Here is a 115343-nt window from a genome sequence, read left to right as displayed (position 1 = left end):
GGGATGGGTGCGGGTCTACCAGGGTGACGACTTCCTGGCGGTCGGCCAGGTACAGGACGACGGCAGAATCGCGCCGAAACGGCTCATGACAGGTGGCTGACAGCGAGCCGAATTTGAGAGAGAATACGCGACCTTAATTTCATGTGGGACCAATGCGGTCCTGTTTTTTCAAACGCCGGGGTAGCCTGAACTCATTGTTGGGTACCTCACGAAGGCAGAATGACAGGAGAAATGTCATGTCAATGAGTGCAGAGCAAAAGCAGACCATCATCAACGAGTACGGCAAAGATGCGAAAGACACGGGGTCGACCGAAGTTCAGGTCGCCTTGCTGACGGCCCGGATCACCGACCTGACGCCGCACTTTCAAGCGCACAAGAAGGACCACCATTCCCGCCAGGGTCTGGTACGCCTGGTCAACCAGCGTCGTAAACTCCTCGACTACCTGAAGTCGAAGGACGTCGAACGCTACCGCGAACTGATCGCGCGTCTTGGCTTGCGTCGCTAAGCGATCACACACCAAGGTTTGAGGAATTCCAAGTGACCCCGATTACGAAAACGTTTCAATACGGTGAGCACACCGTCACGCTAGAAACCGGCGAAATCGCCCGACAGGCTGATGCGGCCGTTCTGGTCAATATGGCGGACACCGTCGTGTTGGTCACCGTGGTATATGACAAGAACCTCGACAGCGGGCGCGACTTCTTCCCGCTGACTGTCGACTACCAGGAAAAAACCTACGCCGCCGGCAAAATCCCCGGCGGTTTTTTTCGTCGGGAAGGTCGGCCGTCGGAAAAGGAAATTCTCACGTCGCGCCTGATCGACCGTCCGATCCGCCCGCTGTTTCCGAAAACCTTCACCGCTGAAACGCAGGTGATCTGCACGGTCAAGTCGCTCAACCCGAAGATTGACCCCGAGATCCCGTCGCTGATCGGTGTGTCGGCCGCGCTGGCGATCTCCGGTGCGCCGTTCCAGGGTCCGATTGGTGCGGCCCGCGTCGGTTACAAGAACGGCGACTACATCCTCAACGGGCCGACCGGCCTGGGTGACGCGACCGACCTCGATCTGGTTGTCGCCGGTACCGAAAACGCCGTGCTGATGGTCGAGTCCGAAGCCGACCAATTGTCTGAAGAGGTCATGCTCGGCGCTGTGCTGTTCGGCCATGAGCAGATGCAGGTCGTGATCAACGCGGTCAAAGAGCTGGCTGCCGAGGTCAACAAGCCGATCGTCGAGTTGCCGGAAGTGGCGACCAACGAAGAGTTGAAAGCAGCTGTCGAATCGGCCTGTGGCGATGCACTGCGCAACGCCTACACCATCGCCGACAAGATGGATCGCTACGCCGCCATCGATGCAGCCAAAGCGGCAGCGATGGAGCAGTTGTGCGGTGGCGATACGCCGGCGTTCGACGAAGGCGACGTGATGGGCGCGATCGAAAAGCTCAAGAAGACCACCGTGCGTGGCCGCATCCTGGCCGGCGAGCCGCGTATCGACGGTCGCGATACCAAGACGGTGCGCCCGATCTACATCCGTACCGGCGTGCTGCCGCGTACCCATGGCTCGGCACTGTTCACCCGCGGTGAAACCCAGGCAATGGTCGTCACCACGCTTGGTACCGAGCGTGATTCACAGATCATCGATGCCCTCGAAGGTGAGCGCAAAGAGTCGTTCATGCTGCACTACAACTTCCCGCCGTTCTGCGTGGGTGAGTTGGGTCGTGTAGGCAGCCCGAAGCGTCGTGAGATCGGCCACGGTCGTCTGGCCAAGCGCGGTGTGCTGGCCTGCATGCCCGACATGACCGACTTCCCGTACTCGATCCGCGTCGTCTCCGAGATCACCGAATCGAACGGTTCGTCGTCGATGGCCTCGGTGTGTGGCACCAGCCTGTCACTGATGGACGCCGGTGTGCCGCTGAAGGCGCCGGTGGCCGGTGTGGCAATGGGTCTGATCAAAGAAGGCGATCAATTCGCGGTACTGACCGATATCCTGGGTGACGAAGATCACCTTGGCGACATGGACTTCAAGGTTGCCGGTACCCAGGACGGCGTCAACGCGCTGCAGATGGATATCAAGATCGACGGCATCACCCGCGAGATCATGGAAATCGCCTTGGCCCAGGCCAAAGATGGCCGTCTGCACATCCTCGGCGAGATGAACAAGGCGATCAACGCACCGCGTGAGCAGATGTCGGAGCATGCGCCGCGCATCGTGTCGTTCAAGATCAACCCGGAGAAGATCCGCGACGTTATCGGCAAGGGTGGCGCAACCATCCGCTCGATCACCGAAGAAACCGGCGCCACCGTCGACATCAGCGACGACGGCACCGTCAAGATCTTCTCGGTCGACAAGAGCGCCGGCGACGAAGCGCGCAAGCGCGTCGAGCTGATCACCGCAGATGTCGAGGTCGGCAAGGTGTACGAAGGTCGCGTGGCACGCCTGATGGACTTCGGCGCTTTTGTGACCATCCTGCCGGGCAAAGACGGCCTGGTACACATCAGCCAGATCTCCGAAGAGCGCGTCGAGAAGGTCAGCGACAAGTTGTCCGAGGGCGACACCATCAAGGTCAAGGTTCTCGAGGTCGACAAGCAGGGCCGTATCCGGCTGAGCATGAAGGCCGTAGCCGAAGAGGCCGAAGCCTGATATCAGCGCTCGTTCAAGCGTTAAAAAGGGCCCTCGGGGCCCTTTTTTTATGCGCTCAGCATCATCGGTCGGCAGTCGATCGTGGCTCGCGCCAGCGGCCTGCCCAGGCGGCCGGCGCCGCTAAAACCAGCGTTTGCGCCGGAAGAAGACCAGCAAGCCGACCGCCACGCTGAGCATCACCAGCAGTATCAGCGGATAGCCGTAGTACCAGCCGACTTCGGGCATCGCCCAGGGGCTGTTGTGATTGCCTGAAAAGTTCATACCGTAGACTCCGGCAATGAACGTCAAAGGGATGAATATGGTGGCGATCACCGTGAGCACCCGCATGGTCTCGTTCATCCGGTTGCTGACGCTCGACAGGTAGATGTCGAGCATGCTGGTGCCGATCTCGCGATAGGTCTCTAGCAGGTCCATGATCTGGACCGCGTGATCTTGGCAGTCGCGCAGGTACATGCGCGTGTCATCGTCGATCTGCTCTATCTCGTCGCGTATCAGGTTTCCGATCACGTCACGTTGCGGCCAAAGCATACGGCGTAACAGAATCAGTTCGCGCTTGATCCGATGGATGTGCGACAGCGTGGCATGTGTCGGCCGTCGCACGATGTCTTCTTCAAGCGATTCGAGTTCTCTGCCGAATCCTTCGAGCAGCGGGAATCCCTGGTCGACGACCGCGTCGATCAGGGCATAGAGCAGATAATCGGTGCCCCGTCCGCGCATCTGGCCACGGCTTTCCGTAAGCCGCCGCAATACCGGTTCAAACGGGTCGAGTGGCCCGTCGCAGAAGCTTACGACGAAGTCCGACGCAGCGAACAAGCTGACCTGATGCATCGATACCCGGCCATCGGCAAAACGCGGTAAGGCCAGAATCACGAAAATCTGGTTGTCGTAGGTTTCCAACTTGGGTCGTTGGCCGGTGTTGTGCACGTCTTCCAGCGCCAGCAGATGAAGTTTGAAATGCTCACCGATGGCCGCCAAGGTGGCGCCGGTCGCACAACCCTGCACATGCAGCCAGGTGCGGCGCCCGGTCTCTTCTTGCAGGGTCGGCAAATCTGTGGCGCTCAAGTCGACGCTGTCGACCGTTGCATCATCGTAATGGACGAGTCGCAGCTGAGGTGACTGTCCGGAGCGCCCCGGGTGTTCTCGCAAGGATCCGGGCGATGTGCCCGGGTCGTGGTAATGCTTGTCGAAGAAGGGCATGCGGATGTCTCCTGGATGGTTACGGTTGGCGGTTGCCGTGGTCAGCGAAGCCGGCCCGAAACCGGTGCCGTGGTTGCTTCACGCTTGCCGCGCCAACTATCGATGCGTTTTCGCCGGTGTGAAGTCGTTCTGCGGCGAGTTTAGCCTGCACTCGCCAGACGAATACGGACCGGTCGCCAGCGTGTGCATCGGTGCTTTCGCGCGTGTGCTGCCGTATTCGGCTGGAGATTCGCTGCTGTCCAATGCGAGCGGCAGTCCGGACCGAATAGATTTTTTGTCGGACATCGGCCAATAATGCAGGAGTTTTCCTAGCGGCGATTGCACGATGAGCGAAACGTTGAAGCGCTTTTGGCCATTGGTCTTGTTGGTCGTTCTACAGATCATTTTCCTGATCTGGCCCGACATCGATCTTTGGTTCAGCGGCCTGTACTTCGTTGCGCCCGAGGGGTTTTACCTTGCCGATCGCTGGCCGATCCGTTTGCTCGACGCAGTGTTCGGCAATCTCCATTGGGTTATGTTGCTCGTGCTCCCGTGGCTGTGGTTGGCTAGCCTGCACTGGGCAGGAAAGGGCGAGACCTCGTTGCGCTGTCGCCTGGTCTTCCTGCTGATCGTCGTTGTGTTGGCACCGACCGTATTGGTGAGCGCCCTGCAAACCGAGTCAGGTCGGGCATTGCCGGTCGATGTCGTTGAATTCGGCGGTCAGAAGCACTTCTCAGGCGCGTTTCAGCCGGCCGCGGAGTGCCACAGCGACTGCTCGTTCGTCAGTCGGCATGCTGCAAACGGCTTTGTCTTGATGGCGTTCGCCTGGGTACTGGGTGCGCGCGCTTGGATGCCGGCTGCGGTCGGGCTGGGTTTGCTCGCAGGGCTGGCACGCGTGGCTCAAGGCGAGGCCTATCTCAGCGACGTCGTGTTCGCGTTCTGGGTGGTTTACGGCGTTTGCGCGGCAGCGGCTGCGTGGGCGTTGCCGAAGCATATGAAGGTCGCGATTCGCTGAGCACGACTCGCGCGGCACATCTTCAACTGATGTTGTGGGTTGCCATCGGATAGCCGTGTTCACGGTAGAAGCGAAAGCGCTTGCGGCTCTCGGCCTTGACCGTTTCATCATGATCGACGCACTCGATCAGCCGGTCGAAGCGGCTGAAGAAGGTCGGTACCTCCGTCGCCAGATTGATCAGCACCTCGTGCTCGTCTTCGTCTTGATGGCCGTCACCGATCAGGATCGGATTGATAGCGCGATCGGCGCTTCCCAGCAGGCCGTGTGGAACAAATCCTTGTTCCCACAAGGTCCACAACAGGCCGTCCACATGTTGTGATTCGGCGCTCGCCTGCGTATGGATCAACACGCGGTTGCCGGCGCGCCGCGCCTTCTCGGCAATGCGGCAGGCAAGTTGATAACGATCGCCTGCCGCATGCGGTTCCAGAATATAGAAGTCGACCTGCGTCATAGCGATGGTCGTTTACATGCTCACCTTGGCGCGCTTGAGCAGGAACTCGGTCAGCAACGGCACGGGACGGCCGGTCGCCCCCTTGTTGGCGCCGCTAAGCCACGCGGTTCCGGCGATATCCAGGTGTGCCCACTTGAAGGCCTTGGTGAAGCGCGACAGGAAGCACGCTGCCGTAATGGTGCCGGCGCCTTTGCCGCCGATGTTCTGCATGTCGGCGAAGTTGCTGTCGAGCTGGCGCTGGTATTCGTCCCACAGCGGCAGTTGCCATGCACGGTCGCCGCTGGCGGTGCCGCATTCGAGCAGTTCGCCGGCGAGCTTGTCGTCGTTGGCCAACAAGCCGCTGGCCTGATCGCCGAGGGCCACGATGCAGGCCCCGGTCAAGGTGGCGATGTCGATCACGGCGGCCGGCTTGAAGCGCTCGGTGTAGGTCAGGGCATCGCACAGGATCAGACGACCTTCTGCGTCGGTATTCAGGATCTCAATGGTCTGGCCCGACATCGAGGTGACGATGTCGCCCGGCTTGTTGGCATCGCCGTCGGGCAGGTTCTCTGAACTGGGCACGACGCCAACCACGTTGATCGGCAGCTCCATTTCGACGCAGGCGGCGATGGCACCGAACACGCTGGCGCCGCCACACATGTCGTACTTCATCTCGTCCATATTCGCCGCGGGTTTGATCGATATGCCGCCGGCATCAAAGGTCAGGCCTTTGCCGACCAGGGCGATCGGTTTGGCGTCGGCCTTGCCGCCCTGGTATTCGAATACGATCAGTTTGGCCGGCTGGCGGCTGCCGCGCGACACGGATAGCAACGAGCCCATGCCGAGGCGTTCCATCTGCTTCTCGGTCAGTACCGAGACCTTCAGCTTGCTGCTGCGGCGACCGAGTTTCTGCGCCTCTTCGGCCAGGTAGGTCGGGGTGCAGATATTACCCGGCAGGTTTGCCAGATCTTTGGCGAGCTTGGTACCGGTCGCGATGGCGCTGGCATGCGCCACGGCACGGGTCGCACTGGCGAGCTGTTTGCGCCCCGCGACGATGAGGGTGCCGCGTTTCAACGGCCGTTTTGCCGGTGTCTTGGTGCTCTTGCACTGTTCGAACCGGTATTGCGCGGCGTTGGCGGCGGCGACGGTTTCGCGCACCAGCCGATAGGTGTCGTCATCGCCTTCGTCGTTGGGCAGCACGACGATGCAGTCGGTGGCGCCCGAATTCTCCAGGAGCTGGAAAGCGGGCAGGATGGCCAACCCCATCTGCCGCGGTTTGAAATCCTTCTGCTCGCCCAGGCCTACCAACAGCAACCGGGCCGCGGCACAGTCGTTGGGCTCGTAGAGCAGTTGCGTCTGGCCGACATCGCCGCTGAAATCCTGCTTTTTCAGAACCTTCTTGATCTGCCCGCCGAGGGCCGTATCCAGCGCTTCGGTGCCCGCCGGAAGCTTATTCGACTTGAACACACCCACGACCAGGCAGGCGGTTTTCATTGCGTTTGCGGCACCGGTTTTACAGCTGAATTCCATAGATCCTCTCACGTGTTGGATTCGCAACGACCGGCGCTTTCGCGAAGCAGCCGTTGACGGTAAGGTTCGGTTTGTTTTGCCGAAGTGTAGCGAATCGGGAGTGTAAAGAAACCACCATGGGGGTAATTGACCGCCTTCTTCTCAAGGAGATCTTCAAGACACTCGCGGTGGTGTTGCTGGTTCTGTCGCTGATCTTGCTTTCCAACATGATCGTCCGCTATCTCGGCAAGGCCGCCAGCGGGGCGATCGGCACCGATGTGCTGATGATCGTGGTCGGGCTCGAGCTGGTCAAAGCTCTCGGCTTGATCATTCCACCGTCGTTCTTTTTCTCGGTGTTGTGGGTGCTCGGGCGGATGTATCGCGACAGCGAGATGGTGGCGTTGTCTGCGTCGGGCTTCGGCCATGCCCGGTTGTTCCGCGCCATCCTGCTCGCAGCCGTGCCGTTGGCGATATTGGTCGGCGTTCTGGTGATGGAGCTGTTGCCCTGGGCGCGCGGCAACGTCGACCAGCTCAAGGCCGAACAGAGCATGCGGGCCGATATTTCCGGCGTCAAAGCCGGGCGCTTCAACGAGTTCAGTAGTGGCGGTCTGGTCGTCTACACCGAAAAGCTCAGCAAGGATGGCATGCAATTGCAGGGCGTATTCGTGCAGGATCGCCAGCAGGGGCGTGCCGGCCTGGTGAGCGCCGACAAGGCCTATCAGACGACCGATCCGAAGACCGGCGAGCGCTTCGTCATTCTGACCGACGGTTACCGTTTCGAAGGTCAGCCGGGGCAGCTCAACTACACAATCGGCAAATTCGACGAATACGCGGTACGCATCCCGACCTTCGACCTGGTCGGCTTTGCCGAGCGCCGCAGCGCGAAGTCCTGGCAGGCATTGCTCGAGTCGGGGCGACTCGAAGACTATGCCGAGCTGCACTATCGCATCTCGGTACCCCTCGCGTTGATCGCCTTTGGGGTGCTTGCAGTGCCGTTGGCGCGCTCTCCGCCGCGCTCGGGGGTCTATGGTCGGCTGCTGTTCGCGGTGCTTTTGTACTTCACTTTCATCAACCTGCAGCGGGTGGCCGAGAGTTGGATCGAGAACGGCATCGTGCCGACCTGGATGGGCATGTGGTGGTTGCCGTTGCTGATGCTGTCGGTCGCCGGCTTGATCATGCTTGTCGATTCCAACTGGTTCTGGGTTCAACGTAGACGCTGGAAGGCACGCCGCGCATGAGACCGCTGTTGTTTGAACGTTATATCGGCAGTGCGATGCTCAAGGCGACCGGCGTCACGTTGCTGGTGCTTGTCATTCTGTTGGTGTTTTTCGGTCTGCTGGAAGAGATCGACGATGTAGGGCAGGGCGATTACACCGTCATCGATGCGTTTCTGGTGGCGGTGACCTCGGCGCCGCGCTATGTGTTCGAGGTGTTTCCGGTAGCCGCGTTGATCGGCAGCCTGATCGGTCTGGGCGCGATGGGGGCACACGGCGAGTTGATCGCGATGCGCAGCGCCGGTTTCTCACTGCGCCAGATCGTGTTGGCGGTCATGAAGGCCGGCGTGCTGATGATGGTCGCGGTGTTCCTGTTCGGTGAATACGTCGCACCGGTTGCCGAACAATGGGGTGAGCAGCATCGGACCGAGAAACAGGAAAAGAAGGTCACGCTGAAAACGCGCTACGGGTTCTGGGCGCGCGATGGGCAGGCGTTCATCAACGTGAGGGGTATTCTGCCCGGCGGTCGACTGCAGGATATCTACATCTACGAGTTCGACGACCAACGCCGGCTGACCTTGTCGACCCACGCCGGGCGCGCAGAACACAAAGGTGACCACTGGGAGCTGTACGACATCAAGCAGAGCCAGATCGCCGAATCGGGTATTTCACAGCGATCGTTGGCGCAGGCGCGCTGGGAGTCGCTGCTCGACCCGGGACTGCTGAGCGCGATCGTGATCGACCCTGCAGTCTTGCCGATCAACGAGCTGTATTACTACATCCAGTTGATGCGCAAGAACAACCAGTCCGCCACGGACTACGAGGTTGCGTTCTGGAGCAAGCTGGCCACGCCGCTGGCGACGCTCGTCATGCTGTTCATCTCGATTCCCTTCGTCATCGCCCACCAGCGTTTCGTCAGCATGGGCCAGCGGATATTTCTCGGCATTCTGCTCGGTATGGGGTTCTACCTGCTGAACCGCGGGATGTCGTACGTCGCCGTGGTTTACGATTTCAATCCGATCGTCAGCGCGCTGTTGCCCGGCGTGGCTTTCCTCGCCATCGGCGTGACCTTGCTGCGACGGGTGAAATGAGCGGCGTGCCTATTGATCGCGTTTGATGATGACCAGGCGGGTGCGGCTCAAGTGGTCGTGCCAAGCCAGGCCTTGCTTGTCGATCAGCACCCAGAGGTAGCCCAGGCCGGCCGCCAGCAGTGATAAGCAGGCACCGAGGTAGCGGATCAAGGCCTGCTTCATCGTCAGCGTCTGACCGTCGTCCGCCACCACCTTCAAGCGCCAGGCGCGCATCCCCAGCGTTTGACCGCCGTGGGTCCAGAACCAGCTGAAAAACAATGCCGGGGCGACCACAAAGTAGATCTGCAGCAGCAGAAACGAACCGTGGCCGCTTTCGATGCCCATGCCGGCCCGAATGAAGGTGTCGACGATGGTGCCGAGTAGCCACAGCGCGGCGACCAGCCAGCAGTCGTAGAAGATGGCGGCGAGTCGGCGCAGCAGGCTGGGTACGGCGGCGTTGTCGAGTTGCGTTTCGGCGAGGCTCATGTCGATGGAAATTCGGTTTGTTGGCGATGGTGTTTGTTGCACAGGGCGGCGCTTGTACGGGCGCAGCCAAGCGTACCGCGAATAAGAATATCGTTAAATAACAAGCAGATAATAAACCAGCTTAATTATTAGGGAAAATACCAGTGCGACGCAGGATTGCTCCTAATGGTGCGGGCGACTGCTTGCACCATAATGAAATGCCAGTCTTCCGCCAGGCCAAGCGGCTAAAGATCGCAAGCTGCGGGTGCAACCCAAAGGAGAAAAGGATGGAACAGAGAAGCAGCGAGCGCAAGGCCGTCTCTATGGAGGCCGTCGTTGGCTGTCCGCGCTTCGGCCTGATACGCGGCAAGATCAGGGATCTCGGTTTTGGCGGCCTGTATATCAGCGCAGAAACCAGCATCGTACCGATCGGGGCCGACGTCACGATCACCTTCCATCCCAGCGACGACTTGGACGATGGCCCGCTGAGCATCAGAGGCAAGGTCGCACATCAAAGCCTGCAAGGCTTCGGCATCGAGTTTTCCGGCCTCGACGCACAATCGCAGCGTGTGCTGGATGAGTTGCTGCCGTCGATGCAACCGGTACGCAGCAAAGCGGTGCCCGTTTTGCGGGCGCTCTGAACCCGCCTTTCGTTCCGCTCCAGCAATGTCTTGAGTACGGCGCGCCTTGCGCGTCGGCACGCGTGTGCGCAACACCCGCTCTACTCAGAGCGCATCAATGAAATCTGCGCAGGCCGTATCTTTCAACCAAGTGGCATAGTAGCAGTGCGATTTGCCGGTCAGGCTGGGCAGCAGCCGTATCTTTTTGCCGGTCAAGATCCCGAGGATCATGCCGTGCAGCCGTGAAGTCGTCACCGAGCGATGTTCGCTATATAGCGCGACGGCGCGTCGCACCAGGCGCAGTCTTGCGCGGTCCAGTCGATCATCGAGATGCGATGGCGGCCCTGAAAACCGGGTCGCCCGATACGTGGCCGCCACCAGAGCCACTTCGCAGGCGTCGCGCCATCGGACCAGGTCAGGCCAGTCGCAGACCGTGTCGTGTCCCCCGATCGGAAGATCTATCTGCGCGCTTTCCTTGTCTTGCCGCAGCAGGCACAAGCTGCGTTCTCGCTGCGCATTGTTGATTGATGGTTCAGCCCCTTCGAACTGATCGAAGGGGTGCAGGGCGTGCGCCATGTCCGGGGCGAGATACAGGTTCTTAAGCCCCATTGTTTCCGCCAAGCGCATGCTGTCGTTGTCGCGGATGAACAGATGGAAATCGGGATGCTGACCGAATACGCGGCCAGCCTGTTGCAGGCCGCCCGGGTCTTGAAAATACAGGCTTTGGGGCAGTACGACGATGCGCTGGGATGGGAAATCCTTGGTGACCTGTTCGCGCAGGCGTTGGTGGGCTGGGTAGAGGTCTCCGAGGTGACCGCCGCCATGACAGACGATGATCGTTTCTTTATCTATATGTCGGCGGAACCATCGGTAGTGATAGCTGTGAGTATGCGCCCGCGTGACGACCTTGATTGAGTGCTCCTGAAAATACTTTTCGATGCCCAGATGAATGAGGTGATCGCCGATATTGCGATGTACAGGTTCATCCACCATGGCAACTTCACTGCCGTTGGGAATTACCCGACTAATGACTGAAAGTTGTTGTTTTAGATGGGAATTACAGTCGGAGACAAAATTTAACATGTCTGTTTTAATGAGAGGTGCATAACAAGACAATAAATAGGGCCGGGACGTTGACTAATAAGAACATAGGCTCGACGCCGAGTGTAACCGTCGTTGTTTCCGCGCGTAATGAGGCGAAGACGATCGAGCGATGCATCGAATCGTTGATTGCTCAGCGCAGATCGCCGGAACGCATTGTGATGGTAAACGACGGCTCGACCGACGAGACGGCTCAGGTCCTTGAGCAGTTTGCAGACAATCCTCAAATCCGTGTAATCAATCTCGAATCGAACATCGGTGTACCCGGCGCCCGCAACATCGGCGTAACGCGCAGCACGAGCGACATCATCGCTTTTACCGATGCAGATGCCTATGCGACGCCGGGTTGGTTGGAGGAACTGCTGGTGCCGTTCTCTGATCCGGCCGTGGTGGCCAGCGGTGGTCCGGATCGTGCGCCGCGCAACGACGAGCCGTTTGCATTGGCGGTCGATCACAGTCTGCGCTCACTGGTTGGATCGGTGAAGCTGCGCGTGAAGAACGAGTTCGCCCCGTACTCGCCGGCTGGCTGCAACCTCGCTATTCGTCGTGCGCAATTCAAAGCTGCCGGTGGGTTCGATGAACGCCTGGACCGACGCGGCGAAGAGAAGGAACTGATTCAACGGCTGCGGCGTGATGGCGGTAAGGTCGCCTACCGTGACAAGGCACTGATTTGGCACCACCGCCGGGTATCGCCGCGCCAGTTCTGGCGACAAACGTACCTGTCGGGCAAGGCCCGGGTCGATATCCTGCGGCTGGCGCCCGATGCCTTTGCCTGGCCGTTCATCGGGCCCGCGCTGATGGTCGTCGCCATGTCGCTGATGATTGGCGGTTACATCGCGAGCGGTCATCCGCTGTTGCTCGTCCCGCTGGCCGGATACCTGGCGGCACTCCTTGCCGATGGACTTGCCGCGTGGCGTAACAGCGGATCGTTCCGGGTGGCGATGTGGGTGCCTGTCACCAGCGGCACGATCCATTGGGCTTACGGTATCGGCTTGTTGGTGGGGGCGTATCGCTGGTTGACCGGAAGTGCGATCGGCAGCGGCAAAGCGACAGCCAACAGGCAGACAGACGACCTGACAAACCCACGATGACCCGACTGCACGTCTGTAACCTGAGGTCTGAGAGCGACGGTGATCAACGGATCGTTGCTGCAGACTTCGTGGTGGGACGACGTGAGCGGAGTGTCTGGTTCCGAACCGACAACGGACCGCTGACCGATCTTGCCGATCCCTTTCTACCGGTGGCGCTCACGCCGGCGATGCGTCGCAAATGGTCAGTCGAAATCGACGGCCCTGTTTCGCCGACCTTGATGCGAGGCGCGCGTGAAATTCAAGGCATCATGCACGGCTGGTTTCCGGAACTGCATGAAATCGACGTGACGGCCGAAACCCCGGTCAGCGAGCCGGCCGCCAAACCAGACGGCGTTGCCAGCTTTTTTTCGGGTGGTGTCGACTCTTTCCATACCTTGCTCAAGCATCGCGCTGACATTACCCATCTGATCTTTGTGCACGGATTCGATCTGCCGTTGTCATTCCAGCGTGAACGAGAACGCGCCGCCGCTTCGGTACGCGAGGCGGCAGCGTCACTTGGGCTGCAGGTCGTCGAAGTGGAAACCAATCTGCGCCAGTTCGGGCAACCGCATGTCGGCTGGGTCAAGGCCTATTTCGGTCCGGCCTTGGCCGCGGTCGCCCTGCTGCTGTCGGCGCGTTTCCACCGCATCTATCTTCCGGCGAGCGTGTCCACAGACCAACTTATTCCTATGGCCTCGCATCCGGCTATCGATCCGAAATGGAGCAATGGCGTTATGCAGCTGATCCACGACGGGTTGGAGGCGACGCGGTTCGAGAAGATCCGCGACATCGGCAGTTGGCAGCCTGTGCGTGAGCATCTGCGCGTTTGTTTTCAACGCAATTCGGCGCACGTGAACTGCGGGCGTTGTCGCAAGTGCGTCTGGACCATGATGATGCTCAAAGCGACGGGAGACCTCGATCATGTCAAGACGTTCGGCGAACCGCTGGATGTCGACGAACTGCAGCTGTATCCGCCGGTACCCAAGTACGAGCGAGACAGATTCGAGGAAGCGATTGCGTTGTTGGAACGACGTAACGCGGACCCGGAATTTCGCGCGATCCTGCAGAAGATGCTGGATGCCAACGGAAAGTTGCCGCTGGCCGGACGCTTGAAGCGTTTGATGGCACGCAGCCGTAACTATTTGGTTCACCGACTATAGCCAAGGGATCCGATGATACTGACCCGACTTGCGGATAACACCGCCAATGGACTGCGCAGGATCAGCATGGATCTGGTGTGGGAAAACAACGATCGCCCGCGCCAGACGCTGTATTTCGAAGCGGGCGGCAAGACCGCCGAGATCCTGCACGCGAATGCCAATGCCTTTGCCATCGCGTGTCTGCCTCTGGCCGCCTGGCTGAACGAGGAAAGGCTGCTTGTCGAGGATAAGCTGTGCAAGCGCCTGCGTTACGGACTGAGTTCGATCAACCAGGTCTTCAAGCAATGGTTTCCGCGATGCTCGCTGGTCGATGTGCAGGCGAGCGAGGGGTTTCAGACGACGCGCCCCCCAGACCAGCGGCGCGTTGCAACGCTGTTGTCCGGCGGCGTGGACGGCCTGGCGACGTTGCGTATCAATCGGCTCGATTATCCGCTCGATCACCCGGAATCCATCAAGGCATGCATCACTCTGTTCGGTATCAACAAGTTCGATATCGATGAACAGGGCAATCAGGTCCCCGAGCGGCTCGACGCATTCGAGGCAGTGGTGGGACGCCTGAGCGAGCTCGCCGACGCGGAAAACTACGAGCTTCATCCGGTGCGCACGAACATACGCAGCCTGGCACCCGGCTATAGCTTCTGGGTGAAGATGGGATTCGGCGCGGGCCACAGCGCGGTATCTCAATTGTTTCAGGGCACCTATGACAAAGTCCTGCTGGCCTCGGACGGCGATGGGCCGAACCCGCCGCCGGTCGCTATCCATCCGGTGTTCAACCAACATTTCTCGACCGATGCGGTGCGTATCCAGAGCGAGCAAGATGAAATGACCCGCCTGCAAAAGATCGATCTGCTTACCGACTGGGAATACGGCCGCCGCTTCATGCAACCGTGCCACTACGTCCACATTCCGGAAGGTGGCGCGATCAATTGCGGCGAATGCGAGAAGTGCGTACGCACCATGTTGAGCCTGATCGGTCTTGGGAAGCTCGACGAGGTCAGTGCGTTCGAACAAAAAGACCTCAAGCCGATCCGCGTGTTTCTGATACCGGTCAGCCATGCCGGCAAAGCCAAACTGCTGGGGCAGGCGATCGGGCCTTTGCAGAAAGCTGGGCGGTCCGATCTGGTGTGGGCGATACGTGCGCGTCTGGCCCTGTATTACCTGCTGCGGCACTAGGGGCGATCGTTTTCTGATTGTTTGTGCAATGCGGAACGGCTTTTCGCTCGCAGAGAGCGAAGCTTGCTGCGCATGGCTGTCGGGCTGGCAGCGTGTCCGCTTGCCACGGCATACCGCATCGTTGCGGTTTTTTGGGCGGTTCTCCGGGCTGTCGACGTTTTTGCCATTGGGAAGGTAAGAAAAATGAATCTGCGGGTATCGAACATCGATCTGGCGGCTGAAGATGGCCGCCAGACGCTTTCTGCCGACTTCGGCACCGGAAAACGCACCAAGCGGGTTTGGTTTCGTACGGACGACGGCCCTGTGTCCGACCTGGCCGATCCCTTTTTGCCGGCCGCTCTACCGCCGGCCATGCGCCGGCGCTGGGACATCGAGATCGACGGTCCGATATCGCCGCGGTTGATGGAGGGCGTACAACAGATTCAGCAGATTCTGGCCGGGTGGTACCCGAACTTTCGACCGGTCGGGATCGATGCCCCCGAGCCGCTGGACAAGGGCGATGCAGAGCCGACCGGTGTCGCCATGTTTTTTTCCGGCGGCGTCGATTCGTTCTATACGCTGCGGAAACATCGCAAAGAGATTACCCACCTGATCTTCGCGCACGGCCTCGACCTGGCGTTGAGCCATACCCAGGAAAGGGAGCGCGCGGCGAGTTCGGTACGCGAACTCGCCGCGAAACTCGGCCTCGAGTTGGTAGAGGTCGAAACCAACATGCGGCAATTCGGGCAACCTCACGTCGGGTGGGAACAGGCCTACTGCGGAGCGGCGCTCGCGTCGATAGCCTTGCTCCTTGCGCCCCGTTTCAAGCGGGTATACATCGCTGGCGGTGTGTCTACCGAGCAACTTGCACCGCTGGGAACGCATCCCGACCTGGACTTCAGGTGGGGTAACGGTGCCGTCGAATTGATCCATGATGGCCTCGAGGCGACGCGATTCGACAAGATCCGTGACATCGGGCGATGGGCCCCGGCGCGCGATCACCTTCGCGTATGTTTCGAAAAGAGCGACAGTGAGCTCAACTGCGGTCGATGCAACAAGTGTCTGTGGACCATGATGGTTTTAAAGGCCACGGGAGACCTCGACCAGATCAGAACGTTCGAATCCCCGCTGGATCTTCGCCTGCTGCGCTTGTATCCCCCCGTACAGTCGCATCAGCGGGATCGCTTCGCCGCCGCCGTGGCGCTGCTTGATGAACGTGGCGTCGAGCCGGAATACCGCCGGTTTCTCCAGGATCAACTGGACGCCAACGGTCGGGTGCCGTGGAGAGGGCGCTTGCGGCGCTTCACCGATCGCGGCCGCAATTATCTGAAGCACCGCTTTTAGTCTGGGCGCCGGGTCGCGCATGCGCGCGCGGCCGACGACCGGGTATTTGTGTATTTCCCCAAGGCAGCGATAATTCCCTGAACGGTGGTGATTGGGGCCGGACCCATTAGCAAACGTTCGTTGTCACGAAGAGTCCTGCGGGGCATACCGATACCGGTGTTGGCGTTGGCGTTCGGCCTGCTGACCGGTGTCGTGTTGTGGCTGGTCGTCGACCGGGTTCAGACGCGTGCGCTGAGCAATATCTTCGACCAGGCACTCGAGAGCCAGCTCGACCAGCAGGCGCGCGAATCGCTGATCCGCTTCGACGAGTACCGCCGCTCGTTCACCTATTTTGCCCGTCTGCTGGCCACGCACCGACGCATGGCGGATTACCTCGATCCGATCATCTGGAGCCGGCGTTCGCACGAGGTGGTGATCTATCACGAGAACAGCCCGCCCCCGTGGCTGCCGGACGATGTGAGCTGGCAGCGGGGTTTGACGCCACGCCATTTCCTGCTGGTCGACCCCTCGGGCAACGTGCGCGAACGCTACAGCTCGGAGGCAGGACCGCTGCCGGCCGGTCTGCCGCTCGAGGGGAATGCGCAACTGGCTACCAGCGAACGACGCGCCTACGTCACCGTACTCGATGAGCGCCCCTGGTTGATCGTGTCCGAGGCGACCGAAGACAACGCGCGCACGCCGATGGGCAGTGTGGCTGTCTTGGTGCCATTGAACAGCGCCTTCCTTTCCGCATCGCAGCAGTTCGTCAAGTCGACCAACAACGTGGTGGCGATGCTCGACCCGGACGCGCAAAGCATCCTGTCGAGCAGCAATCCAGAGAAGGTGCCGCCGGGCGAAGTGCTGGGCGAATTACGCGATGACTATGTCGTGACCGCCCAGTCGTTCTTCGAATACGAAGACGCCGACGTGAACCTGCTGTTCGCGACGCTGTTGCCCAAAGGCTCGTTCGAGCGCACCGGCCAGCAGGTACTCGACCTGGAGCGCCGCCAGCGGCTGATCGGTGCGGCCGTCATTATCTCGGCCTTCGTGCTGCTGTTTTTGCTGTTGTCGAGCCGCATCAGCCGGCTGATGAAAAGACTTTCAACACTGTCGCGCCGCGCCTTGGATATTCCCGATGCCGATGTGGTGCCGCACGGCAACCAGTTGTTGATCCTCGAAGATTGGATTCGCGATTTCGTGCAGATGGTGATGCGTGCCCGCGAAGAGATGCGGCGCAAGCACGAAACTGAACTGCTCGAAACGGAAAAGCTGCGCGTCGCCATCATGGAGGCGTCGCTCGACTCGGTCATTACCGTAAATCAGCGCGGTGAGATCATCGACTTCAACCCGACCGCTCAGGAGACATTCGACTACACGCACGATCAGGCCGTCGGCCGTTCGTTCAACGAGCTGGTTGTCGCCCCGAAATGGCGCGACACCTTCGAACGCCTGCTGTACCTGTCACTGGTCGGCGCCGAGCAAGGCGTGCAGCGTACCGAGATGCAGGCGGTGGCACGCGACGGGCGGGTGTTTCCGGTCGAACTGGCGATCAAACCGGTGTTCCTCGAAGAACAGCTGGTGTTCACCCTTTACCTGCGCGACATCGCCGAACGCAAGGTGCGCGAAGCAGAGATCCGCAGTCTTGCCGCGTTCCCCAGCGAGAGCCCGATACCTGTCCTGCGCATCAATCGCCAGGGCGTCATCACCTACGCCAACCAGCCCAGCGCGCCGTTGCTGAGGCACTGGGGATGTCGACCACTGCAGACGCTACCGTTCTTCTGGCGCGATCGAGTCGAAGAGGTGTTGAACAGCGGTTCGACCAAGGAACTCGAGGTGAGCAGCGACGAGCGGGTGTTTTCGTTGCTGCTGGCGCCGGTGTCCGAGCTCGGTTACGTCAACGTCTACGCACGCGACATAACCAGCGAGCGGGTCGCCGAAGAAGAGTTGAAACGCCGGCAGAACGAACTGGTACACGTGACGCGTCTGAGCAACATGGGCGAGATGGCGACCGGCATTGCGCACGAGCTGAATCAACCCCTGTCGGCCATCGTAAACTTCGCCAATGGCTGTGCACGCCGGCTGCGCATGGATATCGGCGGCAAAGAAGAGCTGTTGCACGCCCTGGGCCAGATCTCGGCACAGGCGGGCAGGGCCGGCGAGATCATCAAGCGGCTGCGCGGCATGGTCACCCGGCGTCAGCCGGTACGCGAGGTTGTCGATCTCAATTTGCTGGCACAGGAAGCCAGCTCGATGATCAGCCACGACCTTAAACGCCAGGAAGTGACCATCGATCAGAAGCTATTGGACAAGCCCTTGTGGGTGCGGGTCGACTCGGTGCAGATCGAACAGGTATTGATCAACCTGCTGCGTAACGCCCTCGATGCGCTGTCGGACCTGGCGCCGGAAGACCGCAAACTGGTGATTACGTCCGGCATGCAGGCCGACGGTATGGTCTACGTCAGCGTGCAGGACAACGGCTCGGGGATCACCAGCAAGGCGATGGAGCACCTGTTCGACCCGTTTTTCAGCACCAAGGACAGTGGCATGGGCATGGGGCTGGCGATCAGCCAAACCATCATGAGCAACCATCATGGTAAGATTCGAGCAGACTCCTGGCCCGGCAAGGGCAGTATCTTTACCATCGAGCTTCCGCCCAGCGTGGAGGCCGTCGTGAGCGCGGCATCGTAACCCATGGTAGAAACGCCTCTCTCGAAATCAACGGTTTTCGTGGTCGACGACGACCAGGCCATGCGCAACTCGCTCAAGTGGTTGATCGAGTCTGTCGGCGTGCAGGTCGAGAGTTTTTCGTCGGCCGATGACTTTTTGGCGCAGTACCAGCCGGGGCGCTCCGGGTGCCTGGTGCTCGACGTGCGCATGCCGGGCATGAGCGGGCTCGAGCTGCAGGAGCACCTTGCCGAGCGCAGTATCCATATCCCGGTCGTGATCATCACCGGCCACGGCGACGTGCCGATGGCGGTGCGTGCGATGAAGGCCGGTGCGATCGACTTCATCGAAAAGCCGTTCAACGACGAGGTGCTGCTGGATGCGATCCGGCGCGCCATTGCGTACGAAGAACAGCAGCGCAGCTTTCACAACGAACACCTGCAGATCAAGCAACGCCTTGCCAATCTGACGCCGCGTGAGCACGAGGTGATGGAGATGGTGACGGACGGCAAGTCGAACAAGGAAATCGCAAATATCCTCGGCGTGTCGGCCAAGACCATCGAGGCACACCGGGCGCGTGTCATGGAGAAGATGCAGGCTGGCTCGCTGGCCGAGCTGGTACGGATGGCGCTCGCCGTCGGCGACGCCGAATAGCAAACTCGTCGGCCCAAAGCGCTCGTTGTCGTAACTCTGCGATGTCTCGCGTCTTCAGCTTTCCGCCGCTCGCCAGGCCCGATGCGACGCGCCTGATCCTGGGTTCGATGCCGGGCACGGCCTCGTTGCAGGCAGATCAGTACTACGCCCATCCACGCAACGCGTTCTGGCGCATCATGGACGGCCTGTTCGGTATTCCGTTCGACTGGGGTTATGAGCGGCGTTGTACGGCGTTGGTCGAACAAGGCATCGCCGTGTGGGATGTGCTCAAGGCATGCGACCGTCCCGGTAGCCTGGACTCCAATATCGACAGATCGACGCTCGCAGCCAATGATTTCGTTGGTTTCTTTGCCGCGCACCCGGCCATTGAGAGCCTGTACTTCAACGGCGCGACGGCGGAACAGCTGTTCAAGCGGCATGTGGTCTCCACGCTCGATACATCGTCGGCTTCGATTCGCACGGCGCGTTTGCCGTCGACCAGCCCGGCGCACGCGGCGCTCAGCTATGAGCAGAAGCTGGAGCGCTGGAAGGTGATTGCATCTTGACCGGCGGGCCTGGACGGTAACCCTGGGGGGCGCTGCATTATCCGCATGGCCCGCTAAGCTTATGGTCATAAGAAGCGCAGCGGGCAGGGCGAGACATGTTTAGACGATTGTTGAGGCGGCGGGCCGCTGTGCTGTCGGCTGGCACCCTGGTACCTCTTTGCCTGGCCTGCGGTGGCTGCCAGCTTCTGGGTTGGTATCCAAGCATGTCGACAACCATGATTCACTACCAGTGTGAAGATGGCACCGTGTTCAAGACTGCCGTGACACCCGACACGGCAATCCTGCGGATGGGGGATCGGGAGTACACATTGAGCCGTGTCCGGTCCGGCTCCGGCGCCCGCTACGAGGGTAATGGCACGCTGTTCTGGGAAAAGGGCGGGCAGGCGATGTTGGAGCTTGGTGGTCGTCGACACCTCAATTGTGCAGCGGTCAACAATCAGGCGTCCTGATCGGCCTGAATGTTACAGCGTGCCGTCTATGGGCGGTCGAACTGCTTGCGCGCTCGCTCGACCTTCTTTCTGATAACGCAGCCGTTTGAATGGTCATTGACCAGCCCCATTGCCTGCATGAAGGCATAGACGGTGGTCGGACCGACGAACTTCCAGCCCATCTTTTTCAAGGCCTTCGACAGCGCGACCGACTCTGCGCAGGTAGACGCGGTTTGTGGCTCCGCCAGCGTTTTCGGGTCGGGCTCGAATTGCCAGAAGTAGCTGGCCAGGGATCCTTCCTGTTTCACCAGCTGCTTGGCACAGCGGGCGTTGTTGATTACCGCTTCGATCTTGCCTCGGTGACGGACGATGCCTTGATCCTGAAGCAGCCGCTCGACATCGGTTTCCTTGAAGCGCGCCACCTTGTCGAACTCGAAGTTTTTGAATGCCGCCCGAAAATTCTCGCGCTTGGCGAGGATCGTGCGCCAGCTCAGGCCCGACTGAAAACTTTCGAGGCAGAGCTTTTCGAATAGCCGCCGATCATCGTCAATGGGAAAGCCCCATTCCTTGTCGTGGTAGTCGAGAAACTCCGGTGCAATACCACACCACTTGCAGCGTGGCTTGCCATCAGCGGCGGCGAAAACATCAGTCGTCTCTGTGTCGGAAGCAGCCATAATCCCTCATGTGTCTAGCTCAAAACTTGTGCCGCAATGTAGCCCGGAATGGGTACTGCTTGACCACTGTTCGACCTGATTCGGGAACTCCGTCATCGAAACCCTGGTCGATCGATCACGCCGGCAGCACCTGTCGGGTTGTTGATCGTGTCGGCCGAAGCTTAACCGGCACCGGGCGATTTTGGTAGGGCGCCGTAAACCCGGGTTGTCGGGCAAGATGCGAGCGCCTTGTCTCGGCGAATCGGCGCCTGCAATGTCCATCTGTGTCACCGTTGATGTTTGTGCCCAATAGATGCGTCGGATATCACGCCGGTGTTATCCACCAGGTATCGGATTAACGGATTCGGTATCGATGTTTACAGATTCTTATCGTTTGTCTCACATGTATTAATGCGGTGTTGCGCGTCACATTTTCTACTTTTTGCTTCGTACGATTTGCTAATGCTTACCATGCGCGTATCTAGGGTTGCTGCGCGCTTTGCTTGCGATATCTTTCGGCGCTCCACACAACGGAGAGATCGAAAGAATGAAGAAGAAAATCATTGCTTGCGCAACCATGTTGGTGATGAATGCTGCATGGGCGGTACAGATGGGTACGCCCGATGAGGCCAAGGCGTTATCCGAGAAGGCGCAGGCGACCGTCAACGAGATGGGTCAGGAGAAAGCCTTCGCGTTGTTCGCGGCAGAAGATAGTGGTTTCCGCAACAAAGACTTGTACGTTTTCTGCATGGATATGCAGGGCACGATGCTGTCTCATCCGGTCAAGCCTGAGCTGGTAGGGCAGAACCTGTTGGGATTCAACAAGTACGGCGATGAGCTGTTCAAGAATATGATCGGTGTCGCCGGTGACAACGGTTCGGGATGGGTCGATTACAGTTGGCCTTATCCCGGCACCGAAGACATCAAGCAGAAGACCAGTTACGTCATGAAAAATGATGCCGGCTTCTTCTGCGGTGTGGGTGCTTACAAATAAGCGTCATTCCCTCCGGCCGGCCCTGAAATTCCGGGGTCGGCCACTGTCGGCTTGGGTTTTTGGAGCAACTCGCCGTCACTCGTAGTGCAATGTGCCACGATTAAAGAAGTCACGCTCGTCGCCTTCCTCCAGTTCGAGCAAGATGTCTTCCGCCTGTTCCCGTACGTGCTCGTCTTCATCGTGCAGGGCTTGGTGCAGGGCCGGCATGGGGTCGACTGACGTGAAGCTGGTGTAGGCCATCAAAGCGCGTCGGCGTATTCTGGGATCGTCGTAATCGAGGTAGTAGCCCACCGCCTCAGCCCCGCCGTCTACGTCGTTGGCGGCCAGAACATTCATCGATTTGTAGAGTACTTCGTAGTGGTCGAAGCTGTCGTTGCGCAGGCGTTTGATCAACTCTGCCGTTACCTCCGGTGTGGCGGAGTATTGCATGGCTTGGGCCGCAGCGGCTGCACTGAATGCGCATTCGTCGTCAAGCAGTGTTAGTAGCTTGTCGGCAACCGAGGCGCCACCCACATAGCCGAGCTTTTCGATTAATCGTTCGCGCTTGTCCGAGCGTGTATCAGGATCGTCGATACGCGCCACCAGGGTCGGCAGGGAGGCGGGATGCTGCGCCTTGCTCAGCGCGTCGGCTGCGGCGTATTTCACCCGGGTGATGGGCGATTCGAGCGCGTCGAGCAGGGCCGGTGTGGCAGTGACGGGGTCTATGTTGCCGAGTGCTTTGACAATCGCAGCTTGGACGGAGGCCGACGCGGAGGGTATCGCGTTGATGAGAGGTTCGATGCACCGTTTTGAACCCACAGTTCCTATCCCATCGATAATCTTCAAGCGGACGGATGGGGTTGTGTCTCGGGCAAACGCCGAGAGCAGCATTTCGTCCGCAGTTTTCTGACCGGATTCGCAGCTGGTGTCGTACCAGTAGTCTACCTCGCTCAACTGTTCCGCCGCGGCTTTGCGTAGATCTTTCGCGTTCGATTCCAGAGCGCGTTGAAACAGCGGGATAACGTGTGGGAGCGGAGACCCTGAATACCCTTTTATGATGGCGTGCCGCATCTTATCGTCTTTGGCTTCTTTGAATGCTCGGAGCAGAAATGGCCCGGCAAGTTCGTGCCACCGTGTTTTCATAATGTCGCAAATAGCGGGCGCATGGTGGGGTTTGCGCCCATAGCACTCTATCAATGCCGGTATGGTTTGCGCTGCGCCATCGTCAGATTCGAGATTGCGCAGTACCATTTTAATGACCTTGTCGTCTTCGTCGCTCAGAGCTTTGATAAGCACATCGGTCGTTCCGGGACAGAACCACAGTGCACCGGTAGCCTCGGCTCGGCACTCGGCATCCGAGTCGTCGAGAACAATTTGGCAAAGCCTGTTGAATATACGCTTACCAATCGCTTGGCGACGCCCCCGGTCCAAGTACAGCGGTACTTGCCTGAGCAGTTCGAGGTAGCCGTTTGGCATGGGAATCCGGTCGTGTTCGTCGGGGTCGAGCAAACTTGGTACGTCGTAGTCATAGTGCAGTAGCGATATCGCCAGTTTTCGCAGCTCAGGATCGTCGAGCGCGTCCAACAGCTTATACAGATCTTTCGTTAGTCCCCATCCTGATATCAGTCGGAGCAACGCCCGTTTGGCGTCGACATCAGTCTCCCGCCCATAGGCTTTGCGGGTGGCCTTGGTGAATGGCGTGGGGTCGTGTCCGATTAAGCCGGTCGCCGCCTCGGCGCGCACGCGGCCGTCTTTGTCCCTCAGGGCCTTCGTCAGTTCAGGTACGCAGGCGTGTTCGGCACGGGCAAGTACATCCGCTGCGGCTTCGCGCGCGATCGGTGACGGGTCGCGGCGCAGCACCTGACGCAGGGCGCGGAAGATTTCGCTGTTCGCATCCTTCAAGGCCTCTTGAAAGTACAGAGGTATCATCAGCGCTTTGCGGGCCTCGTCGGATGCCGATGAATTGGCGACTTGTCGGAGCAACGCGGTTAGCACTGGCACCGGATAGCTACCATCGTGAGCAAACGGACGTAGCTCCTCGGCAGCTTCGAGTAGGTCGCGATCGTGCTCAGAGGCGAGCAGTTGTGCAATGCGTACGAACGCATCAGGTATCGTTTCTTCCATGAAATGATCTTCGGATTCTGACTAGGATGCGTGCATTTTAGCAGAGCACGATTGTCACCTGCCTAGATCGGGCACCGAAGATGCTCTTGCTCTGCATCGGATACCGCCCGAGATCAGCGCTGTGCCGATAGGCGGCGTGCGGCGCTTCTTAGCAGGGCCTTTGAATACAGACGGTGGAAGCCAAGCAGTTGTGCAAACGGAAAGCCGAGATGGCGTTGGCCCGAGCGTTTGTCGGCCACCGGGACAATGGCCGACCCGAAGTACAGGCGCGTTTGATTGTTCGCCGACGTGACACTCATCAACCATGATCGCGTACGACCACTGATATCGCGCATTAGCAGTTGGTCGGTCTGTTTTGCTTCGACCTTCCAGGCCGAGAACTCGTCGCGCTCGCCGGCAGCCAGGGCTCTTGCCTGTTCGTCGGTTGAAGGTCGTTTGACGAGCGCGGCAAGCAATCCACGCTCGATCTTGAACAGACAGGTTGTATAGAAGGCTTGAATATAAGAAGCCTGATCGATCGTGCGATCGATGGTGATGCAGAAGCAGTCCGTAAAGCCGCCGTGCACAACATATCGGTGAAGCAGCGCTTCGTGCGGCAACGTGCAGCTTTCTATATTGAGTGCCACGGTGTCGGTAACCCCTCTCTGGTTGAGTCCAGCATGATACAGGTGAGGCCATTGGCGGACAGCCGTAGAACCCACGCCCGCGGGAGCTAGCGTAGTTGAGTTTGAGCGAGCGGCAACGACCAACTTCTCTTTGTCAGTGGCACTTAGGGGTTCGCGTTGATAAAGGTCGCGATCTTGTCCACCACCTCATCTTCCACGCCGAGGAATCCATGCGCCGAAAGCGCCTTGCACGGATCGGAGCGTGGCGAATCGCCTCCAGTCACAACCAGGGTCTCGACCTTCGGTGAGGATGTGAACTGGCCGGCTAGTTGTTCGATGTCGCTCGCGGGGGTCAGTTTGCACTGGTCGTCCTGGTGAGAAATCACCAACACCGGTTTGGAAACGGTAGATAAATCCATATTGATGATGCCGCTGGGAAGGGTGTCGTAGATCTTCCACTTTGGGTTGCTGCGCGTGATCGACGAGGTCAGTACGATGCCGTCGACGGTATCGCCGAGGCGCACGCCGGCATTGGCGGCTGAAAATGTGCCCATGCTCGTGCCGATCACCCATACCGGCACGTTCGCCTGGGCCTTCAGGTAGCGAGCGACGGCCTCGATATCCGCCGCATGTTCTGCGCTCACACGCCAGATGGCGTTCATCTTGTCGCGATCCGACGGTGCATCCATCGTCGCGACGAGAAATCCTTTTTCAGCATATTGGTCTCGCGTTCGAACCAGGTTGTTGTCTTTGCCCCAACCAAACTTCACCGAGCCCAGAAAGCTGCCGAGGTTCAGCTTGCCGTGCCCGCCAGCCAGCAGCACGACGCTGGCAACCGGCGTGCCGGCCGGTCTGGTAAGCGCGAAGCGTTGTTCAATATCCCGGCTTTGCACGCTTTCGAGAGATTCTTCTACGGCATAGGCGGCAGCGGCGTTAAACAGCACGGTGCTAGAGAAGATGTAGGTCAGCAGTTTCATTCGCTTACTCCTTGCGATTCTTGGCGCTCGATGTGGCGATTCCCGATACGGAAGTATGCGAGAACTGATAGTAGACGATGTTTTCGAGCTTCGCCGAACAGCATCCCCGAGACACATGTCAGCCTGACGACGTCCTAAGCGAGCTACGAAATGATTTTGCCCGCTCCCGCCAGTTTTCGTGCCATTTCCTGATCGACTCTGCTTTATCGTTGAAACCGGCCAGCGGCGGGCTCAAACGGCCGACTGTCTTTGCAATTGTCAAACTGGATGCTGCAAACGTCTCGCGTGTGAAATTGATGGCCGTTGATGGTTGGCGATAGACAAACGTCAAGCCGATCCAATTGGGTCGTCGTATTGTGCAGACGACTTGGTAGGGCGGGCGGCCCCGGGGTTTCGAAGACCCAGGGCCGTTGCTTGGAGAACTCGAGGTTAGGATTCTGACCAGCTTCGATGAACCTCGGGCGTTTCGCGCGCCGGGCAGTCAAAGTGAGCCGCCGCGCGAATAACGTTTGCGCAAACGGCAAACTGTGCAGATACCCGTCAGCCGGTCTTAGAAATCTCGCCGCTGTCCGAAAGATAGGCCTCCAGCGAATCGTCCAGCGCCTCCATCCACGGCGTGTGATGCGGCGGCGACATCGTGCCCGTCATCAGCGATCGATAGGAGTGATCGCGGAAGGTCATGATGTTTTCTTTCTTGTGCTTCTTCCAATCGAGGAAAGTTTTGTTGGTGCCGGGGATATCGAAGGTCGGATAGTCGGTGGCTTCGATCAGCTCAAGGATGTAGTCGCCCTGGTAGGTGTACATCTCTTCGGCGGTTTCCAGCGTCAGCTCGCGTTCGCGCCACTTCATGCTGTGGGCAGTCATTTCTTCTTTGGTCGCGGGTAGTGCGATTCGACCCATGATGATGTCGCGCACATACCAAGCCTGGGCATCGAACATATTGAAGGTGTACCACTGGTCCTGCATGCCGAGGTAGAAGAACTTCGGGTTGTCTTCCCACACCACGCCTTTGTACAGGCTCAGCGGCCACAGGCGGTTGTTGGTTTTCAGGCGCAGTTCTTCCGGCAGGAACGGGAAGTGATGCAGATAGCCGGTGCACAGGATGATCGCGTCTACCTTGGCTTCGCTGCCGTCGGCGAAGTAGGCGGTATCGGTGCTGACGCGTACCAGGTTGGGTTTCTCGTCCCAGTTCTCGGGCCATTTGTAGCCCATCGGTGCCGTGCGGTAACAGCTGATCAGGCGCTTGGCGCCATACTTGTAGCACTGCGAGCCGATATCCTCCGCCGAGTAGCTGCTGCCGACGACAAGCACGGTCTTGTCTTTGAATTCCAGCGCATCTCGGAAGTCGTGCGCATGCAGGATGCGGCCGCCGAACTTCTCGAAGCCTTCGAAGTGGGGCACGTTCGGTGTCGAGAAGTGGCCCGACGCGCAGATCACATAGTCGAACTCCTCCGCATACACGTTGTCGGTCGCGTGATCATGCACGGTCACCGTGAACTTGGCTGTGGCATCGTCGAACTCGACGTTGCGTACCGGCGTGTTGAAGCGGATGTGCTTGCGCACGTCGGCCTTCTCGACGCGGCCTTTGATGTAATCCCACAAGACTTCGCGTGGCGGATAGGAGGCGATCGGCTTACCGAAGTGTTCTTCGAATGAGTAGTCGGCGAACTCCAGGCATTCCTTCGGTCCGTTGGACCAGAGGTAGCGATACATGCTGCAGTGTACCGGCTCGCCGTTTTCGTCCAGGCCAGTGCGCCAGGTGTAGTTCCACAGCCCACCCCAGTCACTTTGCTTTTCGAAGCACACCAGTTCCGGGATGTCGGCGCCTTTTTCTTGGGCTGATTGAAAGGCTCTTAATTGGGCCAAACCGCTGGGGCCGGCGCCGATGATTGCAACACGAGGCGTCATAGGTCTTTCCACAGTTGTTCAAATGCAATGTGAGCTGCAGAAAACGACGGCTGCAGCGTTAAGACCAAAAGTAAACAGCTTTGTGTTGCGAAAAAATTCCCTCGAATGGGTAAGTAGAATGGGGTAAGCCGCTACTCCTCAGCAGCTTGCAGAATGATGCCCTCGACGCCCATCACCAAGCCGCTTTCGGAGTAAAGACCCTGTCCGCGGTCGCGCACGCGCATCTCCGTGCCATCGGCGCGCGTGATGCGGTAGTGCAGGTCAAACGGTTGCAGCAGGCCCAGCGCGGTCTGCACATCGTCCCAGACCTGCGGGGCGTCATCCGCGTGGATTATCGACCCAAGCGATATCTGTGATTGATTCAGCAGGCTCTCCGCACTGTAGCCGGTGACCAGTTCGCAACCGCTACTGACGTATTCCATCGTCCAGCTAACATTATTCCTGGCGCGATACAGCATCGCCGGGATGCGATCCACCAGGCTCTGCAGGCTGCGGTGATTGGCATCGCGCACCTGGTCACTGCGCACCTGCGGCGTGATATCGCACAGTGTTGCCGAGACAGGGTACTTGCGGTCGTTGTTGATCGGTTGCACCCGCATTTCACACCAGTGGATCTCGCCCTGCTGATTGAGCATACGCAACCAGATGAGTTCCGTCTTGCCGACGCTGACCTTGTCGAGCAGTCGTTTCCAATTACCGATGTCTTCCGGGTGCAGAAACTCGGAGAAGGGATGCGCGATCGCATCGCCTGCCTCAACCCCGGTGATTCCTTTCCAGGCGTTGTTGACGGTAACGATGTGCTGGTGCTCGTCGATCGCGAGGACGACATCGCTGAGACTATTGAACAGTTGCAGCAGTTGCTGTTCGGAAGGCGCCGGTGCCTGCACTCTGCGCGTCCAATTCATCAGGGCCATTCGATTCTTCTCAGTTCAATTGATCCGAAGGGAGATTCTTATGGGCCCACGCAGCGAGCTCCAGGCGAGAGTGGGCATTGACCTTGCGCAGCAGGTTCTTGACGTAGACTTTGACGGTACCGTCGCTGATCCCGAGTTCGCGCGCAATGAGTTTGTTGTTGAGTCCACGGGCGATGCACGACAGCGTTTCGCGCTCGCGCTCGGTCATCTCTTCAAAGATGGCGTTGAGCTGGCGTTCTTCTTCGGTGTGGTGCTGACGGATATGTCCGGCGAGCGTGGTCACGGCGTCTTCGTTGAGCGCGACTTTCCCTGCCGCTACAGCCAGAAGCTGATCGAGAATGGCATCGGGCGGCGTATCTTTTTGCAGATAGCCGTTCGCACCGTACTGCAAAGCGGCCAACAGCTTCTCGTGATCTTCACAGGCGGTGAGGATGACGATCTTGAGTTCATCATTGTCGGCGCGGATGCCTTTGAGTACATCCAGGCCCGAGGTATCCGGCATCTGCAGATCGAGAATCAATAGATCGAGATCGCTGGTTGCCAGTTGATCGAGCAGCGCCTGGGCGTTGTCGTATTCGGCAACGACGGTCATCTGATCGCTGTCGTTGAGCAGTTCGACCACGCCACGGCGAAACAGCGGGTGGTCGTCGACGACGGCCACGCGCAGTGGACTGGTTTGTGTTACAGGTTGAGACATCATGATGCGTTTCCGGGCTTGAGGCTGAGTTCGACGCGGGTGCCGCCCTGGGGGCGGTTGCTTATCGTGAGGCGACCACCGATACGCTTGGCGCGTTCCTGCATGATCTGTTGACCGAAGCTGTCGGGTCTGGCGGCGTCGACGTCGATGCCGGACCCATTGTCTTCGATCAGAATCTGCAGCGATTCCTGCCGCTGCCGCAGGATGACCCGCGCATGGCTGGCGTGCGAGTGGCGGACAATGTTGCACAGGCTCTCACGCACAATATAAAGGACCTGTGTGGATTCCTTGGCGTCGAGCAGCTTGGCCGGAATCCGATTGTCCAGCTCGAACACGATGGCCGACTGCTGCTCGAATTCAGATATCGAGTTGACGATGGCCTGGGCGAGATTGTCGCTCTGCATGGCGAGACGCGATGACGTAATCAGCTCGCGTGTCTGGCGGTAGGCATTCTGGGTCTGAATCGCCAGGTCTTCCGTCATCGACTGCAAGGCTTCGTACTCGGGGTTCTGGCACACCTTGTTCAGACGCGTGCTCTTGATGCGCAGGTAACCCAGTACCTGGGCCAGGGAGTCGTGCAACTCGGCAGCGTAGATCGCGCGCTCGCTCTGCAGCGCCGCACGGGTCTTGGCCTCGTGCTGATACCAGGCGCTGATACCCCGGCGCAGCGTGTTTTCCAAAGCGGTGGTATGCCAGCGCAGTTTTTCGCGCGGCGGCAGCTCGTGCTGAAAACCGTAGATGACCCAGGCCGAGATATTCTTCTCTTCCATCAGCAACTGCGGCACCAGCCGCCATTGCCCGTCGTCGACCTGACACGGAATCACTTCGCTCTGCGGCGCCTTGCCGAGCGTGAACATACGGTGAAGGCGTCGATTGAAGGACGGGGAAGGTTGGAAGCGAGGTGGGTGCAGCAGCAGGGATTCGTTGGTATCGCCGTGACTCAACAACACCATCAGCTGGCCGCGCAGCGAAAGGGCAAACACACCGTCGAGCTCTTGCTGCAGTACCTCCAGCACGCCCGGCAAGGTGGCGCTGATGTCCTCCGCCGTCGCCAGCTGCAGGGCGAGTTCTGGGTTCTCGCGAGCGGCCGCCCGTTGTCTGCGCTCGATGGGTTTTCGGTAGAGGTTGGCGAAACCGCCTTCCATCCAGCTTCGTAGATTCAACATCATCATTATTGTCGACTCCGCATCTCGCAGGGTTGGCACACCCCTGAACCTCGGGGCGCCTTTGTGCCTGTCCGGCCGGCGCCGCCGTCGCGACAAAACAGCAGCATCCATGCCATTTGCGGCGGTTCTTCGAGATTTATCCTCGTTGGGGTAACCCCGATGGAGGATTGCCCGAAAAACACTACTGGTAAATATTCTTGAGCATGAAGAAACAGGGAATAACCGTTTCGACGGGCTTTCGAGATCGCACCGATATCTCGCAAAAGCACCAGCGGCGCACCAAATGAGTTCATCGCTCGACCGATTGGGAGCGCAATCTTTACCAAAGGCGGACAGGTTTGACGGCGGAATCCACGACAACAACGGCTGATGTATTTGCCGACTGTTTCTTGAACCTCAAAACGGCAGGTTCTTCACAGCGGTTCCAACTGGCTGGCCAGGATGCCCTGGCACTCACGCTCGCGACCGGCGACGAGGTTGCACTGAGCAGCGTCGATGGGCAGCAGGCGGCTGAGGTGCTGGTGCTGAACGCCGAAGGGCACAGCGCCCCCGAGCTCGTGGCCTGTGAACCGCCGGGCGAGTTGGGTGCGGCGGTCAACACGCTGCGCCAACTTGCGGGTTCCGGCAGCAGCGCCCGCCACTTGAGCGACCGCCTTCAAGGTTTCGGCGTGAACGCTGAGCGGCTCGGTAACGTGATCGTGCTGCCGACGGGGCAACCTGTCACGCTGCGCGCGCAGGCGGCATCGACCCTGGTGATCATTGCCGCGGGCGACGACATGTCGGTGGATGAACAATCGCCCGCCACCGAGCTAAGCATTCAGCTCGAGCGAGCAGTGCCGCCGGCCGAGGTGCTGCCCGCGCCGTTGGCGCTGGTGAAAGCCGAACTGCGCGTTGCACGTGCGACGGCGCAGCGCTACGAGGTCAAGGCCGGCGAGTGGATTCAGATCATCGATGTCGCCGGCAAGCAGTGCTCTGATTTTCTCGCGTTCGACAAGGCGCAGCTGCAGGCCGGCAAAGAGGTCGGCCTGGATGCCGTGGCGACGCGTACCGTGTTGGGTGTCAGCAATCCGCAACCGGGTCTGCATGCCCGGTATCTGGGTAGCGACATGCTCGGCATGGTCGAGGTCGTGCAGGATACGGTCGGTCGGCACGACAGCTTTCTGCTGGCATGTACACCGCGCTACTACGAAGACAGCGGCTATTTCGGCCATGTCAGCTGTACCGACAACTTCAATCGCACGCTGGCCGACGACGGCGTCGCACCGCGTGCCGGTTGGCCGGCGATCAACTTCTTCTTCAACACCGGCATTGGCGAATGCGGCACCGTGTTCATGGACGAGCCGTGGTCGCGACCGGGCGACTATGTATTGCTGCGCGCCTCGCGCGATCTGGTATGCGCCTCGTCTGCCTGCCCTGATGACATCGATCCGGCCAATGGTTGGTCACCGACCGACATCCACGTTCGCATCTATGGCGCCGAGCATGAATTTCCACGCGCCATCGCCCATCGTATCTCGCCTACGGAGCCCCCTCGCATGACCAAGCAAACCGCCTTTCATTCATCCGTTTCTGCGTTGACGAAACGGCTGGTGGAATATCGCGGTTATTGGGTAGCCACAGAATATGAAGGGTGGGGCGCACGCGCCGAGTATCTTGCCTGCCGCGAACGCGTCGCGATGATCGATCTCTCGCCGCTGCGCAAGTTTGAAGTCACCGGCCCCGATGCCGAGGACTTCATGCAATACGTTTTGACGCGTAACGTGCGCAGGCTGGCGATCGGTGAGATCGCCTATTCAGCGATGTGTCTGGAGACCGGCGGCATGGTCGATGATGGCACCGTCTTCCGCATGGGCGAGCAGGCGTTCCGTTGGATATGCGGCGATCCGGCATCGGGCGATTGGCTGCGAGAAAAGGCGGCAGCCAAGGGCTATCGCGTCAGCATCCGCAACTCGACCGAGCAATTGCACAACTTCGCCGTGCAGGGGCCGCAGAGTCGCAAGCTGTTGCGAGAGCTGATCTGGACACCGGACTCACAACCCGACATGGACAGTCTCGCCTGGTTTCACTTTCTCATCGGCCGGCTCGGTGGGCCTGAGGGATTTCCTGTCATGGTGTCGCGCACCGGTTATACCGGTGAGCTCGGCTTTGAGGTTTGGGCACACCCAGACAACGGCGAGCAACTCTGGCAGGCCGTATGGGAAGCGGGACAGGCCTACGAGATCGCCCCGTTGGGTTTCAACGCATTGGACATGCTGCGCATCGAGGCCGGGCTGATCTTTGCCGAGCATGAGTTCTGCGCCGAAACCAATCCCTTCGAAGCCGGTATCGGTTTCACCGTTCCGCTCAAATCCAAAGACGACGATTTCATCGGCCGCGACGCGATGCAGCGTCAATCACCCGAGAGCCGCAAGAAACTGGTCGGTTTGATTCTCGATGACGGTGAGCCGACCGCACACGGCGAGTCGCTGTATCAAGGTCGCTATCCCGTCGGCGTTGTGACCAGTGCCACGGCATCGCCGCTGTTGGGCAAGCAGATTGCGCTGGCGCGAGTAGCCCCCGAGTTTGCCGAGCCGGGCACCCGGCTCGAGATCGGCAAGCTCGACGGGCATCAGAAACGTCTGCATGCCGAAGTCGTGAAACTCCCTTTCTACGATCCCGAGCGAACCCGCGTTCGTTCTTAATTTCAACGTTTGCACGTTAGCAACACTACGAGGATGTATCCCATGGCCACGCCAATGACTTATTACAAACAAGCGATCAAGACCGAACTACCGAGCATGAATCGCCCCGGCAGCAATGCGTTTCTCGATGACATCGCTGCATCTGCCGATCCGGAGAAGACCATCGTGTCCGGCTTTTTCCGCATGGAGAAGTCCGACGAGCCGTTGGTCTACGAATACACCTATCACGAGATGAAGGTGATCATTGAAGGCGAAATGATCATCAAAGACGCGGCGGGCAATGAAGCACATGCCACCGTCGGCGACGTGTTCTATTTCCCCAAAGGCAGCGTTATCACTTTCCAATCGCCGAGCTACGGCATTGGCTTTTTCTGTGGTCAACGCAAGGTGGGGGAAGCCTGATTGCGGGAGGCGGGAGCACCGGTGTGAATCATGGCGCGCACCGTCGGCGACATTGAAGAACCATTTTGGTGCCGAACCCGCCGCCGCCAATCAGCGGAAATTCGTTAACTAGCTGATTTTCAATGTGATTCTGTAACGGGCACGCCGCTTGCATTTCTCCACAGGAAAGTAAGTTTACTCACAGTACTTCTTTTTCAAGGGGCTAAAAAGCCTTCCCGTTATCGAATTCGCACTAGGGGGTTCAATGGACCAAACACAAGTTGTCGAGAAACTCGCAGAGCTACAAACTCTGATCGAGATGTCGGGCACCATCAATATGGAAGTGTTCTATTGGTGGTGTACCGGTTTAATGGTGATCATCCACGCCGGCTTTCTGGCGTATGAGATGGGGGCCTCGCGTTTGAAGAACGCACTGGCTTCCGGCGTCAAAAACATCCTGGCGCTCGCCTTTATCATTCCAACCTTTTACTTCTTCGGCTGGTGGATCTACCTGGCCATGTACAACGGCTTCACGCCGGACTTCGAAGCCGGTGCAGCCGGTCTGCCGTGGGCGTCGGCCATGGGCCCGAACCTCGCGGATAACGCATCGGGCATCTTCTGGGGTGCCTTTGTGCTGTTCTCGGCGACCACTGCATCGATCTTCTCCGGCGCCGTGATCGAGCGTATTCGCATGAGCTCGTTCATCATCCTGGCGATCATCCTCGGCTCCGTAGTCTGGGTGCTGGGTGCGGCCTGGGGATGGCATCCGACCGGATGGCTGACCGTTGAATGGGGTTTCCACGATTTCGGTGCGGCAGGCGCTGTACACATGATCGCCGGATTCTTCGCGCTCGGTGTCACCATCAATCTGGGGGCGCGTATCGGAAGGTTCGCACCGGACGGTACGCCGATAGCGATCACCGGGCACAGCGTGCCGATGAGCACGATCGGACTGATGTTGATCATCGTCGGTTTCTTCGGCTTCCTCGGTGGCTGCATCATCTACACCACCGGCGGGCAGTGGACGACGATCTTCGGCACCCCGGCCACCTTGTCGGCAATCAGCTTCAACACCCTGATGGCATTCGCCGGCGGCATCATCGGCTCGTACGTGATCACTCGCCAGCCGTTCTGGATGATGTCCGGCGCTCTGGCCGGCATCTTCTCCGCAGCACCGGGCCTCGACCTCTACTATCCGCCGTTGGCCTTCTTGATGGGTATCGCGGGCGGTGTCATCGCGCCGTTGGCCGACAAGTTCCTCACCAACAAATTCAAGTTGGATGACGCTGTTGGTGCATTCGCAGTACATGGTCTCGGTGGCACGGTCGGCATTATCGGATTGGGCATCTTCAGCGGCTTCCCGAACGTGGTCGAGGGTGCACCGGCGATCACCTTCCTGGGGCAGCTCAAGAGTGCCGCGGTGATGGCTGCGCTCGGCTTCGTGCCCGGCTTCGTACTCTCGTACGTGATGGCCAAAGCAGGCTTCCTGCGCGTGCCGCCGAAAGCCGAAGAGGCCGGATTGGACCTGGTGGAAGTGCCGTTGTCGGCCTATCCGGAATCGGTGCCAGCCAAGTCTGAGCAACCCACCGCCGTTTCATCCCCGATGACCGTTTAAAAGGAGACGACCAATGAACGCAAGTCCAATCACAAGTTGGGAAGGTGTCGAAGCCTACTTCACGTTCGCCGACAGCCCCACCGCCATGATGATCATTCTTGGCGTGGCGGCACTGGTAACCGTAGGCGCGATCATCAAATCGATCGCACACGAGAACAGCACCTACATCGACTACAAGTAACCTTTAGCAACCCTGTTGGTACTTCTTTGGCGCCGGCTTTGCCGGCGCTTTTTTTTGCCTAATGAATCAATCGCCAAATGCGGCAAGCGCCAGATTTCCAATTGCACGGCTGCAAAATACTTGATCAATTGCTCGTTCTGGGCAAATACTTCCTACACCAGCTATCGACGCTGTGAAATCCCAAATGGAAGTGAGAACCAAAATGACGGAACCGAAACGCCCCGCCCATTTACGCCAAGAACCTCAGCCAGTGATCGATGCATTAGACGGCACTGTCTAACTCGGCAGACATGGAATATCGCTATTCCTGTTCAGTAAGAATCTGTTGAATTCACTGTTAGGCGTAAAAACTAATGGAGCCAGAGAAGCGAAAGGAACTAAATCGGATTCTTCGTGGGCGCAAGAGAACAACGGCACTACAAATTTTGTTGGTGGTCATCCCCGTCATTTTGGGCATGCTGTGGTTTTACCCATACACCACCGTTGGGCTTAGAGAAGGAACGGCGGTCAGTCTCACATCGCAACACTCGGATGAAGGCTCGTACCTATTGATGGTGGTGGTTCTGAAGAATGGCAAACGGGTAACAGCAACCATGGGTAGGCGAATGGGGTACAAGCCAGGAGCTACGGTCGTCCTGAGAGAAAAGCGGAATATTTATGGCGCGCTGCGCTATTCATTCATTCGGTACGAAAAAGGCTAGTGGCACATGCGCCTAACAAGTCGTTCAAGCCGCTCGCTACGCTCACTCGGACATTCAGCACTCCGCACCTGCTCGGGCATGGCTTCGCCATTATTGCCCGAACTGGCGCTCCGTGCTGAATGCCGCTTAACCTGGCGTTATGACCGGAAAGGCGTTTTTCAAGGAAACAGAAAATGAAATCAACAATCGTTTTTTTTATCTTCGCGTTTATTGCAATGCCGCAGTCTGCGATGTCAAAAGAGAGCAAACCATGCGAGCTGTTGGTTGGTGCTTGGGAGGGCGAACATGATGTGGAGGCATCCGCGATTCATACAAAGCATCGTGCAACGCTCAAAAGAGATGGTGGCTTTTCCGCTTCAATCGAAATCATCGAGCCCGAGAAACCGAAAAGGGTAGAAACCCAGAGGGGTAAATGGGTCTGTCAGGGGGAAGTATTCGCCACCTCAACCATCAACAACAACGGCGAAGAGTCCGTATATCGGTATCGAATACTAGAAATGAATCCGGGCTACATGAAGTACCAGAATTTCTTTCAAGAGCAGCTAGGCCCAGTCTTTGAAGCACAAAAGGTGGATGAATAGTCATAACAAGTTGTTCAAGCCGTTCGCTGCGCTCACTCGGACGTTTGGTACTCTGTGCCTTGTTGCGCATGGCTGCGCCATTGTTGCGCAAACGGCGCTACGCACTGGCCGCCGCTTAACTGGGCGTTAGCCTTAGCAAAAGAAACGGGAAGTCATGATTAAGATTGCAAACATTCTGGTCACCCTCACAATGTTGCTGTTCGTTGTTGGCTGCATGTCTTCGGGTGGCACGCGGATTGACAACATTCCGATGTATGGTCAACCGGAAGTGCATCGGCCTGAGGTCCTTCAACAAGCCGATGCCGATTTCATTGCCAAAGCATCAGCCGGGTTCGGGTCGAGGGAGGAAGCGAGCAAAGTCTGGTGGTCTCAAGGCGAACGCTTCATGAACTCCGGAAATTTCGATTACGCCATGCGCCGTTACAACCAGTCTTGGCTGCTAAACCCAGAGAACTATCAACCATATTGGGGGTTCGCCCGGGTTCTTATGGAGCAAAACAAGATTGATGAAGCGATTTCGCACCTGGAAACGGCCGAGGCGCTTGTAGATGACGAGTACCAAAAAGTGGCATTGCTCGCCGATCTTGGTACCGCATACACGTACAAAGCGAAAACGGAACCCAGCTACTTCGAGAAAGCGAATCAGAAGTTCGAAGAAAGTATTCAACTCGATGGTAGCTACGCAGAATCGCGGAGGCGGTGGGCCTACTCACTATTCGAGCAGAAAGATTATTCGAGGGCGTGGGAGAACGTGGAGAAAGCAAATGCCCTGGGTAGCAAGCCGTTCTCTCCGGCTTTTCTGTCGGCTCTTGAGGCGGCGGCGCCAAAACGTCCATAAGTACAACGGGCTAACAATGCGTTCAAGCCGCTCGCTACGCTCACTCGGACATTCAGCACTCCGCACCGGCTCGGGCATGGCTTCGCCATTTTCGCTCGAGCAAGTGCTCCGTGCTGAATGCCGCTTAACCTGGCGTTATGTCCATGAATAAAAGAAAAATACTTACAAGAACAATGTTGGCGTTGGCGATGATTGGTGTGTTTTTAATTGCTATTCCATTTGCGAACAGTTTATGGCCAAACCCAAAACAAGAAAATGAGTCTTGGGGAGCTTGTGATATATCTGATGTTGCACCAGGAGAGATTAGGCGATGTGGTTCATCATTCGTATATCACCGTACTATGTCAGACAAAAACTCCATAAGTAATTTCACACATTTACTTGATGACCCAACCTCAACGCAAAGTGAGCAACCAGATTCACTTCGTACCGAATTTCGCTCTGAAAATGAAGACTACTTTATTTTTAAACCATGGGCACCAAACCGTCACTGTGTTGTAGAACTTATGGAGCCACTAAAAAACGCGCCTTGGAATCCACCAGAGCAAAAAGCTCTAGAAACATTGCCTTATTTTACAGAAGGTTGTGAAGGTCGAACCTGGGATACAAGTGGGCGCCTTTATCGACGCATTGGCTATCCAGTAGAAAGAAATCTTATTGTTCCAAAAGTACGTTGGGTATCAAAGTATAAAGTGTTAATTTATGGTAGTTAGGCATAACAAGCACATTATGCCGTTCGCTACGCTCTCTGGGACGCTGCGCCTCGATGCGGCTACGCGCCCCATATGTAAACGTTAGATGTCAATAAGGAACAAGTGATCAAGGGGGCAGCGTTCTCAAACCACCGGAGCAGACACCATTCAGCTTCAGCCATGCTTCCTCCTGCTCACTTTCGATGCACACTTCACAATCGTCGCAGCGGCAAATCCTGCTTGAACTACGTAATCGCGATCACGATGTATCAGCATCGCCGCAAACGCGCCTTCCAACAGCAACATGACCCTGCGCGCCGTTTCCGCCGGACTCCGAACGCCGCCGTGCTCGAACTCCGCTGCAAGCCAAGACTCCACGTTTCTCTTGTGCGCTGAAGCGATTTGGAAAGCGGGATGCCCCGGTTGGTTTGCTAACTCGCCCACGGTTCGCTGAAAACCGCAACCTCGCCATCTTGGGTGATTAACGGCGACTGCAACACCCTCGAATATGGCCTGCGCCTTCTGCGGCAGCCCACCTTTGCCCTTGCTGAACCATTCTTGAAATGCCTTGAGATTCGGCTGGTCCCTCGCCGCGAGGTATTCAGCGACCAAGTCGTCTTTGCTTCGAAAATGGTAGTACACCGTTCGCTTTGTCACTCCGGCTTTTTCTGCAACAGCGTCCAGGCTCGTCGCTTTTATTCCACGCAGATAGAAGAGAGCGTTAGCCGCGGCGACAATTTTTTCGCGTGTGTCGGCACCTGATCTGGGCATCAATGTATACCGTATAGTGAGTGTACAAGTGGGAGTATCGCACTTAGGGTCATCCAGCATAGTCAATCAGGAGAAGACGACATGACTGAGCTGGTGAAGATGAAGAATCATGGCGGCATTGCCTTGTTGACGTTGAATCGCCCTGAAAAGCTCAACGCGCTCAACTATGCAATGATCGATCGTTTATTGGAACGTTTGGATGCAGTAGAGCGAGACGATGCCATACGTGCGATCGTTTTAACCGGAGAAGGCGAGCGCGCTTTCTCGGCAGGGGGCGATATTTACGAGTTCTCAGAAAGTATCAAACGCGGTGCGGACGTCGCGATACGAGAGTTTGTGACCCGCGGTCAAACGATGACTGCACGCCTCGAGACGTTCCCGAAGCCTACGATCGTCGCGGTGAACGGGCTGGCTTTTGGAGGTGGTTGCGAGATCACGGAGGCAGCACACCTGGCCGTCTCGAGCGATACGGCGTCTTTCGCCAAACCGGAAATCAATATCGGAATACCGCCAACCTTTGGCGGCACCCAGCGACTACCGAGGCTCGTGGGGAGAAAACGCGCTCTGCAATTCTTGCTGACCGGCGACGTGTTCACACCCGAGACCGCACTCGATCTCGGCGTGGTGAATGCGGTAGTGCCGGCGGCCGAATTGCTACCCCGTGCCTTTGATCTGGCTGAGCGCATTCTGCGACATTCGCCGCTTGCCGCATCAAGGATACTTTCGGCTGTAACTCGTGGACTCAACGCGACGATCGACGAGGGGCTGTCGATCGAGAAGGAGCAGTTTGCGCGGATGCTGGCCTCGCAAGACGTACGCGAAGGGTTGGATGCCTGGATTGCCCGCAGGCAACCGGTGTATGTCGGGAAATGAGGTCGCGCGGGCCGAGTCGAAGGGGCGACGAGAACGGGTGCGACGAGGTCTGACGCCTCACTTATGAATCTTGTCGTGTTTCTCGCCGATCGGGCAGCCGGCGCATCGCGTGTCGGGTCTTATGCCCAGCCCGAACCCCAGCGGCCTGGCTGGCTGTGCCAGTTGACGTCCTGCTGCTCTGAAACGATTGGCGCAGGTCATCGGTGTGAGCTTCAGGTTGAGGCGCTCGCAATGGAACGCGCTGGCGACGATGAGTCGCTCCCGAACTTTGTTGATTGCGTCCATTGAGTCAGTTTACCAGCAGCCTGCCTTACGATTGACCGCACATTATCCGGTTTGGTTGCAGCATCTGTCACCTTTAGATCTGCGGAACGTGGTTGGCTCAATCCCCAGGTCGCCAAGACCTACGCCATACTGCCAGCGGACGGGAACGGACGAAGGCCGTGTTTCGTGTCCTGCCTTTGCCCTGTCAGGCCGGCACCGGTTCGGGGCTGGCAAGCGCCTTTCGCAGGAACATTTCGACAGGGATGAAAGCGAAAGGGACGAGAGAGGCGAAGAACAGCGGCAGCCAGATCTTCAATGACCAATTCTGCTTGCTGCAGACCACAAGCGAAAGAATCAAGTACGCCAGGAACAGCACGCCGTGAAGCATCCCCAGCTGGAAGACGAAACTGCGGTCGAGCAACCCGAACGTAACACTCAAAATGGCGAGAAAGGAGAGCCCTTCCAAAAGACTGATAGTTCGGAATGTGTTGATCAAGAGAAGCTCCCAATTCGCTGTGTGTTTGCCGGATTTCAGTTCGTCACGTTGACGGTCTGAATGGCTCAGAAATGCACGTGACGCGCACGCCACCAAGCACTTCTATCGAAACAAAAGAGGTTTCCTGGTGACCGAAGATAGATCGGCAGGCACCGCCATAGCTTAAGCGGCGACTAATGGAAGAAGATGGAGGCGAGCTTTTTTTGCCTACGACTGTCTTGGTCGGGTTGCTGCGGCTCAGGTAAACGGATAACAGATGGGCCACCGGGTTCAGGCGAAGTACTTCAACCCACCCACGCCGATGATGATTAATGCGATGCAGGCCAGTCGCATGAAGCTGGCCGATTCACCCAGAAAGCTGATGCCGTAGATCGCGAGCATGGCGGCTCCTATGCCACTCTACACAGCGTAGGCGGAGTAATCAGGGGGTTGAAGTTCTCGATCAAGAAAAGCGCTACTTTTTGTGGCAGTTCAGGACCTCCTGACCAACTGATCGCTGTCTCAACGCGTGCAGCATCCGCGAGAACGTGCGGAATATGGGCTGAAGTTTCCGATGCGCCCGATACTGCGAATCTCGCTGTGAACCCAAAAAGGTCGAGATGCTGCTCGTACAACTCAAACGCATACTGAGGTTTGATCGTCTCCTGATGACGCATAGGCTCTTTGTTGTCAGAGATGCGTTCCTGCGTGCGGCGACAGCGATGAACCGTCGAAGATTCGACAAACAATATGGATGATACGCGCTGGGCGATTGCAGGATAGGTGTGCCTGCTTGATGAGAAGTCGCGCCGATTGCCCTCACCAAGCGATTCCGGTGGTGACAGAACACAATGTGCAACGGCGTCGCGAGGCGTAGTCGCCAAATCGATTTCAACAAGCAATGCGCTAGAACCGCCAGCGCAACTCACCGACCAGAGCATGATCCTGGAAGCCGTCGCGGGTCTCACCGCGATAGCGCAACGTTGCGGCAACGCCGTCTTCGCGGAAATAGCTCACACCGATGCCATACGCGACGCCATCCTTTTTTCGTTCCTGCCCGGGCAGACTGAAATTGGCGCCCGGTGCACCGACGAAGGTTCCGCTGACCACACGATCGTCAATATCCATATCCCGTAACCAAGCGGCATTCAGCTCGGTAACCAGCTCGCCCTTTTTCCACGCCTGCTCATGCCGGGCGCGCAGGCCGAGTTCGGTGTTGAGAGAATCGGTGGTGTTGTCGTCCATCCGTAGGCTCACGCCGCCTGCGCCGTGTTCGGTGAAGCCGTCCTCTTCGATGTGTGCATAATGAATCGCGGCGTAGGGTCCGCTCTGCCACGGGCCGCGCTTGGTCATGAAACCGGCGACCAGCGATGCGCTGAGCGCAGTACCGTCGTGCTTACTTTCAGCCAACCGCCGGTCAGTCGCGCCAACTGTGACGATGCGCTGCTGCTCGTATTGGTTGTTGCCGTAAGTCAGCATGCCATCGACGTAGGTACCATCTCGCGACCAGCTGCCATAGATGCTGACACTGGTACTGTCGATCTTGCCGTTGGCGCGATTTAAATCGAAGTCCACATCGGATCGCGTATAGCCCAGCGACACGCCGGCGATCCATTCGTCGTCGAGCACACGGTCGTAGCCGAACGTGATCCCTGTCATGTCGTAGTCGAAACCGCTGAAACCGTCGTTGTCGGCCTCCTGATCGCCGATACGACCGAAGGCCTCAATCCAGACCCCCTGTTGGCGGGTCGGTTGGCGTGCCGCATTGAGCAGGTCGGCGAACGACGACGCGCTGCCGTTGAACGCCAGTTGCAAGGGTTGGACAGCGAGGCGATCGGGTGTGTCCGTCGTTTTGCCCGCGCGCAACGTGCCCAATCGCTGAAACACCTGTTGCGACTGCGTGCCGGCCGCGACCACGGTCTGCCGTGTCATACCGTCGTGCATCTCTGGACTGAGGCTGACCAATGCCGAGTGAAGGGCAGTGCGGTCGCTGAGCCCCTGCAGCTCACCCAGCACGAGCGCGAGGTCACCGCTTGCGGCCGGCGCGATGCGATCAAGATAGTCGCCCATGGTCGTGGCCGTGCGATTGCGCGCGATCGTTGTATAGCTTTCGACATTGGCAATGACGCGGACTTGGTGCTGCGTTTGCGCAACATCGAAGCTGAGCAGTGGGGTCGCCTGCGGAAGTTCTACGCTGTTGAATCCGCCGTCAAGGCCGGCCGCGCCGGTGACGATGTCGAAGCCGGCCCCGTCGAGGTACCGGCCTTCGCCCTTGTTCACTGTCAGCGCACCGGCGAGCCGCGCGCTGGGTATTGCGAAGCGGCTATGGTCGCCGGACCCATACACGCTGGCCTCGTACCGACCGCCTGTACTGAAGGTATAAGGCGAATCCATCACCAATTGGCCGCGTTCGATAACCAACGTCGACATCGGCGCCACCGGCTGGCTCAGAACAAAGCTGCCTTCACCCTTCTTGGTCAGATGTTCGAAGCCGCTGAACGGTCGATCCATGCGCCCGGCACCGTTGACCTCTACCTCATCGTCGCCACTGCCACCCGCCAGCGGTCCGGTGACGATGGCAGTGCCGGCGAAGCGTAGCGTGTCGTTCCCGCTACCAAGATCGACGCCGCCCTGGGTGATGGATCCGTCCAGTAGTGCGACCCTGTCATCGCCGTCGGCGCTGCTGATCGCCGTACCGAACGCCAGGGTGCCGCTGGTATTGCGCGACGCGATCAATGTACCGAGGTTGCTGATGTCGTCGTTGCCGCTGCCGGTCACCACGGCACTGGCTGCGGTGATCTTGCCCACAGCGGTTGCGACCACTGTCCCTGTATTAACGATCACCTGATCGCCACTGCCGGTCTGTATGCCGATTGCGGTTGCCCTCGTGGTGGACACGCTGCTGCCGGCTTGTGACCCGAGCCAGCCTTCAGAGATCGAGCGCGAACTCGTTGCGGTAGGGGCGGCGGTTACGATCACTGAACCGTTGTTGACGATCGCCGAGGAACCATCCCCGACACTGATACCAAGCACATGGGCGGTGGCGGTCGAATCCGTATTGCCGGTCGCATTACCGGTGTTGTCACCATCGACCGTGACTTTCGCAAAGGCACTCGGCTGCGCCGACACCGTGATCTGTGCGGCATTCAATATCTCGTGATCGCCGTTTCCGGCGCGGATACCGGCGAGGATCGCCTCGGCCGACGCCGTGGCCGTCGCAGAGCCGTCACCGTCGATTCCATCACCATCGGCGTCGGCATACGCATAGGCCATGGCTTCGTTGCCGGCCTGGCGTACCGCGACCGTCAAATCCGCCATGTTGCCGATCTTCACGGCACCGTTGCCGGCACTGATGCCTTCAGCTTGTGCAGTTGTCGTCGATGCCGTGACGGCGCGGGCATCGCCGTTGACTATGTCGGCGCCGTCCGAACGCCCATAGGTTCTGGCCTGCCCGGTCACGGTCACTGTCAGCGTCTGTCCCCCCCGGTTGGCAATCACAGTGTCGCCGTCACCGACGTGCAGGCCGTATCCGCTCAGCCGGGTCGTCGCGGTCGATTCGGTAAAGCTCTTGCCGAACACGATACCGGTATCTGAATTGTTCGATGCACGGTTCTCGGCATGCACATTGACGGTCAGCGTTCCGCTGTTGGCAACCACGCCACCGCCGTCACCACCATCTATGCCGTATGCGGAAGCGACAGCAATCGTGTCCGCCGAGGCGTCGCTGGAACCGAAGATGGTTTCGGCGCCATTCTCAGCGAGCATCTTTGAGAATGAGTACACCGTCAGGGTGCCGCTGTTAGATATCTCGTCGCGGCCGTCACCACCGCGCAGACCGCTTGCCGTGCTGGTTGACGTCGAAGTCAGCGACGTCAGCGAGCCGCCGGCGAAGGCCCAACTCGCACCGGACACATCGACATCGGCCATAGCCTGTCCGCTGATACCGGGCCCAACGGTGAGAATGCCACTGTTGCTGATCTGGTCGGCACCGTCGCCGCCGTCGATCCCGACGGCTTCGATATCGGCCCCGAGCACTGCGTTGTTCAGTGCCGCGCCGAGCAGGGTCCAGCTCACATTGCGGGCACTGGCATGGGTCATCGGCCGGTCGTTGCGCTGCAACCCAATGCTGATCGTGCCTTCGTTGATCAGGAGGTCATCGCCGTCGCCGCCGGACATACCGACGGCGTTGGCCTCGGCACGCGACTCGAAGATCTCGCTTATGGCGATCCCGATGGGGTTATATATCCGCGACGATGCAATCAGATCGGAATGCACCTTGACCGCCAGCGTGCCCAGATTGACGAGCGCATCGGCATCGTCACCACCGGCCAGACCGGTTGGGTTTGCGCCGGCCTGCGCACCGGCGAAACCCAGCGTGATACCACCGAGGTTGCCGCCTAAGCTGGCGCCGCGTGCTTTGCTCACAGCGATGGTCACCACGGCGCCGTTATTGACGATGAGGTCTTTTCCCGAGCCACCGTCGATACCGACAACACCCGCAGTTGCAAGCGTGCCCGCATAGGCGGCAGACACGCCGGCCAAATTGAATGTGTAACTCGTACTCTGGCTGTCGGCGCCTGCGGTTGCGAAGATGCTGCCGCTGTTGCTGATCCTGTCGGCTCCCGCACCGCCCGCGATACCTGCCGAGGTGGTATTGGCTTCACTTCCGGAGTAGCCGGCACCAACGCCGACCAAGGCTACCGAGTAGCCGTCGGAGCGCGCATTGCCGTACGCGCGAGCGATCAATTCGCTGGTGTTATCCAGGGTGTCATCACCGTCACCACCCGACATGCCACCGGCGTGGGCCTCGGCCGTCGACGAAATGAGGGCGGTGGCGACGCCCTTAAGCGTACCGGCAGCGCCGGTCGAATTCGCCCATCCTTCAGCCAATATGTCGATAGAGCCGTCGTTGCGCAGCTGATCACCGCCATCCCCGCCGAACAATCCTAGTCCACGCGCGGTGGCATTCGTACCACGGTCCCAGACCGCGTCGGCTGCCGCTGCGACGCCGGTGAGGGTAACCGCGATGCTGGTCGACGCAGCGTCCGCCTTGGTGACGATGTCGATGTCACCCACACTGTCGTTGTGGATCGTGTCGCCGCCGTCTCCGCCGTCCATACCGACAAAGTAGGTCTCCGCCGTCGAGGTCACGACCGCACCGGCGAGATTGATTACATTGACGAATGTCGGCACCGCCGCGACGCCGACCGAACGGGACTTGGCATCCGTATTGATCCGGGTGCCGAGCTTGATGCTGCCTGCATTGCGCAGCACATCGTTGCCGCCATCGCCGGCCATCCCATAGGCATGGCTGTGTGCCGTGGTACCACCATCCCAGACTGCATCCAACGCGATCGCGACGCCCGAGCCCGAAAACGAGACGCCCACCGACTGGGCGTCCGCCAGCGCGTCGACGAGGATCCTGTCCCAGTTCTCGAGGACATCATCACCGGCATCGCCGCGCATGCCGAACGCGTTTGCCTCGCCGGTACTGGTCACCGAGGCAACCGTGAGGCCAATGCCGGTGATTGCCACGCCGTTGGAATTGGTGTCAGCGCCGGATTTCACATCAATCAGGCCGTGATTGATCACGCGATCATCGTCGGCGCCACCGGCCAGCCCCTCGCCGAGCGCCGTCGCGCGGGTGCCGCCGTCCCAGACTGCATCCAGTGCGAGCGAGACGCCCAGGCTGGAGAACGCGACACTCGTGGATGCGGCATCGGCACTGACGTCGACCAGGATCTCAGCGCCGTCGAGGTTGACCAGCTCGTCGTCGCCTTTGCCGCCATCGATACCGGTGAATTGCGCGCTCCCGGTCGATGTGACGGCGACCGCGGCGATCCCCGGCATCTTGATATCGATGGTGGCGGCGACGCCGATGCTGATCGCCTGGGCATCGATTTCAATACCCTTGCCGACCTGGACCATGGTGCGGTTATCGATGCGATCGGCGCCGTCGCCGCCGGCGAGACCGACAGCCGTGCTGGTCGCGCCGGTGCCGCCGTCCCAGACCGCATCGAAGCTGAGCGAAACGCCGGTTCCGGATAAGGACATACCGATCGATTCGGCTCGCGAGCGTGCATCGACCGAGATCGGTGAATCAGCCTGAAGAACGTCGGCGCCATCACCACCGTCCAAGCCAAATGCCATCGCGACAGCGGTCGATGTCGTCGATGACACCGCTATCCCGCGCGTCGAGCCCGACAGCCGCTCGGAAAACGCGTGGGCATCGGCATCGACATCGACGATGCCACCCGCGTGCGACAGGGTATCCCCGCCGTCACCCCCGCTGAACCCTCTTGCCGTCGCATTGGCGTGGGTGCCGCCGTCGAACACTGAATCCAGCGCCAGTGACGCGCCGACATTGACGGTTGCCGACAATCCAACCGATAGCGCTTCGCTGTCGGCCCGCGCGGTAACCAGACCCCAGTTGCTCAGTGCGTCGCCATTTGCGCCCCCACTGATGGCGCTTGTGGATGCCGTTGCGTTGGCCGAAACGGTGGACTGGCCCATGCCTTTGTTGGTGACGGCGACGCTGTTGCCATTGGCAAGCGAGAAGGCACCGACATCGATGCTGCCGTGATTGCTGATTCTGTCGGCACCGCTGCCGCCATCGAGGCCAAGTGCCTGCGCAGTGGCGCCGGTGCCGGCATCGAATACCGACGTAACGAAGTCGACGTCGATACCCTCGTCGGTCAGGGTGAGCGAAGTGCTGCTGGCCCGGGCGTCGCTGTCCAACCGGATGCTGCCGCGATTGTCGATGATGTCGCTCCCGGCGCCTCCGGCAATGGCCGTAGCGAACGCGGTAGGCCGGTCGCCGGCGTCATTGTCGAGCAGCAGCGCGGCGCCGTTGGCGGCCAATGCCAGCGCGGCTTCGCCCACGGCCTGCTTGAACGTGCTGCTGAGCTTGCCACCGTCAACGGATATGCTGAGCTGGATCGCCAGCGCTTCGGCGTCAATCTCCAGCGCGGCATTGTTGATGACAGTGTCATTCGAGTCGCCGCCTAGAATGCCGGCGGCCTCGGCCTTCGCCAGGGTGCCGGCCTCGTAGCCGAGCACAAAGTCCAGCCCGGCCTCGGCAAAGGGGCTGACCAATGTGTCGATCCAGCCAGCCACATCGCTACCTTCCGACTCCGGTGTCCAGCTGGTCTCGACCCCGTGGGCCTCGGCGTGTGCCACAACGGTCAACGCACCACTGGTGGCGATCGTCTTGCTGCCCTGTCCGCGTCCGTCGATGGCAGTGGATTGGGCGTCGGCGGTGTTGCTCATGAAAGCCCGCACGACCCCATCGGCTTCCTTCCTGGCCGTGATGTCAGCTACGGACAGAGCGCCAGCCCACGCATCGGCCGTGGTGGTCAGCATCCCGGTACTTGAGATAGCGTCGACGCCGTCGCCCGTGGTCATGCCGCTGGCCACCGCGGTCGATGTCTGGGTATTGATCGACACAGCGAGGCCGTCGTGGTGACCGGTTACGGTCAGAGAACCGGCATCGGCATCGGCGATGACTGACTGCGTACCGGCATGCACCAGCGTGTCATCGCCGCCCGTGCCTGCGACGCCCGTCGCCAATGCGCTTGCCTCCATGCCGTCATCCCAGAACATGTCCGTGGTCACCGACAGGCCGTTACTCGTCAGCGATGCCACGCCCTTGGTCACAACCGCGTTGGCTTTGACGGTCAACTGCCCGGTCGCCGCGTTGTCGAACATCAACACGTCGCCGTCGCCGCGTATCCCGATCGCATTTACCAATGCCTCCGCGGTCGTCAACAGCACGGATTTGCCGCTGCCTTTCCAGGGGCCCAGCGCCTTTGCGGTTGACTTGCCGTCGACGTTAACGGTGCGGGCGTTGGTCACCCGGTCGGCTCCGCCGCCGGTGGCGATACCGACGGCGTCGAGGCGCGCACGCGCCGGCGTCAACAAGACACCTAGGGCAGAGGTGTCGGCATCAAGATCGATCACGCCACGGTTGATCACGGTGTCATCGCCATCGCCGCCGCTCAGTGCGATGGCCGATGTTTCGAAAAACAATCCGTCAATGTTGTGGACGACGTATATACCGCCGTCCATCCTTACTTCCACGCGATCGTTGCCACCGAGTGCATCGAGCGCAATGCCGGTCGATGTGGAACAGGTGATGTCGTCGGCGGTGTTCGTCGGAGATGGTGTGCAGTCAGCCAGCAGACGGGAAGGGGATGCGCAGATGAGGCCGAGGAGGAAGGCGGCGTGCAGCCCAACACGATGCCGTCGCAGTGGCCTTCTAGGTGGATGAACCAATCGGCTTAGACTGTTATTTTGGCGGCACATGCGACTCTCTGATCTTGACTGACGAGTGGTCACGACCAAGCAGAGACAGCTGTTGCTCGACAACGTCGATCTTGTAGGCGAGTACATCACCCGGCCGCCTTTGGCGATCCTGGTACTACCCGCTAGGCGCTTCGATTGCGGCGCCTTTCTGACCAGCGAGGGTAGCGCATTCCACACGGCCAGGACAACAAATCGTCCGAACGGGGGCATCGAGAAATGCCTGGCGAGTAGCTACCTGTTGTCTAGCGTGCTAGGTACCGGTGGTATCAGTGAGGACCGTGAATGCGGTCGTCTGGACACGAGGGACATGGCCCTCACGTAGAGGACGCACTTGCCAGTTCGGCTATTCACCCATGCGTGCGAAGCATTAGGTAGCACGCGTATCAAGGGTCAGAGTTCTTGATCGTTGATTATGAATGGAGACATTCTTGCGGCAGTTCATGAGCTTTGACCTGTTGATCAGCTTGCGTCGTTATTCTCCTGCTGCAACCTAGGGTCTAGGGACTATCAGCCGACAGCCGAGGGGTTCATGTTGGCATGTGCCTGATCTTGTTTTGCCGATCAGTTTGCTTTGGTCCGTCGGGAGAGGGCATTGGATTCGAAGTGTCGACCTCAGGCGAAATACTTCAACCCACCGACACCGATGATGATTAATCCGATGCAGGCCAGTCGCATGAAGCTGGCCGATTCACCCAAAAAGCTGATGCCGTAGATCGCGAGCATCGCTGCGCCGATGCCACTCCACACCGCATAGGCGGTGCCGATGGGTATCGTGCGCATGGCGAGCGACAACAAGGTCAAACTGGCGATGATAAGGGCGATGCTGATCACCGAGGGCTTGAGCTTGGTGAAACCGTCGCTGTACATCAGGCCGATCGCCCAGGCGCATTCGAGGATACCGGCGATGCCGAGATAGACCCAACCCATTAGCGCGCCTCCATCGGTTGATCGGATGGCAAGAAGGTGCGTTTAATTGGCCTTGTCGAACGCTGCCAGATAATCGACCACCGTGGTGTGGTAGCGGCTCAGACCCTTGTAATCGATCAGCGCTTGCGGCAGCGTCTTCATCACCCGGTGCAGGCGCTTGGCCCATACCGGGTTCGTGACAATGTCTTCCAGGCTCATCAGGTAGGTGCGGATGCTGAACAGCAGGGCATTGCTGCGCGGCATGCGATCGAGCACCTGCAATTCGACCCGCAGATAGACTTTCTCGCCGACGTTCTCCGGGGTGACTGTGGTGCGCTCATGGCCCCAGCGATGATAAGTCTCCGGTGAGGTATCCATGCGCGCATTGATCGTCATGGTCCAGTTCAGGCGACGCACCGGTTTGCCGACCTGGATCGCGGTCAGGTACTTCAGGGCGCGCTCGAAGATGGTCGAATCCTTGGCCATCGGTACCGGGCCGTGCCATTCGGAGAAGCTCATGCCCGCATCGAATGCCAGCGACCAGTCGGCCGGGCAGGTGATGATGCCGGCATCCATGTAGAGATCACCTTCGCGCTGGTCGAGCAGCGTGAAATCGCCCTGCATCTGGCGGCCGATGTACTCCATCGGTTCCAAAGGTAGCGTACCGGTGTTGCCGAAGGTAAAGCTGTCGTCGATATTGAGCAGCTTGTTTTCCCAACGCCAGTTGTCGCCGTTTCGCGTGAGTGTGAAATGTTGCGGATAGTCTTCGGTCAGGGAGACCATCACGCGCTCGACCATGTCCCAACCGGCGAGGTCCATGTGCGGCATCGACAGGCAACGCTCGGGCATCTCTTTGAGTACCAGCGCGCGCTCGTGCATTTCCGACAGGTAGTGCTCATCGATATCGAACAGGTGCTCGTAGGCCGAACCAGGGCCTTCCTTCGGCGTATGCGGTTCGATGTTCACCGAATAGCGATATTCATCTTCCGGGAACGGAAAAGGAAAGCGTTGAATTGCCTCGGGGCTGTTGCTGTAGGTGAAATCGTCGCGAAAGGTTTGGATCGCTTTGGGTGCTAGACGCATCGTGCTTCTTCCTAAATATCTAAGACTAGGCGCGGGCTCTTGCTGCGGGATACGCACGGCATGATCGATTGGCCTGCCGCTTTGTCCTGCGCCGAGAGAAAATTGTCGCGATGTTCGATGTCGCCGCTGACGACCTTGCATTGGCACTGGCCGCAGACGCCGCCGCGGCACAGATTGGGCACCTCGACGCCGGCGGCCTCGAGTGCTTCCAGCAGGCTTTCTTCAGCGCCGACCGGGATCACTTGCCCGGTTTCGCTGATCTCTGCCTCGAACGGCTCGCCGGGTTTCGGTGCGGCGAAGGTTTCGTAATGGATCGCGCTGTCGGGTATGCCGAGATCGGCAGCGACCTGCTGTACGGTCGACAGCAGCGACTCCGGGCCACAGACATAGAAATGCGTGCCGAGGTTGCGGTTGCTCAGTACCTCGACGGCGTCGCAACGGCTGCCGCCGAGCGAGTCGTAGTCGAAATAGCGACCGCCCAGTCGTTTCGACAGCAGCTCGCGATAGGCACCGGTCTGGCTGCTTCGATACAGGTAGTGCAGCTCGAAGTCGGCGCCGCGACGTTCGAGTTCCGGCAAGTAGGCCATGAACGGTGTGATACCGACGCCGCCAGCAATCAGCACATGTTTCTTGGCCGGCCAGTGCGGTGCGAACAGGTTGGCCGGAGTTGAGATCTTGAGCTCGTCGCCGACGGTGACCTGCTCGTGCATGAACTTCGAGCCGCCGCGCGAGGCGTCCTGCAGGCGTACCGCGATGCGATAGGCGCTGACATCGCGTGGATCGCTGAGCAACGAGTAAGCATTCTTGTAGGTCTTCTCACCACCATCCATCTCGACCACGACATGCGAGCCGGGCGAGAAGGGCAGCAGCTCGCCGTCGACCGGTACCAGACAGAATTCGCGAATGGTCGGCGCGACCTCGTTGATTGCGGTGATCTTGACTTTCAACTGATCGACCTGCATCAGTTCAACTCCTCAGACTCGGGGATATCGTTGGGGTCTTCGGCGTTCACCTGGTAACCGCGGTAGGCACCGAAGCGACGCGAGAAGTGATCGGTGACCGCCAACTGGCGTCCGCAGCCACTGCAGGTGACAGGCGAGTGCGAAACCCCGGATGTGAACGATGAACAATGACAGCAGTACACCTTGCGCGTTCTCGCGGTCGGCGGCAGCAGGTGGATCTGTTCTGCGAGCATGCCGCCATCGGTCAATGCGGTAGAGATGCGCCACAGAAAATTTTCGTCGCCGCTGGCGTAGACCGCGGTCGACAGCGGCAGCGTACTGATCATCGACGGGGTCAAAGCCTCTTCGGGCGTCTGCGATGCCTGCACAGTGATCGACACGCGCTCACCGTTCTCACATTGGTTGTACAGCCGCGATAGGGCATCGCTCATCTCGCCTTGGGCGATGAACAGATGGTGTTTGGCTTGACTACTGAGGTGGTCGACATCTCGATATTCCGGTCGGCTTCTCACCTGGTGTTGCATAGTTGCGGTTCCAACAATTGAATCTGCGTGATGCCTCCTGATGACAGGGGCCCAAAGCGCGGAGTCGACACAGCCGTGAGATGGCGGCTCCGTGCGTTTCATCCTATTTTTTGCGGCGCTTTTCTCAATCCTCTCGAAGTCGTACCCCTTATTGGGGACGCGGCTTTGGGGCCGCCGATGTGCGCCGCGCTGGGGCAACCCAGGTGGTGCACCTGATCGCCAAGGGACAGGGCATGCACCAAAGTTGGGCCTATCTCGGCAGGCAGTCGATGCCTGCTGCTACACCACCGTACTCGTGCATCGCATCGAGCAGTGCGCCCCACAGGTACTCGGCGCTGCCGCTGTCGGCCAGCACATGGAATACGGGCAGATCGCCGAGCGGCTGGTGGATGATGATGCCGTTGATACGCGCAATCGACGACTGCACGATCGCCCCGGGCCCGAACGCCGCGGGTCGCAGATCGACGCCGCACACCTTCGCCATCATCTCGGGAAGATGGCTGCCGGTGATGACAAACCAGGCGTGCGTGTCCTGGCAGTACAAGGGAAAACAGTCGGTGTTGTTGCCGCTGCCCAGTTGCTGCAGCGGTGCAGCCGGTGCCAGCAGGTTGTCGAGCAGCCAGCATTCGGTTTTGCCGAGGCGGGCGACGATCGCACCGGATACGTGCACCTCCGCTTGGTTGGGCTGTGCTGGAAACGGCAGGCCGAGGCCGCCGAGCAGGGCTTGGGCGCCAACACCGCGCATGCCGGTACGATTTAGTGGCGAGAGATCGATCAGCACACCGGCGCCGGTCGGGTCAGGCGCGTCGTTGCCCGCATAGTGGTCGACGATCGCGGCGTTCTCGCCTGCTTGCCAGACGCTGCCGGCGTGCAGGCGGTAGATCGGGCTGCGACGCACAAAGGTATCCGGAGTAGCAGCAGTCACGGTCAGAGCTCCTGGCGTTTGTTGTCGGGATCGAAGAACGGCGTTTTGACGACCTCGGCCATTACCGAGGCGCCACCGTCGACACGAATCGCGATGCGACTGCCCGGTGTGGCGGCATCGGGTGCGGCATAGGCGAGGCCGATGATGGCATCGAGGGTGCGCGAGTACTCGCACGAGGTGACGCTACCGGCCACATCGTTACCGTTGAGCACGAGGTGTCCCTCGAGCGGCTTGGGTGTACCGGCGGGCAACCTGAAGCCGACCAGCTTTCGCGTCAGCGGTTGCGCCATCATGATGTCGACCGAGCGACAGCCGACGAAGAACGGCTTTTTGCGATTGATCGCCCAACCCAGGTCGAGCTCGCCCGGGTGGCTCATGCCGTCGGTGTCCTGGCTGATGATGATGTGTCCTTTTTCAAGACGCAGCAGACGTTGGGTTTCGACGCCGAACGGCCGGATGTCGAACGCGGCACCGGCCGCCATCAAGGCATCCCACAGCGCTTCGCCTTTGCTTGAGGGTACATGGATCTCATAGCCGAGTTCACCGACGAAGCCGACGCGCATCAGGCGAGCGGGTATGCCGGCCACCTCGGCCTCGCGATAGGCGAGATACGGGAAACCATCGGGGCTGATATCGAGATCGGTTACGACCTTGGCGAGCACCTTGCGCGCATCGGGCCCGGCCAGGTTGACCGCGGCGAAAGCTGTCGTGACGTTGTACACGTCGACCCTCAAGCGCCACTGGGCGTTCCACTTGGTCATGTCGCGATAGATGCGGTCGACGCCACTGGTGGTCGCAGTGACATAGAAGTGCTGATCGCTCAGTCGGCACACGACGCCGTCATCGATCACCACACCGTGCTCGTTGGTCACGATGCCGTAGCGCGTCTTACCCAGCGGCTGTTGCAGGAAACCCGCGGTATAGATGCGGTTCATGAACTCGGCCGCATCGACGCCACGGATCTCGATGCCGCCCAAGGTGCTGACATCGATCAGCCCGACCTTGGTACGGACATGGGTCGCTTCCTGCTGAATCAGATTGTCGCGATCCTGTTCGAGCCCGTAAAAAGCCGGGCGCTGCCAGCTGCCGGCCGGGACCATCTTGGCGCCCAGTTCGACATGACGGTGATGCATGGCGGTACGTCGGTAGGGATCGAAGCCGCGCCCGGCGATGTGGGCGAGTTTCTCCGGCGCGAACGGCGGGCGTGCTGTGGTCACGCCGGTCTCGGTCACACTACGCCCGGTGGCATCGGCGACCAGGCGTGCCGTCGGCAGCGCCGAGTGACGCCCTTGAGACGGCCCCATGCCAACGGTCGAGAAGCGTTTGACCAGTTGCACGTCGCGGTAACCGAGGCGGGTCGCGTTGACGATATCGCGCATCTGCAGGTCTTCGTCGAAGTCGACGAACTCTTTGCCCTTCGGGTGGACGAACAGCGGCCAGTGATAGTTCACCTGCACATCGCAATGCACGGGCTCCGGCTTGGAACCGACCTTGCCGAGGTTGAACAGTGCCTGCTGCGCCGCACGCCGACCATCGGCGAGCACGGCATCCAGCGCATGAATGCCGTTGACCGAACCGGCGATATGCAGATGCTCGGGCAGACCGGAAAGGCTGAACGCTGCATTGTCGTCGGCGTAGCTGAGGCTCGCACCAGCCTGGCACAGCAACTGGTAGGCGGGCATGTAGCCGGCGGACATGCACAGTGCATCGCAATCGATCAGCGTGCTGTTGCTACCGACCTGACCCTGACCGGTGATCGCTCGGATATCGACACCGCGGATATGTTTGTTGCCCTTGATCGCCAGTGCCTCGTACGCCGTATGGCCCTGGTAAACCGCTGCAACACCTTTGCGTACCGCGTCGAGCAGTGCCGGATCATCTGGTTGCTTGCGCAGGTCGACCAGCGCCGCGACCTTGATGCCGCGATCGAGCATCTCGAGTGCGGCACGATAGCCGTCGTCATTGCCGGTCAGGATCACGACACGCTGGCCGGGTGCGACCGCATACCATTTCATCAGGCGCATCGCTGCGCTGGTCAGCATCACGCCGGGCAGGTCGTTGTTGTGAAACACGACGTGCTGTTCAAATGCACCCGAGGCAACGATGCATTCCTTCGCGCGCACCTTGAACATGCGCTTGCCCTGGATGATCGGCAGGTAGTTGTCGGCGAACCAGCCGTTGCACACCGCATCGGTCAGTACTTCGATGTTGGCATGCGCTTCTACCTGATCGATCAGTTCCTTGCGCAGCGCATCGGCCTGCTGCCCGTCGACATCGAAGCGGTGATACGAAAGCGCGCCGCCCAACAGCGGCTGTTCCTCGACCAGCAACACGCTGACACCGCCTTTGGCGGCATCGAGCGCGGCCGACAACCCGGCCGGGCCGCTGCCGACCACGACCACATCGTAGAAGCGGTACTGCTTGTCGTAGTACTCGGGTTTGAAGTCGAGATCGAGCTTGCCCAGACCGGCCTTGGCACGGATCAGCTTTTCCCAGCGATCCCAGGCGCCGAACGGCTTGAAGAATGCGCGGTAGTAAAAGCCGACCGGCATGAACCGACCGAACTTGCCGAGAAAGGCATCGCGGTCGTTCTCCAATGTGCCGGCATAGTTCTGACCGGCAGCGGCCATCGCGTTCGCCAGCGGCGTGCGATCGGCCAGCACATTGGGCTCGCCGCCGAGCTGGATCAGGGTGTTTGCATCCTGACCGGCCATCGTTAGCGGGCCGCGCGGTCGGTGGTACTTGAACGATCGCGACATCAGCCATTGGTGGTTCGCAAGAAGGGCACTTGCGATCGAGTCGCCGGCAAAACCGGAGTAGTGCTTACCTTCAAACGTGAAGCTGACCGGCTTGTCGCGATCGATCAGCAGACCAGAAGGCGCAGGCAGGCGAGATGAGGTCATGCCGTTTTCTCCTCGGCATCTTTGCTGAAATCAACACGCTCTTTGTAGATTTCCGACGGATCGTAGGTGCGGATGATTTCGTCGGTCGCGGTATGGCGTTCGGCGATAAACCAGTACCCCGAGGCGACATGCAGCCACCATTCACGAATCACCGTGATCGCGTTGTCGTAGTAGAAGACATATTCGGCCCATTCGCGGTCGCTGCAGCGATTCGGATCAGGCATGTCGCGCACTTCGCCACCATGCACAAACTCGCTGATGTTGCGGGGCCCGTTCATCGGGCAATGCAGAATTTTCATATCGAGTCCTGTAACAACCTCAATGGCTGGCGGCGGTGGCGCCCATTTCGTTGACCTGGCGGAAGGTGTTGAAGCGATCGAGCGCGAAAGGCTTGATCAGCGCCGGTACCTTGCCGCCGCTCGCGACCAGTTCGGCCATCGTCTTGCCGCAGATCGGTGTCGACTTGAAACCCCAGGTGCCCCAGCCGGCATCGAGGTAGTAGTTCTCGACCGGGCTCAATCCCATGATCGGGCTGTAGTCCGAGGTCATGTCGGTAAGACCGGTCCACTGCCGCATCAGGCGGATGTTGGCCATGAACGGGAACAGCTCGACCGCGTTGGCCAGCAGGCTTTCTTTGAGGTCCATCGTCGAGCGGGTGTTGTACAAGGGGTAGGGGTCGGAGCCACCACCGAACACCAGTTCGCCACGGCTGGTCTGTTGTACATAGCAATGCAATGACGGTGAGCTGACCAAGGGATCGAGGAACGGCTTGACCGGCTGGGTGACCATCGCCTGCAGCGGATAGCTGAGGATCGGCAGACGGAATCCCGCCTTGGCCGCCAGCAGCGAGCTATGCCCGGCGACGGCCTGGATCGCACAGCCGCAGCCGACCGTGCCGCGATTGGTCTTGATCGCGGTAACGCGGCCGTTGTCGACGATCACGTCGGTGACCTCGGTGAGCTGGTGCAGCTCGACGCCGCGCTGTGTTGCGCCCTTGGCATAGCCCCAGGCGACCGCATCGTGGCGCGCGGTCGCGCCGTCCATATGCCACAGGCCGGCGAGCACTGGCAGGTGACTGGGGTTCATGTTCAGCGTCGGCACCAGCTCGCGGATCTGCTGCGGATCGATCAGCTCGGTGTTGCCGCCGAAGTGTTTGTTGATCTCGGCACGCTGGCGAAAACCACGCACGGCCGCATCGGTGTGCGCCAGCGTGAGCTGGCCGCGCTTCGAATACATGATGTTGAAATCGAATTCGTTCGACAGGCCTTCGAACAACTTCACCGACGCGGCGTAGAACTTGACGCCTTCGGGCGTCAGGTAGTTCGAGCGGATCACCGCGGTGTTACGCGCGGTGTTGCCGCCACCGAGATAGCCTTTCTCCAGGATCGCCACATTGGTGATGCCATGGTACTTGGCCAGGTAGTACGCGGTCGCCACGCCGTGACCACCGCCACCGATGATGACAACATCGTAGTGCGACTTCAGTTCGGTCGGCGGCGGCAGGTCCGCATCCTTCTCGAACGGGTAGTCTTTCTTCAGGCCGTATTTCAACAAGGCGAAAGGCATGATCCTTTCTTCTCCCTCTGCGTAGTCTCTGACGGATTCGTTGTGAGCATGTGCAGTTGGTCAGACCTGCAGCGACTTGCGCGCAGCGGTGAGCGTGTTCTGCATCAGGCACGCAATGGTCATCGGGCCGACCCCGCCGGGCACCGGGCTGATCGCCGATGCGATCGGTTCGACCGCGGCGAAGTCCACATCACCGACCAGGCGGCGCTTGCCGTCTGCTTCGATGGCGTTGATGCCGACATCGATCACGACCGCGCCCGGTTTGATCCATTCAGCACCGATGAACTCGGGGCGACCGATGGCTGCAACCACAATGTCGGCCTGCTTGCACAGCTGTTGGATATCGCGGGTGCGCGAGTGCACGACCGTGACCGTGCAGTTGGCCTGCAGCAGCAGCGCGGCCATCGGTTTGCCGACGATGTTTGATCGGCCGATCACCACGGCATGTTTTCCGCTCAGGTCAGGTACGGCCTCTTTCAGCATGATCATGCAGCCGAGCGGGGTGCACGGCACTAAGGCGTTCTCGCCGCTGGCCAAGGCGCCGACATTCAAAGGATGAAAACCGTCGACATCCTTGGCCGGATCGATTGCATTGATCACATGGCCTTCGTCGAGGTGCTTGGGCAGCGGCAGTTGCACCAGGATGCCATGCACCTTCGGATCGGCGTTGAGCTTATCGATCAGGGCATTCAGCACCGTCTGGCTGGTGTCGGCCGGCAAGCGATGCTCGAACGAGGCCATGCCGACCTCGGCTGCGCGCTTGATCTTGTTGCGTACATACACCTGGCTGGCCGGATCATCGCCAACCAGCACCACGGCCAGGCCCGGCCTTACATCGTGTTGGTGATGCAGTTCGGCGACACCCGCTTTCACCTCGTCGATGACCTTCTGCGAGATGTCTTTGCCGCTGATCAGGGTTGCCATGCTACCGCTCCTACTTGAAGACGATGGTCTTGTTGCCGGTCAGGAACACGCGATGCTCGACATGCGACTTGACCGCCTTGGCGAGTGCGACGGTTTCGGTATCGCGGCCGACCGCGACCAGGTCATCCGGGCCATAGGTGTGATCGACGCGCTGCACGGCCTGCTCGATGATCGGGCCTTCGTCCAGATCGGAGGTGACATAGTGCGCGGTCGCACCGATCAGTTTCACGCCGCGTTCGTGGGCCTGGTGATAGGGGCGGGCGCCTTTGAAGCCGGGCAGGAAGGAGTGGTGGATGTTGATCGCACGACCGCTGAGCGACTTGCACAGATCGTCGGACAGGATCTGCATGTAGCGGGCGAGTACCACCAGCTCGGTTTCTGTCTCTTCGACGATGTCGAGTAGCGCCTTTTCCTGCTGCGGTTTGTTGTCCTTGTTCACCGGCAGGTGCACGAAGCGGATGCCCTCGCGCTCGGCCATGGGGCGCAGATCCTTGTGGTTCGACACGATCGCGGTGATCTCGATATTGAGTTCACCTTTGTGCAGGCGATACAGCAGGTTCGACAGGCAATGATCGAACTTGCTGACCATGATCAGCGTGCGCGTCGGTGCGTCGGCCGGTAGCAACTGCCACTGCATCGCGAACTGTTCTGCGATGGTGCCGAACTCGGTCTGCAGGTCGCTCAACATGTATGAGCCTTCTTCGACGTGAAAGCGACAGCGGGTGAAGAACGTCTGGCTCTCGTCGTCATCGTACTGGCTCATCTCGCTGATGAAGCAGCCGCGCTCAGCCAGAAATACCGTGATGGCTGCAACGATGCCGCGACGCGCGGGGCAGCTCACTTTTAGGATGTATTCTTGGTTCGCTTTCTGTGTACTCATTTCACCAATCTCAAAAAACAGTCATGCAGCATGAACAGGGTGTTTGGGGTGCACGAGGCTACGCGAGGCATACATACCTCGCGTCGATAAGGGCCTCGTTGCGCCCATCGTCAGTCGGTTTCGCTTAGAAGTTGTGCCCCGGAATCCAGTCAGTTCCCGCCAGCGGCACGCGTGCCATCGCGGCTGATTCGATCGTCAACGCCACCAGGTCTTCCGGTTCGAGGTTGCGCAGATCGTTCTTGCCGCAGGCGCGTGCCAGGGTTTGTGCTTCGAGGGTCAACACGTTCAGGTAGTTGGCCAGCTTGCGTCCGGCGACCACCGGATCGAGGCGCTTCATCAGATCCGGGTCCTGGGTCGAGATACCGGCCGGATCTTTGCCTTCGTGATAGTCGTCGTAAAAGCCGGCGGCTGAGCCGATCTTCTTGAACTCCTCGTCGTACATCGGGTGGTTACAGCCGAGCGCGATCAACGCCGCGGTACCGATGGCCACGGCATCGGCACCCAGCGCCATGCACTTGGCGACATCCGCACCGTTACGGATACCGCCGGACACGATCAGTTGCACCTCGCGATGCATGTCCATCTCCTGCAGCGCCTGCACGGCCTGAGGAATGGCGGCCAGGGTAGGGATGCCGACGTGCTCGATGAACACATCCTGCGTCGCCGCCGTGCCGCCCTGCATGCCATCGACCACGATCACGTCCGCACCGGCCTTGACCGCGAGCTTGACGTCGTAATAGGTGCGGGTCGCACCGACCTTGATATAGATCGGCACCTGCCAGTCGGTGATCTCGCGCAGTTCCTGAATCTTGATCGTCAGGTCGTCTGGGCCGGTCCAGTCGGGATGACGGCAGGCCGAGCGCTGGTCGACGCCCATCGGCAGGGTGCGCATCTTGGCGACGCGATCGGTGATCTTCTGCCCCAGCAACATGCCGCCGCCACCCGGCTTTGCTCCCTGGCCGAGCACGACCTCGATCGCGTCGGCCTTGCGCAGGTCGTCCGGGTTCATGCCGTAACGCGACGGCAGATACTGGTACACCAGTTTCTTCGACTGGCCGCGTTCTTCCGGCGTCATACCGCCGTCACCGGTGGTGGTCGAGGTGCCCATGATTGATGCACCACGGCCAAGGGCTTCTTTGGCATTCGCCGACAGGGCGCCGAAGCTCATACCGGCGATCGTGACCGGGATGTCCAGCTCGAGCGGCTTTTTGGCGTAGCGCGTACCCAGCGTCACCGAGGTGTTGCAGCGCTCGCGATAGCCCTCGAGCGGATAGCGCGACATGCTCGCGCCGAGGAACAGCAGGTCGTCGAAATGTGGCAGCTTGCGCTTGGCGCCGAAGCCGCGGATGTCGTAGATGCCGGTCTCTGCCGCGCGCCGGATCTCGTGCATGGTCAGGCGGTCGAAGGTCGCCGATTCGCGCAGGCCGTCTTTTACCTTGATATCGTCACTCATTGTTTCGTCCTCTGCTGTGGCGATCAGTACGCGGAAGCGTTGTCGACCTTAAAGTTGTAGAGCTGGCGCGCCGAGCCGTAGCGCTTGAACTTGGACGGGTCTTCGTCGACACCGGCGCGGTTCAACAAGGCGGTCAGTTCTTCGATGTGTTCATCGCGCATTTCCTTTTCGATGCAGTCAGCGCCGAGCGATTTGACGTCGCCCTTCACGTAGATGTGCACCTCGTACAAGGAGTCGCCGAGCGCATCGCCGGCATCACCGCACACGACCAGCGAGCCGGCCTGGCCCATGAAACAGCTCATGTGGCCGACATTGCCTTTTACGACGATGTCGATACCTTTCATCGAGATACCGCAACGCGCACCGGCATTGCCTTCGATCACCAGCAGGCCGCCATGCGCGGTCGCGCCGGCAGCCTGGGAGGCATCGCCTTTGACGCGCACGGTACCCGACATCATGTTCTCGGCCACACCCTGGCCGGCATTGCCGAACACGGTGATGTGCGCGTGCTTGTTCATGCCCGCGCAGAAGTAGCCGGCGTGCCCCTTGATGTCGACGGAGAGGCTCTGGTCGATACCGCAGGCGATGTTGTGCGCGCCTTTCGGTTCGAGCACTTCCCACTCGCGCTCGGTGCATTCGGCGGCCTGGTCGTGCAGCAACTGGTTGAGCTCACGTACGCTCTGTTCTTGTAGGTTGATCGTTTTCATCGTTGTATTCCTGTCTCCGCCGCTTACTGTTCCCGTTCCCACACGTAGAGGGTGGCCGGTTCCGGTTCCCAGACCTTGGCGTTCTCGATGCCGGGCAGGGTGGTCAGCGCCTGGTATTCCGAGGCCATGGCGACATAGTCGTCGGTCTCGGCGAGCACGGCCGGCTTGCAGGCGATCGGGTCGCGCAGTACGGCGAAGCCGTTACGGGTGCCGATGGCGAAGGTGTAAAAGCCGTCGAGTTCCTTGAGTGCATGCTCGAGGGCTTCGGCCAGGGTATCGCCCTGCTGCAGACGCCAGGTCAGATAGCCGGCGGCGACCTCCGAGTCGTTCTCGGTTTCGAACACCACACCTTGGCGCTTCAAACGGTCGCGCAGGCGGTTGTGGTTCGACAGCGAGCCGTTGTGCACCAGGCACAAGTCTTGTCCGGTCGAGAACGGGTGGCTGCCCGCCATCGTCACGGCCGATTCGGTCGCCATACGCGTGTGGCCGATGATGTGGCTGCCTTTCATCGCCGGCAGGTTGAAGGTCTCGGCTATCTGTTCCGGCAGACCGACCTCTTTGAGGATCTCGATTGATTGACCGGCGCTGAGGATCTGCACATCGGGCGCATGGGTCGCGATGTAGTCACCGGCCGCAGCGGCATCGCTGCCGATCTTAAACACAGCGACCTTGCTGTTGCTGAACCAGTTGACGCTGGTCGACAAAGCCTTTTCCAGGCCGCCGGCGAGGGCGCTCCAATCGTAGTTTGTGTCGGGGTGACGCAGCGTCAGCTTGATCTGATCGTCGCCAACCTCATCACCGTAGATGGCGAAGCCTGCGCTGTCGGGGCCGCGATCGGTCATTGCGATCAGCATCGGGGTGAAGAGCTTGCCCAATTCGCTCTCCAATGCCTTGTTCTTCAAATAGAGGCCAACTATTCCGCACATAAAATCCTCGTCATTGCTTCCGTTAGTGCCAACTGCCGATCAGAAAAACTCGCCGTAGCGTTGCAGTTCCCAATCCGAGACATGGCGGCTGTAATCGATCCACTCGGCACGCTTTACCTTGAGGAACTCGTCAACGATCTCGGCGCCCATCTGCTCGCGCAGCACGCTGTCGGCGGCCAGCGCATCGAGTGCTTCGTTGAGGTTCTGCGGCAGGATGTCGATGCCTTTCGCGTTGCGATCTGCCGCGCTGAGCGAGTACAGGTTGATATTCTGCGGTTCACCCGGATCGAGTTCGCGTTCGATGCCATCGAGGCCGGCAGCGATCAATGCGGCGTGCACCAGGTAGGGGTTGCAACCGGAATCGGGCAGGCGGAATTCGAGGCGGCCGTAAGGCACGCGCACCATTGCCGAGCGGTTGTTGTCGCCGTAGGCGATATAGGCCGGTGCCCAGGTCGAGCCGGAGGCCGAACCACCGACGACCAGGCGCTTGTACGAGTTCACCGTTGAAGCAGCGAAGGCGCACAGGGCTTTGGCGTGATGCAACAGGCCGGCGGCGAAGTGATAGGCGATCTTTGACAGCCCCATGCCGTACTTGTCGCTGTCGTCGTTGAACAGATTCTTGCCGCTCTCGTCGGCAATCGACAAGTGGAAATGCATGCCGTTGCCGGTACGGTTGGATGCCGGCTTGGGCATGAACGAACACACCATGCCGAGTTCGTTGGCGATCTCGCCAGCCGCCATGCGCACGAAGGTGAAGCGGTCGGCCGATTCGAGCGCATCGCCATAGGTGTAGTTGATCTCGAACTGGCCGTTGGCGTCTTCGTGGTCGATCTGATAGACGTCGAAGCCGACGGTCTGCAAGCTGTCGACCAGCTTCTCGAGAAAGGCGCGTGCACGCGACAAACCTTTATAGTCGTAGCACGGCTTGTCGAGCTGGTCGGAATCGTCGACCGGTGCAAGCGAGCCGTCGGCCGCGCGTTTGAACAGTGAGAATTCGGGTTCGAGGCCGGTGTTGAGTGTCCAGCCCTTGTCACTCAACCGTTGGATCTGACGCTTGAGAACCACGCGGCTGTCGTAGGGATAGGGCTCGCCGTTGACGTAGCCGTCACAGGCGATGCGCGCATAACCGGGTTGCCAGGGTACGACCGACAGGGTGTCGAGATCGCCGCGCGCCATGAAGTCGGGACCGTGCGGTTCCATGCCCAGACCCCACACAGCAAAACCGGCGAAACCGGCACCACTTTCGACGACGTCCATCAGACAATGCGCCGGCACCGATTTGGTCTTTGCCACACCGTGGATGTCGACGAACTGGGCGAGAATGAACTTGATGTCGTTCTCGCGAATGAATTGATCGATATCTAAGGACATCTGCGTACTCCGTTTAATAATCAGCCACGACGCGGTGAGGTCGGGGAGCTGCGGTTTCTCACTGGTAAACAAAATCTCTTGCAGTGAAAAAGCAGATGTTGTGCCAAGAAATTCCTCGTAAGAAAAAAATATTCCTAATTCGATAAGTCTTTGATTTATTTGTGCTAGTAAACTTATTTTCTTTGTGAGAATATTAGGCCGCAGTGATTCTTTGCTACCCGAACGACCGAAAGTGGCACAGCAACAGTGCGTTACGCACCGAAACGGAGCGATTTGAATGGCAGATCCGCAGGACAAACGGTTCGATCTCGATCAGTACATCGGCATGAAAGTGAAGCGTGCCCGCCTCGATGAAGGCCTGAAACTGGTCGATGTAGCGCGTATCTCGGGTATCAGTCAGGGCATGGTGAGCAAGATCGAGAATGCCCAGGTTTCGACCAGCCTGGAAACTTTGAGCCGCCTGTGCGACGCGATCGGGCTACCGATCTCGAAGCTGTTTGCCGACTTCGATCGCCCCGATGGCGGTGCGCAGTTCACCAAGGCCGGGCAGGGATTGGAGGTGGTTCGCCGCGGCACCGAGAAGGGTCATACCTACCATCTGTTGAACTACAAGCGCGGCGGTACCACCACGTTCGAGCCGTTCATGGTGACGATGGACGACCTCTCCGAGGTGTTTCCGACCTTCTCTCACCCGGGCGAAGAGTTCATCTACGTGGTGTCGGGCTCTATCGTTTATCGCCACGGCAACCACCTTTATGAGATGGAGGCGGGCGACAGCCTGACCTTCGACGCGGAGATTCCGCATGGGCCCGAGCGCTTGCTCGAGGTGCCGATCCAGCTGTTGTCGGTCATCAACTACGCCAAGCAGCAGTAGTGTGATCGACATGCGGCGATGGACTCTGAAATCGCCGTGAGCATTCGGTGTCGACGGCAGCCAAGGCCAATAGCGCGCTGATCGACCGCGGTTTTGTCTTGTTGGGGTCCAGCAATGCCTGAACGATCGGTTTGTTCGATATGAACGCGATCCCGTAGACGTTATCGAGGCGTTCTAAGATGAAGACGCATGTTGCGCGTTGCGCAAGGTGCGCTGTGCTGTAAGGATGGAGTGAACTGCCTGTTCGGTATCCGGAAACGGTCAATGAAAGCACTGCAATCCTGTTGGTCGCGTTCGCTGCCCCTTTCTGCAGTCGTGGCGCAGCACATCAAACAGGGCCACGATCATCGACTCCCGTCATTTAGCTCGTAGACGTAGGGTGAGGCATGCGACAGAGCCTATCCCAGGCGACAAGATGGGAAAGCACAAAGAACGCCGAGATGGTGCTTCCAGTCACCAGGGCAAGCCTTCCGTGGAATTGAGGCCGAATCTGTCGTTTCGTCAGTACTCGAAAAAAGGTCCCCAATCGGAGACTTCTTTTTTAGTCTTCATAGGGTTTGAGGTAGTCGACTTCCTCGTAGCCGAGCGCTGCGGAAAAGGAACTTCCTTCTTCCAAAAATTACTACACGTCTGCAGGAAGGCGAATTAACGGCCTAAAGACATGTCGGCAAATTTTACAGTTCCTTGCATCCTCATTCGAGAACGCGTGAGAGCCGGCGAAACCAAATGGATTTCGTGACGTTGCCACCGTGTAAATATCAGAATTATAAAGTTATTTTAAGTCTTCTGCCGAAAGACTGGCAAACGGTATAGTAATTGCTTATAAGCGATTGGCGCACGTGATTACCCTCTTATGGGGTGCAGATTCGCCGAGAAATTTATTTGGTTGTAAAGCACTGGAAGGGCTCAACCAGTCAGAACTCTATGATAAGAAGAGGACAAATGTGATGAAAGGATATTCCAAGCTCGTTACGGCGGCAGCCTTTTTTGCGCTTGCAACGTCGGCTAACGCGACCATCTTGACTGTATTCGATGGGATTGCTGGGGGTACGGCTTCGTTCGATTCGGCGGTTACTTCTGCTGGCGGCACCGTCGTAACTGACGTTTGGTCGTCCAGCTTCTCCGGTTCTACCTCTGTTGACTTTGGTGACTACGTTGTTACCCGAAACAACGGTGGCGCCGTCAATTCGACGACCTATGGCGACATGTCCGGTAGCGTTATTAATATCAGCCCGGATGGCGCGTTCGGCGCACCAAATGGTACTGCTGCATCGGGCATCACCTTCACGTTTGACTCGCCGATCAACTCGTTCGGTTTTGAGGTTGGTGACTGGGCAACCTGCTGCTTCAACCCGGTAACCGAACTGTTTATCTCGTTTGATGGCGGCGCACCAATTATGGTGGCATCTGCAACCATGGAAGCCGATGGTCTGTTCCCGTCGCAAGACGACCCAAGCAGCGATGTCTTCGAGATCTTCGTAGCCGCATTCGACGATACCGGTGACTTCACCGAGATTCAGTTCTGGGGCAACGGCTCGGGTGAGTTTCTGTATGCAGGGGGCCAGGTGAAATACGCCCTGCTCGACCAAGGAAGTCTCCCGGGTGGCAACGATGTTCCGGTACCTGCACCCCTGGCACTGATGGCTCTTGGCTTGCTCGGTGTTGCTGTACGTGCTCGCCGCGCGTAAGGGATCTCAACAATCCTGCAAAAAAAACGGCCTTAGGGCCGTTTTTTTGTGTCGATCGAAGAGAGGCTGATTGAGCAACAGCAACAAGGGGTGAGTTATCGCTTGCTGGCGGTGAAGAAGCGCTCGGCAGGTAGACACCATACGTGCAAACACTTTGCGTGCGCAATATCGGCGCGATTAACGTGGCGGTGCGAATCTGTGCGACGTTGTTCTAGAACGTTGCCTTTTCCATCATCTTGGCCAGGCAACAGGGGGGTAGCGCTGGCCCTTGGTCAGCATGAGGCTGACGATATCGGAGAAGATGGTGCTAGCCACGTAGCCGACACCGGCGCAGAAGTAAGCCGTCATGAACATGCGCAAGAACAGCTTGCTGGGTGCTCGGCCTTCCAGCGTCTTCCCGTCGATGGTCATGTGGTTGCCCTTTTCGGTCGCGATAACCAGAACCTGGCTGAAACCCAGCGCGCGTGGAGCCTCGCAAACAAATGCGATATCAGCCGTCTGCAGCGCGCTGCCGCCGCTAGGGTTCGGCGGGGAACCAATCTGCCTTTTGGACGAAGGTCAAGAGACGATGATTTCTCCGGCTTTCATCGGGCCAACCACTTGTCATCGTGCGACGGTATGATGCGCCAGCTGCCGAACTAGCGCAGCCGCTGCGCCACCGAAGTCATTGGCCGTTCAGTTGGATTGGCAGAATAGGATCTGGATTCTAGATCAACGGTAGCGAGCTGGAGGCGGCGGCCCATTCGCAACTGTGATTACAACCGAAAATGCGGCGCGTGCATCTCTATATAACGATCGGCGATTGTCAGCACGGCCAAAGCGCCGCAGGCCATCGCCCTGCATGGCCGGCGTTTCGTTGCCGGTTTCGTCGATCTGGACTTGTGGGGCTGCATGAACCGGGAATAAGCAATACAGTGCAGCGTCAGTGCACCCCAATGAGCCAGTGCCCGCGGTCGTGAACACCACGCGGCGCATTGCACATCTCGATATGGATGCATTCTTCGCATCGGTCGAGTTGTTGCGTTATCCGGAACTGCGCGGACAGCCGGTCGTGGTCGGTGGTCGCAGCGCCCCGGCACCCGAGGTTGATCAGCAGGGCAATCGCATTTACGCGCGGCTGCGCGATTACCGCGGCCGCGGTGTTGTGACCACCTCGACCTATGAGGCGCGGGCTTTTGGTGTGTTCTCTGCCATGCCGATGATGAAGGCCGCCAGGCTGGCACCGGAGGCGTTCTTGCTACCGGCCAATTTCGATGCGTATCGCGACTATTCACGCCGCTTCAAGGCAGCGGTAGCCGGCATCACTGACCATATCGAAGACCGCGGGATCGATGAGATCTATATAGACCTGACTGACCTGCCGCAGTCCAGCGAAGAACTCGGTCAACAGCTCAAACAGGTGGTCAGAGAGGCTACCGGACTGACCTGCTCGATAGCGATTTCGCCGAACAAGCTGCTATCCAAGATCGGTTCGGAACTGGACAAGCCAGATGGATTGACCCTGCTCGATTGGGATGACGTACCGCGTCGAATCTGGCCGCTGCCGGTAGGCAAGGTGAACGGTATCGGCCCGAAGGCAAATGCCCGTTTGACCGACATGGCGATACACACGATAGGCGATCTGGCAGCCGCCGATCCGTCGCGCTTGCGTCAGGAATTCTCAGCCAGTTACAGCGACTGGCTGACCAGGGTTGCACAGGGAATCGACGACAACCCGGTCGTGCGCCATGCAGATCCAAAATCAATCAGCCGAGAAACAACCTTCTCGAGAGACTTGCACGCACGTCACGATCGCGATGAACTCTCGGCGCTTTTTACTCGCCTGTGCGAACAAGTAGCCGAGCAGTTACAACGCAAGGGGTTTGTGAGCCGGACCATCGGTATCAAGTTACGTTACCAGGACTTTCGCACCGTCACCCGCGACATCACTCTGGAAGAGCCGACGGGCGATGCCGCTGAAATCCGCCGCGCCGCAGGCGAGTGCCTGAAGCGTGTGTCGCTGGATCAGAAACTTCGACTGCTCGGTGTGCGTTGTAGCGCCCTTGTATCAACACAGGAGCTGAGCAGCGATCAGGTTCACCAATGGAGCCTGCCTCTGGAGTCGGACCAGCATAGAGACCGCTGATGCTGCTGCGACTGGTTGGTCGACGCTAAAGATGTCCATCACAACGGTATCGAATCTTTCGAATCCTGTGAGAATTCACGGGAAAGAACTTCTGCTCTCGGGATGCGTTAAAGCCGTTTGCAAACGACAGCAGCGGATGATGCCCTGAATCAGTGCGCCGCCTGCCGCAGTCGCCCGTTGGAGGGGCGTATGCGTTGCCCTTGCGACCGACGACACGCGGCCACAACGCCGTCGCCTGAATGACGGTTTCCCGCTGGAGCGGGAGCGAAACCGTTAAGTCGACTGATTCAGAGAGGCTAGTCTCAGCAGGCGGAAGCCAATGGCGCGGCTTGCAATGTTCGGCATACCTCGGAACGATTTGTGCAGCGATTCGGCGGGGCTTTTTATCTCGGTTGATAGGCCGTGAAGCGGATCCGGCTCACCCAAAACGCAAGACTTGGCGGTTCATCATTCATGCAAGCGACAGACAAAAGGTATCAGTTCAGCAACGTCGTCGGTGATCGCACTTTCCAGTTTCGCGATCTTGCCGACCTCATGGCGAAAGCCACGCCGGCGCGGTCCGGTGATCGTCTGGCCGAGGTCGCTGCGGAGAATGCGGAGGAGCGCGTCGTCGCTCAGATGACGTTGGCAGATCTGCCACTTTCGCAGTTTTTGAACGATGTCGTCGTGCCTTATGAAGACGATGAAGTCACCCGGCTGATTATCGACGAACACGACCGAAATGCTTTCGCTCCGATCGCGCATCTGACGGTCGGCGGTTTCCGCGAATGGCTGCTGAGCGATTTAGCGACGTCAGAATTGCTTGCTGCCCTGCGTCCCGGCATCACCCCCGAGATGGCGGCCGCTGTTTCAAAGATCATGCGCAACCAGGACCTGATTCTGGTAGCGCGCAAGTGCCAGGTCACGACCGCGTTCCGCGACACCATCGGTCTGCTCGGTCATTTGTCGACCCGGCTGCAGCCCAATCATCCGACCGACGACCTGACCGGTATTGCGGCCAGTATTCTCGACGGCTTGCTTTACGCCAACGGCGATGCGGTGATCGGTATCAACCCGGCGACCGACAACGTCGCGCAGGCCTGCCGCTTGATTGGCATGATGGCCGATGTAATCGAGCATTATCAGATACCGACACAGAGTTGCGTGCTGACACATGTGACCAACTCGATCGAAGCGATCGAAAAAGGCGCGCCGGTCGATTTGGTGTTTCAATCCATCGGCGGCACCCAGGCGACCAACGAGAGTTTCGGGTTCAACCTAACGACGCTGGCCGAGGCACGGGATGCAGCGCTGTCACTCGGTAGGGGTACCGTCGGCAACAACGTGATGTATTTCGAGACTGGGCAGGGCAGTGCGCTATCCGCCGACGCACATCACGGCGTCGACCAGCAGACCTGCGAGGCACGCGCCTATGCCGTCGCGCGAAAGTTCGATCCCTTGCTAGTCAATACCGTGGTCGGATTCATCGGGCCTGAGTATCTGTACGACGGTAAGGAGATTACCCGCGCCGGCCTCGAGGACCATTTCTGCGGCAAGCTGCTCGGTCTGCCGATGGGCTGCGACGTGTGCTACACGAATCACGCCGAGGCCGATCAGAACGACATGGACAACCTGCTGACGCTGCTGTGTGTCGCCGGTTGTACCTACATCATGGGCATTCCCGGCTCGGACGACATCATGTTGAACTATCAGACCACCTCGTTTCACGATGCGCTGTATGCGCGTCAGGTGTTGGGATTGAAGCCGGCACCGGAGTTCGATGCCTGGCTGAAGAAGATGGAAATCTTCCGCGAAAGTGAGCGTTTCCGCCTCAACGCGCAGTTGCCCAGAGCGTTCAGTGGCTCGGTACAACGCTTGTTGGGGAACGGAAATTGAGCGGTAAGGACGACACCAAACTCAACGACGAGCCGATCGTCGTCGAGAATCCCTGGGAGCGGCTGCGTCAGTTCACCGATGCCCGCATCGGCCTGGGTCGCGCGGGTATCAGCGTGCCGACCAGTCACTCTCTGGCTTTTCAACTTGCCCATGCACAGGCGCAGGATGCTGTGCATACACCACTGGATTTCAATGCGCTGCTTGCGGCACTGAATGAACGGGAATGGAATCGCTTTGGCGCGCCGTTGCACTTGAAGAGCCGCGCCGTTGATCGCGCAACTTATCTGCAGCGCCCTGACTATGGGCGGCGCCTGGACGATGAATCAGTCTCACGCTTGGCAGGCAAACAGCCACCATCGCAGCTTCGCCACGACCTGGCCATTGTTATCGCCGACGGGCTTTCTGCTTTCGCGATCGCCGAGCACGCGGTCGCTTTCCTGGATGCGTTGGTCCCGCTGTTAGCGAATGACAGCGATGCCCCGTGGCGCCTCGCACCGATCACGTGCGTGGAACAGGGGAGGGTCGCGGTCGGCGATCATGTCGGGGAACTACTCGACGCTCGTTGTGTGCTGGTGATGATCGGAGAACGCCCTGGCCTCAGCTCTCCGGACAGTATGGGGCTGTACCTGACCTGGAACCCGAAGGTGGGCTGCAAAGACGCCAACCGCAACTGCATCTCGAATATTCGACCTGCCGGATTGAAGCTGTCCGAAGCCGCCAGCCGCGCAGCATACTTGTTGCGCGAAGCGCGCACCCGGCAGCTGTCTGGAGTGCAACTGAAAGATCGCTCTGATGACAGCGCCTTGGCGCAGACGAATAACAGCAACTTTCTCATCGAATGAGCACAGATACGGCCGTTCATTCCAATAGCTGAGTGCTGTGATTGCGACAGGCGGCCTGAGTTGCCAAATGGACTCGGCCGCCTGTTCCTGGATCTATGCCGGGAGTTCGCAACCTGCGTCTGCCGGCGTTCGAGGTCAGATTTTCCCTTCCAATCCCATCTGAAAATACTTGTGCGTGATCTTGTCCTGGTTCTCCAGTAGCCAGTCGATACTCGGCTCGTGATGCATCGCTTTGCGGATGGCCTCGGCGGTCGCCTTGCGGTGGATGTCGAACAAGATCTGATGATCGAGATCGTCCTGTTCGGCAACCATGGGATTGAGCCAGACTGACACGATGATGCCGAGGTCGTTGGCTTTGTCTTTCGGGATATCGCCGCAACGCACGGCGTCGAGTACGCCGTTGGCGATGGCGCCCTGAACGGTGCCCATCAGGATGTTGGTATAGCGGCTGTTGTTCACGGTCACCTTGCTGACCATCAGCGTCGCCGGGCGCACCATGATGTCGGTGTTCATGATCGCGAGCACACGCGAATGGCCTTTGACCTGATCGCCCAGCAGGTTGGCGAAGGCCGTACCGAAAGGGCCGTCCAGTTCACCGATGATCACCTCCGGCTCAGCGGCGGTGCCGGGCGGTCCGCCGGCGACCAAGGCTTCTCCGGTGCGCATAATAATTTTTTCGCTCATTCGTTAAACCTCAACGTTGTTCAAAGAGTTGTTGGAAATGGATGTGCATGGATCTGCACATTGCGTTCGTTAGTAGGGATTCGCTCATTGTCGCCACCGTTCAGAAGTGGGCGGTGTGTGTTGTTGGTTCGCAACCAAGACGGCTTGCTGAATTCTATCCATGATCTGTCGGTGATTTGGACACCGTAGCAGCAAGTGGTATGCCACTCGGCTAGGGCTCGGTCGTCTCCAGCGATGAAGCGACAGTGTCGCCTGCGGGTAGGGCACACGGACGGTTCGTACGCTTTTAGCTTTGTCCGTGTGTGTCACACATGGTGCAGAGCGTGCGCCTGTGCGTCATGCGCCGGTCGCATCGCCGATAGCCGGCGCCAACCCGCCTGTCAGCTCAATCGATCAAATAAGTGTTGACTTTACACTAAGTGTTGCCTAGGATTGCTGTTAACGGCGGGGTTCGCCGTACCGATCCAAGGGATAGACCCAAGGACACCACATCAACTTGAGGGATTCTCAGGTGGCCAAGCAATACGATTTCGCGGTCTACATCGGCCGTTTTCAACCCATCCACAACGGGCATCTCGCCTGCATTCGGCAAGCGCTCAGTAGCGCCCGACGGGTCATCGTCGTGGTCGGTTCGATCGGACGCGCGCGTGACATCCGCCATGCCTGGACGTTCAGCGAACGCGAGTCGATGATCCGCGCCAGTCTTTCCGAGGCTGATCTCGAGCGCATCCAGATCGTCGGTGTGCGCGACTTCATCTACAGCGAAGAGCGCTGGCTGGAGCACGTTCAAGAGACCGTCGATAAGGTGATCTACACCGATCAGTGGGAGAAGGACTTTTCGCTCGAATCGCCGTCTGTCTGCATGGTCGGTCACAAGCGCGATCACACGTCGGATTACATCGATGCCTTCCCGCAGTGGGACAAGATCGCGGTCGACGAACTGTTTGACCAGGGTGGCAGCCAGATCAGTGCAACCGGGGTGCGCGAGGCGTACTACAAAGCGATCGCTCAGTTGGCTGTAAACGGCGACCAGGCCAACGGTGACGAAGTCATCGAGCAGCTCAGCGAGCTGCCGGTGCCGGCCTCGGTCACCCAGTGGATGGCTTCGTTCGCCACGAGTGTCAATCCACTCGATGCGAGGCGGCTGAGCGAGGAATGGTTGTTCGTGCAGAAGTACAAGTCGCAATACGACGGCTTGAAGTATCCGGTGATCCAGCAGACGGTCGATGCGGTGGTGGTCGTTTCAGGTCACATCCTGTTGGTGCGCCGCGGTGCGATGCCGGGCAAGGGCATGTGGGCGCTCCCGGGCGGCTTCATCGAAGAGAACGAGCGCTCGATCGATGCCATGGTGCGCGAGTTGCGCGAAGAGACGCGGTTGAAACTGCCGGAAAAGGTGATTCGCGGTTCGGTGAAAGCGCAGGAGCGTTACGACGAGCCGATGCGCTCGACACGTGGTCGCACCATCACCGAGGCGTTTTTGGTGCGATTGCCTGCGCAGAGCCTGCCCGAAGTGCGCGGCGGCTCGGATGCCAACAAGGCAAAGTGGTTCACGCTCGCCGAGTTCGAGCGCATGGAAGACCGGCTGTTCGAAGACCACTTTCACATCGTTCAAGACTTGTTGGGCCGCGCCAAGCGGTCCTGAGTTCGCGGCAGGTTCGCCTGCCTTCAACAGCCGGGGATTCCGGCTTGACTGAGAGGGATAGACCCATGATCAGCAATAGCAGTGTTTACGATCTGATTCGCTTCAATTTCGCCCTGAATACCGATTCGTACAAAGAATCGCACTGGCTGCAGTACCCGCCGGGCACCGAACAGGTCGAGGGCTACATCGAGTCGCGCGGTGGGCTGTACGACCGCACGGTGTTCTTCGGCCTGCAGATGTTTGTACAGCAGTACCTGGCGGCACCGATGAGCAACGAGGCGATCGACTACGCCAAGGCGTTCTACGCCAAGCACATGCCGAACTCGCCGTTCGACAGCGACGGTTGGGACATCATCAAGCGCGAGTACGGTGGTCGTCTGCCGATCGAAATCAAGGCGGTGCCGGAGGGTGAGGTGGTGCCAACCGGCAATGTGCTGGCGACCGTGGCATCGACGGATTCGCGCCTGCACTGGTTGGGGCAGTTTGCCGAGACGGCAATACTGCGCGCCATCTGGTACCCGACCACGGTCGCCACGCAGAGCTGGTTCATCAAGGCGTCGATCCGTTCGTTCATGGAAAAGACGGCCGACAGCCTGGATAGTCTGGATTTCCGTCTGCACGATTTCGGCGCGCGCGGCGCAAGCTCGCTCGAGTCGGCTATGATCGGCGGCGCGGCTCACCTGGTGGCGTTCCAGGGTTCGGACACGGTGCCGGGTATCGTGATGGCGAACGAGGTTTACGATTGCGACATGGCGGCGTTCTCTGTGCCTGCTGCCGAGCACTCGACCATCACGGCGTGGGGTAGAGAAGGCGAGGTGGATGCCTACCGCAACATGATCCGGCAGTTTGGCAAACCCGGTATGCCGGTTGCGGTGGTGTCCGATTCCTACGACCTGGAGCAGGCGATCAGGTTCTGGAATACCGAGCTGCGCGATGAAGTGCAACGCTCGGGTGCAGCGGTCGTGATTCGTCCCGACAGCGGCCACCCGCCCAGCGTCGTGCTGCAGACCGTCGAAGGGTTGGCGCAAGGCTACGGCTATACCTTGAATCGAAAGAACTACAAGGTGCTCAACCAGGTCCGCGTTATTCAGGGCGACGGTATCAACCGTGACAGCATCGTCGAGATCCTGGAGGTGCTGACCGCTGCCGGCTGGTCGGCGGAGAATGTGCTGTTCGGCATGGGCGGTGCGCTGCTGCAGAAGGTCAATCGCGATACCCAGAAGTTCGCGATGAAGGCCTCGGCGGCACGCGTCAACGGTGAGGACCGTGACGTGTTCAAGCAGCCGGTTACCGATATGGGCAAGGCATCCAAGCCGGGGCGCCTGGCGCTGATGCACAACCCGGAGTTCGGTACATGGCGAACGGTGCGCGCCGGAGAGAGCGTCGACCCGGTCGAGATCGCGATGCTCGAGCCGGTCTATCGCAACGGCGAGATACTGCGTCGGCAGAACATGGCCGATGTCCGCTCCCGCGCCAACGCGGCGCTCGATGCGATGATGCGGGAGTATCGGGTTAAGGCAGTCGCGTGATGGATCGAGGCCCGGGTGCAGCGATGTGCCCGGGTCTCGAACCTGGCGCAGTCTTGAAAAGGGTTAGTGGGTGGTCGGCATGCCAAGGGCGTTCTGCCTAGGCGTTGTTTCTAGCATCGAACTCGGCCTTGTTCCATAGCTCGAAGTACAGCGTTTCGTACCACCCCACCATACCCAAGGGGTACTCTGTCATGTCGTCGCGGACGTTGTCGAAATCGTCGTCCATGCGCATACCAAAGAACGCATCCAGGGCCGATTCGGCGCCGTTGCTCGCGGCTTCTGCCAATAGGGCGGCAGCTTCGTCGAGATCCTGGGGCAATAGATCGATCGCTTCTCCAACCTGTCGGCAGCGCTCGATCTCTTCTTCGACATAACGGCGAAGCTCGGCTTCGTCTGCGGTCATCATCGTATCCAGTTCGATCGTTTCCAGCAGCACGAAGCGATCACGATGGGCGTCCAGAAACTGCAGTGTTTCATCCAGGGCCGAATCGAGCATTGTGTGCTTGGCATCGGAATGTTGCCGTACGATTTCGATCAGACGCGTCAGACGCTGATAACCGGCGTCGAACTCCGAAGAGATCGCATACAGCCTGGTCTTCTGATCTGCCGGTTCGCCATCGAAGCCGTCGGACACCAGGGATGCACACAGCGTGGGATTGCCCGACATGAGTACGCGGTACGACAACGGGATGTCGTAGGGCCATTCAGACAGGCCGGAAATGCTCTCCGGTCGGTCAGTGTACGATGTTGGTTGATTGCTCAGGCTGTAAAGATAAGCGCGATTGGCCATGTTGCTGTGTATTCCTTGTTGAGTCCATGTGGCTGCCGCACCCAGTTTAACCGGCGTCGATGTTGGCTGCAGGGCAGCAAAAACTTCGTGCCGATACTTGGCGAGTGATAGAAGCGCGTTTGACCATCGCGGGAAATGGCTCGCTTGAGTGCGAGCCAAGCGCACCCGTCACCATTCGGTCGCACAGACAATCATCGCCGGCATGCCTTGGGAATTTACGCGAATGAAACAGGTCTTGGTTCCGAGCAAGTCGTTGTATTCCGGCGGCAGTTCCGCGAGGTCGAACGGCGATTTGGAATCTATCAAACGCGTGTCGTCGCCGCACCACATGCCAAATCCGCCTTCTCCGTTGACTGACTGCAGACGGCAGGCGAACTGCGGTTGTTGTTCGAGGGGAATCGTTTTTGGTGCGTTCACTGAAGAATCCGCAGGTGAGCCGGAGTTGGCCGCAGCCGTCTCGGCCGGCGTCGATTTCCAGAAGGTGTCTTCCGCTGAGCCTTGGCGAATCCTCGGTGGAGGTGTCGGAGGGGTACGCTTGAGAGGTTCGACGGGCCGGAGATTCTCGGCGATAACGACGGGCGCATTGGTCACGTTGGTTCGGCCGACGGTGGACGCAGGCGTGCTTGCTTGAACGGAGGTGGGCGTTGTCAGCTCAGTCGATCCAATGGGTGGCTCAATGGGGCGACGATCCAGATAACCCTGAGAGTCTAAAAAGAGCGTGTAAGCGCTGAGGGTGACAAGGGCCGTTAGGCCGACAGCAATAAAACAACTGAAATGGCGTTCCTTCACATCGATCGTCCTGTATTGAGGTGCTACCTATTGTGTCGATCACCTGCTCGAGGCGTTGAAGCCAGATTCGCGAAGCAAAGAGACCGTTTCTAGCCTGGTCGTGTAGTCGACTGGTGCAGTCTCCGAGCGGGCAGAAATCCGCGACGCTCACTGCCAGGTTGTTGGGGTGCAATTTTACCTGCTTGAGCTATGGCTCGCTTGCTGCGTTGCCGCGCGCTCTGTTTTCTGCTGCGACCGAGGTGAGGCGAGACAATGTAGCAGCGCCAAAGTCGTTTCCTGTGCTTGCGTTGCGCGTGGACCGCTTGTCCGAGGGATTTATTGTCGCTTAGTTGAAGCAGTGCAGCTTCCGGTCGCGGGAAAGGCAGGTCTTGAACATAGACCTTACCCTCGACAATACCGACAGTGGCCTTCCGCCCGTACTAGGGTAGTGCAGATCGTGCAGGCCTACAGATCGCTCCCGGCTGCCGTGCTTCGTGCGTGCGCCACGGCTACAACAATCCCAGGGTGACGAGCGACTTCGTTGTGATCGGTATCGGTTATCACCGTATTGTTCTCAGCATCGCGCCACAGCAAGTACCGACCGCTGTGGGTCACCCCGATGAACGTTTCATCTTTCCGCCTGGGAGCGGCTTGGATATCACCAGATTCGATCGATACGGTGAGGATTGATTGGACATCTTCCTGGTCGTCCAGATCGGCGAAGCCAGACAGCATCAGTTGTGTTCCCGATCCCGCAGTCCACAGCTCGTAATCCGTCGAACCGGCCAATGTGAACCAAGGATGGTCAAATCGCGAGATGCGCCGGCCGGTTTCGTACCAGGCGGGCGAGAAGGGGATATAGAGACGCTCGTACTGTGCTGACGCCACGTCGATGGCGACCAGCCCGGTGAAGCCGTTCATATGGTCATCGCCGATATTCGCCACCGAGTACAGGGTCTCCCCATCGTCACCAAGACGCGCACAGCAGCGAAAGCCCGAGAAATGCGTATTCGCGATGCTGCCCTGTTCGACCTTGCCCGAAACCTGTCGGACCTGCACGGTCGTCGGTAAACGGTCTGCCGGAATCAGTGCATAGCCCCGGGGGCCGGTAAGCAGGAACATGGCGTGGTCGTCGTCGTACGCGAGGCTTTTCCACTCCAGCGTTGCCGCACCCTCTGGCAGTGTCAGGTGAACGGTTGTTGTGCTCCCCGATGGGTCGACTACGAGCAATTCGGTGTCTGATGCCAGGGCAGCACAGGCGCCGTTGTGGCTGGCGGCGACGTGGCGTGTATATCCATAAGGCGATTCACCGGACAGCTCAGTGCGCGTGAGCCGGCGGCCGACAACATCCATCCGCCACATGCTGTCGGTGTCCCGACCGCAGAGCGTGGCAGCGTCGACGTTCAGATCCAAGCCCACGGCATGGGGGATGCGGAACTGAACCGGTGACGATGGCGGGGGCTGGTGAATGGTCACCGTCTGACCGATCAGGTCTCGGGTCAGCCAGGCATCCGCAGAGAGGGCGGCTGATGGCTCGGCGGCGGCACTACCGGCGGTCGCTCCCAAGGCGAGGGCGATGCGCAGCAGTAACGAAAGGACTACAGATCTGAAATACATTCTTGAGCTATCGAACAGCAGGGATTGGTGGTTGCAAGGCGCAGGATTCTACAGGGAGCGGGTCGCGATCGATCATTGGATATGCCACCAAGCGTAGCGGTGCGCAGCATTGTTGCTGGCCTGGGTGGCATCGGCCGGTCGAGTGAGCGCGAGGGTGTGCTGGGGGTGTGGCCGTGCACGTTCCATTTTATACTGCCGTTTCCAGCGAAAGCGGACTCAAGTCCGTGGCGCCATAGCCGGTATAGGGTATCGATAACAGAAGGCCGCCCCGGCGCCGCCACACATGCATAGCGAGCAAGGAACACGCTCAACCTCACCAGCCGGTCTACTAGGAAGAACAGATGCAGGACAGAAACGATCTCCACCTGATCCTCAGCGGGCACTTTCCGCTGATCACGGTCCAATCGCACGAAGAACAACGCGTGCTCGAACTGTTGCGCGGCATTGCACTTGACCAGCATCGGCCGCTGTACCGGTGGAGCATTACTGAAGGGCTGCGCGCAGACGACTCGAACGGTGCTTCGGCGATCAACTGGGATCGCGTCAGCTACCAGGGGCAAACCCGGGCCATGGAAGAGCCCGACGACCCGCATCCGGAAGAGGTTCTGGAAAAATTGCGCCGTGGCCACAAGCAAGCGATCGCCGTGTTGCTCGACTACCACCCCTACCTGCAAGACCCCCGGGTGGTGCGTCGCCTCAAGGAACTGGCGATGGATTTTCCGGCGCAAGGCGTGTCGGTCGTGTTGCTCAGTCACGAGTTGGAATTGCCGCAAGAACTCAAACGCCTGAGCGCAAGCTTTCGCTTGAGCCTGCCCGATCAGGCGCAGCTCAAAGAACTGTTGCGCGAGGAGGCCGAGGTTTGGCAGATGCGCAATCCCGGGCAGAAGCTGCGCGGTGATAAAGAGGCCCTGCAACGTCTTACCCAGGCGCTCGGCGGCCTGACCTTGAGCGACGCGCGGCGCCTGATGCGCAATGCGCTGTATGACGACGGCGCGATTACACACAGCGACCTGCCGGACGTGATGCGCGCCAAGTACGACCTGATTGGCCAGCACGGCGTGCTGTCGTTCGAGTACGACACGGCGAAGTTTGCCGAGGTCGGCGGCTTTCGCCGACTGCGGCGATGGATCGAGATCCGTCAGCAAACATTCCTGAAACCCGACGCCGGACTCGACCCACCCAAAGGTGTGTTGCTGCTTGGCGTGCAGGGCGGGGGCAAGAGCCTGGCGGCCAAGGCGGTTGCCGGCGCATGGGGCGTGCCCCTGCTGCGTCTGGATATTGCCAGCCTGTACAACCGCTACCTGGGTGAGACGGAGAAGAACATCCGCGACTCGTTGCGCGCTGCCGAGGCCATGGCGCCGTGTGTGCTGTGGGTCGACGAGATCGAGAAGGCGATCTCTTCATCGGAGAGCGACGACGGCACCTCGCGCCGTGTGCTCGGCACCTTGCTTACCTGGATGGCCGAGAAGAAGCAGGCGGTATTCATTGTCGCGACCGCCAACGACATCCAGGCCCTACCGCCGGAACTGGTGCGCAAAGGGCGTATGGACGAGATCTTCTTCGTCGACCTGCCGGACGCTGAGGTGCGGGCCGACATCTTCCGCATCCATATGCATAAACGTGGCCTGCACGCCGGGCAATACGATATCGACAGATTGGCCGCGCTGAGCGAGGGCTTTTCCGGCGCCGAGATCGAGCAAGTGGTGGTCGCCGCGCTGTATGCCTCACATGCCGGTGAACCGCTCAACGATGCCTTGCTGGCCAAAGAGATCGAGCAGACCCGACCTTTGTCTGTCGTGATGGCCGAGCAGATCGATGGGCTGCGGACCTGGGCAGCAGGGCGGACGGTGGCGAGCGACTGACCAAGCCGACTAATGAATCGACCAGAGTCGGCATGTTGATAAAACGGCTGTGGTGCGGTTTGACTACAGTGATTTTGGCAGATCGGCGGGAATGATGGTTAGAGTCGAGGTTGCCGGCGATCTCTCGTGCAACTCTAACCGGCACCAAGACAGGTAAAGCTGCTGCGATCGACCGCCTGTTCGCTATCCATTACGAAGGAAACGCCCCATCCCCAGTTTTCTTCGCCTTGTGCGCGATAGATCACCACACTCACCAACTGCCGCCCGCCCGATGCTTCTGCCGCACTGACCGCTATCCAGTTGTTGCCTTGTCTGGCGGTATGAAAAGACCAGAACCCGCTCAGATAATCTCCGATGGTTTGATCGTGTTCGTTGGTTCCAACACCTTTGCAGTGAGTGGCATCGGTGAGCTTCACGTCGAGATTGCTCATCAAGGCTTTGAGTATGTCTTTCTCTGAAAGCGTGGAGACAGCGTCGGTCGCGGCACCGACGGGCTGGGTCAACAACAGTAGTGCCACGAGAAGCAACGATGTACAGTGCGCGATCGACGTTTGCATGGTTCAAGTCAGGATTGTTTCGAAAAGGCGATAGGGTTAGAAACTCCGCGTGTGAACCGCTTTAGTTAACCAGCCAAATCGGATACGGGCTTCACCTCGGCGTACTGTCGTTGGTCTCGATGCTAGGGTTCGATATCACCGACGCGCTTGAGTCGCATGGGTACGATTCTTCCCTCGGCATTCGCCACCATGACATACGACCGCTCCGGTTTGTCGTCATACACAGTGGCACAAAACCCGAAGTACATATTGTGCAAACACTGGCCTCTCATGCCATACGACAAACCCGCTCCCATGAGGTACTCAATTTCCTCGGCCGTGGAAACCTGCAGAATACAGGCGCCGTCACAGGTAACTTCTTTCCATTCTCCGCTTTCCAGCTTGTCTTCAATCGACCATCCACTGTCTTTTCTAACGACACGAAACACTTTTTCGGTGGTGTGGCCATCTTTGTGGACGACGGCATAGATGCCTGCGTTAACGTCGTCGAACGCATACGCTGCAGGCGCCATCGAGAGCGATATCCATAGCAGCACTCTCAATATTCGCTGCAATGCAGGCGTCGTGTTCAGCGGCTTTTCACATCTGCCGCGTTTGGCCGTTGGTGTTGCAGACGAGGAGATATGGAGGGGGAGAAGTTCCTTCATCTTTTGCATTTCCTTTTTGCGTATTGCGGACTGAGCCGCCGGCACAGCGCGGATGTTCGCGCCGGATTCAGCACCGGTCAACTCTACGTGCCGGTTCGTGAGAACCTCGCCGGCAGATTTCGGTTTTCGTGCTCATGTTCGCTTGAACGGATCCATGACTGCCGGCTGCGCTGGCGTTTCGACAGCCGACGCTATCGGCAAGTAGCGGAGACGGAGTCGGTATCCAACAATCCGTTCAAGAATTCCGCATCCGGGTGAATACTGATCGAACGCCGTCGGCATGCGATTGTCGGTTGGCCGGCTCAACTCGCTGCAGCGTTTTAGGCCAGTAAGCCAAGCCACTCGAGCAGACCGGGCAGCACCAGCGCGCTGAACAGCGCCGATATCGCCATCGCAAGGCCGGAGAACGCGCCCATCTCGGCGCTGACCTGAAAGGCGCGCGCCGTGCCGATGCCGTGTGCGGTTACGCCCATGGCGATGCCTTTCACGCTGTCGTCGCGGATTCTCAATAGCTGAAACAGCTTGGTACCGAGCACGGCGCCCAGGATGCCGGTCAGTACCACCAGGACGGCGGTGAGCGAGGGCAGTCCGCCGATCTTCTCCGATATGCCCATCGCGACGGGTGCGGTGACCGATTTCGGTGCCAGCGAGATCTGGGTTTGCACGCTGGCGCCCAGCAACCGGGCGATCAGCATGGCGCTGAGCGCGGCCACCACGATGCCCGCGAGCGTAGCCAGCAGAATCGGCAGCCACATGCGGCGCAGTTTGGACAGCTGCTGATACAGCGGCACAGCCAATGCCACCGTGGCCGGTCCCAGCAAGAAATGCACAAACTGGGCGCCATTGAAATAGTCCTGGTACGTTGTGTCGGTAAACAGCAGGACAGCGATCAATACTGCGACGGCAAGCACGACCGGATGCAGAAGGGGGTTGTCGTTGGCGAACCGATACACGCGGTAAGCCAGTCCGTAGGCGACCAACGTCAGTGTCAGCCAAAGAAGCGGCGAGGCTGAGAGATAGACCCAGAGCTCGTTAAGGCCGCCATCACGCATCGTGGCGCCCCCTCGAATGCATCAACCGACTGATCCCAAGCATCACGCCTGCGGTCACCGCCATCGTTATTCCCGTGCTCAGCACCAACGCCAAGGCGATCGACAGCCATTCGTCTGAGATGCGATCCAGATGGGCGACCATGCCGACCCCTGCGGGCACGAACAACAACGACAGGTGACTGAGCAGACCGCGCGACGCTGAGTCGACCGATGCGTCGGCAGACTTGCGCACCAGCAAGGTGGCAAACAGCAACAGCATGCCAAGGACAGGGCCGGGCACAGGGACGGCGAAGAAACGCACAGCAATCTCGCCGACCAATTGATAGACGAGCAGTATGGTCAACCCATTGATGAAGTTCATGCGTGGCGCTTCCGCTGGAATCACCGAACCCCGGCTAGGCGGTTCGGTGCTTGCTGATACCGATGATTGCAAGGTTAGCGTGACTGCCGCGCGTTCGCACCGGCATTGGCATCATTGCCTGACGCCCGTCAGAGGGGCGGGAAATCGGACGCGACCCGAAGATGCAGGGCGAAATTCTGGGATGCGACATTCGGGCTCATCCCGGTTGCCTGCTTGAGAACCGGCGAGCCCGAAAGCGCAATGGAAGTCGGTCGCAACACCTCAGGCGTGTCGCGCCGCTCAGCGGTTGAGCGATCTCAACGGCTGAGCGGTCGACGCGTCGGCGTCACTGGCACGCTACGTCGAGCGAATCCATGATCTGGCGCACCGCGGCTTTGTCTTCGTCGCCGAAATAGCTTTCGGTAAAGGTTAGCGCGTACTGCTTGCTGACACATGAATTGATGCGCTGATTAACGTCGACGCCATTGAAATTCATCCGTGTGAAGAAATGGCCAATCGTGGCTTTGCCCGACGTCGTCGTTTCGCAGTCGCTCAGAATGTCGACCTTGACAGCCGAGTGCTCGAGCAGTTGTCGAACATGGAACAGATAGTCACAGCCGGTTTTGATGCCGGGCATTGTATCGATGCGTTCCGCAACGGCGATCACGTTGGCGTTGAGTTTCCCCGGTGTGCCCGGTTCGTATCGGTAGAACGCGAACAGCGGAATGCTGGACTTCAGAGATTCATCGACAACCGCCTTCAGGTTCTGATCGTCTCCGGCCATCATGTTCGCACCCTTTTGGGTCTGTGCGATCGTGCTCTCCGGATCTTGCGAGTACCAGTCGTTGGGGGCGCTGACCTTGAGATCGAAATACTCGTTCTCAAACTGCGAGCTGCCGACCGACTTCGTTACCTGTGCATCTCTATCGTCTGTTTGATCGCATGAAACAATGAGCATTGCAGACAGGACCATCAAAAAATAACGCATAAATTCCCTTCATCGTTGAGTTGCAATACCGCGACGCCACGGCAATCGGCCATGATAAGAAAAATCGGGTATCCACGACAATCCCGTAGTCGATGATCTTTGCCATCGGCGAGACGCTTTTGGCCGCCTTTGCCCGTCTGCCGGTTGGTACATGCGAAACGGGCAGAATAACGGCTGAGGCGCACATCCTCGAACACCGCAAGAACGGCACCCCGACCGAGGCGTACCGGTTCGGGCACCCGAACAAGGCGGGTAGGCTAAGCGCGTGCCCGACGTTTGATGGAACTGCGTGCGCGCTGTCGGTGAACTAGGTCGCCATGAACGACTCGGGGAATGGCTCTGGATGGGGTGAGGTTCTCCGCTAGAGCAACCGACGGCTCAGTATCCGTAGCGCGCCCACCACCACGCAGATACGGCGAGAAGAATGGCCAACTGCACCAAAGCCGCAACCCAGAAACGGCGTTGCCGGCTCTGCACGTCGCGCTGGACCTGTAACAACTCAGCGAGCAGCTCATTACTCTTCTTCAGTTCGTGCAAGACGTCATCTTGGTTTTCGCTCATCGTGTGCCTATTGTCCGTGTATCGAGCAGTGTTCTGATGTGGATTGTTCGACGTTGTCAGCCGTTCTAGTGGCCGGCGGACTGTCGGCGCCGACCGGGCGGCATGCCTAGGTCTCGCGATCGTTGTATGCCAGATCGCCGTAACCCCAATCCGGGTAATTGTATGTCTCGGGATGCAAGAATAAATGTTTCGATCGATTGACCCACTGCTTCAGGTCGGTCGGTGCATCTTCGGGAACCAGATCGAATAGCGCCCGGATCGGGTTGAGCCACGCATCGTCGCTGCCGCCTCTGGCTGCGTCGCCCGAGAGCGTGTACAGGCACCCCAGGAAGAACTGCCGGTTTGGGCTGCCTTCGCAACAAAGCCTGATCAGGGCAGGCGCCAGATCGCGGCTTGCCAGGATCAGATCCCAATCCTGGCTCATCTCGTCCGGGTACTCCGCATCGGGATCCTGTGCCCATTGGCGCAGTTCATCTTCAGTCGGGTTCAGCGCATCCTTGAATTTCATTTGATTTCTTCAGCCCCGGGGTGACGGATTGAATGGCGCGTCCACCGCGTCGGTGGAGATGTCGGGCGACACATCGTCAGTCCGTGTGGATGGCCACCAGTGTAGCGTTGACTGGGTTGGCTCACACGTTCGCAGGATCGGTAGCCATCCCTCGGGCGTCAATGAAGTGTAGTCAACCAGGGGAACCCGGCTCTCGTGATGGAGGGCTTCGACGACGTTAGACCTGAGTAGGGAGAACCGGTCGGATAAGACGTCGGTGGTGTGCGTGATGCGGGCAAGATGCGTGGCCTGTCAGGTCGACAGCGATCAGAATCAGCTCAGTAGCTTGTATCGACCATTAACGTCATGGAAAGGCGTCGAACGCTCTTGATGTGCTCCCAGAAGTATGAAATTGTTACACGCCAGTCATAGATAATCGCGTTCTTAGCGGTTATGCGCTGCTTTTCGCCATACACAAAAAGGAATTTGTAAAATGCCGTTAATGGAACTAGACCTGGATCCTGCCGCCAAAAGGGATGTTGAAGGGTTTATAGAAGAACTGAAGAAGAAAAGTGAGCAAGAGGTAACCGAGTTCGCTATCAAGGCGACTCATGCCGACGATCCCTCATGGTGGCGATTTGCTGTCGGGGTTAAGAATCATCCGATCACCTGGTGGATGGGCATCTTTCAATTGCAGATGCAGGCCGGGTTGTGGGGACACAAACATCAAATTGCAGCGAACCAGCGTGCGGATATCTTGTTGTTTCCGCTGAAACAACTCTACACACAATCACAGAATATCGATCTTGGGCACGAACAAGCCGACAAGGTGATCGACAAGAGCCAAGAAGTCATTGGCAAAGTCATCAATTTCAATCTGAAGCATCGCAAAGCGGACATGGTGGGGCGAACGATAGGGGGCGTTTTCACCAGCTATGCAAGTGGAGGTGGTCGTGCTGGCGCTAGGAAGCCGAAATCGTTTACCAAAAAAGCTGGTATAGCATCCACAAATTTCGCTTTGGCCAGTTACGGGGCGGCGATCAAAGCGGTGGGATTGGGATACACGAAAGCTGAAGATATTTTGCAAAGCATATTAACGGGAAGGCCGGAACAGATGCCTATCGGTTTCAGGACGGAAAGTCCATCGTTGGATGGAGAGGGCGCCGAGTATGCTCAGGGAGTGCAGGCAGTGGCGCCCGTAATGATTGGTTTCGCATCGGCAACAAGCGGACCCGTACCAATACAGGTGTTCTGCAACCGTCCAGAAAATATCAATCTCAAGGGAGTTTGCCGTTGAGTCGATTTGGTAGATGGCTACTGGATGGCGTTCGAGACTTGCTATCCGAGTTTTTGGGCGTGACGGTGGGTTTGCTAGCGCTTGTTGTCGGGGGGTATGTCTGGGTCACCTGGTCGTCGGGATATCTCGCACTGGCGGCGGTCGTCGGCGTCATCGTCGTGGTCTGGGGTGCTGCAACGGTTATTGGGCGTCGCCTCGAAACACCGAAAGACAAGGGCGAGAAAGAGGTCTGAGCGTTTGCATGGTGGTGACCAAGGCGTTTACCACTCACTCGCTTGATTGACTACGATTCGTGTGCTCAATGAGCGCGAAGGGGTTTGATCCAGGGGCAACTCGCTGCTGGTTGTTCGAGAAAAACAGTCTAGTTTCATCTTTGATATCGGTGGGGCATATAGCGCTATGCTGAGGGGGCGGAACTTTGTGTAATCTGGCCACTAGGGCGCTTGCTTGTTTCCTTCTCACAGCGGCCGTCTTGCCCGCATGCACGCTCGAATCCAAACGCCAAGACAGTTTGGCAGGTTGCGTAGAGCAAACACTTTCAGTCCAAGTGGTACGGACTGACGAAAGAAACAAACGGTTGTTTCTTGTTGATGGCGAGTTGGATGCCGAGATCCTCCAAGGTCAAATGCAGCCTCTTGGATCCTGTTTCGAAAGGGCAGGGTGGGGAAAGGATTGGGCGTTGAGTGTGTATGCGGATTCCAAATACGCAGGATATAAGGATGAAGCCCACATCATTGCCTATCATGAGAACGATGCATGGGCCAAAGCATATCTAATGGAATATGGCAACGGAACGCATTCTCTAACACGAATGCCTGCACTTGGTGGTGCGCCAAGCCAGCTTTCCGTCAAGTAACTTTCCTGAAGCTCGCCATGGCTATAGGAATCAGCCCCGATGCTTGCTCAGCGACCGTCGCGCACTTGATTCTTGGCGGTCGAAATTGTTTCGGAGGAAAGTGGCTGAGTTCTATCATCCAACTCAGTGATGCAACATTGATTCACACGCTTCGCTGACGGGGTTACCGCAAAGAAATCGGTCGATGACGTCGTCTGTGTCGATGTAGCCCTGGTGCGCGGTGAGGGGATTTTCGATGGCGCCTAATATGACGCTGTCATTGGACACCAGCACGTTGACAACATCTGCATTGGCATCCGCTGGAAAATAGTTGATAGGCAATCGGTAGCTGAATACATCGTTTGGGTCGCTAAAGGCCACAACCTTTACCCTTTTTAGCGGCGCATCCTCCGTTTTGATTCGTATTTGCTGCCTGCCAAGCATCCGCATAAACGCCTGCAAACTGGTCTCGCTGCTACCGGCGGTGCGCGCCTTGGTGGTACTACTCGGATCTGGGCCGGCGAGGTCCAGCATCGGTATCTGGTTGGCGAACATCACCAATTGACGCGTTCTGCTCAATGTTTTCTGGGCGCCTGCTTCGCGCAAAATTTTCGCGCTGCTTTGCATGATGTCTTGAACGACATCAAACATAACTTTTGAACCGAGACTCTCGCTCACGAGAACGACGGCCACATTCTTGTCGTTGGCAGAGGTAGCCAAGGCGGCTTCGACCTTTGGGCGGAGCACATTTCGTATTGATCGCCCTTGGTCTCCGGCGTAGATGATCGCATCAGCCAGACAAGCGTTCAAAAGGCCGGATTTCAACGCGTTGTTTGCATAGGCTCGGTCGTAGGGGTAGTCGGCTTTGTCTCCGCAGGCGTCGCGAACAGGACCTTCATCCGCTTTGCGGCTGTCAAAGCAGATGGTTGACCGGCGTGCCTCAATTAACTTCGACCATACCAACATATCCAAGATGATCGGCTTGGACTGATACGAGAGTTCATACCGGTAGACGAACTCTCCGGTCGATTCAGAATCTGTGGCCTCGACTGTATCGCTTTCGATCAGCTGCGCCAGCTTTTCAACCCGTGGGTCCGCCCAGTCTGACTTGCTGTGCGGACACATGCCGTGTATCCACACTACGTGGAGTTTCTCGTGACGGTCGAGCAAAGTCAGCAGGCCGTCGAATGTCTGATCACCTTTCTTCGGCTCAAATTTAGGTGGTATGTAGGGCTTGGAGCAGCCTAGAGCGGTAAGCATACTGATCCCGACGATCATAACCAATAAGCGCACACTGAACTTCTTTAAAGTCATTTCAGTACCTTCCTTTGTGGTAGCCGCTGGTCCTTGCTTAAATCGAGCGCCGCGCTAGCTTGACGGTAGCACATACTTCGTATGTTCTTGGCCGCCCTAGGCGAACAACTCGAGGCGATAGCGGCACTAGGCTTGGACCTCATTTTCTTTCATAGCCATCTGAGTGCACCTGGTTCGGAGCGACAGCCTTATTCCTTGGTCGGCCGGGCCGACCCGGAGTGACTCGTCGATCCAGCGCCGCGGCGACTTGCGCATGAAACATTGGGCTTCCCAACGCGTAGTTGCCGTTCGTTGCGGCACGTATCTCGTCGACGATGCCTGGATCAAGCGGGTGGCGGAAGAGCGCTCGATACGCGCTTTGGCGTTCTGTGTCGTCTGTACCAAGCGCAAAGTAGACTGGGTGGGACGAGATCAGTTCGTATTGTGCGTTTTCAGCGTTGGCTCGATAGCTCGACCATCGATATCCTTTTGGGTGCTCAACGATGCCGGCTCGTACTGGGTTGAGCTCAACATACCGGTAGCAACTCAGTACATAGTCTTCTTCCTGCGTCAGGCACGAGCGATAGCGCCCTTCCCACAAGGTTCCGCTTCGGCTGTAGGTGCGATTGACATATTGCACATAGCGTTGGCCGAGTCGCTTCATCAGATCCCCAGCACTCTCAGAAGCGTGAGGCGTCAGCAATAGATGCACGTGATTGGTCATCAGCGCATAGGCATGAATCGAACATCCCGCCGCAGCTGCGTATTCCCCCAACCAGTGGAGATAGGTTAGGTAGTCCTCATCAGCAAAGAAGCACGCTTGGCGATTATTGCCACGCTGTATGAGGTGCAGAGGAACGCCGGCTAGCGTAATTCGGGGGCGTCTCGGCATGGAAGGTTCCTCAATGAACCGGTCTATTCCGGGGTTGGCCACAAAACCTCAACAGACCCTAATTGTTTGTCAAAGGATGCTTCACCGATGTGGCAAATAACACACCGGTTTGATTCTGTGGCTATGGATGGAGTCGCTTGCATCGAATCATTGCAATGTGGAACAGTAGGATCGACGCGTGAGTACGAGCACGCAGCAGATTAGATCGTTTGTGTCAGGCGCAATACGAGAAAAGGGGTCTGTCCCTATTTTTTCATTTATAAAAAAAAGAAATATCAAGATAATAAAATTGCCTACAATTATACACGTAAATTATTTCGCTTTTCAGGAAACTTAAGCTATACATACGGGTAGTTGATCGATATTGAATGTCGGCCAGCGTTCAGTTACGAAAAGCAATCACGGAAGATTTGCGCATCCGTTGTTGCGATCCTAAGAACCAATAAAAACACGGGGGCGATGTGAAATCTATCCCATTGATTTGTACACCCATTCTTCTGATGACGCTGGCCGTTTCGGCACGGGCGAATCTCATCACCAATGGAAGTTTCGACCAGGACGGTGCTTTTGTCCCTGATATCAACCAAACGCACAGCATGGCAGTCGGATCGACGTTGATGCCGGGTTGGACTGTTGTGCAAGACTCCATAGCCTGGATTGTCTCCACAAACCCATGGAATTTGACCGCCAGCGATGGCGACTATTTCCTGGATTTGACTGACTACCAAAATGGCGCACCGTTCGGTGGGGTCATGCAAAGTGTATCCACTATCACCGGTGCCGCTTATCGCTTGGACTTCGATCTTGGGAGTTCGTCGCAATGGGGTTTGCCCGCTGCATTGACAGCTTCAGTCGACGGAAATTCACAGGTATATCAATCGACATCAGCGGGAGTCGATCAGTGGCAGAGCTATTCCCTTTCGTTCGTCGCCCAAGATGCGCTTACCGACATAGCGTTTATTGGGAGCGCCGGCTTCAACTACATAGGGTTGGATAACGTTCAATTGACTGAGGTTTCGCCGTCGGGCGTGCCGGTGCCTGGTGGATTATTGCTAATGGCGGCGGGGATGGTGGTTTTCAGGGCAAAACGAATGTTTGAAGCGGCATGACTTCTGACCCTTTTTCAAGGACCGCGTAGGGAGTGCCTGATATTTACGGCAGGGGGGGGCGTGTTGTTGGACAGCTAGCTGTTGGTATCGATGGACCGACGACGACGTCCGGTTATCTAGTAGCGAAAATCATGGATTGCCCCCGATTCTTGGAAATCTACGAGATTAGAAGAGACTTGAGGCGGCGTGCTTTTCGATTGCGACCAGTAGTACGAATGTACGCTGACGCAATTTCAACAAATAGTTCTCATTCAGAGCACTTTATTCGAAAATGGTCTCGCAAAAAAATTGGAGTCTTGGGAAGACAAGAATACTGGGGAGAATAGTAATGCTGTTTGTCACAAATCGTTTCCCGACGCAAAGTATTCGCACTAAGATCGGTAGAAATTTCGACTTCGATCTCAATGACAATGCCGCAAGTAATTCGGTGTTTTTCTGTGAGCGAAAGAGTAAGGGTGAGTACATCGAAATCGGTAGCGTAGGATTTTTAGGCAGGTTGAAGAAGAGCGGATACCGGCAGATCTTAATATATGTCCATGGCTTCTCCAATTTGCCAGAGGCAGTGTTTGAAGATGCGGCGGAGTTCCAAGCGCTGTGCAACAAAGCACGCAGCAATGAAGTGCTGGTCATACCTGTTGTTTGGCCTTGCGACAACGATTTTGGAATCGTAAAGGATTACTGGGACGACCAGAAGTCTGCCGATCAGAGCGCGTATTCCTTTGCTCGAGTGCTTGAGAAGTTCTTGGCATGGCGTAGCTCCGAAGAATTTAATCCGGTCGACGACCCTTGTCTGAAGCGGATTAATGTCTTAGCGCATTCTATGGGCAATCGTGTCTTGCGAGGTACCCTGGCGGCCTGGAACAAGTACGATCTGGCAAACGGTGTTCCCTTGATTTTTCGCAACACTTTTATGGTCGCGGCAGACGTTGTCAACGAGACTCTAGAGGAAGGCCAGCTCGGTGAGTTGATCAGTCATGCTTCGCGCAACGTGGTCGTGTATCACGCATCCGATGACTTAGCTTTGAGGGCCAGCAAGGTTTCCAACTTGAAGAACAAGATTGCTTCTAGGCGATTGGGCCACACTGGTCCTGAAAATATGGATAATACATCGCGAAACGTATACAAGGTCGATTGCGACGACGTAAACACCCTTTACGATCCTCTTAAGGGGCATTCGTACTTTAGATCGAGTCGGCGTAAAGGTTCGGCTGGTAAGGTGTTCGATCACATTTTCGAGTGCCTAGTGTCTGGTCGGGTATTTCCCGAGAATGAGCATCAGCGATCTACCGTGATCAAACACAACAAGCGTGCTCGGCGGTCTTGATGAACGTGTTTTTTGATCTAGATCGAAGTCTAACTGGCAACTCAACTATTTCACGGCAATCAAAGAAGATGTATCGTTTTTTGCGTACCTTTTAGGAAGAAGGTGGGGTCGAGGCAACAAGCGCATTGGCAACAAATACCTGGCCTGGGCGGTTATGGAGGCGGCGCACTATGCTGCGATCTGGAGCCTGGAGATCAAACGGTTCTACCCGAAACGCCAAGCCAAGCGACACATCCTGGTAGCCAAGAAGACTGTCGCGAATAAACTGGCCAAGGCGTGCTATCACATGCTCACAAGTCAGGTGCCGTTCGACGTCAAGCGAGCGTTTGGCTGAGTTGCCGTGGCGACAGGCCGTCAAGGGGATGGTGCAAAGCCCGGGTGCTCTGATTGCCGTCGCCACGGCACACCTTGTTGTGTAGGTTGACTGAAGCGCCTTATGCATAAGCCCTATTGAGGTTGGCGTCGCAAGACAGCCCTGGTTCTGTACCAATGAACTGGCCATGCATGGGTACTGCGTGTTTTTCTAGCGCGGCGGTGCCGCGTGGGGCCGGCAGCCGTATCGCCAAGCCTAGATCCCGATGGGTGACTGGTGCGTTTCACCAAGAAACAGCACAACCGAATGAAAACACAGGCGCGTTGCCAGTGATCTACTGATGAATCGAGGGCGAGGAGTCGTCAGAGATACTCTCGTCCTCTTGACCGGAGGCGGCCAATGGGTGACCGTCGGATTTCTCCTTGTTCCAAAGACGCAGAGTGAATTTAACTGCTATACCGTTACTAAACACGAAATACGTCACTTGGTCTCTCAAACGGAAGAGGCTTAGTTATGATAGGGATTTTTACGGATACTAACTGAGCGGTATTTAGAGTGATCAGCAATAGAACTGGTATTGTGTATGTGGATAAGGCTGCTCTAAGCACATAGAATATTTTGAACCATCGAACTATAGAATCGCCACGGCTATCTATTCCAAAGTTCATGTTTCGCTCAGCTTGATCGATAAATATGTAGTACCAAGCTAGAGCAAATATTGCATTTAAAGTACTAGTTAACTGCCAAAGATAGATTTCATTTGGTGTTAGGTAGGTGTTAACAATTATGCCTAGAGCGGGGTTGCTAAACTCAGATAAAGTAGGAACAAAAATAACTTTATAAGCCATAGCGAGAATTGTTAGGAATGATGCTGCCCGAATCAATCCCCAGGTATTTGATGACTTTTCTAACGCTATAAGTCTATCCGCAGATACTGAATATCTCGATTCGTTCAAGGCAAACAGAAGTGGCATCCATATCAGTGCGGTAGCTTTTAGTGAAAACCTGTATGAAAATGCCATCATAAGTCCGATCCAAGCAACAATACCAGAGCTCAAAAAAGACATTCCAATGATTAGAAAAACAACTAAAATCCCAAATACTACTTTTTCAATAAAAGGAGAAAGAACAAATTCGTCCATGAAACCGATATACAAAAAGAATAAAAAAATAAATCCAAAGGAAACCACTGCTCCAGCTGCATGAGGTAGATTTAGTTTCTCAATGTTTTGCAGCACAGTCCCCGTTCCAGGAACGAACTCGAGTTTCCCGAAAACACTTCTGGACCAAACTGTATTCTTCCAGTTTTTTGGAAATGACCATAAGCCATTTTTTACATGTCTTAAGGATGCAACCACTCTAATACCGATAGAAATCATGGGCAAAAAAAGAACAAATGTTAATCGAAATATCAGGGGTAACCTAACCACATAATTGAAGCAAGACTCAAACCATGTAGCTCCTAGAGAAAGAGATTGTTCTGAACGCAATAGTACTAACGGAGCAATACAACAACTAATTGCGAACCATCTAAATGTATCAAAAGAAATAGTGATAAACAAAGAAACCACGATAATAATCATTGTTTCTATCGATGCATAGTAAGAGCATGTTTCTGAGTCTTTAGCCTCGATTTTACTAACGTGCCTCCTCAATTGTTTAAGTAGGTACTTAAATAATTTTGTTAATGCGACAATTATTATTATGCCAACAAAAAAACTGAATATCATATCCATCGTAGGCACCAGAGAGTATTGCGTTCGAGTGAGCCACAGGCAGAATGTTGCCCCACCAAAGTAGAAACCGGTTTCACGCTGCACACCTCAGTTCGAAGGCGGCCGGTGCACAATATCCCAGCGCCCAACCGAGCACCCGCCGACTGTACTGATCCATAACGACCGCCAGGTACAACCAGCGACTGCCCAATTTGAGGAAGGTGATGTCGCCCACCCAGAGTTGGTCCGGCCCGGTCACGTCGCGATTTCCCGCGCCCGATTCGGGATCTCGCTATAGCGCGCATCAAGCCCCGGGCTGGCATAGTAAAGGTCCGCAGAGCGGCCGCGGATCCCTTCGATCTGCATCAGCCGTGCGACGCGCTTCCTGCCGACGCGGTAGCCACGCGCTGCCAGACCCGCCTTGACCCGCGGGCTGCCATAGATCCGCCGGCTCCGCCGGTGGATGTCGTTGATGTGCTCCAGCAGCAATGCATCCTCCCTGTCGCGTGCGCTCGGCTCACGCCGGCGCCATTTGTAGTAACCCGCACGACTCACGCCATAGAAACGGCACGTCATCGCAACCGGATACCCGTGCAGGTTCTGCTCTATGAATTCGAAGACTTCGAATCGCGACTTGAACAGAACCGGATGGCCTTTTTTAGCAGCTCATGCTCCGTCTTAAGGAGCTTATGTTCCTTCTCGATCTGCTTGAGCCGCTTCAGCTCCGCCTCGACTTCCTGATCCACATCGGGCAACCGCTTCTTGGTCACTATGCGTCCCTCCCGGGCTTCCTTCCGCCATCGTGACAGCATGAAAGCGTGGATGTCCAACGCTTCGGCAACATCCTTGATCCGTACGTCCGGCAGCGCACTGAGCTGCACCGCCGCTGCCTTGAATTCCTCGCTGTACTGCTGCGTCCGCTTCGGTCCGGTTTTCGGCATCTCTCACCCCCACATCGTTAGATCGAGGTGTCTACATTTTCGGGGCAAGATTCTGATCCGTGTGGATGCAATTGTTATGTTCTGTTTAAACACTACATTAAATATTAATTTGAACTAAGTATTTACCTGATCCATACAATTATTAAAGTAGGTTTCTCTTCTTCTTTCACATTTGCCCCAGCTCCTAACTCAGGAACAACTGTTTTGTTAGTCTGTCTTGAAACTTCCCTAGCAACGATGTCGGCCTTTTCTTTTGCTATATCTGCATAATAAAAAACAGTCGTTCTTGTTGTATTTGACCAGCTGTTTATATCTCCTTGCCGGAAACCTAAATCACTAAATAGTGATTTTTTTAAGCCATCTATTGTGTCTGCACACGAAATGTTCCAATAACAATATACTGACACCCTAAATGCACTGTTGGAGAGGCGTTTTATATCTTCTCTGCTTTCCTCTAATTCCCCATCTATTTTTTTTGCCTTTGGTAGTGCCGGGTTCCTTGAAAGAGCTTTTCTAAGCTCTTGGCTTAGGTCGTCTACACGAGTTTGAAGTCTATAGATTTCCTGCCTATAGGATGCAAGCTGTTCTGCACTAGCATTTTGATATTTGTCATTCTCTGTTATTTTTAAGTTGAGTGTTTCGCGTTCCTTTAGTATGTCCTCCATTTTTAACCTGAGATCCTCAATGGTTTGATCTGACTCAGCAACTCTATTATTGATGTTAGTCAGAACAATGTATGTTGCACTTCCAAATATAAGAACTATCATAATAAAAACCAAAGTCCATTTCGACCACCAATTTGGACTACTAGACGCATTGTTCTTCTGTGGCCGAGAAACACTCGAATAACTAGATTCGCTGTAGCTAAAATCTTCGTCTCGCCTTCTTCTTGGGTCTCGATTCATTTTTACTGATACCTTTTTCCATCTTCAATACAAATATCATGGATAATTTCGAGCAAGCTCCGATCTTCGTTATTACCTTCTGAGTATCCTACTACTCCCAATCCATTTTGGGCTGAACCTGCAATGACATGCACTCGTTTGCCTCTAATATCTTTTAGTTTTTCGATTAAAAGAGAATAGGCTTCTTCTGCATTTTTCTTACTTTTTTCTGTAACTGATTGTAATTTGTCTATTTTATTTATAAATAGAACAATATCCTTGGTACCAATCGATCTGCTCATTGCTAGTTGAATTACCACGTCATTGTAGATACTTAATTGATAATCTATACGATCTTGGTCGAAAGTTTTAAAACGATTTCCATTCTGTTCTGTAGTCTTAGGGAACAGATCTACGACAATAACGGGAAAAGCTGAAGGTATGCTTTTTAGTCTACTGTTGATCGACTCATCCTTTAACGCACGTATGAAATTCTGCCCAACATAATCATCAATATACAATCGGAATAGTCTTCGTTTTTTTGAATTGTCGTTTTCAACAGTAACTTCTTGAACCAATGAATATGTAGATATGTCATCTGTTGCAATATCTGGTGCGGCTTCCGGAGCGCCCGATAGTGCGCGGATAAGTGTGGTTTTACCGCTACCACCTTCGCCAATGAGGACAATATTTAGAGCACGTGAATCGTAGGATTCGTACTCTTCGAATAATGGGTAGGCTAACCGTGAAATGGCAATTTTGGCCGATTCAGCTAATCGATGCATACGAACTTTCAGCGATGCAAGTGCTGCTAAGAGGACGGCTATAATTGCTGCGATCAGTTCATCTTTATACGGCTTTAAACTGTCAACAATAATACTATTTATGCTTTTGGGCTCTTCGATTTCATCGCAATGAGTTTTTATTTGGTTAATGATGTCAAGATTATCTGATTGAACACCAGCGCATATTTCAGGAAAGGCTCCTTTAGGACATGTGGTTTTTTCAAGCACTTTTCCACACAATTCTTTAGATTTCAGTTCGTCTATTTCGTTCTGAATGACTGCATTTGAACCCGAACAATAAACCAAGAAGAGAACAAGTCCCACAATATTTAAGTGTTTCATTCCATTTCCCCGGTTAATCGAATTAATTCGTTTAAATAATACAAAGTAGATTTAAGCAAGATTCTGCGATGGTGGGACCAATTGAGATCTTGCCTGCTGAACATAACGCCAAGGTAAGCGGCGTTCAGCATGGAGCGGCTGATCGGGCAACAATGGCGAAGCCATGCGCGAGCAGGCGCGGAGTGCTGAACGTCCGAGTGAGCCGCAGGCGAACGGCTTGACCGCCTTGTTAGGCTTTACTCTTGAGCACATTGGGGTATTGCCGGATTGCGCCTTCCATTACGCTTAGCACGTATTCACCTATAGCGACAATATGCTGTTTATGCATATCCTCATCAATGAGCTTCACCGATTTCGCAAAGAGCAATGTTTCGTTATATTTTGGATCCGAATGCGCTGATTTTTTATCCGCAACTGACCGAATCAGTTTCTCTATAGTGACATCTTTACTAAATAGTGGCTGATCAAGCCAATCTCTTATTGCAAGCGGTTCCGCACGTTGATCAAATAAACTGGTAATTTTGCAGCCCCCTTTTCCATCGAAATGCATAGCTGATGGGATATGCAAAATAATATTCTCTCGTAAGTGTGCAGGCATCTTATTCAACGACCCCCTTACTGGATGCAGCCTCAGATCATGAAACATTCGCGTAAGAAGAGTGCTTTTTCCATCACACGTGAGCTTTCTTAATTCGCTGGCGATAACCCTGTAGAGTTCGCGAGTGCCCCCGTGAAACATCTCGATATTCGCCTTAAGAACATCACGTGCCGCCATAAAATCATGAATATCTTTTTTCGACACCATCATCGGGTTCTCTTAGCCTAACAGCGAGATAGACAGACTCTACGCCCAATGAAACAGACAGACTCTTTGTTCGGTCTAATAGACAGAGTCTGTATATCACATCGAGTAAATTTGGAGCTTTCGGCCGTAAGTGGGGGCGGGCGCAGATGTTCCATATCTGTTGTATTTCTTCCTGAGCTGCAGAATGCAGATGTTCTACGCCTAATAATCGTCGGCAAATGCAGAATGTTCAAGCAACATAGCGTGGGGGCGTCTACTTGCTTCGGGGGTAATTGGGAGGTAGTTGCGATTAGCGAGTGTGAGCGATGGGCGGGGAAGGTCTGAATGCCGAGCATCAAGGGGATCTATCCCGGGTAGGGACGTGAAAGTTGGCAGGGCCAGAACAGCCCTGCCGAAATGCTAAATCAAAGTGCAACCAGTTCGGTAATCGCCCCCTCATTCTTCGCATCCACCTTGCTATACAAATCGTACAGCGCAGCCTGCAGGGCTTCTTCGATTACCGGGTGATAGAACGGCATTTGTAGTAACTGTCCAACGGTCAGTCCCTGCTGGATGCTCCAGGCAAGCAGGTGGCCGAGGTTTTCCGCCTTGATGCAGACCATCTCGGCGCCGAGCATCTTGCCGGTGGCCTTCTCGGCGTACACGCGGATGATGCCTTTGTTCTTTGCCATGATCAGTGCGCGGCCAACCGGGGCCATTTGGACCTGGCCGACGGCGGTGGTTTCTTGGTCGAGGTCGGCGTAGCGCATACCAACCTGCACGATGTTCGGATCACAGAAGGTGATGTTGAGCGGGGTCTTGCGCTGGTAGGCGGTGACGTTGTCGCTGACGGCGTTTTGACCGGCGATGCGGCCTTCGTCGCCGGCTTCGTGTAGCAGCGGGCGTTCACCGGTCACGTCGCCTGCGACGAATACGGGCAGGTCGCCGACTTGCATGGTGTTGGGGTTATATACAGGTATGCCGCGTTCGTTGACCGGTGCGCCGATGATGTCGAGGCCGAGTTTGTCGACGTTGGGTGTGCGGCCGATGCTGGCGAACACGCGGTCGACTTCGATGCTGTTGTCGCCGGCGGATACTTTTAGTTTGCCGTCGGCGCCTTCGCTGATCTGCGCGCCTTCGCCGAGCCACATCGGAAACTCTTTGCCGATGATGTCGATGGCCGCTTCGGATACGGCCGGGTCAGAGAGGCCGCCGATCTCAGTCTTGGCGTCGATGCCGACCACGCGGCAGCCGAGTCGGTTTAGCGATTGGCCGATCTCCAGGCCGATCACGCCGAGGCCGATGACGGCGATCGATTCGGGCAGGTCTTCGAGCTCGAAGAACTCGTCGGTGGTGATGATGCGGTCGCGGAACGGTTCCCACGCTGAGGGAACAATCGGGCGTGAGCCGGTCGCGATGATGACCTTGTCGGCGACGATGCGCTGACCGTTGTCGATCTCAAGCACACCGGGTTCGACGAAGCGCGCAAAGCCGTCGATGAACATGCCTTCGGGCATCTTGTCGGTACTGTTCGACACGACGCGCTCGACGAACATGTCGCGCAGATCCTGCACGTATTCCATCGCTTCGGTCACATCGAGACGCAGGCTCTCGTCGCCTTCGAGACCGAAGCGCTTGAATACGCCGCGACGGTGGAAGTCTTCAGCCACCTGGATGACGGCCTTCGACGGCATGCAGCCGACGCGCGCACAGGTCGTGCCCACTTCGCCGCCGTTGATCAGCACCACCGACTTGCCCGACGGCCGCACCTTGCCCATTGCATACAGGCCGGCACTGCCGGAACCGATGATGGCGACATCTACCTGACGTTCGTCCACGGGAATACCTCTTGAATCAGAATTTAGAGAGATATTCTAACTGCTCGTGCCGCGATCTTTTACTGCGGGCGAGCGGGGTAGGGTGCTAAAGAGGGACTAGTAGCGATACTGCATCTGGCGTGAGGCCTTGATCGGCCGCCACATCGGCTGTGGCGCCGTTCGTTGCGTGGTGACCTTGCGGCGCTGCGGCACCTGGGCCTGGTACGGCATGATCGACGGCAGACGATAGGCCGGATGAGGATATTGGCCGTAATAGGCCATATTCACCGGTCGATGGTTGTTGCCCGAAAACATCTTTAGGCACAGGAAGGCATTGGCGCTCGATGACAGACCGAGCAACAGGGCTGCGGTCAGCCACAGTCCTGGTCGACGAACACTGAATCGACGGAAACCAGATCGACCTAAATTAGATAGACGGGTACTGGCGCCCCGGGTTGAGGATGCCGTGCGGATCGAATGTCTGCTTGAGCCCGCTGTGCAGCCGTTGCTTGACCGGATCGAGCGGGTGGAACACCGGAGTTTTGTCGTCGCCATGTCGAAACAGTATGGCATGTCCTCCGACTTTTGCGACCTCGGCGCGGATCTCGTCGGCCGGCGTATCGGTGATTACCCAGCGTTGCGCACCGGCCCAGTCGGTCAGCACTCGCTTTTCGCATTTCAGGCGTGGCGAGGCAGGTGCCAGCGACAGGCGCCACAAGGGCTCGTCGCTATTGAAGAAACCGAGCTTGTGGTCGCGCAGTTCGTACCAGAAGCCGCTGCCGCCACCGGCATCGCCGCCGATCTGTTTTTCCCAGGCTGCGACGCTGGCGGCGTTGCCCGACAGGCGCAGGTACAGACGGTCTTCGAAATGGCAGGCGCCAGACAGCGGCGCAGGTTGGCGCGACAGTTCGCGCATCATGTGCAGTGCACGGTCGCGCGGCATGCTCAGAACCAGGCTGCGTTCGACCTTGGGTGCCGGCAGCACCTTGATCGACACGTCGAGCAATACACCGAGCGTGCCGAGTGCGCCGGCCATCAGGCGCGACACATCGTAACCGGCGACGTTCTTCATGACCTCGCCACCGAAGCGCATGATGCGCCCCTGACCGTCGAGCAGGTTCACGCCGAGCAACAGGTCGCGTGGTGCGCCACCCCACGGACGACGTGGGCCACCCAGGCCACTGGCGACTGCACCGCCGATGGTCGCCTTGCCGCCAAACTTGGGCGGCTCGAACGCGAGCATCTGGCCCTGTTCGGAGAGTGTCTGCTCGATCTCGTCGACCGGCGTGCCGGCGCGCGCAGTGAGCACCAGTTCGGTCGGTTCGTAGCGCACGATGCCGGTGTGCTCGCTGAGGTCGAGCGTTTCACCGTCGACCGCGTGACCATAGAACGCTTTGCTGCCTGAGCCGACGATGTTCAGCGGCTGCTTTTTCTCTGCGGCGACGCGAACCTGTTCGGCGAGCGCCTCGGCGATATCGTTGGCGCTCATCAGAATCGCTCCAGGTGCGGAAAGCGCAGGTCGCCCTTGTGCACGTGCATTGCGCCGAACTCGGCGCAGCGGTTTAGCGTCGGGATCGCCTTGCCCGGGTTGAGCAGGGTATGCGGATCGAATACCGCCTTCACGTCATGAAACAGCTGCAGTTCTTCCGGCGGAAACTGCGCGCACATCTGGTTGATCTTCTCCATGCCGACACCGTGCTCGCCGGTGATCGTGCCGCCAACCTCGACGCACAGCTCCAGGATCTTGCCGCCGACCTCTTCGGCCAGCTCGAGCTCGCCTGGGTTGTTCGCGTCGTACAGGATCAACGGGTGCAGGTTGCCGTCACCGGCATGGAACACGTTGGCCACGCGTAGGCCGGACTCGGCCGAGTAATCGGCGATCTCGCGCAGCACGCGCGGCAGGTGTTTGCGCGGGATGGTGCCGTCCATGCAGTAGTAGTCGGGTGAGATACGGCCGACCGCGGGGAAGGCGGCTTTGCGTCCGGCCCAAAAGCGTGCGCGCTCGTTGTCGTCGTTGGCCGTGCGCACCTCGGTCGCGCCCGAATCGAGCAGACGCTGGCGCACGCGCGCGATGTCTTCAGAAACCTCTTCGTTGCCGCCGTCGACCTCGCACAGCAGTACGGCCGCTGCATCGATTGGGTAACCGGCATGCACGAAGTCCTCGGCGGCGCGCAGCGAGGGGTTATCCATCATCTCGAGGCCGGCCGGCAGGATGCCCGCGGCGATGATGTCGGCGACCGCCTGGCCGGCAGTTTCGACATTGTCGAACGCGGCCAATGCGACCTGCGCACGCTGCGGTATCGGCAGCAGCTTCACGGTGACTTCGACGACCACGCCAAGCATGCCTTCCGAGCCTGTCGCCAACGCCAGCAGATCGTAACCTGGACCATCCAGGCCGCTGCCGCCGAGCGTGACGCGTTCGCCTTCGATCGTGATCAGCTCGACGGACAAAAGATTGTTGACCGTCAGGCCGTACTTCAAACAATGCACGCCGCCGGCGTTCTCGGCGACGTTGCCGCCGATCGAGCAGGCGATCTGTGACGACGGGTCGGGTGCGTAGTACAGGCCATGTGGTTTGGCCGCTTCGCTGATCGCCAGGTTGCGCACGCCGGGCTGTACGCGGGCGCAGGCATTGTTCGGGTCGATCTCGATGATGCGGTTCAGGCGCGCGAGGCTGAGCAGCACGCCGTCTTCATGTGGCAGGGCGCCGCCCGACAGGCCGGTACCGGCACCGCGTGCAACGACGATGGTCTGTTCTTCGTTGCACACACGCAGCACCGATTGCACCTCTTCGATGCTGCCCGGCAGTACCACCAGCAGGGGCACGACGCGGTAGGCGGCGAGGCCGTCGCATTCATAAGGTTTGAGTTCTTCATCGGAACTCAGCACAAAGTTCGGGTCGACCAGTTGACGCAAGCGTCTGGCCAGCGACTCACGGCGCTGCTGTCGGTTGGTTTCGCTCATAGCCACATTGTTGCAAAAAAGCGCCGACTTGGGGCAATGATAATTTCAGGGTAAAGGGGTGCAATGCGCCGCGATTCAATGCTTTCGCGCGGGGCATCGGCGACAGCCTTTGCTAAGATTCGGCTTTGCCCGCCGTTGTCGGGCGGTGAATAACAAGAGTCCGGTATGGCTAATCCGTCGCGCACGCTGTTCATAATCTCTGACCGCACCGGTATCACGCTCGAAAACCTGGTCCGTACCCTGTTGTCGCAATTCGATGACCAGTGCTGCGACCGCATGGTGTTGCCGTTTCTCGACACCCCGGCAAAGATCGACGCCGCGGTGCGCGAAATCGATGCGGCGGCACGCGACGACGAAGCGCCGCCCGTGGTGTTCTCCAGCATCGTCGACGAGGGGATGCGCGCGCAGTTGCGCAAGGCCAATGCGCAGGTGTTCGATATCTTCGATACCTACCTGCCGCAACTGTCGGCGGCGATCGGCATCCCCTCCAGCGGGCATGTCGGACGCAGCCACGGCATGGGCGATATCGGCGCCTACGATCGCCGGGTCGAGGCGGTCAACTTCGCGCTTAACTTCGACGACGGCTCACGTTTCAAAGGTCTCGACAAGGCCGACTTGATCCTGATTGGTGTGTCGCGTTGCGGTAAGACGCCCACCTGCCTTTACCTCGCCATGCAATATGCGGTACTGGCGGCCAACTTTCCGCTGACCGAAGACGACTTCATGCTCGGCGGCTTTCCCGAGCCGCTGCGCGCGCACCGCGATCGCCTGTTCGGCCTGACGATCTCACCCGACCGTTTGCATCGCATCCGCGAAGAACGCCGCCCGGGGTCGGACTATGCCAGCCTGCCGCGCTGCCGCCAGGAGGTGTCGGCGGCCGAGAACCTGTTCCGCAGCCATGCGATCCCGTTCATCGACAGTACGACCGTATCGATCGAGGAACTGGCGATCGAGATCATGCAACGCGTCGGGGTCGAGCGGCATTACTGAGGGTTGTCGCTACAGCCAGCGTACCTTGCGGAACCACGCCAGCAGCAGCACCGCGATGGTCACCATCGTGCCCAGCAGAACGAAATAGCCGTGCTGTGATTTCAGCTCGGGGATGTTTTCGAAGTTCATGCCGTAGATGCCGACCAGCAGGGTCAGCGGTACGAAGATCACGGTGACGATCGTCAGCACCTTCATGATCTGGTTCAGGCGGTGGCCATTGAGGCTGATGTAGGCCTCGATCAGGTCGCTGATCACGCTTTGATACAGATCGGCGAGGCTGTGAAAACGCTCCATCAACGCATGGATATCGTCGAACTCGACGTGCCAGTCTTCGGTTGGTTCGCCGTCGAGATGATCGCGCAACGAGAGAAAGGCGTCGGTGTGGTAGGTGAGTATGCGGCGCATTTTGCGCAGTGCCGTATTGTAGCCGACCAGTTCCTGCATCAGCCTGTCGGTGCGTGCCTGAAACAGGGTGTCTTCGATCGTATCCAGTCGTTGTTCGAGGTCGAGCAGGATCTTGCCGTAACGATTGGTCACGCGTCGCGCGATTGCCGCCATCAGCTTCATCGGCGAGGTATTGGCGCAACCGTCGGTGCGCAGCTTGTTGTGCAGGCGGCTCAGGTAGCGCGAAGGTTTGCTGTGGCGCGTAACCAGCAGGCGCGGAGCGGCGAACACTGCAAGCTGCAGGGTGTCGAACTCCAGGTTCTCCGATTCGGCCGTCAGCGGTTTGAGCAACAGGTACAGGTAGTCGGAATACGGCGCGAAGCCCGGCGGATGACGCGGTCGCTGTGCTTCTTTGACCGCCAACTCGTCGAAATGCAGCTCGTCGACCAGCAGGCCGTGTTCGACCTCTTTGGGTTCGTCGTGCAAATCAATCCATAGCCAGGCTGTGTCGTCGGTGCGCCATGCGTCGATGAGTTCGCGACCACCTTCGACGGCTTCACCTTTGCGGCACAGCGTTGTCTGCATCATGCCGTTTTCCCCTCGGGGTTCGGCGCTCGCAGTGCGTCTGCCAGCGCCTGCAGCTCGTTTTCACCGAGCACCGAACGCACATGCAGGTCACGCTGCGGGAACGGAATCTCGATGCCGTGCTCGTGAAAGCGATCCCATACCTCGAGCATCACATCGCTGATCACGTTGGCGCGACCCTGGGGCGGGTCGTTGATCCAGATGCGTAGCTCCAAGTCGACCGAGCTGTCACCGAAGCCCTTGAGTTGGCAACGCGGCTCGGGTTGCAGCTGCACCCTCGGCACCATCGATGCGGCCTCGACGCACAGCTTGATCGCCAGGCGCGGGTCGGAGTTATACGAAATGCCGATCGGGATGCGCAGGCGCACCAGGTCGTCACTGTACGACCAGTTCTCCACACGCTGGGTGATCAGGTCTTCGTTCGGAATCAGGTGCTCGGTGCCGTCGCGCGTGATCACCGAGGTGTAACGCAGGCCGAGGTGATTGATCCAGCCGAAGGTGTTGTCGATGGCGATGACGTCGCCCGGCTTGATCGACTTGTCCATCAGCAGGATCACGCCGCTGACCAGGTTCGAGAAGATCTTCTGCAGACCGAAACCGAGACCGACACCGAGTGCACCGCTGAACACCGCAAGCGCGGTGAAGTCGATGCCGACCGCCGACAAGCCGATCAGGATGGCGGCTGTGACCAGTGCGATACGCGTCAGCTTCGAGCCGAGCACCCGCATCGACGGCGCAATCTCCTGCGAGCGTTCCAGCCGGCGCTCGACCAGCGTCGCCAGGCCATTGGCCAACCACAGCGCAAGCCACAAGGACAGCGCTGCCTTGATGACGGTGAGCGGCGATACGCGCAGTTCGCCGAGCGAAAACGCCCACGAGTCGAGCAGTTTGGCGACCGGATCGAGCATGCCGAAGATATTCAGCGCGGCGATGGTCCAGGCGGTTATCGCGATGAAACGGGCGAGGGCCGCATTGGAGACCAGCATGGTCACCAGGCGGATCAACAGCCAGGCGGTCAGTAGGCTGGCGATGATGATCATTGCGCGGTTCGGCCAACCCAGGCGGGTCACGATCTCGATGGCGATCCATTGCAGGGCCAACCAGGCAATCGGGTTGGCGACTTCGCGAATCGCCATCAAGGGCCGGCGGAAGCTCGGCACACGCGTGCAGCGTTCGGCCCAGGTGTTCAGATAGCGCTTGAGCAGCGGCGTGAGCAGCCAGCGCGCGATGACGAACACGCCGGCGATAACGGCAAACTGCAGCCAGAAGAGTGGGTCCTGCACGAGGACCAGGAAACGTTCCGAAAAGGTCTTGGCGACGGTCTCTATCTTTCCGACATCGACGACGTCTTTGACCACCTCGTTGACTACATCGCTCATGCAAGCCGTCCGTTATTGCAACTTGACGGATAGGATCACCGCGACACGAGGAATACAACTGTTTTGTCGTCGAAGCCTACCCGTGTAGGTATATGGCATTTGCTGCCTTGTCCGGATTCAACCAATCATCAATTGGTTGCTCAACCGCCCGATATCGTCGATCTCGATGACGATGGTCTGGCCGTCTGCCATATCGGCTGCGCCGACCGAGGTACCGCAGGCAATCACGTCGCCTGGGTAGAGCGTGATCTCGCGCGCGATGTGCCAGACGATATCCTGCGGCGAATAGATCATGTCGCTGACCGGGTAGTCCTGCTTCGGCTCGCCGTCGAGCACGCCGCGCACCCGCAGGCCGGCCGGGTCGATACCTTCGGCGATCATTGGGCCGATCGGTCCGAAGCCGGGCAGGCTTTTCGAGCGGCACCATTGTGGGAACTCGGAGTTGGCGAACAGGATGTCGGGCGCAGTCACGTCATTGACGCAGGTATAGCCGAAGATCACGTCATCGATCTTGTCGCGCGGTGGCTGAAAACAGGTCTTGCCGATCACGATGCCCAGTTCCGCCTCGAACTTGACCCTGCCCGAAAAGCCCGGCGGTCGCCTGATCTCTTGCTCGTGCGCCGACAAAGAGTCGACCAGCTTGACGAAGTACAGCGGAAAATCCGGTATCTGCGTCTTCTCGAGTTGCTGGCGTTCGTGAAAGTTGTTCCACAGGCCGAGAAACTGCTGCGGCACGACGGGCGCCAGCCATTTGGCATCGGCGATGTCGACGCGACGATCAACCGGTTTCGGTGCGTCGAACAGCGAGCCTTCGTGCAGCAGTATCGTGTCGCCGTCGAGCCGGCCGAGCCAGGGGGCACCGTCGACTTCGACACGGCACCAATGTCTAACGCTCATATTCTTGAATGACCTCAGGTAATGACGTCCGGCTTCTTGCGACCGGTGATGGACGAAATCCCGGCAAGGTTGTTCGCGGTTGTGATCAGGCCGGCGAGCGCGACCTGCGGGTCGAGCGACTGCTGACTTGGATCGGGCTCGTAGGCCTCGAGGTACACGCGCAGGGTGGCGCCGACCGTGCCGGTGCCTGACAAGCGGAACACGATGCGTGAGCCGCTGGAGAAGCCGATGCGGACACCCTGTTTCTGGCTGATCGAGCCGTCGATAGGGTCAGTGTAGGCGAAGTCGTCGGCGTAGCTCACTTCGAGACCGTCGAGCAGCGTTCCCGGAAGCTCCGGCAGGCGTGCGCGCAGACCGGCCATCAGTTCGTCGGCGGCCTTGCTCTTCACACCTTCGTAGTCGTGGCGCGAATAGTAGTTGCGACCGTACTGCTGCCAGTGCGCGGTCACGATCTCGGCGACCGATTGCTTGCGGATCGCCAGCACGTTGAGCCATGCGAGTACTGCCCACAGGCCGTCTTTCTCGCGAACGTGATCCGACCCGGTACCGAAGCTTTCTTCGCCGCAAAAGGTGATGCGGCCGGCATCGAGCAGGTTGCCGAAAAACTTCCAGCCGGTCGGTGTTTCGAAGCACTCGATGTTGAAGGCGGTGGCTACGCGATCGACTGCCTGGCTGGTCGGCATCGAGCGCGCCACGCCGGCAATGCCGTTGCGGTGCGCCGGGATGCAGGTGGCATTGGCCGCAAGCACCGCGAGGCTGTCGCTCGGGGTAACGAAGAAGTCGCGACCGAGGATCATGTTGCGGTCGCCGTCGCCATCAGACGCAGCGGCGAAATCCACGCCCTCGGGCCCACGGGTCATCTCGACCAGCTCGGCGGCGTGCACCAGGTTCGGATCGGGATGGTGACCGCCGAAGTCTTCGAGCGGTTCGCCGTTGATCACCGTGCCCTTGGGCGCGCCGAGCATCTGTTCGAGGATGCGCTTGGCGTACGGTCCGGTAATCGCGTGCATGGCATCGAAGCGCATCCGGAAGCTGCCCTTGAGCAGGGCGCTGATCGCGCCGAAATCAAAGATCGAAACCATCAGCTCGGCGTAATCGGTGACCGGATCGATGACCTGCACCGGCATCTTGTTCAAGGTGTACTCGCCGATCTTGTCGAGGTTGACGTCGGCCGCGTCGCACAAACGGTAGCTGCCGACCTCGAGGGTGCGCGCGTAGATCTCTTCGGTGACTTTTTCGGGCGCAGGGCCGCCATTGGCGGTGTTGAACTTGATGCCGAAGTCACCGTCCGGGCCACCGGGGTTGTGACTGGCCGACAGAATCAGTCCGCCTGCCGCCTTGTACTTGCGGATCACGCACGATGCCGCCGGGGTCGACAACAGGCCGCCCTGGCCGACGATCACCCGGCCGATGCCATTGGCCGACGCCATTTTCAGAATCACCTGGATGGCGTCGCGGTTGAAAAACCGGCCGTCGCCGCCGAGTACCAGCGTGTTGCCGGCCAGTTCGGTTTGCGTGTCGAAAACCGATTGTACGAAGTTTTTCAGATAGTTACCGTGCCGAAACACCTCGACGCGCTTGCGCAGCCCGGAGGTTCCCGGGCGCTGGTCGGTGTACGGTGCGGTGGAGTATGTGGTACTTGGCATGGGATTCTGCGTTGCGAAAGATTGGGGGGGATTTTAACCACAGCGCACCCTTGAAATCCCGCTTTGCTGACCCCATTTGTCGCGCCATCGCGAAAAACCTCTGGAGGACCGCCCCACAATGACCGCGACTGCGCAGAAGGAAACCCTGGATTTTCAGGCCGAAGTCAGCCAGGTGCTGAACCTGGTGATCCGCTCACTCTATTCCAACAAAGAGATCTTTCTGCGGGAGCTGATCTCGAATGCCTCCGACGCGGCTGAGAAGCTGCGTTTCGAATCGCTCAGCAATGACGCCCTCTATGAAGGCGACGCGACGCTGCGCATCCGTGTGGCGGTCGATCAGGAAGCCGGCACGATCACGATCGAGGACAACGGCATCGGCATGAGCCGCCAGGAGGTCAACGAGACCATCGGCACGATCGCCAGCTCGGGCACCAAGAAATTCCTCGAGAACCTGTCGGGTGACAAGGCCAAGGACAGCCAACTCATCGGCCAGTTCGGTGTCGGCTTTTATTCCGCCTTCATCGTCGCCGACAAGGTCACCCTGACCACCCGTCGCGCCGGCATGCAGGCCGACGAGGGTGTGCGTTGGGAGTCGAGCGGCGAGGGCAGCTACACGGTCGAGAACGTCGAGCGCGCAGCGCGCGGTACCGAGATCGTGCTGCACATCCGCGAAGAAGACAAAGAATTCCTCGATGGCTGGCGCCTGCGCAGCATCATCAACAAATTTTCCGACCACATCGCAATCCCGGTCGAGATGCTCGGCGAGGTGCCGGAGCCTAAAGAGGGCGAAGAGCCCGCCAAGCCCGAGTGGGAGCAGGTCAACCGCGGCACGGCGCTGTGGATGCGCAACAAGTCGGACGTCACCGACGAGGAGTACCACGAGTTCTACAAGAACACCTGCCACGATTTCGAAGACCCACTGACCTGGGCGCACAACCGCGTCGAGGGCACCAATGAGTATTCGTCGCTGCTGTTCGTGCCGTCGCGTGCGCCGTTCGACATGTGGGACCGCGAACAGAAGCACGGCGTGAAGCTGTATGTGCGTCGCGTGTTCATCATGGACGAGGCCGACAAGCTGATGCCGCACTACCTGCGCTTCGTCAAAGGTGTCGTCGACTCCGATGATCTGCCGCTGAACGTGTCGCGCGAGATCCTGCAGCACGACAAGAAGATCGACAGCATCCGCTCGGCCAACGTCAAGCGTGTGCTCGGTCTGCTGGAGAAGCTGGCCAAAGGCGACGCCGAGAAGTACCAGACGTTCTGGCGCGAGTTCGGCAAGGTGCTGAAGGAAGGTCCGGCCGAAGACTTCGGCAACCGCGAAAAGATCGCCGGCCTGCTGCGCTTCACCACGACCAAGTCGGAGGGTGACGCGCAGGACGTCTCGCTCGATCAGTACATCGAGCGCATGGCAGAGAAGCAGGAGAAGATCTTCTACATCACTGCCGACACCCTGTCGGCCGCGCGCAACAGCCCGCATCTCGAGGTCTTCAAGAAGAAGGGCATCGAGGTATTGCTGCTGACCGACCGCGTCGATGAATGGCTGGTCTCGCACCTGACCGATTTCAAGGACAAGCACCTGCAGTCGGTCGCCAAGGGTGAACTCGATCTGGGTGAGCTCGAAGACAAGGAAGACAAGGAAAAGGTCGAGAAGGCGACCGAAGAGCACAAGCACCTGATCGAGCGCGTCAAAACGGCCCTGGGCGACACCGTCAAAGAGGTGCGCGTGTCGAGCCGCCTGACCGAATCACCGGCCTGCCTGGTAGTCGATCACTACGACATGAGCCAGAACCTGGCGCGCGTACTCAAGCAGCTCGGCCAGGATGCACCGATGCCGACGCCGATCATCGAGATCAACCTCGAACACCCGTTGCTCGACCGTATGGACAAGGAGACCGACGAAGACAAATTCGCCGAGCTGGCCAAGGTCGTGTTCGACCAGGCACTGCTGGCTGAAGGTGGTCAGTTGGAAGACCCGGCCGGTTTCGTCCACCGCCTGAACCGGCTGATGCTCGATATGTCGGCCTGATCCTCATCGATCGGCTGATGCAGAAACCGGCGCTGTGGCGCCGGTTTTTTTGTGTCTGCGCTCAGGCGTTCTTTACCGGATTGCTCAGCGTACCGATGCCGTCGATCGAGACCTCGATGCGGTCGCCGTCGGCCAGGTAGACCGGCGGTTTACGCGCGAAGCCGACGCCTTCCGGTGTGCCGGTCAAAATCGCCGTGCCCGGGATCAGCGTGGTGTCGCGGCTCAGAAAGGCGATCAACTCCGCTACCGAGAAGATCATGTCGCCGGTGTTGCTCGATTGCATCGTCTCGCCGTTGAGGACCGAGCGGATCGGCAGCGTCTGTGGGTCGGGTATCTCGTCGGCGGTGACCAGCACCGGGCCGAGCGGGCAGAAGGTATCGAAGCTCTTACCGCGCACCCACTGACCGCCGCCGGCGTGTTTCTGCCAGCGGCGCGCAGATACATCGTTGGCGCAGGTATAGCCGAGCACATAGTCGAGCGCGCGATCGACCGGCACGTTGCGCGCGGTCTTGCCGATGATCACGGCAAGCTCCGCTTCGTAGTCCACTTCCGGGCCGTGTTCGCAGGCTGCCGGCAGCAGGATCGGTTGATCGGGATCGGCTACGGCCGTGCTCGGTTTCATAAAGACCACGGGATGCTCCGGCAGCTTGGCACCGGTCTCTGCGGCGTGCGCACGATAGTTCAGGCCGATGCAGTAGATGTCGGTCGGGCGCACCGGCGCCAGCCAGCGCGTCACCTCGACCTCGTCGTCGCCGGGGCGCAGGCCGTCAAAAAGATTGTCGCCATGGCAGGCGAGGGCGCGGCCATTGTCGAGGGGCTGTACCCAGCGGGTGTTGCCTGCACTGTCGATACAACGGGCCAGTTTCACGCGATTCTCCTTCTGCTTGTTGTGTCGGCGACATGTCTGAATGGCTGATGTCTATCAAATGCGATCGAGCATGCGCCGCTGTGGCCCGGCAGTGTAAGTGATATCTTTGTTACACATGCATCTGGAGCTTCTTCGGGCAAGTCGTAGCAGCTTACTCCCGGCGGGGCGCTGTGTACCGGTGCTTAACGTGCAGTCACAGCGAGGTCGACATGTCCGATATCCACAGCATCCTCAGCGATGCCCGACTGGTCGAAAGCGGTATTGCCGAGCGCCGGCACTACGATGGTGGTCAGACAATCATCGAAAAGGGTTCCGAGGAACGCGGCGTCTATCTGATCGAGCGGGGCTGTGTCAGGGTGCTCGAACGCATCGAGCTCGAAGATCGGCGTCACATCCAGCCGGGTATCTGCGATCTGGGCGAGCAGGAGGTGTTCGGTGAACTCAGCCTGTTCGACGACGGCCCGCGCCTGGCGACGGTGGTGTCGGTCGAGCCGTGCGACCTGTTGGTTTACCAGGCCGAAGCCCTCGCAGACTATCTCGACCATCACCCCGAATTCGGCTACGTGGTGCTGAAAGAGTTGTTCAACATCCTTACCTGTCGCCTGCGCCAGACCGACCGTCGCCTGGGTTCGCTGTTTGCCTGGGGCCTGAAGGCGCATGGAATCGATCGGCATCTATAAATAGTAGGCTCGCCGTTTCGCGATTTTTGCGCGATGAGCATTGCGTCACTTTATCAGTAACTATTGATAAACACCCTGAATCGACCTATTCAGACGCTCGAATGGTGACTTCTGCTTCCCGTGTGGCAGACTCCGCACCCTAGAAAACGTCAGATGACATCAGAGGGGAGAACCACATGCGCGTAATTCTTCTTGGCGGCCCAGGTGCCGGCAAAGGAACCCAGGCCAACTTCATCAAAGAACGCTACGGCATCCCGCAGATCTCGACCGGAGACATGCTGCGGGCGCACGTCAAGGCCGGTAGCGAGCTGGGCGTCGCCGCGAAGAAGATCATGGACGAAGGCGGTCTGGTGTCGGACGACATCATCATGGGCATGGTCAAAGAGCGCATCAAAGACGACGACTGCAAGAAGGGTTACCTGTTCGACGGTTTCCCGCGCACGATTCCACAGGCCGAAGCACTGAAAGAGGCTGGCGTGCCGATCGATGCCGTGGTCGAGATCGACGTGCCCGATGCAGAGATCATCAAACGTATGTCGGGTCGCCGCGTGCACCTGGCATCGGGTCGTACCTATCACGTCGTATTCAATCCACCGAAGGTGGAAGGCAAGGACGATGAAACCGGCGAGCCGCTGATTCAACGCGACGACGACCAGGAAGAGACCGTCAAGGCGCGCCTCAAGGTCTATCACGACCAGACCGAGCCGCTGATCAGCTTCTACAGCAAAGAGGCCGATGCCGGTAACTGCAAGTATGTGAAGATCAATGGCGTCGGCAGTGTCGACGATATCCGCGAGGGCATCTTCGCCGGATTGGACGGCTGATCACCTGAATCACGCCTGTCACGAAGCAAAGGCCCGGGTAACTCCGGGCTTTTGTGCTTTCGGCGTAAATTAGCGCTCTGTGATATACTTTGGCGCTTATTGACTCAAGTTTCCGGGAGACCGCCATGGCTGTCGTCGAGCTGACCAAAGACAACTTCGAAGAAGTTGTGACCAACAACGAATTCGTGATCGTGGATTTCTGGGCGCCGTGGTGTGGTCCTTGCCGGTCGTTCGCGCCGACCTACGAAAAGGTCTCTGAAGATCACCCGGATATCGTGTTCGCCAAGGTCAACACCGAAGACGAACAGGAGATCGCGGGGCATTTCCAGATTCGCTCAATCCCGACGCTGATGATCTTCCGTGACAAGATCATCATCTTCAGCGAAGCCGGCGCATTGCCCGAGTCGGCCTTCCGTGAACTGGTTACCAAGGCCGGCGAACTCGACATGGACGAAGTGCGCCGCCAGGTCGCAGATCAGCAATCCGGCAGCCAGGCCTGACCCTTCCCAAGCCGGGGTGATTCGCACCCCGGTCACGTGCGGCGGCTATACTGAGACCTGATGTTCGCCAGGTAGAGCCATGCAGTTCAGTCGCCGTACAGATTTACACCGCTGGTTGCACACGCCACCGTCTGTTGGTGACCTGCAGGCGTTGTGTGAAGAAAACTACCAGTATCTGCTCAGCCTGATTCCACAGCTCAAGCGTCTGCAGGGCGAGCATTGTTCGGTGCGCGACGAACACCAGGATCTGCATCTCACCATCATCGAGCAGACCCGCTACACCACGCTGATCCGCCTGACCTACCGCTTTACCCATTCCGACGGCAACCTGTCCGACCCGGATGCGTTGCTGCGCGTTTACCATGATGCCCGTCAGGTCGAGGTGGAAGACCTGCGCCAGCAGACCTTGCCGACCGATCGCCTGTACGAGGCGCCGGGCCTGCTGAACAAGTGGCGCCTCAACCTGTTCGTGCTGAAATGGCTGGCGTTCTGTGTTCGTCAGGGCCATCTGTTCGTCGACGACGTGAGCGCCCTGCGCGAGCCCGCCCTGGGTCTCACCTGAGCGTCCTGCAAAAACGCTGATTACATTACCCGCCGCGGTATTTTGTCGCGGTGTCGTTCTGGAATTTGGTTCTCTCTGCAACAGCTTTTCCCGCCCAAAGTCCGCTGTGTCCAGGTCATCTTGGACAGGATATGGACAAATTTAATGTTGACTAATTTCCTCGGTTACTGCTAATTTCTTATCCGAGCAAATTACTAGGTAATTGCACGGCATCCGTGCAACACACGAGGAATCGACTATGCGACTTTCAACCAAAGGCCGTTATGCAGTGACCGCGATGCTGGACCTGGCGATCAACGGCAAGCAGGGACCGGTCACCCTGGCAGACATCTCGGAGAACCAGGGCATCTCGCTCTCGTATCTTGAGCAGTTGTTCGCTGCGCTGCGCGGCAAAGGCCTGGTGCGCGGTGTACGTGGCCCGGGTGGCGGCTATTACCTCGGCCGCGAATCCGACGAGATTTCGATCGCCGACATCATCTGCGCGGTCGACGAATGGGTCGAGTTCACGCGCTGTAAGGGACGTCAGAACTGCCAGGACGGGCAGCGCTGTCTGACCCACAGCCTGTGGGACGACCTGAGCCAGCAGATCTTCATCTTCCTCAGCGACATCACGCTGCACGATCTGGTCGAGCGCGGCGAAGTACGCGAAGCGGCGCGTCGTGAGAAGAAGGCCGAATCCAAGGTTGTCGGCCTGAAGACCGAAGCGGCGTAAAATGATGCGATCCGAGTGGGGCGGTGGCTGGCTTGCCGGCCACCGCTTTCGCCTGCGCATATCTCTGATTTGGGGTGAGTAACCATGGCTTACAGTGACAAGGTCATCGACCACTACGAAAACCCGCGCAATGTCGGGGTGCTCGACAAAGCGGCGGTCAACGTCGGTACCGGTATGGTCGGCGCACCTGCCTGCGGCGATGTGATGCGTCTGCAGATCCAGGTGAACGGTCAGGGTGTGATCGAAGACGCCAAGTTCAAGACCTACGGCTGCGGTTCGGCGATTGCATCCAGCTCACTGCTTACCGAGTGGGTCAAGGGCAAGACGCTCGACGAGGCGCGGCAGATCAAAAACTCCGAGATCGCCGAAGAGCTGGCGTTGCCGCCGGTCAAAGTACATTGCTCGGTACTCGCCGAAGACGCCATCAAGGCAGCGATCGCCGACTATCAATCCAAGCAGGGTCAGGCCGACTCAGCGTCCAGCGCTGCCTGATCGAATAGCGTCGATTCCTCCGCGCCTGCCTCGGTCGGCAGGCGCACCACTGCCCGCGTTCCACCTTCATCCGATTTCAATTCGATCTCGCCGCCGTGTGCAGCCACAATGCGCTGCGATATCGGCAGTCCCAGGCCCGTACCGTGTGTGCGCGATGTAAAGAACGGTTCGAACACGCGCTCGAGCGTTTTCGGCGGGATCGGTTCGCCCGCGTTGGCGATGGTGATCTCGACCCAGCTGTCACCGATGGTGGCGCAACTGATTCTTATCGGCTCGCCCGGCGGGCTGGCCTGTCTGGCATTGTTTACCAGGTTGATGAGCACCTGCCGCAAGCGGTCGGCGTCGACGGGGATCGGCGGGCAGGGATTCACTTCGAACAAGGTGCGTTCGTGGTGCTCGTCATCGGCACTGATGGTTTCGCTGACGATGCTGCATACGTCCTGTATCTCGCGCTGCAGTGTCATCGGCTTGGCGTACAGCAGTATGTCGGCCAGTAACCGTTCCAGGCGGGCGACCTCATTCGATGCGAGCGTCAGCCGTTTCTGCGCGCCTTGCGGCAGGCCGTCGAGCCCCTCGAAATGCTCCAGCGCCAAACCGATAGTCGCCAGCGGATTGCGAATCTCGTGCACGATGCCGGATGCGAATTGACCGATGGTCGCCAGGCGTGCGTTTTCGACAAGCTGGATGGTGCGGCCCAGGCTGATGCCGACGAGCACGCCGAGGTTACGCAACAAGGCAAGGTGTTCGGTACGGTAGTTGTTTGGGTAGCGGCTGGCAAACACCGCAACCCCGTGCACACCGGCGCTGTTACTGATCGGCAGAAAGATCGCATCGCGCCTG

General features: G+C 58.3%; 107 protein-coding genes (2 of these 107 running past the window's edge). 45 read left to right on the top strand and 62 right to left on the bottom strand.

The annotated features are described in order from the left end of the window. From truB to pnp, 3 genes are all read left to right on the top strand, one after another. On the top strand, positions 1 to 100 hold the final stretch of the coding sequence (gene truB / locus B1781_RS14605; RefSeq protein ID WP_078120359.1) for a tRNA pseudouridine(55) synthase TruB. It extends 818 nt beyond the left edge of the window; the window shows 100 of its 918 coding nt (coding positions 819-918); its start codon lies off the left edge, out of view; its stop codon occupies positions 98 to 100. 136 nt (positions 101 to 236) lie between these two features. Then, positions 237 to 506, top strand: a complete 270-nt coding sequence (gene rpsO, locus B1781_RS14600) for a 30S ribosomal protein S15 (RefSeq protein WP_078120358.1) — start codon at positions 237 to 239, stop codon at positions 504 to 506. 32 nt (positions 507 to 538) lie between these two features. After that, on the top strand, positions 539 to 2635 hold the full coding sequence (gene pnp / locus B1781_RS14595; protein WP_078120357.1) for a polyribonucleotide nucleotidyltransferase: 2097 nt from the start codon (positions 539 to 541) through the stop codon (positions 2633 to 2635). A gap of 120 nt (positions 2636 to 2755) precedes the next feature. Here pnp and corA read toward each other — a convergent pair whose 3' ends face one another. Then, positions 2756 to 3832: a magnesium/cobalt transporter CorA gene (gene corA, locus B1781_RS14590; RefSeq protein WP_078120356.1), complete on the bottom strand. Its 1077-nt coding sequence runs from the start codon at positions 3830 to 3832 to the stop codon at positions 2756 to 2758. A 325-nt stretch (positions 3833 to 4157) separates the two neighbouring features. On the opposite strand from corA, the gene B1781_RS14580 reads away from it, so the two are divergent. Then, the gene (locus tag B1781_RS14580; protein ID WP_078120354.1) at positions 4158 to 4826 is read left to right on the top strand and encodes a phosphatase PAP2 family protein; all 669 of its coding nucleotides are present in this window, start codon (positions 4158 to 4160) and stop codon (positions 4824 to 4826) included. A gap of 22 nt (positions 4827 to 4848) precedes the next feature. Here B1781_RS14580 and B1781_RS14575 read toward each other — a convergent pair whose 3' ends face one another. Then, a complete protein-coding gene (locus tag B1781_RS14575) occupies positions 4849 to 5277 on the bottom strand; it encodes a DNA polymerase III subunit chi (protein WP_078120353.1) in 429 nt (142 codons plus the stop codon). Between the two features lie 12 nt (positions 5278 to 5289). Continuing rightward, positions 5290 to 6786 (bottom strand): leucyl aminopeptidase, encoded by a 1497-nt coding sequence (locus B1781_RS14570; protein ID WP_078120352.1) that lies wholly within the window; start codon positions 6784 to 6786, stop codon positions 5290 to 5292. 116 nt (positions 6787 to 6902) lie between these two features. Here B1781_RS14570 and lptF point away from each other — a divergent pair, with 116 nt between their 5' ends. Further along, positions 6903 to 8003: an LPS export ABC transporter permease LptF gene (lptF, locus tag B1781_RS14565; protein ID WP_078120351.1), complete on the top strand. Its 1101-nt coding sequence runs from the start codon at positions 6903 to 6905 to the stop codon at positions 8001 to 8003. Beyond that, positions 8000 to 9070: an LPS export ABC transporter permease LptG gene (gene lptG / locus B1781_RS14560; RefSeq protein ID WP_078120350.1), complete on the top strand. Its 1071-nt coding sequence runs from the start codon at positions 8000 to 8002 to the stop codon at positions 9068 to 9070. Before lptF ends, lptG begins: the two co-directional genes overlap by 4 nt. Positions 9071 to 9079: 9 nt before the next feature. On the opposite strand, the gene B1781_RS14555 is transcribed toward lptG, so the two are convergent. Further along, complete coding sequence (locus B1781_RS14555; RefSeq protein WP_078120349.1) at positions 9080 to 9535, bottom strand: RDD family protein; 456 nt, start codon at positions 9533 to 9535, stop codon at positions 9080 to 9082. Positions 9536 to 9801: 266 nt separating this feature from the next. Between B1781_RS14555 and B1781_RS14550 the strand changes: the two genes are divergently transcribed. Further along, positions 9802 to 10155, top strand: coding sequence for a PilZ domain-containing protein (locus B1781_RS14550; protein ID WP_164513407.1), 354 nt, complete (start codon positions 9802 to 9804; stop codon positions 10153 to 10155). Positions 10156 to 10239: 84 nt separating this feature from the next. Here the strand turns inward: B1781_RS14550 and B1781_RS14545 are convergent, their stop codons facing one another. Further along, a complete protein-coding gene (locus B1781_RS14545; RefSeq protein ID WP_078120347.1) occupies positions 10240 to 11217 on the bottom strand; it encodes a polysaccharide pyruvyl transferase family protein in 978 nt (325 codons plus the stop codon). Between the two features lie 17 nt (positions 11218 to 11234). On the opposite strand from B1781_RS14545, the gene B1781_RS14540 reads away from it, so the two are divergent. The 8 genes from B1781_RS14540 (at position 11235) to B1781_RS14505 (ending at position 20252) form a co-directional block, all read left to right on the top strand. After that, complete coding sequence (locus B1781_RS14540; RefSeq protein ID WP_078120346.1) at positions 11235 to 12326, top strand: glycosyltransferase; 1092 nt, start codon at positions 11235 to 11237, stop codon at positions 12324 to 12326. Beyond that, the gene (locus B1781_RS14535) at positions 12323 to 13465 is read left to right on the top strand and encodes a hypothetical protein (RefSeq protein ID WP_125932107.1); all 1143 of its coding nucleotides are present in this window, start codon (positions 12323 to 12325) and stop codon (positions 13463 to 13465) included. Before B1781_RS14540 ends, B1781_RS14535 begins: the two co-directional genes overlap by 4 nt. Before the next feature lie 12 nt (positions 13466 to 13477). Further along, complete coding sequence (locus tag B1781_RS14530) at positions 13478 to 14638, top strand: hypothetical protein (protein ID WP_078120344.1); 1161 nt, start codon at positions 13478 to 13480, stop codon at positions 14636 to 14638. 183 nt (positions 14639 to 14821) lie between these two features. Continuing rightward, complete coding sequence (locus B1781_RS14525) at positions 14822 to 15961, top strand: tRNA lysidine(34) synthetase (protein ID WP_078120343.1); 1140 nt, start codon at positions 14822 to 14824, stop codon at positions 15959 to 15961. 120 nt (positions 15962 to 16081) lie between these two features. Beyond that, entirely contained in the window at positions 16082 to 18628 is a 2547-nt protein-coding gene (locus B1781_RS14520) for a PAS domain-containing sensor histidine kinase (RefSeq protein WP_125932106.1), read from the top strand. A gap of 3 nt (positions 18629 to 18631) precedes the next feature. After that, positions 18632 to 19258 carry a response regulator FixJ gene (fixJ, locus tag B1781_RS14515; protein WP_078120341.1) on the top strand — a complete coding sequence of 209 codons (627 nt, stop codon included), beginning with the start codon at positions 18632 to 18634 and terminating at the stop codon, positions 19256 to 19258. Positions 19259 to 19299: 41 nt separating this feature from the next. Continuing rightward, entirely contained in the window at positions 19300 to 19803 is a 504-nt protein-coding gene (locus B1781_RS14510; protein ID WP_078120340.1) for a DNA-deoxyinosine glycosylase, read from the top strand. Between the two features lie 203 nt (positions 19804 to 20006). Next, positions 20007 to 20252 (top strand): MliC family protein, encoded by a 246-nt coding sequence (locus tag B1781_RS14505; protein ID WP_164513405.1) that lies wholly within the window; start codon positions 20007 to 20009, stop codon positions 20250 to 20252. A 26-nt stretch (positions 20253 to 20278) separates the two neighbouring features. Here B1781_RS14505 and B1781_RS14500 read toward each other — a convergent pair whose 3' ends face one another. Further along, positions 20279 to 20905, bottom strand: coding sequence for a DNA-3-methyladenine glycosylase I (locus B1781_RS14500; RefSeq protein WP_078120338.1), 627 nt, complete (start codon positions 20903 to 20905; stop codon positions 20279 to 20281). Positions 20906 to 21431: 526 nt separating this feature from the next. Here B1781_RS14500 and B1781_RS14495 point away from each other — a divergent pair. Further along, a complete protein-coding gene (locus B1781_RS14495) occupies positions 21432 to 21878 on the top strand; it encodes a cache domain-containing protein (RefSeq protein ID WP_078120337.1) in 447 nt (148 codons plus the stop codon). A 75-nt stretch (positions 21879 to 21953) separates the two neighbouring features. On the opposite strand, the gene B1781_RS14490 is transcribed toward B1781_RS14495, so the two are convergent. From B1781_RS14490 to B1781_RS14460, 7 genes are all read right to left on the bottom strand, one after another. Next, on the bottom strand, positions 21954 to 23981 hold the full coding sequence (locus B1781_RS14490) for a HEAT repeat domain-containing protein (RefSeq protein WP_078120336.1): 2028 nt from the start codon (positions 23979 to 23981) through the stop codon (positions 21954 to 21956). Positions 23982 to 24094: 113 nt separating this feature from the next. Beyond that, a complete protein-coding gene (locus B1781_RS14485) occupies positions 24095 to 24607 on the bottom strand; it encodes a hypothetical protein (protein WP_125932105.1) in 513 nt (170 codons plus the stop codon). Positions 24608 to 24750: 143 nt separating this feature from the next. Next, positions 24751 to 25563: an alpha/beta hydrolase gene (locus B1781_RS14480; protein ID WP_078120335.1), complete on the bottom strand. Its 813-nt coding sequence runs from the start codon at positions 25561 to 25563 to the stop codon at positions 24751 to 24753. Positions 25564 to 26103: 540 nt separating this feature from the next. Then, positions 26104 to 27471: a flavin-containing monooxygenase gene (locus B1781_RS14475; protein WP_078120334.1), complete on the bottom strand. Its 1368-nt coding sequence runs from the start codon at positions 27469 to 27471 to the stop codon at positions 26104 to 26106. A gap of 131 nt (positions 27472 to 27602) precedes the next feature. Next, positions 27603 to 28385 (bottom strand): PAS domain-containing protein, encoded by a 783-nt coding sequence (locus B1781_RS14470; protein WP_078120333.1) that lies wholly within the window; start codon positions 28383 to 28385, stop codon positions 27603 to 27605. Between the two features lie 10 nt (positions 28386 to 28395). Then, positions 28396 to 29085, bottom strand: a complete 690-nt coding sequence (locus B1781_RS14465) for a response regulator transcription factor (protein WP_334223737.1) — start codon at positions 29083 to 29085, stop codon at positions 28396 to 28398. Further along, entirely contained in the window at positions 29082 to 30254 is a 1173-nt protein-coding gene (locus tag B1781_RS14460; protein ID WP_164513404.1) for an ATP-binding protein, read from the bottom strand. Before B1781_RS14460 ends, B1781_RS14465 begins: the two co-directional genes overlap by 4 nt. 383 nt (positions 30255 to 30637) lie before the next feature. Here B1781_RS14460 and B1781_RS14455 point away from each other — a divergent pair, with 383 nt between their 5' ends. The 7 genes from B1781_RS14455 (at position 30638) to B1781_RS22995 (ending at position 37939) form a co-directional block, all read left to right on the top strand. After that, positions 30638 to 32929: a DUF1989 domain-containing protein gene (locus tag B1781_RS14455; protein ID WP_078120331.1), complete on the top strand. Its 2292-nt coding sequence runs from the start codon at positions 30638 to 30640 to the stop codon at positions 32927 to 32929. A 42-nt stretch (positions 32930 to 32971) separates the two neighbouring features. Then, on the top strand, positions 32972 to 33331 hold the full coding sequence (locus tag B1781_RS14450) for a cupin domain-containing protein (RefSeq protein ID WP_078122078.1): 360 nt from the start codon (positions 32972 to 32974) through the stop codon (positions 33329 to 33331). A 244-nt stretch (positions 33332 to 33575) separates the two neighbouring features. Then, complete coding sequence (locus tag B1781_RS14445; protein WP_078120330.1) at positions 33576 to 34925, top strand: ammonium transporter; 1350 nt, start codon at positions 33576 to 33578, stop codon at positions 34923 to 34925. Between the two features lie 13 nt (positions 34926 to 34938). Then, positions 34939 to 35106 (top strand): hypothetical protein, encoded by a 168-nt coding sequence (locus B1781_RS23220; RefSeq protein ID WP_164513403.1) that lies wholly within the window; start codon positions 34939 to 34941, stop codon positions 35104 to 35106. Positions 35107 to 35980: 874 nt separating this feature from the next. Continuing rightward, positions 35981 to 36388 carry a hypothetical protein gene (locus B1781_RS14435; RefSeq protein ID WP_078120328.1) on the top strand — a complete coding sequence of 136 codons (408 nt, stop codon included), beginning with the start codon at positions 35981 to 35983 and terminating at the stop codon, positions 36386 to 36388. Positions 36389 to 36542: 154 nt separating this feature from the next. Then, complete coding sequence (locus tag B1781_RS14430) at positions 36543 to 37226, top strand: tetratricopeptide repeat protein (protein ID WP_078120327.1); 684 nt, start codon at positions 36543 to 36545, stop codon at positions 37224 to 37226. A gap of 143 nt (positions 37227 to 37369) precedes the next feature. Continuing rightward, the gene (locus B1781_RS22995) at positions 37370 to 37939 is read left to right on the top strand and encodes a hypothetical protein (RefSeq protein WP_125932104.1); all 570 of its coding nucleotides are present in this window, start codon (positions 37370 to 37372) and stop codon (positions 37937 to 37939) included. Positions 37940 to 38092: 153 nt separating this feature from the next. On the opposite strand, the gene B1781_RS14425 is transcribed toward B1781_RS22995, so the two are convergent. Next, positions 38093 to 38689, bottom strand: a complete 597-nt coding sequence (locus tag B1781_RS14425; protein ID WP_078122077.1) for a TetR/AcrR family transcriptional regulator — start codon at positions 38687 to 38689, stop codon at positions 38093 to 38095. A gap of 81 nt (positions 38690 to 38770) precedes the next feature. Between B1781_RS14425 and B1781_RS14420 the strand changes: the two genes are divergently transcribed. Continuing rightward, on the top strand, positions 38771 to 39562 hold the full coding sequence (locus B1781_RS14420; RefSeq protein ID WP_078120326.1) for a crotonase/enoyl-CoA hydratase family protein: 792 nt from the start codon (positions 38771 to 38773) through the stop codon (positions 39560 to 39562). Positions 39563 to 39619: 57 nt separating this feature from the next. Here the strand turns inward: B1781_RS14420 and B1781_RS14415 are convergent, their stop codons facing one another. From B1781_RS14415 to glnT, 17 genes are all read right to left on the bottom strand, one after another. Then, positions 39620 to 39847: a hypothetical protein gene (locus tag B1781_RS14415; protein WP_078120325.1), complete on the bottom strand. Its 228-nt coding sequence runs from the start codon at positions 39845 to 39847 to the stop codon at positions 39620 to 39622. 184 nt (positions 39848 to 40031) lie between these two features. Beyond that, positions 40032 to 40322, bottom strand: a complete 291-nt coding sequence (locus B1781_RS14410) for a DUF3817 domain-containing protein (RefSeq protein ID WP_078122076.1) — start codon at positions 40320 to 40322, stop codon at positions 40032 to 40034. 885 nt (positions 40323 to 41207) lie between these two features. Then, a complete protein-coding gene (locus B1781_RS14405) occupies positions 41208 to 48368 on the bottom strand; it encodes an autotransporter domain-containing protein (RefSeq protein ID WP_078120324.1) in 7161 nt (2386 codons plus the stop codon). A gap of 849 nt (positions 48369 to 49217) precedes the next feature. After that, positions 49218 to 49532 (bottom strand): DMT family transporter, encoded by a 315-nt coding sequence (locus B1781_RS14395; protein ID WP_078120322.1) that lies wholly within the window; start codon positions 49530 to 49532, stop codon positions 49218 to 49220. 42 nt (positions 49533 to 49574) lie between these two features. Next, complete coding sequence (locus B1781_RS14390) at positions 49575 to 50594, bottom strand: heme-dependent oxidative N-demethylase family protein (protein ID WP_078120321.1); 1020 nt, start codon at positions 50592 to 50594, stop codon at positions 49575 to 49577. 11 nt (positions 50595 to 50605) lie between these two features. Then, positions 50606 to 51556 (bottom strand): PDR/VanB family oxidoreductase, encoded by a 951-nt coding sequence (locus tag B1781_RS14385; RefSeq protein ID WP_078120320.1) that lies wholly within the window; start codon positions 51554 to 51556, stop codon positions 50606 to 50608. After that, positions 51556 to 52080, bottom strand: coding sequence for a dimethylamine monooxygenase subunit DmmA family protein (locus B1781_RS14380; protein ID WP_078120319.1), 525 nt, complete (start codon positions 52078 to 52080; stop codon positions 51556 to 51558). The genes B1781_RS14385 and B1781_RS14380 overlap by 1 nt, the downstream gene beginning before the upstream one ends. Positions 52081 to 52330: 250 nt before the next feature. Then, positions 52331 to 53005: a hypothetical protein gene (locus B1781_RS14375; RefSeq protein WP_334223736.1), complete on the bottom strand. Its 675-nt coding sequence runs from the start codon at positions 53003 to 53005 to the stop codon at positions 52331 to 52333. Positions 53006 to 53007: 2 nt separating this feature from the next. Next, positions 53008 to 55908 carry a 2Fe-2S iron-sulfur cluster-binding protein gene (locus B1781_RS14370; protein ID WP_078120318.1) on the bottom strand — a complete coding sequence of 967 codons (2901 nt, stop codon included), beginning with the start codon at positions 55906 to 55908 and terminating at the stop codon, positions 53008 to 53010. Then, positions 55905 to 56186, bottom strand: a complete 282-nt coding sequence (locus B1781_RS14365; RefSeq protein ID WP_334223735.1) for a sarcosine oxidase subunit delta — start codon at positions 56184 to 56186, stop codon at positions 55905 to 55907. Before B1781_RS14365 ends, B1781_RS14370 begins: the two co-directional genes overlap by 4 nt. Positions 56187 to 56226: 40 nt before the next feature. Beyond that, the gene (locus tag B1781_RS14360; RefSeq protein ID WP_078120316.1) at positions 56227 to 57474 is read right to left on the bottom strand and encodes an FAD-dependent oxidoreductase; all 1248 of its coding nucleotides are present in this window, start codon (positions 57472 to 57474) and stop codon (positions 56227 to 56229) included. Between the two features lie 60 nt (positions 57475 to 57534). Then, complete coding sequence (gene folD, locus B1781_RS14355; RefSeq protein ID WP_078120315.1) at positions 57535 to 58398, bottom strand: bifunctional methylenetetrahydrofolate dehydrogenase/methenyltetrahydrofolate cyclohydrolase FolD; 864 nt, start codon at positions 58396 to 58398, stop codon at positions 57535 to 57537. A gap of 10 nt (positions 58399 to 58408) precedes the next feature. Next, entirely contained in the window at positions 58409 to 59278 is an 870-nt protein-coding gene (gene purU, locus B1781_RS14350) for a formyltetrahydrofolate deformylase (RefSeq protein WP_078120314.1), read from the bottom strand. A 124-nt stretch (positions 59279 to 59402) separates the two neighbouring features. Next, positions 59403 to 60731, bottom strand: coding sequence for an FMN-binding glutamate synthase family protein (locus tag B1781_RS14345; protein ID WP_078120313.1), 1329 nt, complete (start codon positions 60729 to 60731; stop codon positions 59403 to 59405). A 23-nt stretch (positions 60732 to 60754) separates the two neighbouring features. Next, positions 60755 to 61438: a GltB/FmdC/FwdC-like GXGXG domain-containing protein gene (locus B1781_RS14340; RefSeq protein WP_078120312.1), complete on the bottom strand. Its 684-nt coding sequence runs from the start codon at positions 61436 to 61438 to the stop codon at positions 60755 to 60757. 23 nt (positions 61439 to 61461) lie between these two features. Continuing rightward, positions 61462 to 62364 (bottom strand): class II glutamine amidotransferase, encoded by a 903-nt coding sequence (locus tag B1781_RS14335; RefSeq protein ID WP_078120311.1) that lies wholly within the window; start codon positions 62362 to 62364, stop codon positions 61462 to 61464. Positions 62365 to 62403: 39 nt separating this feature from the next. Next, the gene (gene glnT / locus B1781_RS14330; protein ID WP_078120310.1) at positions 62404 to 63735 is read right to left on the bottom strand and encodes a type III glutamate--ammonia ligase; all 1332 of its coding nucleotides are present in this window, start codon (positions 63733 to 63735) and stop codon (positions 62404 to 62406) included. Positions 63736 to 64012: 277 nt separating this feature from the next. Here glnT and B1781_RS14325 point away from each other — a divergent pair, with 277 nt between their 5' ends. After that, on the top strand, positions 64013 to 64609 hold the full coding sequence (locus B1781_RS14325) for a helix-turn-helix domain-containing protein (protein WP_078120309.1): 597 nt from the start codon (positions 64013 to 64015) through the stop codon (positions 64607 to 64609). An 839-nt stretch (positions 64610 to 65448) separates the two neighbouring features. Continuing rightward, positions 65449 to 66297 carry a PEP-CTERM sorting domain-containing protein gene (locus B1781_RS14320; RefSeq protein ID WP_334223734.1) on the top strand — a complete coding sequence of 283 codons (849 nt, stop codon included), beginning with the start codon at positions 65449 to 65451 and terminating at the stop codon, positions 66295 to 66297. A 231-nt stretch (positions 66298 to 66528) separates the two neighbouring features. Here B1781_RS14320 and B1781_RS14315 read toward each other — a convergent pair whose 3' ends face one another. Further along, a complete protein-coding gene (locus B1781_RS14315; RefSeq protein ID WP_078120307.1) occupies positions 66529 to 66708 on the bottom strand; it encodes a hypothetical protein in 180 nt (59 codons plus the stop codon). A 514-nt stretch (positions 66709 to 67222) separates the two neighbouring features. On the opposite strand from B1781_RS14315, the gene dinB reads away from it, so the two are divergent. The 3 genes from dinB (at position 67223) to eutC (ending at position 71139) form a co-directional block, all read left to right on the top strand. Beyond that, positions 67223 to 68422, top strand: a complete 1200-nt coding sequence (dinB, locus tag B1781_RS14310; RefSeq protein ID WP_334223733.1) for a DNA polymerase IV — start codon at positions 67223 to 67225, stop codon at positions 68420 to 68422. Between the two features lie 453 nt (positions 68423 to 68875). Next, positions 68876 to 70297 carry an ethanolamine ammonia-lyase subunit EutB gene (locus tag B1781_RS14305; RefSeq protein WP_078120305.1) on the top strand — a complete coding sequence of 474 codons (1422 nt, stop codon included), beginning with the start codon at positions 68876 to 68878 and terminating at the stop codon, positions 70295 to 70297. Continuing rightward, positions 70294 to 71139, top strand: a complete 846-nt coding sequence (eutC, locus tag B1781_RS14300) for an ethanolamine ammonia-lyase subunit EutC (RefSeq protein WP_078120304.1) — start codon at positions 70294 to 70296, stop codon at positions 71137 to 71139. Before B1781_RS14305 ends, eutC begins: the two co-directional genes overlap by 4 nt. A 135-nt stretch (positions 71140 to 71274) precedes the next feature. On the opposite strand, the gene fae is transcribed toward eutC, so the two are convergent. Next, positions 71275 to 71823, bottom strand: coding sequence for a formaldehyde-activating enzyme (gene fae / locus B1781_RS14295; RefSeq protein ID WP_078120303.1), 549 nt, complete (start codon positions 71821 to 71823; stop codon positions 71275 to 71277). A 511-nt stretch (positions 71824 to 72334) separates the two neighbouring features. On the opposite strand from fae, the gene B1781_RS14290 reads away from it, so the two are divergent. Beyond that, positions 72335 to 73465 (top strand): bifunctional nicotinamide-nucleotide adenylyltransferase/Nudix hydroxylase, encoded by a 1131-nt coding sequence (locus tag B1781_RS14290; RefSeq protein WP_125932102.1) that lies wholly within the window; start codon positions 72335 to 72337, stop codon positions 73463 to 73465. A 65-nt stretch (positions 73466 to 73530) separates the two neighbouring features. Then, positions 73531 to 74994 (top strand): nicotinate phosphoribosyltransferase, encoded by a 1464-nt coding sequence (locus B1781_RS14285; RefSeq protein ID WP_078120301.1) that lies wholly within the window; start codon positions 73531 to 73533, stop codon positions 74992 to 74994. A 97-nt stretch (positions 74995 to 75091) separates the two neighbouring features. Here B1781_RS14285 and B1781_RS14280 read toward each other — a convergent pair whose 3' ends face one another. From B1781_RS14280 to B1781_RS14275, 3 genes are all read right to left on the bottom strand, one after another. Beyond that, positions 75092 to 75784 carry a DUF7822 domain-containing protein gene (locus B1781_RS14280; RefSeq protein WP_125932101.1) on the bottom strand — a complete coding sequence of 231 codons (693 nt, stop codon included), beginning with the start codon at positions 75782 to 75784 and terminating at the stop codon, positions 75092 to 75094. A gap of 168 nt (positions 75785 to 75952) precedes the next feature. After that, positions 75953 to 76573 carry a hypothetical protein gene (locus B1781_RS22990; protein ID WP_125932100.1) on the bottom strand — a complete coding sequence of 207 codons (621 nt, stop codon included), beginning with the start codon at positions 76571 to 76573 and terminating at the stop codon, positions 75953 to 75955. 444 nt (positions 76574 to 77017) lie between these two features. Beyond that, complete coding sequence (locus B1781_RS14275) at positions 77018 to 78169, bottom strand: hypothetical protein (RefSeq protein WP_078120299.1); 1152 nt, start codon at positions 78167 to 78169, stop codon at positions 77018 to 77020. 341 nt (positions 78170 to 78510) lie between these two features. On the opposite strand from B1781_RS14275, the gene B1781_RS14270 reads away from it, so the two are divergent. Then, positions 78511 to 80031: an AAA family ATPase gene (locus B1781_RS14270; protein WP_078120298.1), complete on the top strand. Its 1521-nt coding sequence runs from the start codon at positions 78511 to 78513 to the stop codon at positions 80029 to 80031. Positions 80032 to 80165: 134 nt separating this feature from the next. On the opposite strand, the gene B1781_RS14265 is transcribed toward B1781_RS14270, so the two are convergent. The 7 genes from B1781_RS14265 to B1781_RS14230 all read right to left on the bottom strand — a co-directional run bounded on the left by B1781_RS14265 (position 80166) and on the right by B1781_RS14230 (position 84684). Next, on the bottom strand, positions 80166 to 80549 hold the full coding sequence (locus B1781_RS14265) for a hypothetical protein (protein ID WP_164513402.1): 384 nt from the start codon (positions 80547 to 80549) through the stop codon (positions 80166 to 80168). A gap of 161 nt (positions 80550 to 80710) precedes the next feature. Further along, positions 80711 to 81316, bottom strand: coding sequence for a hypothetical protein (locus B1781_RS14260; protein WP_164513401.1), 606 nt, complete (start codon positions 81314 to 81316; stop codon positions 80711 to 80713). A 239-nt stretch (positions 81317 to 81555) separates the two neighbouring features. Then, positions 81556 to 82287 carry an LrgB family protein gene (locus tag B1781_RS14255; RefSeq protein ID WP_078120295.1) on the bottom strand — a complete coding sequence of 244 codons (732 nt, stop codon included), beginning with the start codon at positions 82285 to 82287 and terminating at the stop codon, positions 81556 to 81558. Beyond that, the gene (locus B1781_RS14250; protein WP_078120294.1) at positions 82280 to 82648 is read right to left on the bottom strand and encodes a CidA/LrgA family protein; all 369 of its coding nucleotides are present in this window, start codon (positions 82646 to 82648) and stop codon (positions 82280 to 82282) included. The genes B1781_RS14255 and B1781_RS14250 overlap by 8 nt, the downstream gene beginning before the upstream one ends. Before the next feature lie 325 nt (positions 82649 to 82973). Then, on the bottom strand, positions 82974 to 83615 hold the full coding sequence (locus B1781_RS14245) for a hypothetical protein (RefSeq protein WP_078120293.1): 642 nt from the start codon (positions 83613 to 83615) through the stop codon (positions 82974 to 82976). A gap of 378 nt (positions 83616 to 83993) precedes the next feature. Further along, positions 83994 to 84176 (bottom strand): hypothetical protein, encoded by a 183-nt coding sequence (locus tag B1781_RS14235; RefSeq protein ID WP_078120291.1) that lies wholly within the window; start codon positions 84174 to 84176, stop codon positions 83994 to 83996. Between the two features lie 106 nt (positions 84177 to 84282). Next, positions 84283 to 84684 (bottom strand): hypothetical protein, encoded by a 402-nt coding sequence (locus B1781_RS14230; RefSeq protein ID WP_078120290.1) that lies wholly within the window; start codon positions 84682 to 84684, stop codon positions 84283 to 84285. Positions 84685 to 85156: 472 nt separating this feature from the next. Between B1781_RS14230 and B1781_RS14225 the strand changes: the two genes are divergently transcribed. The 3 genes from B1781_RS14225 (at position 85157) to B1781_RS23210 (ending at position 86816) form a co-directional block, all read left to right on the top strand. After that, the gene (locus B1781_RS14225) at positions 85157 to 85960 is read left to right on the top strand and encodes a hypothetical protein (protein ID WP_078120289.1); all 804 of its coding nucleotides are present in this window, start codon (positions 85157 to 85159) and stop codon (positions 85958 to 85960) included. A 59-nt stretch (positions 85961 to 86019) separates the two neighbouring features. Further along, a complete protein-coding gene (locus tag B1781_RS23215; RefSeq protein WP_164513400.1) occupies positions 86020 to 86193 on the top strand; it encodes a hypothetical protein in 174 nt (57 codons plus the stop codon). 344 nt (positions 86194 to 86537) lie between these two features. Further along, positions 86538 to 86816 (top strand): hypothetical protein, encoded by a 279-nt coding sequence (locus B1781_RS23210; RefSeq protein WP_164513399.1) that lies wholly within the window; start codon positions 86538 to 86540, stop codon positions 86814 to 86816. Positions 86817 to 86939: 123 nt separating this feature from the next. Here B1781_RS23210 and B1781_RS14215 read toward each other — a convergent pair whose 3' ends face one another. Both B1781_RS14215 and B1781_RS14210 read right to left on the bottom strand, forming a co-directional pair. Next, the gene (locus B1781_RS14215; RefSeq protein WP_078120287.1) at positions 86940 to 88109 is read right to left on the bottom strand and encodes a hypothetical protein; all 1170 of its coding nucleotides are present in this window, start codon (positions 88107 to 88109) and stop codon (positions 86940 to 86942) included. 139 nt (positions 88110 to 88248) lie between these two features. Further along, positions 88249 to 88980 (bottom strand): transposase, encoded by a 732-nt coding sequence (locus B1781_RS14210; RefSeq protein WP_078122074.1) that lies wholly within the window; start codon positions 88978 to 88980, stop codon positions 88249 to 88251. 461 nt (positions 88981 to 89441) lie between these two features. Between B1781_RS14210 and B1781_RS14205 the strand changes: the two genes are divergently transcribed. Then, positions 89442 to 90089 carry a DUF642 domain-containing protein gene (locus B1781_RS14205; protein WP_125932096.1) on the top strand — a complete coding sequence of 216 codons (648 nt, stop codon included), beginning with the start codon at positions 89442 to 89444 and terminating at the stop codon, positions 90087 to 90089. A gap of 328 nt (positions 90090 to 90417) precedes the next feature. Next, complete coding sequence (locus B1781_RS14200) at positions 90418 to 91413, top strand: alpha/beta hydrolase (protein ID WP_078122073.1); 996 nt, start codon at positions 90418 to 90420, stop codon at positions 91411 to 91413. 777 nt (positions 91414 to 92190) lie between these two features. On the opposite strand, the gene B1781_RS22980 is transcribed toward B1781_RS14200, so the two are convergent. From B1781_RS22980 to B1781_RS14155, 11 genes are all read right to left on the bottom strand, one after another. Continuing rightward, positions 92191 to 93309, bottom strand: a complete 1119-nt coding sequence (locus B1781_RS22980; protein ID WP_125932095.1) for a hypothetical protein — start codon at positions 93307 to 93309, stop codon at positions 92191 to 92193. A 226-nt stretch (positions 93310 to 93535) separates the two neighbouring features. Further along, positions 93536 to 93700: a DDE-type integrase/transposase/recombinase gene (locus B1781_RS14190; RefSeq protein ID WP_078120284.1), complete on the bottom strand. Its 165-nt coding sequence runs from the start codon at positions 93698 to 93700 to the stop codon at positions 93536 to 93538. After that, a complete protein-coding gene (locus B1781_RS14185) occupies positions 93697 to 93930 on the bottom strand; it encodes an IS3 family transposase (protein WP_164513398.1) in 234 nt (77 codons plus the stop codon). The genes B1781_RS14190 and B1781_RS14185 overlap by 4 nt, the downstream gene beginning before the upstream one ends. A gap of 116 nt (positions 93931 to 94046) precedes the next feature. Continuing rightward, positions 94047 to 94382: a transposase gene (locus tag B1781_RS14180; protein WP_078120282.1), complete on the bottom strand. Its 336-nt coding sequence runs from the start codon at positions 94380 to 94382 to the stop codon at positions 94047 to 94049. A gap of 122 nt (positions 94383 to 94504) precedes the next feature. Beyond that, positions 94505 to 95149 carry a hypothetical protein gene (locus tag B1781_RS22975; RefSeq protein ID WP_125932094.1) on the bottom strand — a complete coding sequence of 215 codons (645 nt, stop codon included), beginning with the start codon at positions 95147 to 95149 and terminating at the stop codon, positions 94505 to 94507. 140 nt (positions 95150 to 95289) lie between these two features. Beyond that, positions 95290 to 96393 carry a GTPase domain-containing protein gene (locus tag B1781_RS22970; protein ID WP_125932093.1) on the bottom strand — a complete coding sequence of 368 codons (1104 nt, stop codon included), beginning with the start codon at positions 96391 to 96393 and terminating at the stop codon, positions 95290 to 95292. A 229-nt stretch (positions 96394 to 96622) separates the two neighbouring features. Further along, complete coding sequence (locus tag B1781_RS14175) at positions 96623 to 97201, bottom strand: hypothetical protein (RefSeq protein WP_078120281.1); 579 nt, start codon at positions 97199 to 97201, stop codon at positions 96623 to 96625. A 401-nt stretch (positions 97202 to 97602) separates the two neighbouring features. Then, positions 97603 to 99015 carry a dihydrolipoyl dehydrogenase gene (locus B1781_RS14170; protein WP_078120280.1) on the bottom strand — a complete coding sequence of 471 codons (1413 nt, stop codon included), beginning with the start codon at positions 99013 to 99015 and terminating at the stop codon, positions 97603 to 97605. 96 nt (positions 99016 to 99111) lie between these two features. Then, positions 99112 to 99354 (bottom strand): hypothetical protein, encoded by a 243-nt coding sequence (locus B1781_RS23205; protein ID WP_078120279.1) that lies wholly within the window; start codon positions 99352 to 99354, stop codon positions 99112 to 99114. A gap of 67 nt (positions 99355 to 99421) precedes the next feature. Beyond that, the gene (gene glcE, locus B1781_RS14160) at positions 99422 to 100483 is read right to left on the bottom strand and encodes a glycolate oxidase subunit GlcE (RefSeq protein ID WP_078120278.1); all 1062 of its coding nucleotides are present in this window, start codon (positions 100481 to 100483) and stop codon (positions 99422 to 99424) included. Beyond that, the gene (locus tag B1781_RS14155; protein WP_078120277.1) at positions 100483 to 101958 is read right to left on the bottom strand and encodes an FAD-linked oxidase C-terminal domain-containing protein; all 1476 of its coding nucleotides are present in this window, start codon (positions 101956 to 101958) and stop codon (positions 100483 to 100485) included. Before B1781_RS14155 ends, glcE begins: the two co-directional genes overlap by 1 nt. Positions 101959 to 102123: 165 nt before the next feature. Between B1781_RS14155 and B1781_RS14150 the strand changes: the two genes are divergently transcribed. Continuing rightward, entirely contained in the window at positions 102124 to 102948 is an 825-nt protein-coding gene (locus B1781_RS14150; RefSeq protein WP_078120276.1) for a pyruvate, water dikinase regulatory protein, read from the top strand. A 9-nt stretch (positions 102949 to 102957) separates the two neighbouring features. Here B1781_RS14150 and B1781_RS14145 read toward each other — a convergent pair whose 3' ends face one another. From B1781_RS14145 to B1781_RS14130, 4 genes are all read right to left on the bottom strand, one after another. Continuing rightward, entirely contained in the window at positions 102958 to 103920 is a 963-nt protein-coding gene (locus B1781_RS14145; protein WP_078120275.1) for a magnesium transporter CorA family protein, read from the bottom strand. Further along, positions 103917 to 105296 (bottom strand): mechanosensitive ion channel family protein, encoded by a 1380-nt coding sequence (locus tag B1781_RS14140; protein ID WP_078120274.1) that lies wholly within the window; start codon positions 105294 to 105296, stop codon positions 103917 to 103919. The genes B1781_RS14145 and B1781_RS14140 overlap by 4 nt, the downstream gene beginning before the upstream one ends. Before the next feature lie 117 nt (positions 105297 to 105413). Further along, positions 105414 to 106193, bottom strand: coding sequence for a fumarylacetoacetate hydrolase family protein (locus B1781_RS14135; RefSeq protein ID WP_078120273.1), 780 nt, complete (start codon positions 106191 to 106193; stop codon positions 105414 to 105416). A gap of 14 nt (positions 106194 to 106207) precedes the next feature. After that, positions 106208 to 107839, bottom strand: a complete 1632-nt coding sequence (locus B1781_RS14130) for an alpha-D-glucose phosphate-specific phosphoglucomutase (protein WP_078120272.1) — start codon at positions 107837 to 107839, stop codon at positions 106208 to 106210. Between the two features lie 118 nt (positions 107840 to 107957). Here B1781_RS14130 and htpG point away from each other — a divergent pair, with 118 nt between their 5' ends. Further along, entirely contained in the window at positions 107958 to 109865 is a 1908-nt protein-coding gene (gene htpG / locus B1781_RS14125) for a molecular chaperone HtpG (RefSeq protein WP_078120271.1), read from the top strand. A gap of 61 nt (positions 109866 to 109926) precedes the next feature. On the opposite strand, the gene B1781_RS14120 is transcribed toward htpG, so the two are convergent. Continuing rightward, entirely contained in the window at positions 109927 to 110733 is an 807-nt protein-coding gene (locus B1781_RS14120) for a fumarylacetoacetate hydrolase family protein (protein WP_078120270.1), read from the bottom strand. 209 nt (positions 110734 to 110942) lie between these two features. Here B1781_RS14120 and B1781_RS14115 point away from each other — a divergent pair, with 209 nt between their 5' ends. The 6 genes from B1781_RS14115 (at position 110943) to iscU (ending at position 114503) form a co-directional block, all read left to right on the top strand. After that, positions 110943 to 111413, top strand: a complete 471-nt coding sequence (locus B1781_RS14115) for a Crp/Fnr family transcriptional regulator (protein WP_078120269.1) — start codon at positions 110943 to 110945, stop codon at positions 111411 to 111413. A 176-nt stretch (positions 111414 to 111589) separates the two neighbouring features. Beyond that, positions 111590 to 112237, top strand: coding sequence for an adenylate kinase (adk, locus tag B1781_RS14110; protein ID WP_078120268.1), 648 nt, complete (start codon positions 111590 to 111592; stop codon positions 112235 to 112237). 125 nt (positions 112238 to 112362) lie between these two features. Then, entirely contained in the window at positions 112363 to 112737 is a 375-nt protein-coding gene (trxA, locus tag B1781_RS14105) for a thioredoxin (RefSeq protein ID WP_078120267.1), read from the top strand. A 79-nt stretch (positions 112738 to 112816) separates the two neighbouring features. After that, positions 112817 to 113299: a DUF1249 domain-containing protein gene (locus B1781_RS14100; RefSeq protein ID WP_078120266.1), complete on the top strand. Its 483-nt coding sequence runs from the start codon at positions 112817 to 112819 to the stop codon at positions 113297 to 113299. Positions 113300 to 113537: 238 nt separating this feature from the next. Next, on the top strand, positions 113538 to 114011 hold the full coding sequence (locus B1781_RS14095; protein WP_078120265.1) for an Rrf2 family transcriptional regulator: 474 nt from the start codon (positions 113538 to 113540) through the stop codon (positions 114009 to 114011). 84 nt (positions 114012 to 114095) lie between these two features. Further along, positions 114096 to 114503: a Fe-S cluster assembly scaffold IscU gene (gene iscU / locus B1781_RS14090; RefSeq protein WP_078120264.1), complete on the top strand. Its 408-nt coding sequence runs from the start codon at positions 114096 to 114098 to the stop codon at positions 114501 to 114503. On the opposite strand, the gene B1781_RS14085 is transcribed toward iscU, so the two are convergent. Further along, a protein-coding gene (locus tag B1781_RS14085; protein WP_164513397.1) for a sensor histidine kinase crosses the window boundary here: on the bottom strand, positions 114473 to 115343 show its 3' end. Its footprint extends 1109 nt past the window's final position; the window shows 871 of its 1980 coding nt (coding positions 1110-1980); its start codon lies off the right edge, out of view — the gene reads right to left on this strand; it ends in the stop codon at positions 114473 to 114475. The two genes, iscU and B1781_RS14085, sit on opposite strands and share 31 nt — an antisense overlap.

The sequence above is a fragment of the Thiosocius teredinicola genome (assembly GCF_002009425.1).
In the GTDB taxonomy this organism is placed as follows: Bacteria; Pseudomonadota; Gammaproteobacteria; order Chromatiales; family Chromatiaceae; genus Thiosocius; species Thiosocius teredinicola.
The sequence above is the reverse complement of the archived record's forward strand: the minus strand, read 5'-3'. Positions and strand labels throughout refer to the sequence as shown.

Bases quoted from the DNA above. Each gene is read 5' to 3' on its own strand.
- B1781_RS14425 (WP_078122077.1), bottom strand. From the start codon at position 38,689: ATGCCCAGATCAGGTGCCGACACACGCGAAAAAATTGTCGCCGCGGCT.
- B1781_RS14235 (WP_078120291.1), bottom strand. From the start codon at position 84,176: ATGAGCGAAAACCAAGATGACGTCTTGCACGAACTGAAGAAGAGTAAT.
- B1781_RS14135 (WP_078120273.1), bottom strand. From the start codon at position 106,193: ATGAGCGTTAGACATTGGTGCCGTGTCGAAGTCGACGGTGCCCCCTGG.
- lptF (WP_078120351.1), top strand. From the start codon at position 6,903: ATGGGGGTAATTGACCGCCTTCTTCTCAAGGAGATCTTCAAGACACTC.
- iscU (WP_078120264.1), top strand. From the start codon at position 114,096: ATGGCTTACAGTGACAAGGTCATCGACCACTACGAAAACCCGCGCAAT.
- htpG (WP_078120271.1), top strand. From the start codon at position 107,958: ATGACCGCGACTGCGCAGAAGGAAACCCTGGATTTTCAGGCCGAAGTC.
- B1781_RS14250 (WP_078120294.1), bottom strand. From the start codon at position 82,648: ATGAACTTCATCAATGGGTTGACCATACTGCTCGTCTATCAATTGGTC.
- B1781_RS14445 (WP_078120330.1), top strand. From the start codon at position 33,576: ATGGACCAAACACAAGTTGTCGAGAAACTCGCAGAGCTACAAACTCTG.
- B1781_RS14225 (WP_078120289.1), top strand. From the start codon at position 85,157: ATGCCGTTAATGGAACTAGACCTGGATCCTGCCGCCAAAAGGGATGTT.
- B1781_RS14465 (WP_334223737.1), bottom strand. From the start codon at position 29,085: ATGATGTCTCAACCTGTAACACAAACCAGTCCACTGCGCGTGGCCGTC.
- B1781_RS14395 (WP_078120322.1), bottom strand. From the start codon at position 49,532: ATGGGTTGGGTCTATCTCGGCATCGCCGGTATCCTCGAATGCGCCTGG.
- B1781_RS14545 (WP_078120347.1), bottom strand. From the start codon at position 11,217: ATGTTAAATTTTGTCTCCGACTGTAATTCCCATCTAAAACAACAACTT.
- B1781_RS14390 (WP_078120321.1), bottom strand. From the start codon at position 50,594: ATGCGTCTAGCACCCAAAGCGATCCAAACCTTTCGCGACGATTTCACC.
- B1781_RS14340 (WP_078120312.1), bottom strand. From the start codon at position 61,438: ATGAAAACGATCAACCTACAAGAACAGAGCGTACGTGAGCTCAACCAG.
- B1781_RS14200 (WP_078122073.1), top strand. From the start codon at position 90,418: ATGCTGTTTGTCACAAATCGTTTCCCGACGCAAAGTATTCGCACTAAG.
- B1781_RS14115 (WP_078120269.1), top strand. From the start codon at position 110,943: ATGTCCGATATCCACAGCATCCTCAGCGATGCCCGACTGGTCGAAAGC.
- B1781_RS14230 (WP_078120290.1), bottom strand. From the start codon at position 84,684: ATGAAATTCAAGGATGCGCTGAACCCGACTGAAGATGAACTGCGCCAA.
- B1781_RS14275 (WP_078120299.1), bottom strand. From the start codon at position 78,169: ATGTATTTCAGATCTGTAGTCCTTTCGTTACTGCTGCGCATCGCCCTC.
- B1781_RS14430 (WP_078120327.1), top strand. From the start codon at position 36,543: ATGATTAAGATTGCAAACATTCTGGTCACCCTCACAATGTTGCTGTTC.
- B1781_RS14315 (WP_078120307.1), bottom strand. From the start codon at position 66,708: ATGACCATCGACGGGAAGACGCTGGAAGGCCGAGCACCCAGCAAGCTG.
- B1781_RS14145 (WP_078120275.1), bottom strand. From the start codon at position 103,920: ATGATGCAGACAACGCTGTGCCGCAAAGGTGAAGCCGTCGAAGGTGGT.
- B1781_RS14555 (WP_078120349.1), bottom strand. From the start codon at position 9,535: ATGAGCCTCGCCGAAACGCAACTCGACAACGCCGCCGTACCCAGCCTG.
- fixJ (WP_078120341.1), top strand. From the start codon at position 18,632: ATGGTAGAAACGCCTCTCTCGAAATCAACGGTTTTCGTGGTCGACGAC.
- B1781_RS14530 (WP_078120344.1), top strand. From the start codon at position 13,478: ATGATACTGACCCGACTTGCGGATAACACCGCCAATGGACTGCGCAGG.
- B1781_RS14450 (WP_078122078.1), top strand. From the start codon at position 32,972: ATGGCCACGCCAATGACTTATTACAAACAAGCGATCAAGACCGAACTA.
- B1781_RS14130 (WP_078120272.1), bottom strand. From the start codon at position 107,839: ATGCCAAGTACCACATACTCCACCGCACCGTACACCGACCAGCGCCCG.
- B1781_RS22995 (WP_125932104.1), top strand. From the start codon at position 37,370: ATGAATAAAAGAAAAATACTTACAAGAACAATGTTGGCGTTGGCGATG.
- B1781_RS14255 (WP_078120295.1), bottom strand. From the start codon at position 82,287: ATGCGTGATGGCGGCCTTAACGAGCTCTGGGTCTATCTCTCAGCCTCG.
- B1781_RS14405 (WP_078120324.1), bottom strand. From the start codon at position 48,368: ATGGACGGCGGTATATACGTCGTCCACAACATTGACGGATTGTTTTTC.
- B1781_RS14385 (WP_078120320.1), bottom strand. From the start codon at position 51,556: ATGCAGGTCGATCAGTTGAAAGTCAAGATCACCGCAATCAACGAGGTC.
- B1781_RS14210 (WP_078122074.1), bottom strand. From the start codon at position 88,980: ATGCCGAGACGCCCCCGAATTACGCTAGCCGGCGTTCCTCTGCACCTC.
- B1781_RS14420 (WP_078120326.1), top strand. From the start codon at position 38,771: ATGACTGAGCTGGTGAAGATGAAGAATCATGGCGGCATTGCCTTGTTG.
- B1781_RS14495 (WP_078120337.1), top strand. From the start codon at position 21,432: ATGAAGAAGAAAATCATTGCTTGCGCAACCATGTTGGTGATGAATGCT.
- B1781_RS14345 (WP_078120313.1), bottom strand. From the start codon at position 60,731: ATGAGTGACGATATCAAGGTAAAAGACGGCCTGCGCGAATCGGCGACC.
- B1781_RS14570 (WP_078120352.1), bottom strand. From the start codon at position 6,786: ATGGAATTCAGCTGTAAAACCGGTGCCGCAAACGCAATGAAAACCGCC.
- trxA (WP_078120267.1), top strand. From the start codon at position 112,363: ATGGCTGTCGTCGAGCTGACCAAAGACAACTTCGAAGAAGTTGTGACC.
- B1781_RS14415 (WP_078120325.1), bottom strand. From the start codon at position 39,847: ATGGACGCAATCAACAAAGTTCGGGAGCGACTCATCGTCGCCAGCGCG.
- B1781_RS14175 (WP_078120281.1), bottom strand. From the start codon at position 97,201: ATGATGGTGTCGAAAAAAGATATTCATGATTTTATGGCGGCACGTGAT.
- B1781_RS22970 (WP_125932093.1), bottom strand. From the start codon at position 96,393: ATGAAACACTTAAATATTGTGGGACTTGTTCTCTTCTTGGTTTATTGT.
- purU (WP_078120314.1), bottom strand. From the start codon at position 59,278: ATGAGTACACAGAAAGCGAACCAAGAATACATCCTAAAAGTGAGCTGC.
- folD (WP_078120315.1), bottom strand. From the start codon at position 58,398: ATGGCAACCCTGATCAGCGGCAAAGACATCTCGCAGAAGGTCATCGAC.
- B1781_RS14270 (WP_078120298.1), top strand. From the start codon at position 78,511: ATGCAGGACAGAAACGATCTCCACCTGATCCTCAGCGGGCACTTTCCG.
- rpsO (WP_078120358.1), top strand. From the start codon at position 237: ATGTCAATGAGTGCAGAGCAAAAGCAGACCATCATCAACGAGTACGGC.
- B1781_RS14470 (WP_078120333.1), bottom strand. From the start codon at position 28,385: ATGGCCCTGATGAATTGGACGCGCAGAGTGCAGGCACCGGCGCCTTCC.
- B1781_RS14245 (WP_078120293.1), bottom strand. From the start codon at position 83,615: ATGCGTTATTTTTTGATGGTCCTGTCTGCAATGCTCATTGTTTCATGC.
- B1781_RS14280 (WP_125932101.1), bottom strand. From the start codon at position 75,784: ATGGCCAATCGCGCTTATCTTTACAGCCTGAGCAATCAACCAACATCG.
- B1781_RS14380 (WP_078120319.1), bottom strand. From the start codon at position 52,080: ATGCAACACCAGGTGAGAAGCCGACCGGAATATCGAGATGTCGACCAC.
- B1781_RS23220 (WP_164513403.1), top strand. From the start codon at position 34,939: ATGAACGCAAGTCCAATCACAAGTTGGGAAGGTGTCGAAGCCTACTTC.
- B1781_RS14305 (WP_078120305.1), top strand. From the start codon at position 68,876: ATGCAAGCGACAGACAAAAGGTATCAGTTCAGCAACGTCGTCGGTGAT.
- B1781_RS14155 (WP_078120277.1), bottom strand. From the start codon at position 101,958: ATGAGCGAAACCAACCGACAGCAGCGCCGTGAGTCGCTGGCCAGACGC.
- B1781_RS14525 (WP_078120343.1), top strand. From the start codon at position 14,822: ATGAATCTGCGGGTATCGAACATCGATCTGGCGGCTGAAGATGGCCGC.
- B1781_RS14180 (WP_078120282.1), bottom strand. From the start codon at position 94,382: ATGCCGAAAACCGGACCGAAGCGGACGCAGCAGTACAGCGAGGAATTC.
- B1781_RS14510 (WP_078120340.1), top strand. From the start codon at position 19,300: ATGTCTCGCGTCTTCAGCTTTCCGCCGCTCGCCAGGCCCGATGCGACG.
- B1781_RS14550 (WP_164513407.1), top strand. From the start codon at position 9,802: ATGGAACAGAGAAGCAGCGAGCGCAAGGCCGTCTCTATGGAGGCCGTC.
- corA (WP_078120356.1), bottom strand. From the start codon at position 3,832: ATGCCCTTCTTCGACAAGCATTACCACGACCCGGGCACATCGCCCGGA.
- B1781_RS14325 (WP_078120309.1), top strand. From the start codon at position 64,013: ATGGCAGATCCGCAGGACAAACGGTTCGATCTCGATCAGTACATCGGC.
- B1781_RS14150 (WP_078120276.1), top strand. From the start codon at position 102,124: ATGGCTAATCCGTCGCGCACGCTGTTCATAATCTCTGACCGCACCGGT.
- B1781_RS14580 (WP_078120354.1), top strand. From the start codon at position 4,158: ATGAGCGAAACGTTGAAGCGCTTTTGGCCATTGGTCTTGTTGGTCGTT.
- B1781_RS14460 (WP_164513404.1), bottom strand. From the start codon at position 30,254: ATGATGATGTTGAATCTACGAAGCTGGATGGAAGGCGGTTTCGCCAAC.
- glcE (WP_078120278.1), bottom strand. From the start codon at position 100,483: ATGAGCGCCAACGATATCGCCGAGGCGCTCGCCGAACAGGTTCGCGTC.
- B1781_RS14505 (WP_164513405.1), top strand. From the start codon at position 20,007: ATGTCGACAACCATGATTCACTACCAGTGTGAAGATGGCACCGTGTTC.
- B1781_RS14490 (WP_078120336.1), bottom strand. From the start codon at position 23,981: ATGGAAGAAACGATACCTGATGCGTTCGTACGCATTGCACAACTGCTC.
- B1781_RS22980 (WP_125932095.1), bottom strand. From the start codon at position 93,309: ATGATTATTATCGTGGTTTCTTTGTTTATCACTATTTCTTTTGATACA.
- B1781_RS14100 (WP_078120266.1), top strand. From the start codon at position 112,817: ATGCAGTTCAGTCGCCGTACAGATTTACACCGCTGGTTGCACACGCCA.
- lptG (WP_078120350.1), top strand. From the start codon at position 8,000: ATGAGACCGCTGTTGTTTGAACGTTATATCGGCAGTGCGATGCTCAAG.
- B1781_RS14535 (WP_125932107.1), top strand. From the start codon at position 12,323: ATGACCCGACTGCACGTCTGTAACCTGAGGTCTGAGAGCGACGGTGAT.
- B1781_RS14360 (WP_078120316.1), bottom strand. From the start codon at position 57,474: ATGCCTTTCGCCTTGTTGAAATACGGCCTGAAGAAAGACTACCCGTTC.
- B1781_RS14215 (WP_078120287.1), bottom strand. From the start codon at position 88,109: ATGACTTTAAAGAAGTTCAGTGTGCGCTTATTGGTTATGATCGTCGGG.
- B1781_RS14335 (WP_078120311.1), bottom strand. From the start codon at position 62,364: ATGTGCGGAATAGTTGGCCTCTATTTGAAGAACAAGGCATTGGAGAGC.
- adk (WP_078120268.1), top strand. From the start codon at position 111,590: ATGCGCGTAATTCTTCTTGGCGGCCCAGGTGCCGGCAAAGGAACCCAG.
- fae (WP_078120303.1), bottom strand. From the start codon at position 71,823: ATGAGCGAAAAAATTATTATGCGCACCGGAGAAGCCTTGGTCGCCGGC.
- B1781_RS14365 (WP_334223735.1), bottom strand. From the start codon at position 56,186: ATGAACGGGCCCCGCAACATCAGCGAGTTTGTGCATGGTGGCGAAGTG.
- B1781_RS14500 (WP_078120338.1), bottom strand. From the start codon at position 20,905: ATGGCTGCTTCCGACACAGAGACGACTGATGTTTTCGCCGCCGCTGAT.
- B1781_RS14575 (WP_078120353.1), bottom strand. From the start codon at position 5,277: ATGACGCAGGTCGACTTCTATATTCTGGAACCGCATGCGGCAGGCGAT.
- B1781_RS14095 (WP_078120265.1), top strand. From the start codon at position 113,538: ATGCGACTTTCAACCAAAGGCCGTTATGCAGTGACCGCGATGCTGGAC.
- B1781_RS14370 (WP_078120318.1), bottom strand. From the start codon at position 55,908: ATGACCTCATCTCGCCTGCCTGCGCCTTCTGGTCTGCTGATCGATCGC.
- B1781_RS14475 (WP_078120334.1), bottom strand. From the start codon at position 27,471: ATGACGCCTCGTGTTGCAATCATCGGCGCCGGCCCCAGCGGTTTGGCC.
- B1781_RS22975 (WP_125932094.1), bottom strand. From the start codon at position 95,149: ATGATAGTTCTTATATTTGGAAGTGCAACATACATTGTTCTGACTAAC.
- B1781_RS14435 (WP_078120328.1), top strand. From the start codon at position 35,981: ATGAAATCAACAATCGTTTTTTTTATCTTCGCGTTTATTGCAATGCCG.
- B1781_RS14285 (WP_078120301.1), top strand. From the start codon at position 73,531: ATGATCAGCAATAGCAGTGTTTACGATCTGATTCGCTTCAATTTCGCC.
- B1781_RS14140 (WP_078120274.1), bottom strand. From the start codon at position 105,296: ATGAGCGATGTAGTCAACGAGGTGGTCAAAGACGTCGTCGATGTCGGA.
- B1781_RS14480 (WP_078120335.1), bottom strand. From the start codon at position 25,563: ATGAAACTGCTGACCTACATCTTCTCTAGCACCGTGCTGTTTAACGCC.
- glnT (WP_078120310.1), bottom strand. From the start codon at position 63,735: ATGTCCTTAGATATCGATCAATTCATTCGCGAGAACGACATCAAGTTC.